The organism is Pedobacter cryoconitis (assembly GCF_014200605.1).
GTDB classification, from domain to species: Bacteria; Bacteroidota; Bacteroidia; order Sphingobacteriales; family Sphingobacteriaceae; genus Pedobacter; species Pedobacter cryoconitis_B.
Genome location: NZ_JACHCE010000012.1, coordinates 61,954 through 145,060, shown reverse-complemented (window position 1 = coordinate 145,060; position 83,107 = coordinate 61,954). Strand labels below are relative to the sequence as shown.

The following is an 83,107-nucleotide window of genomic DNA, read 5'->3' as shown; positions in this document are numbered from 1 at the left end:
GAGCCGATGGTACTGCGGTAACACGTGGGAGAGTAGGTCGGTGCCAAATCTTAAAGAAAGCCTGTAGGAAACTACAGGCTTTTCTTGTTTATAGGTTTTTCAACTGTAGTAAAGCTTTTTTAAACAATATTATCGCTAAAATTTACAACAATTCTCCTCTTTCGTACGTTGTATGAACAGATGCATTAAATTCTTTAATAATTTGCTCCTCTAGCCCAACATTTTTTTAGCTTAATCTGCTATTAAATAGCGTCAGAAAGGCATTATGAAATAATTTTGGTTATCTTTGGTGTTAAACTAAAACACACATATAATGAGTTTTTTTGCTGAAAAAAGACGGGAAGTAATGCTTCACATTGAGCAGTATATGCTCGATATGATGGGTACTTACCTGAAACCGATTGATACAAATTGGCAGCCAACTGATTTTTTGCCTGTTTCTACCAGTGATACTTTTATTCAAGATATAAAATCCCTTCGCGAAACTGCAAATGACCTTTCATATGATCTTGTTGCCGTGTTAATTGGCGACACTATTACAGAAGAAGCACTGCCTACTTATGAATCATGGTTATCTATGGTTGATGGTATTACAAGAGACGAGCAGGGTGGCTGGATGAAATGGGTTCGACACTGGACTGCCGAAGAAAACAGACACGGTGATTTATTAAACAGATATCTTTATTTATCAGGACGTGTTGATATGCGCCAGATGGAAATCTCTACGCAATATTTAATTGCTGACGGTTTCGATATAGGTACTGGTCATGATCCATACCGTAACTTTATTTACACCAGTTTCCAGGAACTGGCAACCAATGTATCCCACAGAAGGGTAGCATCTTTAGCTAAAAGAGACGGAGATACTTTACTTTCTAAGATTTGTGGTGTAATTGCCTCTGATGAAGCAAGACATGCAAAAGCTTATAAAGATTTTATGTCTAAAATATTTGAAGTAGATCCTAATGAAGCTATGATCGCCTTTGAAGATATGATGCGTAAAAAGATCGTGATGCCTGCTCACTTCCTGAGAGAAATGGGAATGAAAATGGGACAGACTTTCGGTCACTTTACAGATGCTGCACAACGCTTAGGTGTTTATACTGCAGTTGATTATGTAGAGATTATGCAGCAGCTTATTGTAGAGTGGAAAATTGAAAGTATGCAGGATCTGAATGAAGCCGGTGAAAAGGCCCGTGATTATATCATGGCTCTGCCAAGCCGTTTATTACGTGTTGCAGAAAGAATGAAAGCCCCTACTATGGACTATAAATTCAGCTGGATACACGCTTAGTACAATAAAACAATTCCGATACTAACCAGAGAAGAATATCTTATTATAAAAAAGGCCCGGATAATTTATCCGGGCCTTTCTGTTTAGCGCTAGCTTTGTTTACCCATATTTCTGTCAGTCTACATATTCCTTCTGTATTGTCCGCCTACTTCATATAGAGCATTGGAAATCTGTCCGAGTGAACAGATCTTACAAGCTTCCATTAAAGCTTCAAAAGTATTACCTCCAGTAATGGCTACTTTTTGCAGATCTTTCAATACTTGTGCAGTATGGTCAGCATTTCTTTTCTGGAATGTATTCAGGGCTTCAATCTGGAATTGTTTTTCTTCTTCTGTAGCACGGATAATTTCTCCGGGAACAACTGTTGGAGATCCATTTTTATTTAAGAATGTGTTTACACCCACAATCGGATATTCGCCATTATGTTTCAGGGTTTCATAATATAAACTTTCTTCCTGGATCTTACCACGCTGATACATGGTTTCCATAGCACCTAATACTCCGCCACGGTCATTGATACGTTTAAATTCGGCCAGTACAGCTTCCTCTACCAGATCAGTTAAATCTTCAATGATAAATGCACCCTGTAAAGGGTTCTCATTTTTCGCCAGGCCTAATTCTCTGTTGATGATCAGCTGAATAGCCATTGCTCTTCGTACAGAGTCTTCTGTTGGCGTGGTAATAGCCTCATCATAAGCATTGGTATGCAGCGAATTACAGTTGTCATAAATCGCATATAAAGCCTGCAGGGTAGTTCTGATATCATTGAAATCAATTTCCTGTGCATGTAATGATCTTCCTGAAGTCTGAATATGATATTTAAGCTTCTGTGAACGATCATTCCCTTTATACTTGTTCTTGATCGCCTTTGCCCAGATACGTCTGGCTACGCGGCCTATTACAGCATATTCAGGATCTATTCCGTTAGAGAAGAAGAACGAAAGGTTAGGCGCAAAGTCGTCTATATGCATTCCCCTGCTCAGGTAGTATTCTACAAAAGTAAATCCATTGCTTAAGGTAAAGGCCAGCTGTGAGATCGGATTCGCACCCGCCTCGGCAATGTGATATCCTGAGATAGAAACAGAGTAGAAATTTCTTACTTTCTCGTCAATGAAATACTTTTGAATATCACCCATCATTCTCAATGCAAATTCTGTAGAGAAGATGCAGGTATTTTGCGCCTGATCTTCTTTTAGGATATCCGCTTGTACTGTACCACGAACAGTACTGATAGCATAGGCACGAATCCCGGCATATACGTCCGCTGGTAAAACCTGGTCGCCGGTAACACCTAATAGCAATAAGCCAAGCCCATTGTTCCCTTCTGGTAAAGCTCCGCTGTAAGCAGGTCTTTTAATCTTTTTTTCTTTATAGATCTGGTCAATCTTCTCTTTGACTTCTTCTGTAAGGTCATTCTCAATGATATATTTCTCACATTGCTGATCAATGGCCACATTCATAAAGAAACCTAAAAGCATAGGGGCGGGGCCGTTGATGGTCATAGAAACCGAGGTCGATGACGCACACAGATCGAAACCTGAGTATAGTTTCTTTGCATCATCCAATGTTGCAATACTCACACCCGAATTTCCTATTTTACCATAAATATCCGGTCTGATATGCGGGTCTTCCCCATAAAGTGTTACAGAGTCAAATGCAGTGGAAAGACGGTGTGCGGGCTGTCCAAGGGAAACATAATGAAAACGCTTATTTGTTCTTTCTGGTCCGCCTTCTCCGGCAAACATTCTTGTCGGATCTTCTCCATCACGTTTCAAAGGAAATACACCTGCTGCATAAGGGAATTCACCAGGCACATTCTCTGTGAGTAACCAGCGCAGAATATCTCCCCAGTCTTTATACCTTGGCAAAGAAACTTTAGGGATTTTAAGCTGTGATAAAGATTCATAGAATAAAGGTTGTTTAATTTCCTTATCCCTGACTTTATAGACAAAGTATTCTTCTTTATATTTCTGAACAGTTTCTGGCCATTCTCTCAGTAACCTGCGGCACTGACCATCTAATTGTTCTTCTAAGTGATTATAGATATCTCTCAGAGACGTTTTTAAAGGTTCTGTATCTTTTCCTTTTTTTGCAGACTTTTCATGTTCACAGAGTTCCAGTACCCCGCTAAGCTGATACAGCTTTCTGGCGATACCGCTTTGCAGGTCTACCCATTCATTATAAGCCTGACTGGATTCTGCAATTTCTGCTAGATATCTTGACCTGTCTGGTGGAATAATATAGATCTTTTCTGACTGACCGGCAGTCATCGGCATTCTTGCTTTGAAGTCTGTTCCTGTCTTCTCTTTGATCTTTGACATCAACGCTGTAAACAGGTTATTCATCCCCGGATCATTGAACTGAGAAGCCATCGTACCAAATACGGGAATAGTATCGTCTTTAGCATCAAACAGGTTATGATTTCTTTTATACTGTTTACGGACATCGCGCAAAGCATCTAAAGCGCCGCGTTTATCAAATTTATTAATCGATACCAGATCGGCGAAATCGAGCATGTCAATTTTCTCCAGTTGGGTGGCAGCACCAAATTCTGGCGTCATCACATATAAAGAAACATCACAATGTTCTGTAATTTCTGTATCGGACTGACCAATACCTGAGGTCTCTACAATAATCAGATCATAGCCGGCTGCTTTACAGATATCAATGCTCTCCCTTACATTTACAGACAAGGCCAGGTTCGCTTGTCTTGTAGCCAGCGAACGCATGTAAATTCTTGGGTTATTGATAGCATTCATCCGGATCCGGTCACCAAGCAATGCACCGCCTGTTTTTCTTTTAGAAGGGTCAACGGAGATAATTGCCAGTGTTTTGTCTTTGACTTCCATCAGAAAGCGCCTTACCAGTTCATCTACCAATGATGATTTACCTGATCCGCCTGTACCGGTAATACCCAGAACAGGGGCCTGACTTTTACTGGTCAGTACTTTCAGTTCATTGACAAAGGCCTGGGCACCTGCAGGATCATTTTCAGCAACAGTGATCGCAGAGGCTATGCTTCTTACTTCCTTGCGTGGAATCATTTCCAGCTCGTTGGTAATCGATTTAGTGGTGATAAAGTCTGTTTGCTCCAGCATATTATTAATCATACCCTGTAAGCCCATTTTGCGGCCATCATCGGGAGAGTAAATCCGGGTAATACCGTAAGCCTGGAGTTCCGCAATTTCGGTCGGTAAAATTACACCGCCACCACCTGCAAATATTTTGATTTTTGTAGCTCCTCTTTCCTGAAGCAGATCGTACATATATTTGAAATATTCGATGTGTCCACCCTGATAGGAGGTCATCGCAATACCCTGGACATCTTCCTGAATTGCACAGTTCACAACTTCATCTACAGATCTGTTATGTCCAAGGTGGATAACTTCTGCTCCTGAAGATTGCAGGATACGGCGCATAATATTTATAGTTGCATCATGGCCATCAAACAGGGCTGCTGCAGTTACAAAACGAATCTTATTTTTGGGGACGTAGCTCTTAATTGGTTCCATTCGTGAAATTATATTTGGTTGGTAAATGTAATAAAAACTAAATAGTAAGTTTGAATATTGAATTCAAAATATAATATAGAATTTATTAATGACCGCTTTAAAATATATAAGGCATAAAAAAAGACAAACCCTGGCTGAATATCACTGCCTTTTTTCAAAAGCAGCATAGCGGAGAGAGTTTGTCTTTATTCGTGTTTTTTTTATTGATGCGTAAGCTCTGTAATAGGTTCCCCTACACAGCCGCTTGGCATCTGAATATGAAGCATTGCAGCTATAGTAGGTGCAATATCTGTCATATGGTATGTTTTATTCGTCTTACCAGGCTTCACATTCCAGCCCATAAAAACTAGTGGTATATGCGCATCATAAGGGTTCCATGCACCATGTGTTGTACCTGTTTTTCCACCGTCAAACCAGTTAGGCTGTAAAATGAAATAGATATCTCCGCTGCGACGTGCATTGTATCCGTTCGTAATCATTTGTTTTTGTACAGCAGTTAAGGTGCTTTCAGAAATACGTTCCAGATCTACAGCATCAGCAAATCCTTCTAAGGTTTTTAAATATGTTATAGCAGCAGATTTGATAGCTTTAAAGTCAATCTGTTTGAAATCTTCATTATCATGGTTAAATATGATCTGATTGTTCATGGCTAACAATACAGGTTTCTTAACCTTGAATTTGCTTTCCAGAAAAGTATTCAGACTGTTAACAATTTCTTTGTCATCTACTACACCACCTGGCAGCTTGTTTTCTTTCATAAAACCAGGAACATGTGCTGCACCGTGATCTGCTGAAAGGAATAAAAGATAATTTCCTTTACCTACTGTTTTATCCAGGTAATTGAAGAAATCTTCTAAGTCTTTGTCCAGACGCAGATAAGTATCTTCTGCTTCGATAGAATTTGGTCCGTATTGATGACCAATATAATCAGTTGATGAACAACTTACTGCAAGAAAGTCTGTGATATTATCTTTACCTAAATCTTCTGCTTTGATGGCAGCTTTTGCAAGATCAAGTGTAATTGTATTTCCATAGGGAGTACTTCTGATCATATCGTAGTTTTTGCCTGTATAAAGTTTTAAAGGATGCGGAAAAGATGGCGTTTGTTCACCTCTGGTTTTACCTTCGTAATCTTTATTGTCGGCAGTGCTTTGTACATAGCTTTCAATTGGATAAAGTGTATTCCAGTTCTGCTCATAATACTTATTAGCCATTTTCAGCTTGTTATAGTCCTGTACCCAGGATGGCAGCTGGTTCATGTAATAAGTACTGGTAATCCAGTCTCCGGTTTGTCCATCGTACCAGTAAGCGCCATTAGGGGTATGACCTGCAGGAAGAATCGATCCGCGGTCTTTTAAAGAGATACCAATTACTTTACCTCTGAAATTTGTAGCCAGACGAAGCTCATCAGTAATTGTTGTGGCCAATAGATTTTTAGGAGACATCATACCTGCCCTGGTTGTAGAACCTACAGAAACTACAGCAGTATCTTCTGTACAGTAAACACCTCTTTTTAATTGTGGATCGTACCAGTCATTCCCAACAATACCAGTCACCGCAGGTACAGAACCTGTATAAATACTGGAGTGGCCAACAGCCGTATAAGTAGGTGTGTAAGGGATCAAAGTGTTTTCTGCCGAGAAACCATCGTTAATCAGGCGTTTGAAACCTCCGTTTGAATACCTGTCATAATAACGATAAAGATAATCCCAGCGCATTTGATCGACTACCAGGCCAATAACCAGTTTCGGACGGTCAATAGTCGCGGGATAAGCTCCCGTGCCTGTACTTTTTGCCTTTTTTTGTGCTAAAGTCACTCCGCACAGACAACAAAGTGCGGTGAATAACAAGTAAGTTTTTTTCATCAGTTGGTTTTTCAGTAATAAAGCTTGTTTGAACTTTTTTAAGTTCAAACAAGCTTTATCAGTATCAATTACATTATTTAGTTTGAAGCTTTAAAGGGCTTCTGCTACCACGAATGTGCTGCCGCCAACAAAGATTAGATCATCGGCCTCAGCATTTTCTCTGGCTGCATTCAAAGCTAAGGTTACCGTTTCGAAAACGGGACCTTGTAACATAAATTTTGCCGCCTTTGCCGCCAGTTCATCAGCTGGCATTGCTCTTTCCAGCTCAGGTTGGCAGAAGTAGTACTTTGCATGGATTGGTAAAAGTTCCAGTACACTTGTAATGTCTTTATCGCTCAGCATACCAATTACCACATGTAAATTGTGGTGTGGTGTAGCATTGATATTTTCAAGCACCTCCTGGATACCAGCTATATTATGACCTGTATCACAAATAATCAACGGGTTTTCACCAATAGTCTGCCATCTGCCCTGTAAGCCAGTAATCTGTACTGTATTGGCAAGTCCGCTGTAAACTGCTTCATCAGAGATATTAAATCCATTCTGATTCAGTGTGAGTACAGATTGGATAACTGTAAGTACATTTTTTAGCTGATAGAAACCAGTAAGGTCCAGTTTAAGATCTTTGAATAAACAGGTGTCATTTTGATAGACCGAAGTACGCAGTTCCATACCTTCACGGACAGTATCTCTGACATGAAGTTCGTCACTGGCAAAAGTTAACTTACTGGCTGTTTCTGCCGCCTCATCTATAAATATTTGTGCTACTTCTTCTTGTCTTTCGCCAATTACGGCCGGGATTCCGGGTTTGATAATTCCTGCTTTCTGACTAGCTATCTCCTGCAGGGTATTGCCCAGCAGGTTCATATGGTCATAGCTGATATTGGTAATTACGGATAGTTCCGGATGAATGATGTTTGTTGAATCTTTTCTGCCTCCAAGGCCTACTTCAATAACAGCAACATCAACATTTTCGGCTGCAAAATAGGCGAATGCCATTGCAACGGTTACTTCAAAAAATGAAGGACTGATAGATTCGATCAGCTCTTTTTCCTGTGCGGTATAATCAACAACGTATTGCTGAGTAATCATTTCGCCATTTACCCTAAGCCTTTCTCTGAAATCTTTGAGATGGGGGGAGGTGTACAAGCCGGTTTTATAACCCGCTTTTTGTAAAATAGCTGCCAGCATATGGGAGGTAGAACCTTTTCCATTTGTACCGCCGACATGAATGGTTTTAAATTTGTCTTGAGGGTTTCCAAGGTTTTCACACATTGCGATGGTGTTGTGTAAATCCTTCTTCATTGCAGCTGCGCCGATACGGGTAAACATCGGAAGTCTGCTGTACAGGTAATCCAGGGTTTCTGAATAAGTCATGGTATGATTTTATTGTGCAAGTTTTTAAAGAAACCTAATTACTTCACTTTAAAATTGAAAACTACAACACCAACCTGCAAGTCAGGAGCATTATCAGATTGATTCAAACGGGCACCCATTACGGCAGTTTTACATTTAGCCCAAAGATCTAAATCCTGCAAGGTTGTCCCTCTCACACCAGGGGTGGCATCAACGACTATTCCTTGTTTATTAATGCTGATACGAACTGCTATTTTACCGGTTTTCTGTCCGTTATCCTGAGGGGTAACCAGATTGGTGAAACGTCTTAAAGCAATAGGTGTACCACCAAAACCAGAACCACCTTCACCATAGTTATTCGCTAACGGATCTCCGTTAACTGAACCTTGATTTCCAGGAGTTGTTCCAGTTCCATCGCCCTGTCCTGTACCTTTGTTTGCTTTACCTTTATACAGTGCATTTTGGTTTACTGTTGGTTTAGCGGGTTTATCCACAACTTTAGTAGTTGCAGCAGGGGTAGAGGGCTTATTTGTTTTTTTAGTACTGATACTGACTGCTTCTTCATTGTCCTGGGTAGCGATTTCCTTATCTGTACTTTCTACAGATTTTACAGGAGTAACTTCTTTTTCAGGAACTACTTTATCAGGAAGCTGTTTATTTGCATTGGGATCTGCAGAAGGTTCTTCGATACTGGTATAATCAGTTCCCATACCTTCTACAGAAGTACCATAATTAACTACCATCCCGCCCATACCTGCTTCTTCAACAGGTTTGAAAGTCCCGATAGCAATAAAAAAGCTTAATATCAATAAACCAGCCATGATCGCGGTGGATATTGCTACGGCTTTAGGATAATTATTTTCTTCTTTATGGTAAGTCATTATTTTTTTGGTTCTACAGCTAATACAACTTTCAGTTTTAACTGATTGGCTACATCAAACACGGCCATAGTATTTTCAATGGATACTCCTCTGGCTACATATAATACAATAGTCAGATCGGGAGAGGCCTTTTGGTAAGCTTCAATACTTGCTTTCATCTTATCCAGGGTAACAGGCTGTTTCTCTACAAAATAAGTCAGGTTATCATTGATAGAGACAGTAACGGTTTTTTGAGCTGCAGACTGTTGTCCGGAGTCTGAACGCGGAAGAAGTAGTTTGACTACCTGCGGATTTACTGCTGCCGAAGCCAGCAGGAAGAACAGCATCAGGAAAAACATGATGTCATTCAGCGCAGAAGTATGTACCTCGACTGTTCCTTTATTTCTTTTGCGTAGATTCATTATTTACCTGGTTCCTCTAATAGATCAATAAACTCTAAGGCATCTGTTTCCATTCTCAGGATGATTCTTTCTACCATCGCATTCAGGATATGGTATAAAACATAAGCAATAATACCTACGATCAGACCCGTTGCTGAGGTAATCATTTTAGTGTACAGACCACCTGAGATAGTTCCGATTTCAATTGCACCTTTAACAGATACATCATGGAAAATTGTAATTACCCCTACAATTGTTCCTACGAAACCAAGCATCGGTGCTATACCAGCTATAATACCTAAAACACTGATGTTTTTCTCCAGTTTAGAAACTTCCAGTTTACCTACATTTTCAATTGCTGCTTCAATATCCTTAATTGGGCGGCCAATACGTTTCAGGCCTTTTTCCAGCATACGTCCCAATGGGGAATTTGTATTTCTGCATAAAGCAATCGCATTTTCCAATCTGCCTTCATGGATGTATTGTTTAATCTGAAGCATCAGATTAGATTCAGTTTTAGAAGATTTTCTGATAGTCAGATAACGTTCAACGAAGATTACCAAACCAGCAAAAGCAAGGAAAGCCAGTGGAAGCATTACCCATCCACCTTTCATTAGTAAATCAAAGAAGTGCAGTTCTTGAGGTGCAGCAGTTACAGCTTGTTTTGCAACATTGGCGGTATCTGTTAATTGGTGTACTGTATCTGTAGCAACCTGTAGCAAAGTGATCATATTTATTGTTTGTTTTTATAAATGTACATTTTCGGTATCTTCAGTTTCTTTGTTAACCTTTCCAGCTCTAGCTTAGCTGTTTCATTATCCTTTAACGTTGCAATACTGATTTTTAGTTTCCTTCCCGACATATTTGTTACGACTTTAGCAGTTATGCCGCTCTTTTTCATTTGTTCAATGAACTTGTCTGCTTCTTTCTGATCGTGCATAGAGGCAGCCATAACTTCATAAACTACGGTACCTGTATCTGGGGTTTTGACTACGGCTTGTTGAGCGACTGAGTCTTTTTTAACCGGTTTTACTACTGCTGTAGCCGGAGTTGCCGGCACTGTTTTTTGAGTGGTATCAGCAGTAGCAGTTGAATCTGGTTTATATCTTTCCTGTATAGGGCGTTTAACAGGCTGTTCAGTTTTTGGTGTATTCAATGGGTTGTTTGCTATAATGCCATCAAACCATTCTGGTTTGACGATGTAAGCAACAATCATCATAATCACTAAAATCAGCAGGCCTAAAATAATTTTCAGATATAAAGGAGTTGTTTTGGCAACCGGTTCTTCTTCTTCCTCTGGTGTGTAAAGCTCTTCGTTTTTATTGTAAAACGGAGCAGGCTCAATAGTTTTTGTGTTCTCTTTTATATTCCAGATGACTTCTTCCTGGTCAGTAACTACATTTTTTGGAGCAGGAGATTTTGAGCGGTAGAAATTCAATGCTTCGATTTCTGCACGAAGTTGTTTTTCATCTTTACGCGGTGCAACCGGGCTGTCAGGGACAATGTTTTCATGGTGAGGAACAACTGTTTCTATGACAGGTTCTTCAACAGGAGGGGCCACTGGTTCATTAGAAGGAGTAATTACTGATTCTGCGACTGGAGAAACCACAGGCTCTTCTATAGGTTCAGCAGGAGTTATTTCTTCCGGATTTTCTATATGTTCTTCAACAACAGGAATTCCTAATGGTAATACTTCTTCTTCCTGATTAACTACTGGTTCTTCAGCAGTTACAGGCTCTTCTGAAGGTTCAACATATTCTTCAATCGGAGCAGTTTCAGGAGAAGTTACTGCAACAGATATTTCAGCAGCAGGTGTCTCATAAGGGATGACCTCATCAATATGACTATGTGCAATCTCTTCAACAGGCGGGGTTTCCGGCATGATTTCTTCTGCCGACGGTTCCTGCTCTGCTTTAACAACGGGTAAACCAAAAAAATCGAAACCGTAACTCAGTTTCTCTGATGGTTCAAAGTGAAGCCCGTCATCGTCTTTGTATAATTTCCCCAGGTCGCCAAATTCTGCTTCCTGGTGATCATTTAATTGCTGCAGAATGCCATTGCTGAATTCATCAATAAAGTAGTTGGCAGTATCGGTAGATACATTCCTTTTTTTACTGATAAATTCAGCTAATATAATCTCTTCATTTACTTCCTGCGTAAAAGAAATTGTATAACTTGGAGGTACAAACGAATGCGTTTCCGCATCATACCTTCCCGGTAATTTCTTTTTATAAATAGTTCCCAATCCGGAAACTCCTATAGTTTTGCGGGTTTGAATAAGTTCTGAGAGATAAGACAAGATATCCATTCTGGTAAAAATAAATTTTAATTCCGTATCAACCAATTATTATTGTAATTGCTTAGCTGAATTTTGGACAAGGACTCTTAGAACGAATAAGTGACTCCACCAAATACGTTAACACCAATTGCCTGATAATACAGGTATCTGCTGTATTTTTTGTTCAGCAGGTTATTAGCGTTAGCGAATGCAGAGAATCTGTTATTGATTTTATAAGTCGCACCAATTCCCAGATCTACAAAACCTTTTACATTGACTACCTGCTCAATAGCAGTGTTTGGGATAAGGTATGGTGATGCAGGAGCCTGAGTATAGATTTTTGCATTCGAAGCATCCTGGATAACTACAGCAGCATTAAAACCTATTTTATCAGTCACGTTGTATAACAGGTTTGAACTTATACGTAACTGAGGTTTAAACCAGCTTTGAGTTTCTGATGCTGGCTTGTAATCTTCTACGTTGATTTTACCTGTCCATTTTAACTGATCACTTACCTGTACTGAGATTTCACCTTCTAAGCCTAAAAGCTTCATATTCCCAAAGTCGTAGATCACATCAAATTTACTGAAATCATCATAGTTGTTCACGAACAATGGCATGTCAGTAATTTCTTTACGGTATACTCTTGCCTTGTACCCAAAACCAGGGCCGCCAGTACCTTTAATACCTGCACTGAAACTTAATTTTTCAATAGAGTTTTTAATGGAAATATTGCTATTCAGGAATGGGTTCTCATCACTCAGTTCTTTCAGCGAGTTTCTGTTCACATCTCCTTTGATCTCTCCAAAGATTTGCAGGTAATCAGGAATAATGGTGAAGTCTGCAGTTACAGCAGGAAAGATTCTTGATTTGGAAACTGTACCAAATTCCTGAACAAAGTTAATGCCCGCTGTAATTTTTATACCACTAGCCTGTAAACGGATATATGGGTTTAAACGAAGCAGGTTATTGGATACATTCGTTAATACATCTTTTGTATTGCCAAATTCACCGGATGCTGCTAAACCGAAATTGAAGCTGCTGATTCTTTTATTTAAATAACCATTAATCACTACAGAGTTTTCTCTGGCAGAAAACTGGTCTCCCCAGATATAACCATTCACTTTGGCTGCATAACTTAATGCATCTGCATCTTCACTGTGTTTATTCACTACTTCTGCTTCTCCTTCAATAAAGTTAAAAGACTGTTTCGCAGGATTAGGGTTTCTATCTGGTTTAGTTTCGTCATAACCATAGAAATAAAGACCCTTTCTTTCATAATTGATACGACCGCTGAATATTGCTTTCTCGCCAATGCTGCGACCGAAAACACTTAATTGCTGCTGGTTGAATTTCTGTCCGTTTAATTTTCCGGACTGACTAAAGTGTTTGAAGAAACCACCTGCCTGTAAATCTTCAGAACGGCCCATATTGATATAAGCTTCACCAAGAACTGTACTTGCAGAACCAAATCCGCCTTTTACATAATTGTTGATGATTTCTGATTGTCTTTCTGCGGCTACTTCCTGTGCATAAAGTTTGTCAATGTCAGAGTTCAGTTCCAGTTTTCTATCTGTAAGACTATAATTGAAACGTGCTTTATAAGTTTTTACATCATTCAGGTCAGGACTTCTTCTCAGTTTAACTGCTTCTGCTAAAACCGGCTTATAAGGTCTTACTACTTCAATTTCTTCTGTGACTTGTTTATCCTCAGGATTTTTATCGGCAACTTTTTTCTCAACAGGTTTCTTCTCTGCTGTTTTCTTTTCAGCAGCTTTTTTTTCTGTAGCTTTCTTCTCTGTAGCCTTTTTCTCGGTCGTTTTTTTATCCTGAGCCTGAATGGTCAGTGTACCCGCGGTTAATAAGAAAACAGTAGTATATATTAATTTGTTAAATCTCATGGTTCTTTGTCTTATTTAATTTTTTCTAATTTCTCTTTGGCAGTAGCGACAATTTCATCTTTACCGTCATAGTTATCAATAATACTTAAGAGCGTACTTTTCGCCTGCAATTTGTCTTTTAATGCGACATAATTATCTGCCAGCAGGATAAACGCCTTAGCTACCCAGTAATCGTAAGAAGGCATGTTATTGACTAAATCAAAACAAGTTTTCTGAGATGTTTTATAGTCATGTTTTTTGTATTGAATTTCTGCCAGTGTATATTTAGCTTCGGCAGCTGCCAGTGTTTTTGTTTTACCAACCACATTAGTGAAAGATTTCACAGCCATTGTTGTATCTGCTTTTAACAGATAAGCTTTACCTGCGTAAAGGTCTGCACTGTTTACTTCTTCTTCAGAAGCTTTATCAGATTCTTTAGTCAGTAATACATATTTAAGCATATCATCAGGCATGTTTAAAGCAGTATAGGCTTGCAAGAGGTTATTGATTGCAAATGAATAATGTGCTTTATAATCTGCTGTGGTTTCCAGTCTTTTCAGATACACAATTGCTTCATTGTATTTTTTCTGTGCCAGGAACATTTTAGAGATACTCACCAGTGAACGTTCTGTATAATCACTTGTCCAGTCATTCAGAATAAATTCATAATCAGGAATAGCTTCATCAGGACGGTTCAGTTTAACCAGTGATTCTGCTCTGATAAATTTAGCTTCTTTCGCATGGATAGCTTTTGGATATTTATCAAAGTAAGCATTTACACTTTCAACTGTTCCCTGAGCATCACCTTTCAGGTAAGTGTTTTTAGCAGCCTGGAAAACTATGTTATCCTGTTCTGCTACGGTATAGTTACCTATAGGGGTAGTGTTTGCATAAGCAATAAAGCCATTGGCATCACCACGGTCTACATAAATATTTTTGATAGATTCTAAAGCTTGTTTGGCTTCTTCAGTACTTGCATAATCACCAATTACTTTTTTGAAGGTTGCCAGTGCTTCTTCATCTTTATCCTGGTTGTATTGTACAAGACCAATAGTGACTAACGCTCTTGGTACATAACTGCTGTTTGGATATTTAGCGATTAAGGCTGTCAGGTCAGTTCTTGATTTGTCCAGATCACCTTTATTGAAATAAGTATAGGCAATTTCAAAACCTGCATCATCCGCGTAGTTTGAAGCAGGGAATTGCTGTAACAGGCTGCCCATAGTGGCAATTTTAGTATCGTCCTGTCCCTGTAACCCCTGGATCATTCCTCTTTGGAACAAAGCATAATCTTCGCCTGTTGATCTGTCTGCGATAATTCTGTTATAATAAGTCAACGCATTTCCATAGCTCTTACTTACAAAATATGAATCTGCTAAACGCATGGTTGCATCAACTACCGTATTTTTGTCTTTATCATTTCCACTCAGGAAACGCTCGAAATAAGTAGCTGCTTTTGCATATTTTTCATCCTCGAAAGCTGAATAAGCTAAGGCATAATTTGCAAAGTTATATACCTTGGTTTTTTCTGCATCAGGCATCGCAAGGAATTTCTCGAATGTTCTGACTGCTTCTCCGTATTTACGCAGTTCATACATAGCTTCTGCCATCCAGTAAGTGCTTAAGGCATGAATTTCTGAATCACTTGGAAGTGCATTGGAACGCTGGAACATAGAGAGTGCATTCGGGAAAGCACGCTCGTTATAAAATTCCAGACCTCTGAAATATAATACTTTTTGATAAGCCTCTTTAGCCTCTGGTGATTTATTAGGGATCGGATCTAAAATATCAATAGCTGCCTGGTAGTTTTTGCTAGTCAGCAAAATTTCACCCAATAATGTTTTGGCCTCATTTATTTTACGTGAGGTTGGGAATTGTTTTAAGAAGCTCTGTGTAGATTCTAAAGCCTGCTGATTAAAGTCAAGTTCATAACTTAATCTGGCATAATTGATCCAGGCATCTTCCTGGGTTACTTTGTCAAATTCAAGACGGGATGCTCTGAAAAATGCACTTCTTGCTTTTGATTTATCACCCAATTTAATAAAAGCACGTCCCAGGGTATGCATTCCGCTTTGCAGATATACATCATCAGCAGTTAATTGCTCCAATATACCTACCGATTCTCTGTACATGCCTAATTCAAACAATGAATAACCGTACTGATAAATGAAAAGGTTGTTTTTGGTTTTAGTGGTACCGCTTTTTGTATAGAAATCACTGAAATACAGTGCTGCATTTTTATAATCTGATTTAGCAAAATAAGAAGCTGCAATTAAGCTCAGCATTTCTGCTTCAAATTGTTGCTTCGTATCTTTTAAAACAGGAATAGCATAATTGATTACATCATCATAACGCTCATCCAGGTAATACATGGAAGTGATATAATAAGGATAGCTGGCTTCATAAGTTTTAGAACCTTTCAGTTTTTCAAAATTACTCAGTGCTGTTTTATATTCTTTATTCAGGTAATTGATATAAGCGAAATAATAAGTTGCACTTTCCTGAAACGGACCGTCAACTTTTTTTACTGCTTCGAATAAAGGCTCTGCTTTTTCTATGTTTTTTAGTTCAAAATAAGAATAACCCTGTTTGAACTGATATTCTGTTCTTTGTTTTTGAGAAAGGGTAGAAGGATCAGTTTTTTCAAACCATTCTAATGCTTTCTGATAATTTTTTTGTGCGAAATACGATTTACCAACATGGAAGTAGGCAAGTTTTGTATTTGGGTTTAAAGGGTAGTCTTTAATGAAGGTTTGAAATAAACTTTCTGCATCACGATTGCCTAATTCCAGTGCACATACAGCTGCATAAAATTTAGCATTCTCTTTTAACAGAGAAAGTTCTGCGTTACTTTCCTGAGCAGTTCCGGGTTTCTGTCTTAACTGTTCAACCAATCTGAATTGTTGAGCTGCAGCGACATACTTTTCATTTTGAAGTAATTCAAGGCCGGTCTGATAGTTTTTATTGAGGTTTACTAACGCACTTACCTGCGCATAACCTGCGGTAAGGTTACCAGCTAATAAAAGCGGAATAAAAAAGTATTTTTTCTTCATTGGTGTTTAATTTCTTTAAGCGGTTATGAAATTAACATGAACCCTTTGTATTGCTGTTTTAAGGGCAATAGGTACCTGATAATTGCAATGATTTCAAATATGGTTGCTGCTAATATAATTATTGTAAAGGGTCTTATTAACATAAGAAGTTAACAAGTGTTGATAACACTGTTTAACGTTAATTTAGCCGGAATGGTATAAGATCAAAGGGAATGATTCTAATCTTTCTGAGATGCAAGCAAATAAAGTACAGCCATTCTGACAGCCACACCGTTCTCTACCTGATCTAAAATGATTGATTGTTTACTGTCGGCAACATCGCTGGTAATCTCAACTCCTCTGTTAATCGGACCAGGGTGCATGACAATAATTTCTTTGTCCAGGTTGTCCAGGATCTGTTTGTTCAGACCGTACATCATCGCATACTCTCTTAAAGAAGGGAAGTATTTGATGTCCTGTCTTTCCAGCTGGATACGCAGCATGTTGGCTACGTCACACCAGTTTAAGGCTTTGATCAGGTCATGTTCTACTTTTACCCCCAGGGCACCGATATGTTTTGGAATCAGCGTTGTCGGACCACAAACCATAACTTCAGCACCTAGTTTTTGAAGACAAAGTATGTTAGAGATTGCAACTCTGGAATGCAGGATGTCTCCGACGATAACCACTTTTTTGCCTCTTACGTCTCCTAGTTTTTCACGGATCGAGTAAGCATCAAGTAAGGCCTGAGTTGGATGCTCATGCGCACCGTCTCCGGCGTTGACAATCTGTGCGTTGATATGTTTACTCAGAAATACACCAGCACCTGCGTATGGATGTCTCATTACAACCATATCCACTTTCATGGCCAGGATGTTATTGACTGTGTCAATCAGTGTTTCTCCTTTACTTACTGAAGAGGAAGATGCAGCGAAGTTAATCACATCTGCTGAAAGTCTTTTCTCTGCCAGTTCAAATGAAAGTTTGGTACGGGTAGAGTTTTCGAAGAAGATATTTGCGATCGTAATATCTCGAAGGGAAGGGACTTTTTTAATGGTCCTGTTAATGACACCTTTGAAATTATCTGCAGTCTCAAAAATCAATTCAATATCATTCAGGGTAATATCTTTAATGCCTAAAAGATGTCGTGTTGATAGTTTTTCTGCTGCCATTTCTTATTTATTTCGGTCTGATATTAAAATTACTTTGTCTTCTCCTTCTGTTTCTTTCCAGCTTACTTTTACCAATTGGGAATCTAAGCTATCTACCTGCTGCCCGATATAATCAGGTTCAATAGGTACATGTCTTGAGAACCTTCTGTCGATTAAAACCAGAAGTTCTACTTTGGCTGGCCTGCCAAAAGCAAGCAATGCATCCAATGCAGCCCTGATGGTACGCCCTGTCCAGAGTACATCATCGATTAGAACGACATTGCATCCTTCAATGATAAAGTCTATAGTATTGCTGTTTGCTGAGACAATTCCATCTTTCCTTCTGAAGTCATCTCTGAAGAAAGTGATGTCAAGATTACCTTTTCTGATCGTCTTGTTTTTTAGAATGTCTGAAAGTTCTTGTTTGATTCTGTCTGCGAAGTAACTGCCGCGGGGCTGTATACCAATGAGTACGGTATTAGAAAAATCGTTGTGATTCTCAATTAATTGATGACAAAGTCTCTTAATTGTGATTTGGAATTTTTTACCGTCTAGCAGGGTTCTCTTTTGCATTGACAAATTGATTAGGCAAATATAAAAAATCGGATTGAATTATGTGTCCGCAATTTTAATTAATTTCAATGAGGTTCTGCGTTTTAATTGTAAAATAAAGCTAATTGCCTGATTTATATAAAGATTTAGCTTGATTATTTTTGTGAAAAGGGTTAAGATTTAAAGTATTGTTTCGGGATATCTGTTGTTATATACTAATTTTGCAATTATTAACATGGCTTTCCGTTATTAGTAAAATAAAAGACAAATAGCCTGAATCAATAATTGACTAAATTTCACCATGCAGCATTCTATTCTATTTTTTGACGGTGTTTGTAATTTATGTACGGGCTCTGTTAAATTTGTTATTCAAAGAGATCAGAAAGACCAGTTCCGGTTCGCTGCGCTGCAAAGTGATGTTGCCCAGCAGTATCTCGGGCCTTTTGGGTTATCGTTAAGTGAACTGAGCAGTATCATTTTGTTTGAGAACGGAAAAGTTTACCAGCGTTCTACTGCCGCATTAAGAATTACCAGACATTTGAGTGGTGCATGGCCGTTGTTGTATGGTCTGATGATTATTCCTGCCTTTATCAGAGACTTTGTCTATAATCAGATTGCTAAGCGGAGATATGCAATCTGGGGGAGAGAGGAGAGTTGTATGGTGCCTACTGCTGAACTTAAAGCTAAGTTTCTTTAACCTGTGACCAGGGAATAATCAAGACACGAATTTCATGACATAAAAAAAGAGGGTGCCTTTTGGACACCCTCTTTTTAATATATAAGCCTGAAGATTATTTAGCTTTGTTTTTGCTTTCTTCGCCTTCCATTTGCTCTTTCAATTGTGCAAGAACACCTAGATCACCAAGAGTTGATTTCTCAACTGAATCTTTAACTTTTTTAACTGCATTGCTTGAAGCTTTGGCATCTTTTTTCTTAGTAGCTCTTTCTTCAGCAGCAACTTCAGCTTTAGCCTCTTCCCAGATACGGGCGTGAGAAACAACGATACGTTTAGCATCTTTGTTGAACTCAATGATTTTGAAATCATTAGTTTCTTCAGCTTTGATAGTAGTACCATCTTCTTTAGCCATGTGTTTAGTTGGAACGAATCCTTCTACACCATATGGTAAAGCAATAACAGCACCTTTATCAGTTACTTTAACAACAGTTCCCTGGTGAATTGAATCTAACGTGAAGATAGTTTCAAAAGTATCCCAAGGGTTTTCTTCTAATTGTTTATGACCTAAGCTTAATTTACGGCTATCAACGTCTAATTCTAAAACAACTACGTCTAATGTATCACCAACTTTAGTGAATTCGTTAGGGTGGTTAACTTTTTTAGACCATGAAAGATCAGAGATATGGATTAATCCATCAATACCTTCTTCAATTTCCACAAATACACCGAAGTTAGTCATGTTTTTAACTACAGCAGTATGTTTGCTTCCGATAGGATATCTTTCAGCAACATTTTGCCATGGATCTTGAGTTAATTGCTTAATACCTAAGCTCATTTTGCGTTCGTCTCTGTCTAAAGTTAATACTTCAGCTTCGATTTCATCGCTAACTTTCAAGAATTCCTGTGGACTGCGTAAGTTTTGTGACCAGGACATTTCTGAAACGTGAATTAAACCTTCAACGCCAGGAATGATTTCTAAGAATGCACCGTAATCAGCTACAGTAACGATTTTACCTTTAACTTTAGATCCAACTACAAGGTTAGTATCTAAACTTTCCCAAGGGTGTGGAGTTAATTGTTTTAAGCCTAATGCGATACGTTTTTTCTCGTCATCAAAGTCAAGAACAACAACATTGATTTTTTCATCCAAGCTCAATACTTCTTTTGGATGCTCTATGCGGCCCCAAGAAATATCAGTAATGTGAAGTAAACCGTCAACACCACCTAAATCGATGAATACACCGAAGTCAGTAATGTTTTTAACAGTACCTTCTAATACCTGACCTTTTTCAAGTTTAGATACGATCTCAACTTTTTGACTTTCTAAATCGTCTTCGATTAAGATTTTGTGCGATACGACAACGTTTTTAAATTCGTGGTTGATTTTCACAACTTTGAATTCCATTGTTTTACCTACATAAACATCGTAATCACGGATCGGTTTGATGTCGATCTGAGAACCAGGTAAGAAAGCTTCAACACCCATGATGTCAACGATAAGACCACCTTTAGTACGGCTTTTAACAAATCCGTTGATGATTCTGTCATTGTCAAGGGCTTCGTTGATAGATTCCCAAGATCTCTGAGTTTTTGCTCTTTTACGAGATAAAATCAATTGACCATTTGCGTCTTCCGGAGCTTCAACAAATACATCAACTGTGTCACCGATTTTCAAATCAGGTGTATCACGGAATTCAGAAGTTGATACTAAACCGTCAGATTTAAATCCTACGTTTAATACAACGTCTTTATTGTTGATTGATACAACAATACCGCTGATAATTTCACCCTGGTTGATTTGATTGAAAGTATCGGTATACATGTCTTCAAACTTTTTACGGTCTTCGTCAGAGTATTTTCCGAAAGCTTTATCGTCTGCATCCCAGTCAAAGTCCTGATCTGGTGTTGCTAGTGATGATTTGATCTGTTCGATCGACAATGAATCTGCTTCAGATTCAATGGTTTCTTTTTCAGTCAGACGAGCGTCTGTACCTTGTAATTCGGCTTTTTTAGCCTCTAATTCTTTTTCTGCTACTTGTTTTTTTGCCATTAATCATTTAATCTCCTTTTCCCTTTAGGGATTGCAAAGATAGAAATTAATATTTTTAATGAAAGAATTTTTTAATAAATGTTGTTGATTTTGAACAGTTTGCCTTAGTTAATATGTATTTTGAATGACAATCGGGTGTTAATTCCCCATATTCTTCTTTTAGGCCAGCTGTGGAATGAAAGGAGTGACTTTGTTTAAGGCAAATTCAAGCTGTTCTGCAGGCGTAATTTCTGTATTGTCCAGAATGATAGCATCTTCTGCACGCACAAGCGGACTTTCTTTTCTTGTAGTATCTGCATAATCGCGGTGTGCAAGATTCTCAAAAACTTCTTCCAGTGTAGTCGTTGTATCGCCTTTGCTCTGTAATTCTTTGAATCTTCTTTCTGCCCTGACCTTAGGGTCTGCTGTCATAAACAGTTTGACCTGTGCATCAGCAAATACAGTGGTACCAATATCACGACCGTCCATCACGATGTTTTTGGACTTACCCATGCGCTGCTGCTGTTTGACCATTTCTTTACGTACCTGCTTTAAAGCAGATATTTCGCTTACATTTTCAGAAACAGGCATTTGTCTGATTTCTTCTGAAACTTCTTCACCATTCAGGGTGATATGTGATTCGTAATCTCTGGAGTGAAAATTGAGTTCAATGTGTTTGAGGGCATCGGCTACGGCTGTCTCATCAGCTACATTGGTATGGTTACGTATAAAGTATAAAGTAACCGCCCTGTACATTGCACCGCTATCTATATAGATAAAACCCAATGTTTTTGCCAGTGCTTTTGCCAGCGTGCTTTTACCGCATGAAGAATAACCATCAATGGCTACAACCACATTTTTTCTCATATAGTTGCAAATATACGGTTTTGAGGGTTTTTTAAAATAGTTTTAGAGAAAAAGAATTATTATTGCGGCTATGTATAAAGATAGAAAAGAACTCGTTAAATCGCTTTCCTTTAAAACTTCCAGAAGCGGAGGGAAAGGGGGGCAGAATGTCAACAAAGTCTCCAGTAAAGTGGAGGTGATCCTCCATGTAGCATCTGCTGAATTTTTTACTGCTGAAGAAAAAGCATTACTGGCAGAACGTCTGGCAAACCGTATAGATTCGGAGGGTAATCTTCATGTGGTTTCGCAAGAAGACCGGAGTCAGCTGGTTAATAAGGAACAAAGTATTATTAAACTGATGGCTTTATTAAGGACTGGTCTTCATGTGGAGAAAAAAAGGAAACCGACACATACACCTAAAAGTGTGATCCTGAAAAGGAAAAGCGACAAAAAATCAATTGCTGTAAAAAAGGAAAACAGGAAAAAGCCAGGCATGGATGCCTGGTTAAATTGATCTTGTCTAGTTAAATCTGTAGGACACGGTAATAGATCCCCACTGATGTGCCCTTGCTGTACTTTTAATTTCTTTCGTTTTAAATATCACGCCAAAGTCGGCAGTAAAACGATCCACACTGTAATCCAGTCCTAATTGCTGCGCAAATACGATAGGTTTCTGACTGAAAGTTACCGGACTGTTATTGTTAAACATACTTCCTTCAATCGTTGCATCATAAGCCACAAAATTTAACTGAGGTTTAGCATAGAAAAATATTTCTCTTTTGACCAGTGATTTGGTTTTGGCATGATTGCCGATCACTGCATGGGTATAAGCTGAATTGAATAATTGGTTCAGGTTACCTGTTCTGAAAAGTAAGCCTGCGCCTGCACCACTAAAGGTCGTTCCAAGATTTGCATATCCTTCGAAAGATAATTCAACGGCATTGCCAGCCGTACGTGTCAGTAATTTAGTGTACTGGGCAGAAAGGTTAAGTGTCAGTTCGTTTTTGATCTGGTAATCCCATCCGCTAATGTCATAAAAACCAAAAGTTTTATGCAGTAGTTTCTGGCCTGCCTCACCTAAAGAGTTTTTTCCTGTAGTTCCTATTTGTGCGCTTGCACTGATGATACTTTCATCACTATAAAACCAGTTCATTGTACCGCCAACATATAAGTATCCTGCAAAAGGACGATCCTGTGTAGCCGGATCAGGGGCAAACCCTGAATAAGGGTTGAACATCATTTGTCCAGCAGTGATTTCATAGGTTTTTTTTTCCAGGCCGGCCTTTAGATTTTGCTGATCTGTAGCATGACGGAAGTAGAGAAATAACCCATTCGTATAATAGCGGTCAGAACCCTGAGCCAGATACGAATCATTATCACTTTTAAAACCAACCTCATTTTTAAAAGATTGTGAATAAGCAAAAGAAGAGAAGAATAATAGAAAGAAAAGGATTGAATATCCGGTGTATTTCATGTGAATTATAAAAAAAAAGCCCCGGTTATTCCGGAGCTTTAAATATATGAGTTAAAATTTATCTGCGCAATTAGATTATCACTGCTGGTTTGACTTTGATAGTCAGATCCTGAGGATCTTTAACCTGATCTTTCATCAATGCCAGTTCAATAACTTCTTTCATCTCAGTTACATAATGGAAATTAAGATCTTTGATATAACTTTCTTTGATTTCCAGGATATCCTTACGGTTGGATTTACATAAGATGATATCTTTAATGTTAGCTCTTTTGGCAGCAAGGATCTTTTCTTTGATTCCGCCAACTGGTAAAACTTTACCACGAAGGGTGATTTCACCTGTCATGGCTAAATTCGATTTTACTTTACGTTGCGTGAAAGCTGAAGTCAGTGCAGTCAGCATGGTAATACCTGCCGATGGACCATCCTTAGGTGTTGCACCTGCGGGCACGTGAACATGGATGTCCCAAAGATCAAACAGCTGGTTGTCAATGCCAAATAAGGAAGCATGTGCCCTGAGATAAGCGAGTGCGATGACAGCAGATTCTTTCATCACATCACCAAGGTTACCTGTCAGGGTTAATTTTCCTTTACCAGGGCTCAGGCTTGCTTCTATAAACAGGATATCACCACCTACTTGTGTCCAGGCCAGTCCGGTTACCACACCAGCTACCTCATTGCCTTCATATAAGTCTTTGTCATAAATAGGTGCACCTAAAATACGCTCTACATCTTCAAGACTCAATGCTGGTTCATAGGTCTCTTCCATAGCAATTTTAGTTGCTACGCCACGAACCAGTGAACCTATTTTTTTCTCTAAACCACGAACACCGGATTCACGGGTATAGTCTTCAATTACTTTTTCAATCAGGCTTGATTTTAAGACAATATCTTTTGTCTGAATACCGTGCTGTTCTTTTTGTTTTGGTAAAAGATACTTTTTAGCGATCTCTATTTTTTCTTCAATGGTATAACCATTTACTTCAATGATTTCCATCCTGTCCAGCAAAGCTGGCTGAATACTGCTCAGTGAATTGGCTGTCGCAATAAATAGTACGTTAGACAGATCATAATCAGTTTCTACATAATGATCATTGAAAGCACTGTTTTGTTCAGGGTCCAATACTTCAAGTAATGCCGAAGAAGGGTCGCCTCTGAAATCAGAACCTACTTTGTCAATCTCATCCAATACAAATACCGGGTTAGCGGCACCTGCTTTTTTGATAGACTGAATGATACGTCCGGGCATTGCACCTATATATGTCTTTCTGTGTCCGCGGATTTCTGCTTCATCTCTGATACCACCTAATGCCATACGGACATATTTACGGTTCAGTGCTTTGGCTATTGATTTTCCCAATGAAGTTTTACCAACTCCCGGAGGGCCTACCAAACAGATGATAGGAGCTTTCATATCGCGTTTCAACTTCAATACCGCTAAATACTCAATGATACGCTGTTTCACTTTCTCTAGTCCGAAGTGATCTTTATCCAGTACCCTTTGCGCACGTTTCAGGTCAAAGTTATCTTTAGTGAAATCGTTCCATGGTAAATCAAGTAACAATTCAAGATAATTGATCTGTACAGAATAATCGGGTGCGGCAGGGTTCATTCTTCCCAGCTTTTCCAGTTCTTTACCAAAATGATCCTTTACCTGTACTGACCATTTTTTCTTTTTAGCACGGACTTCTAGCGCTTCGTATTCAAGATCGGAAGAGTTTCCTCCCAGTTCTTCCTGAATGGTTTTAAGCTGCTGATTTAAAAAGTAGTCTCTTTGCTGTTTATCCAGGTCAACACGGACTTTAGATTGTATCTGGTTTTTTAATTCCAGCATCTGCAGTTCCAGTGTCAGTAATTCCATAACCATTAAGGCTCTTTCTCTCAGATTGTCCATCTCAAGCATTTTTTGCTTGTCTTTGACATCTGCATTCATATTGGAAGAGATGAAATTGATCAGGAAAGAAGTGCTTTCAATATTTTTGAGAGCCATTGCTGCCTCACTCGGGATATTAGGGGATAGCTGGATAATTTGTGAAGACATTTCTCTGATAGAGGCTACCAGGGCTTTGAATTCTTTATCTTTTTTATGCTTGGCCTCATTAAATTTACTGATCGTAACTTTAATATAAGGTTCGGATTGTACCTCTTCAATTAATCGGAAGCGTTGTTTCCCCTGGATGATTACAGTCGTATTACCGTCAGGCATCTGCAGCATTTTGATAATATGTGCTACAGTACCAACTTTATTTAACTGCTCAAATGTTGGATCTTCGATAGATACATCGAGCTGGGAAACCACACCAATAATTTTGTCACCTTTATAGGCTTCTTTTATCAGTTTTATGGACTTGTCTCTTCCAACGGTAATTGGGATGACAACTCCAGGAAATAAAACCGTATTTCTCAAGGGAAGTATGGCTAATATTTCAGGGGTTTCTTCGTTATTCATCTCATCTTCATCCTGTTGGGACATCAAAGGGAAAAATTCCGTATCTTCATTTATGATGGGTAGTGCATTGCCAAAATCAAACTGATCTTTTATACTCATTAATAGGCCTTTCTAGAATAAAAAAACGACAATGTGACAGTCTGCCGCTTATAAAAATAATAATTATATATTGATGGGTATAATTTCAACTCCTGTGCCAAACATTCATAATTGCTTTTTATCTGTTAAAAAGTCAGAATATGCGAAATTAATTGATAGTAATATCATAATTTGGTTTTTTATACGTTTACCTTTTAATATCAATAAATGATGCGTAAATTATGGGTACTTATATCTATCATTTCATATCTTTATTCTTTATTAAATAAAATTTGATGAACTACATTAAAAAAGCGCTTATACTATTCTTGGTTGTTTCTGCCAATGTCAGCTTTGCTCAAAGCGGAAGTTATGATAAATTAGGAATGCAGGCAATGATGAAGGGCGACTATAAAGGAGCAGTAGCTCAATTAGAGAAGGCCGATGCTAAAACCCCGAATAATCCGAGTGTATTGAAGATGCTGGGATATTCTTATTTTCAATGTGGTAATTTTGAGAGTTCTATTGAGACTTACAGCAGATTGATTACTGTTAAACCATCTGATTATTCTGCTTATTATTATAGAGGTAAAGCAAGACAAAATGTGGCCAATGACCCTAAGGAATCTTTAAATCAAATGCGCGATACTTTCTATCAGTCGGCGATTAAAGATTTTACTAAAGCCATTGAGATCAATGGGGAGGAAGATACTCAGTTATTGCAAAACAGGGGGCTGGCTTATAAAGACTATGCTATTTATAAATCTTATAAGATTAAAAAACGTGTAGATAAAGATGCTTGTATTGTATTATTTAACAATTCGGTGTCAGACTTTCAAAAGGTCTTAACTGTTCAGCCTTTACGTAAGGATATCATTTCACTGATAGACTATGTTAAAGCACAGATTGCAAGCCTGAAATAAATGAATTAAACCAGATTGATCAGTGATCAGTCGGGAATAAAAAAAGCCGGAAACATGTGTTTCCGGCTTTTTTTATTGTTTATGTTTTTACTTGAACCTTCCTGTGATCGTATAGCTTTTTCCTTTCAGTAACCTGATGTTCTGTATCTTTTTAACTTCATACAGACTATCAGGAAAATAAGAGAGTGTATCGTTAGAAGTGTACAATGAATTGGTATTGCTGATCAATAACTTAATCCCGTAGATTTTACCGTTTTTATAACTGATGTTTAAATACTTTACCGGTACTTTTTCATTGTCAGAAAGGTAAGTTTCTGAGTCTTTTGTTTTTTCTGATTTAAACAATCCCTGCCAGGCAGATTTGTTAATGTCAGCATCAGAAAAAGAAGAGAGCTCTTTTGGCCAGTCAGCAATCTTTAACTTTTTACGTTCTTTAGCGTTGTTGACAATAACCGTTTTATCTATCTCAGGATTTAATGCAGTAAGACGTTTAGCCTCTTTTGCGATATAATCTTTCAGATCAAAATAGGTTAATGAAACATGCTGTTTTTTGGGCGCTGCAGGATTACAGGCCGCAAAAAACAAAATGCTTAAAGAAAAGAATGACAGTTTCTTCATTATACCAGGTAATTTCCAGTCATGATCTCAGGTTTCTCAATTCCCATTAACTTCAGAATTGTTGGTGCAATATCACCCAGTTTACCGTCAGCGATAGCCGTGTAATCAGTTCCTACTAAAATACAAGGAACCAGATTGGTTGTATGTGCTGTGTTTACTGAACCGTCATTGTTGACCATAAATTCTGAGTTTCCATGATCTGCCAGAATGATAAAAGCGTACCCATTTTCAAGACCTTTGGTCACTACAGCTTCAGCACAGCGATCTGCTGTTTCTACTGCTTTAACAACGGCATCAAAAACACCTGTATGTCCAACCATGTCCGGATTAGCGAAGTTCAGGCAGATGAAATCTGCCCAGCCTGTTTCCAGCTCTTGTGTAATGGCATCTGTAATTCCCTGCGCACTCATCTCTGGTTTAAGGTCATAAGTAGCTACTTTTGGAGAAGGGATCATTAATCTTTTCTCGTTTTCAAAAGCCAGCTCCCTGCCACCTGAAAAGAAGAAGGTTACGTGTGGATATTTTTCTGTTTCTGCAATACGGATCTGATTTTTATGATTCTTCTCTAAGATTTCTCCTAAAGTTTCTGTCAGGTCATCTTTAGTGAAAACAACTTTTACATTTTCAAAGTTTTCATCATAAGTAGTCATCGTTACATAATATAACGGTAATTTATGCATCTCAAAATCAGGATAGTCATGTTGTGTCAGTACCGCTGTGATTTCACGGCCCCTGTCTGTTCTGTAGTTGAAACAGATCACAACGTCATCAGGCTGAATAGTTGCCAATGGCAGATTATTCTCACCTGTAACTACGATCGGTTTAATAAACTCATCCGTAATGCCATCTGCATAAGATTGCTCAATCGCTTTTAACGGATCTTGTGTAGGCGCACCAACGCCTTTAGTTAACAAATCGTAAGCCTGTTTAACGCGTTCCCAGCGTGAATCTCTGTCCATCGCATAGTAACGGCCAATTAAACTGGCTATCTGACCTGTAGAAGTTTTCAGGTGATCATCCAGTTCTTTAATGAAACCCAGTCCTGAATTTGGATCTGTATCCCTGCCATCTAAGAAAGCATGTACAAAAACATCTTTCAGCCCCTGTTCATTTGCGGCATCACATAAGCCTTTCAGGTGATTGATATGCGCATGTACACCACCATCAGATACTAATCCGATAAAATGAACTGCTTTATTGTTTTTCTTTGCATAATCAAATGCATCGACTAAGGTCTTGTTGGTTTGAATGGAACCATCGCTGATTGCTTTATTGATTCTTCCCAGTTCCTGGTAAACGACTCTTCCTGCACCAAGGTTCATATGTCCAACCTCCGAATTGCCCATCTGGCCGGCTGGTAAACCTACTGCCTCACCAGATGCTTCCAGCTTTGAATTAGGATAGTTTTTTAATAAAGAATCAAAGAAAGGTGTATTTGCTGCATATGCAGCGTCCGAATTGTCCTGTTTTCCGTAACCCCATCCATCAAGAATGAGGAGCATCACTTTTTTATTATTCATTTAAATTGAATTGATATTTCGCCGATAAATAATGTAAGGGCATCCTGTTTCTTTCAGATTATATCCTGATTTGAAGCCGGGGCCAAACAAATATAACTCTTATTGATTTTGGATAAGAAATCTAAATGTAATTTATACACACTTTGGATATTTGTATGGCCTGGAGTACAATCTTTCCGGGTTTGGCGTTCCGGATAAATACAGGCTACAGATTTGTGCTTTTGAGGGTAAATAGCTTTTCTAACAAGAATGTGACAGCTATTTCTTTTTAGCAGGAGTGCCTGTATCAGGTTTAGGATCAGAGTTTAAATTATTCCCCTACAGGTGAAAGTCTGATTATTTAAAATTATAATCTTTAAGCGCTTAATGGCATAATTTGTGTGCGTAATATTTGTTATCTTTAGAATATGATTAGACCCTTACTTTCGGTACTGATTTTTTTTACCCAGCTATTTAATCCTGGGTTATTTCAAGGGGATATTGTTGATTCATTATCAACTTTATTTAAGGCTGGGAATTCAAAAGAAATCAGTAAAAATTTTTCCCCATCTGTAGAATTAACGATCAATGAGGAAGAAGACGTATATACCAAAGCGCAGGCTGAACAGATAGTCAGAGAATTTTTCACTAAAAATGCCCCTGTTAATTCAACAGTGGTGCACCTCATTAATACCAATCCAAATTATCGCTTCGGAATCCTTTCCCTGAGTACAAAAAACGGAAAATTCAGGGTAGCTATTACACTCAAAAAAACAGCTAACACCTTTTTTATCACTGAATTACGGATTGAACCGGATAAATAGTAATGCAAATTTAGGTAAAAATGCTATTTTTGATCTAAAATACATGTTTTGGATAAGAAATTAATAGACCTATTTATAAAAAATGCTATCGCCGAAGATCTTGGTGATGGTGATCATACCTCTATGTCTACCATCCCTGCCGGAACCCAGGGGAGAGCAAAGCTCTTGGTTAAAGAGGATGGTATACTTGCCGGAGTAGAACTTGCTCTTGAAATTTTCAGCCAGGTAGATTCAGCGTTACAGACCGAAGTCTTTTTGAAAGATGGGGATGAAGTTAAATACGGTGATATCGCTTTTACAGTTAGTGGCAGCTCTCACTCTATTTTGCTGGCCGAAAGACTAGTGTTAAATTGTATGCAGAGAATGAGTGGTATTGCAACCAAAACTCATCACGTTACGCAATTGCTTGCGTCCTACCCAACTAAAATACTGGATACCAGGAAAACTACACCTGGAATGAGATACCTTGAAAAATGGGCGGTCAGAATAGGTGGTGGGGTAAATCACCGGATTGGATTGTATGATATGATCCTGATCAAAGATAATCACGTTGATTATGCTGGTGGAATTGCTAATGCAATTATCGCAGCTAATCAGTATCTTGCAGATAATGGTAAAAATCTTGAAATAGAGATTGAAGTAAGAAACCTGGAAGAATTGAACCAGGTACTGGAAAAAGGAATGGTAAATAGGATTATGCTGGATAATTTCAGCTTTGCTGACCTTAGACAGGCTGTGAAACTGATTGATCATCGGTTTACTACGGAAGCATCTGGTGGGATTACCGAAGAAAGTATAGCTGAATATGCAGCCTGCGGAGTTGATTATATCTCTATGGGCGCATTGACCCACTCAGTTAAGAGTTTAGACCTGAGTTTAAAAGCCTATTAAGGTATGATATCTATCTATTCTATTTCTGCAGTCATTCTGGCTTATCTCTGCGGGTCTATCCCGACAGCGGTTTGGATTGGACAGGCATTTTATGGTATTGACGTAAGAGAATACGGCAGTGGAAATGCAGGTGCGACAAATACTTTCCGTGTATTGGGAAAAAAAGCTGGTATGGCTGTAATGACCATTGATATTGCTAAAGGGTACACTGCTACAAAACTTGCCTATTTTATAGGGCTGTCTGTAACCGGACCCCATAATTCTTCTCAGTTTGTTAATTATGAGCTTGCATTGGGCGTAACTGCTGTTATGGGCCATTTGTTCCCTATCTTCGCCGGTTTTAGGGGCGGTAAAGGGGTTGCTACGCTTTTTGGAATGATTTTGGCAGTTAACTTCCCGGCAGCTATGCTTTGTGTTCTTGTTTTTGTGGCGGTGCTTCTGGTTACAAAATATGTATCTCTGAGTTCTATATGTGCAGGATTTACTTTTCCATTAGGGATTGTTTTTATACTGCATTCTACCATTAAGTCTGAAGTGCTGTATGGGATGTGTGTGTGTATCTTAATTCTGGTGACACACCAGAAAAATCTGGAGCGCTTACTTAAAGGCAAAGAATCTAAAGTTTATCTGTTTAAGAAGAAAACAACTATTAACTAAAAACCGATGAAGAAATTAACGTTGCTGGGTATTGCTGCTGTAGTATCTATGGCTTATGCGTGCTCTACAGTTCCCCTGTCAGGGAGAAACAGAATAAGTTTTGTAAATGAAAGTGAAATGCAGACTGCCGCTGCACAAAGTTATACTACACTTTTAAAAGACCCGAATACTAAGATCTTAAATAATGCTGATGCACAGCGGGTCAAAAGAATAGGGGAGAAGATTGCGGCTGCAGTGACAAAATATATGAATGCGAATGGTTATGCTGCACAGATTCAGGGCTTTCGCTGGGAATTTAATCTGATTGACAGTAAAGAAGTCAATGCCTGGTGTATGCCGGGTGGTAAAGTAGCTGTTTATTCAGGTATTCTTCCTGTAACCAGGGATGATGCAGGACTGGCAACGGTAATGGGACATGAAATTGCCCATGCTATAGCACAGCATTCATCAGAACGTGCTTCTAAAGCCGCATTGGCACAAGGTGTGGGAGGTTTATTAGGTGCTGCGACCGGCAGTCAGTCTGAGGCTACACAAGCGGCAATCAGTAAGATTTATGGTGTTGGTGCACAAGGGTTTTATTTGCTGCCTAATTCAAGGACGCAGGAACTGGAAGCTGATCATTTAGGATTGATCTTCATGTCTATGGCTGGTTATGATCCTGCGAATGCAGTTAATTTCTGGCAGAGAATGGCTGCAGTTAGCCAGTCTTCACAGAAACCACCTGAGTTTTTAAGTACTCACCCCGCTGATGCGACAAGGATTGCTCAGATTCAGAGAGATCTGCCAGAAGCGAAAAGATATTTTAATTCTCCTTCGGGAAAACCAATCAGATAGTAAGTTTAATCAGATTGCAGCAACTATTGAGGGATATTATTTGTCAGAAAAAAACTGCTTTATGAATTGTGATTGATTATCATATAAAAGGGTCGTTAATGCGACCCTTTTAGCGTTTTAATTATTGCTGAAGCTTTCAGCATACACTCTTCATATTCCGCTTCTGCAGAAGAAGCGAAAGTAATTGCCCCGCCGACCTGAAAAGACAGGTAATTCTTTTGCTCATTATAGAGAATGCTGCGGATAACTACATTAAAATCAAAATCTCCTTCTGGATCAAAATAGCCAAAAGTGCCAGAGTACATTCCCCTTCTGCTGCATTCGGTTTCTTCTATTAATTCCATAGCCCTTAGTTTGGGTGCTCCGGTCATAGATCCCATTGGAAATGTGCGCTGTATAGCTTCAACAGGATGCAGTGCGGGATCCAGCTCACAGCTTATGGTAGAAATCATCTGGTGTACCTGTGGAAAACTGTAGATGCCAAAAAGTTCATCAACCTGAACTGTTCCGGGGACGGCACTTTTTGTCAGATCATTCCGGACCAGGTCAACAATCATTACATTTTCGGCTTGTTCTTTCAGGTCATTTTTTAAAGCTATTTTGATCAGCTCGTCTTCTGTCTGGTCCTTACTTCGTTTAGCAGTTCCTTTGATAGGCTGGGAAATTAATCTGCTCCCGCGTTTACACATAAAGCGTTCAGGACTTGCAGAAAGGATATAATTGCTGTCAAGTTTAAAGAATCCTGAAAATGGGGTAGGGGATAGCTCATTCAGGTTCAGGTATACCTCATAAGGGTTTATGGAAGCATTTTCTGCAAAAAATTCCTGACAGAAGTTAACTTCATAAATGTCTCCCCTTGCGATATGTGCCCTTAATTCATTGACCTTATCTAAATAAGTTTCTTTATTCATTTTAGGTTTCATCTCTAGCGGGGCCGGAGATGAAAATGCGGACTTCCGGATTTTATGGATGGTGTCTAATAGATCGGGCGTACCTGCCAGAATTTCAATATTGCCATTTTTAACGGCAATGAGATATTGCGGGACAAAGAAAAACAGGTCTGGAAAATCAAGCTTATTTTCATGAGCAGAAGTCAGGTCCTCTATTTCATTTTTAAGATCGTAACTCAGTAAACCGAACAACCAGCCCGGATGTTTTAGAGAAAATGTCTGTAGTGCTTTAAAAGCATCGCCTGTGGCCGCATTGAGCTGATGTTTAGCTCCGGCAGCAAGCAGGAAATCATATCTGGAATAAGGATCGGTATATTCATTTGAATCAAAACAACAGCAGACTTCAAACTGATTTGCCCATTGTAAAGCTTTTTGTTTAAATGAAATTAGTTCCTGAGGATTCATTGTTTGAAAATTGTAGTATTAGGCTATTTTAATCCTTAAATAAAAAAAGGCGGCTCTTAAGGCCGCCTTTTTTATATCTATTGATTGCTTAAGGAAGAATCAATGTTTGTACTCTATCAGGACCAACAGAAAGGTATCTTACTGGTACTTCTAATTCTTTCTCTAAGAAAGCGATATAAGAGGCAAGCTGAGCAGGGATCTGATCAACTTCCGTGATTTTAGTAATGTCAGTTTTCCAGCCTTCAATTGCTTTAACAACTGGTGTAGGCTTGATAGAAATGATATCGTACGGCATGTAGTCAATCGTTTCACCATTGTGCTCATAATGTGTACAAGCATAGATTGTATCAAATCCGCTCAATACATCAGCTTTAGTCATGACCATTTCAGTAACACCATTCAGCATAATTGCATATTTAAGGGCAGGAAGGTCAATCCATCCGCAACGGCGTGGTCTGCCTGTAGTCGCACCAAATTCGTGGCCTACCTGGCGCAGGTTTTCTCCAACTTCATCTTCCAGTTCTGTAGGGAAAGGTCCGCTTCCTACACGGGTGCAGTAAGCTTTGAAAATTCCGATCACACTTCCGATTTTGTTTGGTGCAATACCTAAACCAGTACAAGCACCGGCAGTAGTGGTGTTTGAAGAAGTTACGAAAGGATAAGAACCGAAATCAATGTCCAGTAATGTTCCTTGTGCACCTTCAGCAAGAACTTTTTTGCCTTCTTTAAGATAACCGTTTACAAAGTGCTCACTGTCAACATGAGGGATGTTTTTGATAAATTCAATCGCCTCAAAGAAAGCAGCTTCTTTTTCAGTCAGGTCATACTCAAAATTATAATGAGAAAGTAATTCCTTGTGTTTAGTAACCAGTTTGTTGTAACGCTCTTTGAAATCTGGTAAAGTAGTATCTCCAACACGTAAACCATTACGTCCGGTTTTATCCATATAAGTCGGGCCGATACCTTTTAGTGTCGAACCGATTTTATCTTTACCCATTTTCTGCTCATTGGCAGCGTCTAAAAGCTGGTGAGTAGGAAGAATCAGATGTGCTTTACGCGCAATCACCAGTTTGCCATTAGCAATAGGATCGTGACCCGCAGTTTTCAGGTTATCTAATTCTCTTTTTAAAATGATGGGATCGACTACCACACCATTACCAATCAAATTCATGGTGTCTTTGTTGAAAATACCAGATGGAATAGTATTTAAAACAAACTTTTTGCCATCAAACTCTAAGGTGTGGCCGGCATTCGGTCCGCCTTGAAAACGAGCTATCAAATCATACTGCGGACATAATACGTCAACAATTTTTCCTTTGCCCTCATCGCCCCATTGCAGGCCAAGAAGCACGTCTACTTGCGTCATTATTTTTATTTAAGAAAAGATTATAATTGTGTTTTTTAACTTGCGTGTTTGATATCCTCTTTTTGTTTGATAGATGCTTTTGCTGAACAATCGAAGCAACTGCCATATAAGTTTAGAGAATGATGTTTGATTTCGAATTTCAACAAATCACCAACCATGCTCTGAATCTGATGGATCCTCGGATCGCAGAATTCAACAACTTTACCGCAATCAATGCAAATCACATGATCATGCTGGTGGTAACCGTAAGACTTTTCGAATTGGGCCATGTTTTTCCCAAACTGATGTTTAGTAACCAGATCACAAGAAACAAGTAACTCCAGTGTATTGTACACGGTAGCCCTGCTTACTCTGTATTTCTGATTTTTCATATGGATGTAGAGGGTCTCTACATCGAAATGATCATCTCTGGAATAGATTTCTTCTAAGATGGCAAAACGCTCCGGCGTTTTTCTCAGACTTTTATTTTCGAGATAAGCTTCGAATATTTTTCTAACCAACTCGCTGTTATGGTTTGTAGACATAGTTTTAAAACTCCTCTCAAAGGTATCATTTTTTATATAGAACCCCATGAAACTGTTTAAAATTTATCTGTTTATTGCTTGGTTTTGACTCACAAGCTGTTAAAACAGATAAACTTATACAGTTTTTTAAATTTAGTTAATTTTAAGCATCAAAACGTGTGACCCCTGTTACACCTTTTACTTCTAAAAGATTTTTGATCAGATTGTCAAGATGCTCCTTATCATTTACAAAGATCATAATTGAACCATCAAATATACCATTATCTGTATCTACGGTAATAGAACGCATATTCACTTTAAAATCACCGGAGATTACTTTAGTAATATTGTTAATCAGGCCTACATCGTCAATACCTATAATATGTAATCCGGTAAGGAAAGTAAGTTCCTGCTGTTTGTTCCATTTGGCTTTCACAACCCTGTAGCCATAGTTGGCCATCAGCTGTGCGGCATTCGGACAATTGGTACGGTGTATTTTGATGCCTTCGCTCACCGTTACAAAACCAAATACGTCATCACCGGGAATCGGGTTACAGCAGGCTGCAAGTGTATAGTCAATTTTCTGAAGATCTTCACCAATCAATAAAATATCAGATTCAGGACCTTTGACTTTATTTAACAGGGCTTCTATCTGCTGCCCGTCATTCCGCTGCTCGGTACCTCTGTTTTCAATTTCTTTTTCGCTGGCCAGGTATTCCTTTAAGTCTTTCAATTCGATCTTCCCGGTCGCTACAGCTATGAAAAGTTCTTGTGTGGAAGCCAGTTTAAAGAAATAACTTAATTTATTCAGATTGTCAGTATTGTAAGTGATCTTTAAAGATTTCAGCTTGCGTTCCAGTGTTTCTTTTCCACCCTCTGCAATCTTTCTTTTCTCTTCTTTTAGTGAAGACTTGATTTTCGATTTGGCTTTTGCCGTTACAACAATATTCAGCCAGTCTTCTTTTGGTATTTGTTTACCGGAAGTGATAATCTCTACCTGATCTCCATTTTGCAGTTTATAGGAAAGTGGTACTAATTTGTGGTTCACTTTAGCGCCTATACATTTTGCGCCTACATCGGTATGGATCTCAAATGCAAAATCTAATGCGGTTGCACCCAATGGAAGTTGTATTAATGCCCCTTTTGGTGTGAAAATGAAGATTTCGTCCGAAAACAGGTTCATTTTGAAATCATCCAGGAAGTCAAGTGCATTAGCTTCCGGATTGTTCAGCATCTCCCTGACTTTCATAATCCACTGATCCAGACCATTGTCATTGCTTGATTCTTTGTATTTCCAGTGTGCAGCAAAACCTTTCTCTGCAATCTCATTCATTCTTTGTGTACGGATCTGAACTTCTACCCACTGGCCTTTAGGGCCCATTACTGTAGTGTGCAAAGACTCATAACCATTTCCTTTAGGGGAAGAGACCCAGTCGCGTAAACGATCCGGATTTGGACGGTATAAATCTGTAACTATGGAATAGGCTTTCCAGCAATCTGCTTTTTCATTTTCAGGGGAACTGTCCAGTATAATACGGATTGCAAAAAGATCATATACTTCTTCAAAAGGAATATTTTTCTTTTTCATCTTGTTCCATATCGAATGGATAGATTTAGGGCGGCCATATATACTGGCTACAAAACCCTGTTCAGCTAATATCTCATTGATAGGATCAACAAAATGCTTCACAAACAGGTTGCGCTCTGCTTTTTTCTCATTCAGTTTGGTTGCGATAAATTTATAGGTATCCGGTTCCAGATACTTCATGGAAAGGTCTTCCAGTTCAGACTTTATAGCGTATAAACCCAGTCTGTGTGCTAAAGGAGCGTACAGATAAATAGTCTCGGATGCGATCTTTAACTGCTTGTGCCTTGGCATAAAATCCATGGTACGCATGTTATGAAGACGATCTGCCAGTTTAATTAAAATCACCCTTACATCATCTGCCAGGGTAAGCAGCATTTTCCTGAAGTTCTCGGCTTGTAAAGAGCTGTTATAATCAAATACACCTGCTATTTTAGTAAGACCGTCAATGATTTTGGCAGTTTTCTTTCCAAATTCTCTTTCAATATCTTCGAGTGTGATCTCCGTATCTTCTACTACATCATGGAGTAATGCACATACAATAGATGTTGTGCCGAGCCCGATTTCCTCAGCAGCGATTTGAGCCACAGCAATAGGGTGATAAATATAAGGTTCACCAGATTTTCTGCGCATATCTTTGTGACTTTCAAGGGCCATATCGAATGCTTTTCTGATTTCTTTCTTATCTCCTTTTTGTAATGTTGGCTTACAGGCACGCAAGAGTGCACGGTATCTCTTCAGGATTTCTTGCTTTTCTGCTTCTAAATCAATCACTAAGGTATTCTTCATTTGTATTATTTTCGTAATAATTATTGCTTGTTAATCGTTTAAGAATATATTAGATTTAGTTATAAACCTAATGTATTAAATTTGCTTTAACTTCGTGGGAGTATAAATTTATGAAATTTTGCAGTGTATTTATTCTGTTATTTGTCATTATTGCCGTAGGTGAACTAAAGGCGCAGGATAATTCTGTGCCTGTAAGGTTTCCTGTGAGAGGCAAAAATGATACCATCAGAGTAGCCTCAACTAACGAAGATGGTGAAATGATCCCGTGGATACCTCTTAATGAGGTGGTTATCTACGGTGCCAGGATTTTTAAAACCCCTGCAGACCGTGCAGCATTCAACAGACTCCGTTACAATGTACTAAAAGTTATGCCTTATGCCCTTTTTGCAAAAAGAAGATATGAGCAGCTGGAGCGTGACCTGGCTGTAACCACAGATCGCAAAGAGCATAAAAAACTGGTCAAGGCCTGTGATGCTGAAATCAAGAAAATGTTTAATACAGAGATTAAGGAACTGACTATTACCCAGGGACAGATTCTTACTAAACTCATTGACAGAGAAGTAGGGCGTACCACTTACGAAATTGTTAAAGAAACACAAGGAGGTGTCAAAGCCTTTATCTATCAGTCCGTTGCGAGAGTAGTAGGACATAATTTAAAAAGTACTTATAACGCTGAAGAAGAAAGAGATATCGAATCTATTATTCAGAATTCAGGATTTTATCGTCAATAAACATGGAAGAAAACCCTCAGAGTATTTACCAGTTCAATGCAAAATTAATCAATGGAAAAGATCAAAAATTAGCTGATTATAAAGGTAAAGTACTCCTGATCGTAAATATTGCTTCAGCTTGTGGTTTCGCCCCCCAGTTAAAAGAACTGCAAGAGCTCAGGGATTCATTAAACAACGAAGAGTTTGAAGTTCTTGGATTTCCGTCCAATGATTTTGGCGGGCAGGAGCCTCTGGTAGGAAGTGCCATTTACGAGTTCTGTGAAGTGAATTATGGGGTTAAATTTCCTGTATTTGAGAAAATAATGGTTCGTGGTTCACAAGCTAATCCGATTTATAAATTCTTAAGCAATAAAGACCTAAACGGTCATATCAAATCCACTCCAAGGTGGAATTTTCATAAATATCTGATCAATAAAGATGGCGAAGTAGTAGACTACTTTTTTCCTTTCACCAAACCTTTGTCCTCAAAGGTCAGAAAGAAAATTCAGCGCCTGTTATAAAGCTCTGAGCGCAGGCTTAGCAATCATAAAACAAAACAATGAAATTAGACATATTAGTATTAGCTGTACATCCGGATGATGCCGAATTAGGATGTTCAGGAACAATTTTAAGACATATAGCCCAGGGAAAAAAAGTTGGGATAATTGATTTTACGAGAGGGGAATTAGGATCAAGGGGGACGGCTGAAACGCGTGATGGAGAAGCAGCAGATTCAGCAAAAATATTAGGTCTGCATGCCCGTGAAAACTTAAGGTTCAAAGACGGGTTTTTCAAAAATGATGAAGAGCACCAATTAGAAGTTATCAGAATGATCCGTAAGTATCAGCCTGAGATTGTATTTGGTAATGCGGTACATGACCGTCATCCTGATCATGGAAGGGCTGCTTCTTTAGCGAGTGATTCTTGTTTCTTGTCGGGGCTGCCAAAAGTTAAGACCATGGAGAATGGTATAGCTCAGGAAGCATGGAGACCACGTTTATTCTTACAGTATATTCAGGATACGTACATTAAACCTGATATTATTGTTGATATCACTCCTTATATAGAAACTAAAATTCTTTCTATCAAGGCTTTTAAAACACAGTTCCATAGTCCTGAGCTCAACAAAAATCCAGAACTGGATGGACCGGTGACTTATATTTCTTCACCAGAATTTTTTGAAAGTGTAATTGCTCGTGCCAGAGAAATGGGTAAACCTATTGGGGCGACCTATGCAGAAGGCTTCACTTCCAAAAAACTTTTGGGTGTGGATAATCTTTTCGATCTGCGTTAGGGAACAAAATCGGCCATTTGCTGTTCTATAGATAAAACAGTTTCAATTATGGCAGGTATATTCTCTAAAATAAAAAATGCTTATACACTTTTCCAAAGTGTGGACCTCGAAAAACTGGATGCACTATCTAAAAAGGTAGATCTTAAAAAGATAGTGGATTCAGTTGCGGGTCTGGATGAAACGCAGCTTTCAGGTTTAATGAAAATGCTGGGAACCCCTCACAAAAAGAAGGAGCTTCCGCCTATTAATGGTGATTTTTATCATTTGGGTGATACCGCATTAAATGAAGAAGACCGTGCGCTCCAGCTAAAAGTACGTGCATTTTTAGAGAAGGAGGTTAAACCTCTGGTCAATGAATACTGGCTGAAAGCTGAATTCCCTTTTGAACTGATCCCTAAAATTGCAGCACTGAATATTTGCGGACTGACTTATCAGGGCTACGGTTGTCCTGGTAAATCAAATGTGATGGAGGGTATGCTGGCCATGGAAATGGCGAGGATTGACACTTCAATGTCAACCTTTTTCGGTGTACAGAGTGGTTTAGCTATGGGCTCAATTTATCTGTTAGGTTCAGAGGCTCAGAAACAGGAATGGCTGCCAGCTATGCAGCAGATGAAAATCATCGGTGCTTTTGGTTTAACCGAACCTGAAGTTGGCTCTGCGGCTGCGGGAGGATTAACTACCACAGCTAAAAGGCAGGGAAGTAAATGGATTCTGAACGGTCAGAAAAAATGGATAGGAAATTCTACTTTCTCGGATGTGACCATTATATGGGCCAGAGATGTGGATGATAATCAGGTAAAAGGCTTCCTGATCAGAAAAGGAAACAAAGGTTTTGCTGTAGAAAAAATGCACGACAAAATGGCTCTGCGAATTGTGCAGAACGGGTTAATCACGCTGACCAATTGTGAGGTAGATGAGGAAGATCGTTTACAAAATGCAAATTCCTTTAAAGATACGGCCAAAGTCCTGAGAATGACCAGGGCAGGTGTAGCCTGGCAGGCTGTGGGATGTGCACGCGGGGCTTATGAAAGTGCACTGGCCTATACCAGGACCCGTAAGCAATTTGGTAAACCTATAGCTTCTTTCCAGCTTATTCAAAACCACCTGGTAGAAATGCTGTCTAATCTGACGGCTATGCAAACCTTATGTTTCCGTTTATCCCAATTGCAGGATCAGGGACTGCTGACAGATGAACATGCTTCATTGGCTAAAGTATTTTGTTCGTTGCGGACCCGTGATGTGGTGAGCAGGGCAAGAGAGGTTATGGGTGGAAATGGGATTCTGCTTGAATATGATGTTGCCCGTTTTGTGGCCGATGCAGAAGCTATTTATTCTTATGAGGGAACTAAAGAAATTAACTCTTTAATTGTGGGGCGTGCAATAACTGGATTTTCGGCTTTTGTTTAAACAAATATCATTTGAATTTAAAGAGGTTGGGTTGGTGAATACGTTATAGAAAAATAATCCGTTATATTTTGGTTACATGGGGCAGCGTCCGATATTTTCCTTGTAATTTTGAATTATCGGAAGGTATGGTACAGGAAGCAATTTCGTCTGAATAAACATGCCGGTATATAATAACTAACACCTAAAAAATAAAATAAATGAAAAGATTAGTGCTGTCACTATTAATGACTACCCCTGCGTGTTTGTTCGCTCAGGCCGGGGATTTTACATTGAATGGAAAAATCGGAACATTGGATGCTCCGGCAAAAGTATATCTTACTTACAGATCGGGCGATGGTGCCGTTTTGGATTCTGCGGTAGTTAATAAGGGCGTATTTACATTTAAGGGAAAAGTTGAAGGCCCTTCTATGGCGAGAATTATTGTTGACCATAAGGGTGAAGGCTTAAGAAAGCTGGGCAGATCAGCAGATAATGCGATTGTGTACCTGGAGCCATCAACAATTAATATATCTGCGAAAGACTCTTTAAACACACTGGTAGTTAGTGGTTCAAAATTAAATGATGAGAATGCAAATTACATGAAATATGTAGCTGGCCCTCTTGCCAAGTTAATGGCGATCAATAAAGAATACGGGGATGCTCCTGAAGCAAAACAAAAAGATGAGGCTTTCAATAAAGCATTGAAAGAAAGATATGAGAAGGCAGAATTGGAGATGAATATCCTTCAATCGGCTTTCATCAAAGAAAACCCTGATTCTTACTTCAGTCTTTTAGCTTTACGTGAGTTGGCGGGAGAGAGCATCAATGTTGCTGAAATAGAGCCTGTTTACAAAGGTCTTTCAGAAAGAGTGCGTACTACACAGGCGGGCATTGATTTTGCGAAAGCTATAGATGCTGTACGTGGTACATCGGTAGGGGTAATGGCTCCGGATTTTACACAAAACGATGTAAACGGCAAACCTGTAAAATTATCAAGTTTCCGTGGTAAGTATGTCCTGATAGATTTCTGGGCTTCGTGGTGTGGACCATGCAGAGCTGAAAACCCTAATGTGGTTGCTGCTTACAATAAATTCAAGGACAAAAAATTCACTATTATTGGTGTATCCTTAGATCAGGAAGGCAAAAAAGATGCATGGTTGGCTGCTATCAAAAAAGATGGTTTAGTCTGGACGCAGGTTTCTGACCTGAAGTTCTGGAATAACGAGGTTGCTGTACTTTATGGCGTAAGAGGAATTCCTCAAAACTTCTTAGTTGATCCTGCTGGTAAAATCGTAGCGACTAACCTGAGAGGTGAGGAGTTGCATGCTAAACTTGCGCAACTCTTAAAATAATCATCATCTTAAGCTGATGTCCTGAGGGCGTATCTTATAAAATAAAGGCAATACTGTATACTGTGATTGTTCCATTAAGGAGCAGTTTTACTCCTACAGCATTGCCTTTTTTGTATAGCTCTGATTGTGAAGATCATAGTCATAGTAATTGCCATTGCTTCTATTATTCCTGGTGATGCTAAATTGTTACCTCTGATAAATAGAGTTAACACTATTTTTAGATACAGCTAACACTGGCCGGGTAGTTTTGGCGAAAATGTTAAGTTAATCCCATTGTTAGGAAAACCTAATATAAGAAGTTCGGCTGATAGGCTCATTGAGCATGGTTTAACAAATATTAAAAAAATCGTGGCAGTAATCAATATATCTGTCAAGATTAATACCTTCAAAAAAAACTATGAAATTCTCCTTCCTTCTGTTCTGCAGTTGTTTAATTGCTATCCATGTATCGGCTCAAAACCAGCATCCTGACAGTCAGTATATTCTTCAAAGCACTCACAATGCGGTTCAATATAAAAACTACTACCTGCTCACTTTATTTCAGAAAGATCCTGCTGTAAGAGCTCTCCTTCAGAGGGACCCTATCTTAACTGAACTGCTGAATAACAAAAAAGCAAAAACAGAAGATGCTATAAAGAATTGTACTAATAGCTCCTCCTGTTTAACTACAGCTATCCAGTTTGGCCCTGAGGAGGTATCGGCTGTCAGTAAGCGTCTGGAGTCCCTTTTTACATCAGGAGGTGGTAGCAATGCATTACACTCTCTGGTCAGCAATCAGCTTATCCCTTCTGGCTGTTATAATCTCTATGCAAATCTGAAACCTGTAGAAACCTTAACCAAGGCCTGGGAACAAGATGCCAATGCGATCAATCATGTCATCAATGTATATGTAAACGGCCAAAAACCTAATTACCCGGCAATAGACTCTATCAGTTTTGATGTGAAAGATAAAAACTACCCTGAGTTAGTGCGTACCAATGCCCGATTGAGCCTTGACAAAGAAAACGCCCTATTCTTTGAACCTTCGATGCAATTTGCCCTTGTTGCCCTGGAAATCAACGAACGTAATGACGCTGCTGATTACGAGCCAATGGCCAGTACCGTAAACAAAGCAGCAATCTTATCCATAAAGAGCACAAACTTCAAATCCTACCCATACAGCTTAATCCTTGTCCCTGGAGAAGGCCCTGAGGAACATGATACTGAACTCAGTCCGGGGGGAATGCTTAGATGTCGTCTGGCAGCAGAACAATATAAAAACAAGGTTGCTCCCTACATCATGGTTTCGGGTGGTAGAGTACACCCTTACAAAACAAAATACAGCGAAGCCAACGAGATGAAGCTCTTCTTAATGCGTACTTTACAAATCCCTGAAAGTGCTATATTGATGGAGCCACATGCCAGGCACACAACCACAAACCTGCGTAATGCTTCAAGGCTCATGTTCCGGTATCATATGCCAATGGATAAACCAGCCCTTGTCGTTACTGTAAAATCTCAAAGCATGTACATCAGTGACACAATGCCTCAGCGCTGCATCAAAGAACTTGGCTATGAGCCCTACCGTGTTGGAAAACGTTTATCAGATAATAACCTGGAGTTTTATCCAAACGTTATGTCATTACAGATAGATTTCGATGAACCAATGGACCCATAGGTTCATTGGTTCATCGAAATCCCTTTTGCACCAGTCCTTCTAAGTCGTCTTTAGTCGTCTATCTATCTATCTATCTATCTATCCGCCCAATCTGCTCCATCTATTTGTCTCCTCCCCAAACACGCGGATTCACTAAACATTCCATTGAAATCAAGTCAGGGATTTTCCGGGGAAGAAGGAATCCTATGGAAAATAAAAAAGGCCAGTTAGTTTTCTGAACATTTTTCAGCGCTTTTCGCGGTGAAAGCCGTTCAGAAAACTAACTGGCCTTTTTTATTTCTATTTTCCCTGCAAAAACCCGGGAACTTATTTAAATGGCTGTTTGGTGATACTCGTGTGACCAATGGCTGTTTTTTCGTACAACCCTACACACCCCTTATCAAACTTCCCATCAAAATTAACACTTCCTGCGCCTAACTCTGTCGGTACTTCTGTCCCTTCCATAAAAAAATAAACCTTCGTATTTCCACCTTTATGGTGTGGTTTATAATTTCCATAAGTTTCCATTTCCGACCAGATCGTATCCTTTACGGTAACAGCAAACACATATTGAACCGGTCCTGTATTATTCTCATTTCTGTAATGAGCAACCTCCTTGAAACCGGCTTTAAGATCGCCGGTTCCGGGTTGAAAAAACGTACCCTTAAGCATCCAGATGACCAAAACAAAAACCAGTACACCCAGGAAAATATTAATCTTTCTATTTCGCATTATATATTATAAATCAGCCAGCACTTTATTCATTACATCCAGTCCCTGATCGATATGACTTCTCTCCATGATCAGGGCGGGGCGGAAGCGGATTGTTTGTGGTCCGCAACCCAGGAACATCACATTATATTCCAAACCTTTTTTAATAAATGCATTCCGCATTTCTCCATTGGGTAAATCAAAGGCACAGAGTAAACCTTTACCGCGTACATTACTTACTTTATCAAACTTCTTAGCCAGTCCTTCCAGGTTCTCTTTCAGATAGGCACCAACCCGGGCAGCATGATCACATAACTTATCCTCGTCAATAATCTGCAGGATCTTTGTCGATCTGACCATATCAACAAGGTTACCGCCCCAGGTAGAGTTAATTCTTGAGGGAACACGGAAAACATTGTTCTCCACTTCATCAACCTTGTTGCCTACTAATATTCCGCATACCTGCATTTTTTTACCAAAAGCAATAATATCGGGGCGGGCATTCTCACCATAATGCTGATGGCACCAGAATTTACCAGTCAGGCCAACACCAGTCTGTACTTCATCGTAAATCAGGAAAGCATCATTCTCATCAGCAATGCTGCGGAGCTGAATTAAAAACTCTTCACGTAAATGATTGTCACCACCCTCAGATTGTATCGGTTCAATAATGATTGCACAAATATCATCTTTATAATCGGCAAATGCCTGTTTAACCTGAGCTATAGATAACTCTTCAGTGCTGATAGCTGTAGCCAGATTGTCATTTTCCAGTGGGAATTTCACCGTTGGGACAGAAACCCTTGGCCAGTCAAATTTGGCGAACCATTTAGTCTTATCGGGTAATGTATTGGTTAAGCTCAAAGTATAACCTGTTCTGCCGTGAAAGGCTTTTTCGAAATGCAATACTTTAAACCCTTTTTCCTCTTGATATCCTTTGGCAAAGTTCTTCTGAACCTTCCAGTCCATTGCAACTTTAATTGCATTTTCGACAGCTAACCCACCACCGGCTATAAAAAAAGCATGGGGGAGATAAGAAGGGATACCGATTGCACCAAAAGTTTTTACAAATTCAGCATATTGCTGCGTATAAACGTCAGAATTTGAAGGGTTAGCCAGTGCAGCCTGCAAAAGACTTTGTGTAAAGGCAGCATCATTAACCATTTTCGGATGATTATATCCAAGGGGAACAGATGCAAAACAAGTAAAGAAATCCAGTAGCGTTCGCTTATACTTTGAGTCGTAAATGTATGTTCCCTGACTTTGTCCCATGTCATAGGTCAAATCAAGTCCATCAGCTAAAACATGCTGACTTAAAATCTCATTAACCTGCTCTGGGGCTACAGTAAGTTGATACATAATTCTTGTATTTTGGTTTATCCAAATTTAACAAAATGCCCCTGAATAACAAGTTTAAGGCCTGTTTTGACTAAAAAACCAAAAACAAGGTTTAAACTGTTTAAAGTATGATTTTATCAGAAATAATAATTTATAGCCACAAATGTTAATGATTTTCGTGACACGATTCAGACGAAGAAAGTAAATTTCGGGCCGAAACGGTATCATTTATTCTTAACCAGATCATTATAAATTGCAATACGGTGTGTGCGTATGCTATAGGGAACCTTTTCTTTACTGTTGCTCATCTGAAAACCAATATCATGAGATTCTTTGATCGGCATGTGACAGTCGATACAGTTCTTTGCCAGTATAGCTTTGTTTTTCTCTTTCAATGTTTCATGTTTCACCTCCTGATGGCAGCTAATACATTTAACAGAATAAATTGCCGCATTAAGTTTATTGTTCTCATGTACATCATGGCATGTAATACATTCTGCCTTACCAATTTTATAACACTTACTAGCCTCAAGCAGTTGTTTTTGTTTACCGTGTACATCCGGATCTTCTCCTCTATAAGCGCTATATTGAGGAAGTGTTGTTAAGGTATCCCCAGGTTTAAAACCAAAAGTAGAATTCACCGTCCGGATAGCTGTTCCTGAATGGCATACCCCACAAACGTCTACTCTTCGTGTTAAGGCCAGCTTTTTATAACTCACCATAAAATTAGCCGTTTTCACCGTAGGATTTTGCTGATGAAAGTTTACGTGCTGAGCTGCGGGACCATGGCAACGTTCGCAATCTATACCAGCAATAATAGAGTTTTTAACATATTCTTCTGTTATCGAAAAATTAGGACCCTGTACCAGTTTTTTATCTGCAAAGGAGCTATGGCACTCTAAACAACGGGAAACAATTGGTCTGCCAAAATAAATCTGGTTGTCGGGGAAACCCGGGCTATTTACCCATTGATGTCCTTTGGTCAGGTAGTTCAACGGCATTTGCATCAGTTGTTTACCATACCAGAATGCGAAAGTATAGGCACTGTTTCCTGCGCCAAAAATCATATCTGTATGCTCTGTTTTTTTATCGGCCCCATTGATCAGGGCAGATTGATACAGGCCATCGGCACGGTTTTTTACCTGTACTTTAGTTTGCTCATTAAAAACAAACTCGCCATCAGGTATGTGCAGACTATCGGCAGAGCCAGGTTCAGTCAGCATTTTTGAAGCCTTAAAATGAGAATTGTGGACCGCAGATTCTGTAAGGTCTTTATGACAGCTTACACAAGAAGCACTCCCTGCATAGGCTGGTCCCCTGCTATCGTTACTTTTACTTTTTACTTGTGTACATTGCACAATTGCAAACACGAAAATTGCCAGAATACAAAAAATTAAGAGGAAGCGTCTCCGGCCCATACATTAGCTTTGGTTAGAATATTAGATATTGCTAACTAAAATAATAAAAAATCCACCGCAACGACAAGAAAATATAATTAGCCTTTTTTTAAATTTTCTTTTATAGAACCAGTTTATCTTTCATGCCCATAATTCCGAGTAATCCGCCGGTATGTAAAGCCACAATTTTCTCGTCTTTACCGAAATAATTTTTAAGTGCTAAATCATCAATTGCAAAGAACATTTTTGCTGTATAAACCGGGTCTGTCAGCAGCCCGTGCTGAGCTGTGAAAGTCCTGATGAAATCCAGTAAATCTGGTTTTGTCTTTGCATAACCACCAAAATGATAGTCTGTATGTAAAATCAGCCGTTCATCAGCTGTAGAGACATAACTGCTCATCTCTTCTCTGATAAATTCACCACCTTTCAAAACGGGGATTACATGGAGCCTGGTTTTTAGACCCGCTTTTTGAATCCCCTGCAATAAACCGGCTGCCGTTGTACCTGTTCCTGCTGCACAAAACAGATGAGCTGTATCCTGCGGGATTTCAGTAATAATTTCTGCACAACCCAAAGCTGCTTCTGCAGAAGCTCCGCCCTCATCAATAAAATAGGTGTCCTGATGTGCTGCGGAATAGTCAGTATAACAGGCAACTTTATCTTTATAAGTTTCTCTATCTGTGAAAATCAACTCCATGCCATATAAAGCGCAAAGTACCAGCATTTCATTGTTTACTTTTTCTCCTCTGACAAAGGCCGTAGCTTTTAATCCGGATCTGGCAGCTGCCGATGCTGTAGCAACAAGGTGGTTAGAATAAGCTCCGCCAAAAGTAACCAGGTGTTTTTTCTTTTTTGCGGTAGCATCCTGTAAAATATATTTCAGTTTACGCCATTTATTTCCCGAAATATAGGGATCAATTAAATCATCCCTTTTGACCCAAAGCTGGGTTAAAGCATCATGTTTTAATTGTTGTAAAGGACTGTGCAGATCTGTAAACATCTGGCAAATATAAAGCTTTTGCTTAGCTGTCCTGATACAAGCGGAGCCAAGGTGGGGGATATTTCGGGATATATTCAGTCAAAAAAAAGTTATAAAACGACTTATCGTGTAAATTAATATAGATTCTGCGCGTTGCAGACCTAATTTCTTTCAGAAATGTAATAGTTAAAGATTAGTTTTGTAAAATGGAATTAGTATAGGGTCAATTCTTTTAATTTGACAGACCGTGTATTTATCCATAAAATTTGACAAAATAAATAATGGAAAACAATAACAACGGACTGGAATTAGAAGAGCAGGATTTATACGAACATTTTAATATTGTTGTAGATAAAGGGCAGTCCTTATTGCGGGTAGATAAATTTTTGATGCACCGTATGGAGAATGCTTCAAGAAATCGCATACAGAATGCGATTGAAGCAGGAAATGTACTGGTGAATAAAGCAACAGTAAAAGCTAGTTATAAGGTTAAACCAGCAGATGAGATTTCTATTGTATTTCCTCATCCGCCAAGAGATACAGAAGTTTATCCTGAAGATATTCCATTAGATATTGTCTATGAAGATGATGACCTGCTTATTGTGAATAAGGCAGCAGGAATGGTTGTGCATCCGGGATTTAATAATTATACAGGGACGCTAGTCAATGCACTGGCTTTCCACTTTGAACAATTGCCGCAATTACCCGGTAATGAAGGGAGACCTGGACTGGTACACCGTATTGATAAAGATACTTCAGGTTTATTGCTGATCAGTAAGAACGAAATCACCATGACTAAACTGGCCAAGCAGTTTTTTGACCATAGTATCACCAGGAAATATATTGCATTAGCCTGGGGAGATATCAAAGAAAACGGAACAGTTTCAGGATATATCGGCCGAAGCGCCAAAAACAGAATTGTCATGGACGTTTATGATGATGAAGAAAAAGGAAAGTGGTCAGTTACGCATTATACCGTTTTAGAACGTTTAGGATATGTAACTTTAATCAGCTGTCAGCTTGAAACAGGGCGGACGCACCAGATCCGTGCACATATGCAGCATATCGGTCATCCTTTATTTAACGATGCGAATTATGGCGGAGATAAGATCCTGAAAGGAACAACGTTTACAAAGTATAAACAATATGTTGCCAACTGTTTTGAAATGTTACCAAGACAGGCTTTGCATGCGCAGACATTAGGTTTTATACACCCGACGACAAAAGAATACATGGAATTTGAAGCACCATTGCCTCCTGATTTCGATTCTGTACTTAACAAATGGAGAAACTACATCGTACAGCAATAAGAATTTAATGCAACAAGAATATATTTTACATAACGATCAGTACATTGCGGCAGACCAAGCCATTCTGACAGCCAAAAACAGGGCCTTCAGGTATGGTGACGGCCTGTTTGAATCTATGCGGATGTCTGGAGGCAAACTGAAATTTGCTGAATTGCATGCTGATCGTTTACAGGCGGGAATGAATGCGTTGAAGATGGACGGCGGGATTTTGTTTGATGATTATTTCCTGAAACAGAAAACCGCAGAGCTGAGTAAGCGGAATAAACTGAAAGATAATGTACGTTTCCGTCTTTCTGTTTACCGGGAGGGTGAGGGATTATATACACCAGACAGTAATAAATCGGGCTATATACTCGAAGCCGGACAAATGGCTCCGGGTGGTTATGAACTGAATAAAAAGGGATTGATTATCAATGTATATGATGAAATCACTAAACCGGTCAACAAACTTTCTACTTATAAGACCAGTAACTCATTGCTTTATGTGATGGCTGGTTTATATAAACAACAGAACCGGCTGGATGAAGCTTTTATTTTAAATCAGCATGGTTTTCTTTGTGAAAGCATCAGCTCGAATGTATTTGTTGTTTATGACAAGCAAATTTATACCCCAGCGCTATCAGAAGGATGTGTAGCCGGGGTAATGCGTAATGTGGTGATGAAAGTGGCCAAAACTAACCAGATCCCTGTTATAGAAGCACAAATCAACCCTGAGGTTTTAAATGAAGCCGATGAAGTTTTTATCACCAATGCGACATCTGGTATCCGCTGGGTGATGGGTTATGGCAGAAAACGATATTTTAATGAAGTGACCAAGTCACTAAGTTCTTTACTCAATGCGTTATAGCTGATCAGCTATAAACGCATTCCTCTTAAAAATTCATCAACCAGCATTCTTTTTTTACCTTCATACTGTACGTCCAGTAAAGAGATAAAACCATCCTGAGCTGCAAATTTCAAAAATGTTTTACCGTCAGTTACAAATGTGCCTGGACTTACTGAAGGTGTTGTTTCCTCGTATGCTGCTTTGAATATTTTTATCGTCTTATCATTAAGCACCGAAAAGGCCGTAGGATAAGGACTAAGCCCTCTGATCAGGTTATAAACTGTTTTTACTGGATTGTTCCAGTCTACTTTACAGAATTCCTTGAAGATTTTAGGCGCATGTTTAAGTTCTGCAGAAAATATCTGAGGTTGTTCTGTATAATTATTACCAGCTTCAATTGCTTTGACCGTTTTAACCAGTAAACCAGCTCCGGTCTGCATGAGGCTATCGTGCAGGTCACCTGCCGAATCGTCTTCAGTGATAGCTACCTTTTCAGCGAAAATAACGTTTCCTGTATCAATTTCATGGGTTAAGAAGAAAGTGGTTACTCCGCTTTCTGTTTCTCCGTTGATGATCGCATGATTGATTGGGGCAGCACCACGGTATTGTGGTAAAAGTGAACCATGTAAATTGATTGTGCCTTTGGCAGGCATATTCCATACAATTTCGGGAAGCATACGGAAAGCAACCACGACATGGAGGTCTGCATTTAAAGCTTTTAATTCTGCTATGAATTCAGGATCTTTTAATTTGAGTGGCTGTAATACTTTTAAACCTTTTTCTACAGCATATTTTTTGACAGCACTTTCCTGTAACTTCTGACCTCTTCCTGCTGGTTTATCTGCTGCGGTTACGACTCCGGCAATTTCAAATCCTGCTTCAACTAAAGCATTTAAAGAAGCAACGGCAAAATCTGGCGTTCCCATGAAAACTATTTTCATATATGTGTGTTTGGTTTATTCGTGATAATTATTGTTACTGAATTCTGTGATGGTTTATGCATCCTGTCTTTCTCTGGCAAAGTTAACGCATATTTTGTTTAATCTATATGATACAAACTCCCGAAGAAATAAAAGAAATTGGTTTAGTCTATGTGACTGACAGTATGCCTGGTTTTTACAGAAAAGGAAGACCCGGGAATTTTTATTATGAAGATAAAAATGGTAACCGGATAGCAGATGAGGTGCAGCTGGAAAGGATAAAGGGGCTCGTTTTACCACCGGCATGGACTGAAGTATGGATTGCAGCCAGAAAAAATGCTTATCTGCAGGCAACAGGTCTGGATGTGGCAAAACGCAAACAGTACCGTTATCATACCAAATGGACATCCAGGAGATCAGATCTTAAATATTACAGGCTACTGGAATTTGGAAAGGTTTTACCGCAGGCCAGAAAGCGGTTAGCGAAAGATTTGAAAAGGCCAGCTTATGATGAACAGAAAGTTTTGGCTATTTGTGTGCAGCTGATGCAAAAAACACTGATTCGTGTGGGGAATGCGGCTTATGCAGAACTTTATGGCAGTTATGGTTTATCTACTTTAAGAAATAAACATGCTAAAATAGATGGGAATATACTCAAGCTGAAATTTGTAGGCAAAAAAGGAGTAAAGCAGGAGGTTGCCCTGAATGATAAAAACCTGGCGAAAATGGTGAAAAGGTGTATGGAGATTCCGGGGCAGGATTTATTTCAATACTATACGGAGGGTACAGCGCATAAAGGAATAGATTCGGGAATGATCAACAATTATATCCGGGAGATTACCGGAAGTGATTTTACTGCTAAAGATTTCCGTACCTGGGGCGGTACGCTCGAAGCACTGAGACAACTGGCAATTTGTGCCGGAAACGTAGAAGAGGAGCGGCCCAAGAAAAAGATTATTACCGAAGTTTTGAAATGTGTGGCCAGTAAGCTGGGAAATACCCCTGCAGTATGTAAAAGCTCTTATGTTTATCCCTTATTACTTGAAGCCTTTGAAAATGACCAGCTGGCAAAATATCTGAAGAAAATACATATTAATGATTCTGTATCCATTCAGTCTATAGAAAATGATGAAAAAATACTGATGCAGTTCCTGAAAGCGGCACAGAAAAAATAATTTCTTTGTTTATTCAAGCCTGATGCCCAGATCTCTATAACTCTTAAGGTTTTCATGATTTGGATCAGTATCAGTAATGATAATATCAAGATCACTTGTACTGGTGATATAGTAAGGTTCTGTGGTATCCAGTTTTTCAAAGGTAGCAATGGCGATAACTTGTTTAGCAGTTTCGACCATAGCCTTTTTGATCTGGCAATCTTCATAACTTATTCCTGTAACTCCCGAAATCAGATCGATACTGCAAATTCCAAGAAAACAAATGTCAGGACGAATCCCCCTGATCGTTTGTATTACTTCAAATCCTGTAGTAGAAAAAGAAGATTTATTTAAACGGCCGCCTAAAAAGATAACTTCTACAAAGGGATGGTCTTCCAGAATAGTAGCCACAGGGAAACTATTGGTTACTACTGTAATTTGCAGGTCTCTTGGTAAATGTGTGGCAATAGCCAGTACAGATGTGCCTGAGTCAAATAAAACTACCTGCCCGTTTTTGATGAGTTTAACTGCCTTTTGAGCAATAATTTCTTTATGAGAGACATCATAGTGTTCTCTTTCTCTGAAATGCTGAGGAATAGGCGAGCGGGAAATGGCACCGCCACGTACAGCTTTCAGTAATCCCTGATCTGATAACTCTTTAATATCACGTCTTACGGTATCTTCAGAAACCTCTAATAACGTACTCAAATCTCCTAAAAGAACTTTTCGTTCCTTACGGATATGTTCAATAATCAGTTGTAATCTTTCGGCCTTAATCATCTTGGTTGCAAAGATACAAATAAAACTTATTGTGTTATTGCAATATGTTGCAATATATTGCTATATTTGTTGCAATAATTTACGAAATATGAATAGAAAGAAAATAGCCATTGATATGGATGGCGTGATGGCCGATATAGAAGAGCAGTTTATGGATTGGTATGAAAAAGAACATGGCATCCGGGTTCCAAGAGAGGAAAGATTAGGCGTGCTGGAGCCAGAAGGATTTCCGGATAAAACTGCTATCAAAAGATATGTGTATACCCCGGGATTTTTCAGGACTATACCTGTAATGCCGGGTGCAATTGAGGCCGTGAAAGCTTTAATGGAAGACTATGAGGTTTTCGTGGTCTCAGCAGCTACAGAATTTCCACAATGTTTATCAGAGAAAATGGAATGGTTAAATGAGTATTTTCCATTTATCAAATGGACAAATATCGTTTTGTGCGGAGATAAAAGTATTATCGATACTGATTATCTGATTGATGACCATTGCAAAAACCTGGATTTCTGCAAAGGGAAACCTGTAATGTTTAATGCATCTCATAATGTAAACCAATTACATCACACCCGTGTGATGAACTGGAATGATGTATTGGATTTATTTGAAAAAGAGAAAGAGCCGGTTGTATAAAGCTTTATACACCTTTTTCGGGTGCTTTTTTTATGGGTTCAACGGGCTGCTCTTCCCGTTCTCTCTTTTTTGCAGGATCTTTAAAATGAGGCTCGTCTTTGGTGTAATCTTTATCTTCTGGTTTTTTTACGGCCTTGTTTCCTTCATCGACCTCAGGAATCAGTTCCTGAAAGTTGCTGCTTGGTTTTTCATTCTTTTTTTTAGGGTCGTTGTTCATAAAGATCAATTTAAGGTTAAGGATACAGCAAGTATTTCTTGCGCATCTTTTTATACTGACTTAATCCTGGTTCCCAGCTTGCCCTGATTTCTTTTTCAGATTTACCAGCAATAATTTGCTCTTTCAAACTATAAACACCCGCAAGCTTATCAAAATTATTCATCTGCTTGCTTAGTTTGAAATTGAAAAAATCAGCTTTATCGGGGTAAGCATTATACAATTCAATAAGCCACTTTATGTTTAACGTTTTATCCTTCCTAAGGTTTGAAATATTATAATTTCTTAGGTCCAGTCCATAACAAGCCTGGTCCTGGTGCAAAGGGGTTTCGGCCATTCCTTTGATGCTTTTAGGGATGAAAGAGAAGCTGTATTTCCCTTTCAGGGCAGGTGCACCAAGTACCGTAAAAGGAAACTGTGTTCCACGGCCCTGGCTTAGATAAGTCCCCTCAAAGAGGCATAATGTAGGATAAAGCAGGATAGATTGCTGTGTATTTAAATTTGGAGAAGGTTTTACAGGTAAATCGTAGGCCATATCATGCGTATAATTGGCCAATGGGATGATAGTGATTTTACATTGTACTTTATTTTTCAGCCAGCCTTCACCATTCAGCATTCCGGCATATTCACCAACAGTAAGTCCGTGCACAATCGGAATTGGCTGTAGCCCTATGCCTGATACCAATTTCGGATCAAGAATTGGCCCGTCTATATAAAATCCATTCGGATTTGGTCTGTCCAGAATAATTAACTCTTTATTGTTTTCGGCACAGGCCTGCATGACATATTGTAAGGTGTTGATATAAGTATAGAAACGGACACCGACATCCTGAATATCAAAAACCATAATGTCTACATCAGCTAAATCTGCTGTACTGGGGATCTGATGTTTACCGTATAGGGAAATTGCTTTAATGCCGGTTTTCTGGTCTATATCATCAGCTACTTTAATCCCTGCACTCGCATTACCTCTAAATCCATGTTCCGGGCCAAATATCCTGACAATATTGATATCTCTTTTTAAAAGGCTATCTACAGAGGTGGTATTTTCTATCACTGAAGTAGGGTTGACTACCATTCCTACACGTTTTCCCTGCAGCAGCGGCAGATATTTTTCAGTCTGTGCGGCTCCGGTCAGGATTTCCCGGGCAATAGTTTTTTGCAGAGAAGGTTTCAAGCCCGAACTATCACTTTCTGTTGTTTTTGAATTTGCACAGGCCTGTATACTGAGCATAGCAAGACAAACCGGGAGTATTAGTGTGGAAGATAGTTTCATATTGACCTTTTTTTACTTATTATGGTTGAATTTAAAATCAAATAACCATTTTTGCTAAGCGTCTGTTTAAGCAGGCTCTAAGTTACAAGTTTATCTAAAATTTTGAATACAGAATACTTTATAGCCAGGCGCATTGCCATTAAATCAGAACGTACATTCTCTAAGCTAATTGTCCGCATTGCTATTGCGGGAGTTATGCTGAGTCTTGCGGTTATGATGCTTTCGATTGCCATCATTAAAGGTTTTAAAACAGAGATTCAGGAAAAGGTAAGGGGATTTGTAGGCGATGTAAGAATTTTTAAACTTGATTTAAATAATTCATTTGAACTTACTCCCTTTGTTGCCAGCCCCAAAACACTATCAGATCTAAAAAACAATAAGGATATAGCTTATTTTCAGCCTTATGCTACTAAACCTGCCATTATTTCGGCAAATGACGAGGTAGAAGGCATTAATTTTAAAGGAATAGACGGCAACTATAATTGGGATTATATCAGTAAACATTTGGTTAGCGGCAGAATTATCAATTTTGCAGACAGTGCCAAAGCCACCAAAGAGATTTTAATTTCTTCTTTTACAGCCAATAGACTGAAACTTAAAACCGGGGATAATTTTATCATGTACTTTGTACAGAATCCACCACGTAAACGTCCTTTTAAAATTGTAGGGATCTATGATATCGGAGTAGAAGAGATTGATAAAAGTTTTGTGCTGGGAGATATTAATATTATCAGGCGTTTAAATAACTGGCAGCCAAATGAGATTGGCGGTATAGAAATCAAGCTTAAGAACTTTGGCCGTCTGCAGACCGCATCCGATAAGATTTATGCTTCTATGGAGATTAATCTTAAATCAGAATCTGTAAAAGAGTACTTCCCAAACATTTTCACCTGGTTATCTTTACTGGACGTCAATACCCGGGTATTGCTGATTCTGATGATGATTGTTGGCGTAATCAATATGATTACCGCATTGCTGATTATGATCCTGGAAAGGACGAATATGATCGGAATGCTAAAGGCTTTTGGAATGACAGATTTCAGTATAATGAAAATCTTTTTATATAACGCCTTATACCTGGTTGGAATAGGATTGATACTGGGAAATATTCTTGGATTAGGGTTGGGGTTCTTACAACAGTATACCCATATTTTTAAACTTAATCAGAGTTCTTATTATTTAGCTTATGTACCTGTAGAATTACACCTTACTGATGTCCTGCTGCTTAATATCGCGACCATTTTGATCTGTTTCACAGTATTGATCTTACCATCGTTGCTGGTCAGCAGGGTATCTCCACTGAAAGCGATACGGTTTAAATAGAAATAATTTACAGTCCATAAAAATAGGGGTGCCTTCCTGGAAGGCACCCCTATTTTTATGGACTGTAAATTATAAAGATAACCTGCTTTTATTTGGCATTCTTCACATATTTATCTAACCAGGAATCCATTTCCCATAAGGTATGTAAGATGTTTTCTTTACCGCGGTAGCCATGTGCTTCATAAGGTAAGAATACAAATCTGGTTGTGCCGCCAAAACCTTTGATTGCATTAAATAAACGCTCGCTGTTCATTGGAAAAGTACCCTGATTATCATCAGAATCTCCATGAATTAATAAAAGAGGCGTTTTAATTTTATCGGCATAACTGAATGGGCTCATTTCATAATATAATTGTGGAACTTCCCAGTAAGTACGGTCTTCGTTCTGAAAACCGAAAGGAGTCAGCGTTCTGTTATAAGCACCACTGCGGGCAATACCAGCCTTAAATAAATTAGTATGTGCCAATAGATTTGCTGTCATAAAAGCGCCGTAACTATGTCCGCCTACAGCCATTCTGTTTCTGTCGCCAACACCCAGCTCTGCTAGTTTATTGATCGCTGCTTCTGCATTTAATTTCAGCTGATCTATGAAAGTATCATTAGGTTTTTTTCCGTCTTTAGCTACAATCGGCATTTCTGCATTGTCAAGTACGGCATAGCCTTGTGTTACCCAATAAATAGGAGAACCCCAGCTGATCATGGTAAAGCGGTCTTTTGAACCTCTGATTTGTGCTGCATCAGCTGCAGAGTTAAATTCGCGTGGATAAGCCCAGATCAGGGTAGGCAATGGGCCATCTTTTGCCTTATCATAGCCTTTTGGAAGATACAGGTCGCCTGTAAGGTCTATACCATCGGCACGTTTGTAAGCTATTTTTTCTTTGGAAACACCCACCATTTCCGGATATGGATTAGTGAAGTCAGTTATCTGGCGGTCGGCCATTCTGAGTACCAGGTTTTTAATAAAGTAGTTTGGTACTTCTTTTTGTGATTCCTTTCTGGATAATAATACCAGTTTTTTTGCATCAAGAACATCAGCAATATACTCATATGTCCCTTCTGAACAGCGCCAGATGATTTCATTTTTCTTTGTAGTCAAATCAAATTTGGCTAAAAAAGGAAGATCTCCTTTTGGTGAGGAACCTGTTATATTGTTCATTAACAATTTAGTTCCGTTATCTGTGGTCAGTATGACCTGACGGCCAAAGGTGTTTTTCTCCGTAACAGCCTCACCAGGGTTATTGTATTTGTCGTTCTGACTTAACTCATACAAAGTCTCCATTGTTCCTGCAGAAGGATTGTAACGGCTTACTTTGATTGTCTGTTTACTGCGTTGTCCTTCTTCAACCAGGGCAAGTGTAGAATTTCCCCAGTTTACGCTACGGTAACGGTTTTGTGTTTTAAACAATTCTTTGGCTTCACCAAAGAACGGAGCATTTAATGCATATACTGCATCATGGAAAGGAACTTGTTTTTTGATCAGACCGCTGTCCAATGGCTGGGCCCAGGTGATTGTTGCTGCCTCATCATTTCTCCAGTCATAATCGCGGGGAACATTCTGAGTGTTGTCATATCCCGATGGTTTACCCTCTGTAGATGGAAGGTTTGCTAAAACTTTAATCGATTTACCGGACAGCTCTGTAATTTTTACTGTAGCAGGGAATCCCTCAAAAGGAACCAGGTAAGAGAATGGTTTATTGATGGTTTCCTGCAGCAGATATTTTTTATCCGGAGAAACTTTAATCGAAGTATAAATTGCTGGCTGGCCGATGAGTGTCTGCACTCCATTTTTATACTGTACAAGTTGTGAAGTGGCAAGAAATTCAAATAATTGCTCATCAAAAGGGGATTTAATTAAATCCTGATAGGTAGGGTTTGGTGCAGCCTTACCCAGACTTTGCTGTACAGTAGGCCCCTTTGGCATTAAAGGCTTTACTGGAATTGAAGCGGCTGGTTTTGTTGCAACCCGATATAAAAGAGTCATATCATCTACCCAGGTGATCCCATTTCCAAGTACCACGTTGAGTGCCTGCTTATTCACCTTAACTGCTTTTAAAGTGGTAATGTCGATGATATATAAGTCAACACCTTTGGGTGTGGTTTGCGTAAAAGATATTTTGTTCTGAGCAGGGTTCCATGTTGGATGAGCAGCAAACAATGGAGTTGGAAGACCCGTAATTAATGCTGTTTTCCCTGTTTTAATATTTTTTAGGGTGAAATTGTTAATGAATGTCTGTCTGCTCGGAGAGAAATTATTCGGGTTGATTCTTAATCCTGCAATGCGGAATTCTGGCATAGCCAGTTCTTCAACAGAAGGGTAAGAGTTTTTAGTGCTGAGTAACATCCACTCTGCTTTACCATCTATACTGACCACAGGCGTTGGTTTGGCCATTAACAGATCAGCTATCGCCTTTGGAGGCTGCTGGTAATTGACCGCGTCCTGCGCAAATACGCTCAGTGATGTAGTGAATAAAAATAAGGTTAGTATTGTCTTCTTCATGTGAAAGGGAATTTATTGATCTGGTAAAACTACAAAATCCTGATACCCGATAGCCTTTAATCGTATCAAAATGTTGATACAATGGTAATTTAAGCTGGTTTTTTGATGGTTTCGTACAGATCATACCGGATATTGTGCTTATTTCCGTAAATTTGGCGGAATATCAATTTTAACTGAAATACTGTGTCGTTAGATAAATTAAAACTAAGTAAGCCCCTGATTACAGCAATGACTGATGCGGGGTACTTAACCCCTAAAGAAATCCAGGCGAAAACTATGTCTAGAATTCTGGGAGGGCAGGATATACTTGCTGTAGGTCCTGAGGGATCAGGTAAAACAACAGCCTATATTCTGGGCGTTTTAATGCGTTTGAAGTATACCAAAGATGATGCTCCAAAAGTATTAATTCTGGTAGCTGATAAAGACCGTGCAATTGCGGTAATTGACCAGTTTATCTCTTTGAGTAAAAATAGAGATCTTAATATTGTAGGCCTTTATGGTACAGGTGGGGTCGAAGCTGAAGTCAATGAACTGGTTTTAGGTATAGATATCGTGGTCGCTACGCCTACCAGGGCAAGGGCCATTTATTTGAAATTAGGTTTGAACTTAAGTAAGTTACAAACTTTTATCGTGGATGATGCTGCGCTGATTGTACAGCAGGGAATGCAATTGCCTGTTTGCGAATTAGCAAGAAGTGCGGGTAAATGCCAGCATTTGGTATTCACCGAGGTTATTCATGAAAAATTAACCAAAATGACGGACCAGTTCCTGAATTTCCCTACAGTAATTGAAGTAGAGGATTTTGGTGATACAAAAACTGAAACGGTAACACAGGTACTGTATCAGGTTCCAAACTATAAGACTAAAATCAATTTGTTACGCCATTTACTGCGTGATGATGAAGTATTCGATAAAGTAGTTGTATTTGTAAATTCAAGACTGACTGCTCAGAAACTGGCAATAAGTCTTGCAAGCCCTAAGGAAATGGAATTCTCTATGTTCAGGCCTCTTCATTTTGATGAGAATGGTTTTGATGATTTTGAAGATTTCAAACAAACTCCTGAAGCAAGGGTATTAGTCGTAGCTAATCAGGGTGAAGGACCATTGAATTTAGATGGCATTCCTTTTATTTTCCATTTTGATGTACCGGAAGAAAAAGAAACGTTCCTGAGCCGTATCATTAAAAATAAAGAAAATCCAGAAGAGGTTGTTGCCATTACTTTTGCTACTGATATGGAACTTGTTCAGGTTAAAAAGATCGAACAATCAATTGGTCAGAAATTAGAGCTGATGGATTTGCCTGAAGAACTTCTGGTAGAGAAAACGCTAAGAACAAAAGGTCTGGATAAAAACCGTATTGTAAAAGTGAAGAGTGAGGAGCCGGCCGGAGGTGGTGCTTACCATGAAAAGAAAGAGAGTAATTCAAAAAATTACAATTATGGGATTGGCCAGAAGGCTAAAATGACCATGAAAAAGAAACACTCTTAAAACATAAAAAAGCCTGTTTATTTTAAATAAACAGGCTTTTTTATGTTATCTTATTTTCCGGATTAGAGTTTCTTGGCCTCATTCCAGTAGATATCCATTTCGGCTAAAGTCATATCCTGCAATGCTTTTCCGGTCTCTTTTGCTTTACTTTCAATATACTGGAAACGTTTGATGAATTTTCTGTTTGTTTTTTCCAATGCGTTTTCCGGGTTAATTCCGATAAAACGGGCATAGTTAACCAGAGAAAAAATCAGGTCTCCAAACTCAGATTCTGCTTTTTCCAGATCTATAGCTTCGTTGTCAAAAACATTGTATTCGTTTTTAAATTCCTGAAGTTCTTCTTCTACTTTTTCCCAAACCTGAGTCTTGTCTTCCCAGTCAAAACCAATACCTCTTGCTTTTTCCTGAATCCTGCTTGCTTTTACCAATGCAGGAAGGGAAGCCGGAACACCACCTAAAACAGATTTGTTGCCTTCTTTAAGTTTGATTTGTTCCCAGTTACGTTTTACATCATGTTCATCCTGCACTTCTACGTCACCATAGATATGCGGATGACGGTTAATCAATTTATCACAAACGCTGTTAAGCACATCAACTATGGTAAAATCGTTCGTTTCGGAGGCAATTTTAGCGTAGAAAACAAGATGCATCATGACATCACCGAGTTCTTTCTTCACCTCAGTCAGATCTCCATCCAAAATGGCATCAGAAAGCTCATAGGTTTCTTCTATCGTCAGGTGACGTAAAGTTTCCATCGTTTGCTTTTTGTCCCATGGACACTCAGTTCTAAGGGTATCAAGTACGGTTAACAGCCTTTGAAAGGCAGATGAAGGATCGGCTGCGGTTAAAGGAGGGATATTGTTTGGCATGGGGTTTTGTTTGAAATATAATTGCTAAAATACCAAACCCATCCTATTTAAAAGAATGGGTTTGAAAAACTCTGTGAATTTATAGCTTATTATTCAGGCTCTTCAAGCTTGATTTTTTTAGTGATCCGGTATACTTTACGTTTGCGTTCGGGCTTTTCCTGTTCACCAAGTAAAAGTCCCCATGGCTTTAATTCATCAATACGATCAAATATGATTTTGAGCATGGCCAGATAGGGAATACATAAAAACATTCCTGAAATCCCCCATAACATCTCTCCGACAACAATTCCGATAAAGGCAAACAGTGCATTGATCTTTACCTTTGAACCAACAACAAGCGGCATCAGGATATTACCATCTAATGTGTGAATAGCAACATAAGCTATAATCACAAACAATACTTTGGTTGCCCCTGCTGTTGCAAAAGTAATCAGCACACTGATCAGCAGAGAAGAAAAGATCCCGACATATGGGACCAGATTGAAAATACCAGTAATCAGACCAAGCAACACAGCATATTTTACTCCTAATAGCGATAAAACTACCATAGTTAACGTCGTAACTATCAGCATTTGAAGAAATAACCCTAAAATATAACGCTTGATTATGTACTGAATTTGCTCCACTATTTGTTTAACCTTGTCAGCATGTTCTTCTTTAAAAACGGTAATCAGGAAAGTAAAAAGAATGCGTCGATAGTTTAAGATAAAGAAGGTAAACAATAAAAGAAAGGCAAGAAATAAAAGTGTAGATGATAGGGTCATCAGCGTAGCACCCAATACGGTTGCACTTGAAGCTAAGGCACTGGTTGCACTATCTTTTAGATAATCAATTTGTTTATGTGCATTTACATTGAAGGTATGGGAGACCCATACTTGTAGTGATTCAAAGGAATGTACCGCCTGTTGCTTCAATAAAGGCCAGTCTTGTCCCAGATCGCTCAACTGACTGGCTAGAAAAAACATGATACTTGAAATCACAGCGATCATCAGGATAACTGAGACAATAGAAGCTAAGCCTCTTTTAAACTTCCATTTATTTTCCAGGAAATTTGCCAGTGGTAATAACAACAGCGCTAATAGAAATGATGCGAGTAAAGGAGCAAGCAAACTATGGCCTAAAATTGCAAGATACCCAAGGCAGATAATTGAAAACAAGACCAAAGCGAGTTTGGCATAAAAAGGAGGGGAGATGTTTTTCATTGTAGGTGAATTTAATCATAAAGTCTTGCTAAAAACAAATGCCCTGCCAAAATAATTAGCAGGGCACGGTATATATGATGTTCCTTAAGCTTTATTGCCAGGCACTGGCTTCGTCCAGAATAGAAATATCTTCGATACCAAGTTTTAAGGACGCTGCCCTTGTCAGGTCTTTCAATTGATTTAAGCTGGTTACACTTGCAATAGGAGAGGTCACTGAAGGCCTTGCAATAAGCCAGGCTATGGCAACACTCGCAACAGAAGCATTGTATTGCTCTGAAACTTCGTCCAGCGCTTTTAGAATTTTGAAGCCCCTTGGATTTAAATAGTTTTTTACGGCACTGCCCCGCTGGCTTTTACCGAGATCAGCTTCTGAACGGTACTTTCCTGTAAGAAAACCGCTGGCTAAAGAATAATAATTAATAACGCCAATGTGATTGTCAAGACAAATGTGTTCCATTTCTTTTTCGAAACCTTCTCTTTGGTATAAATTATATTCCGGCTGAAAAGTCTGGTATTTTGGTAAACTGAGACGTTCACTGGTTTCAAGCGATTCTTTAAATCTTTCCGGGCTGAAATTTGAAGCTCCAATCCAGCGTACTTTTCCTGCCCTGATCAATTGATCGTAAGCTTCCAGTGTTTCCTGTACCGGAGTCTCCGGATCATCATAATGAGATTGATAAAGATCGATATAATCTGTTTTTAACCTCAGCAGAGAAGCGTCAACTTCTTCCAGTATATATTTTTTTGAAAGACACTTTTTCCCGTCTAAAGCCATATTGCTACCCACTTTAGTGGCTAGTATAATCTGGTTGCGATTATTACGTGCCTTCATCCAGTTACCAATAATAGTTTCAGATTCACCACCTTTATTTTCTGGTACCCATCTTGAATATACATCCGCAGTATCAATAAAGTTAAAGCCTGCAGCTACGAAACCATCAAGAACTTCAAAAGATTTCTTCTCATCTAACGTCCATCCAAAAACATTCCCGCCAAAAGTTACTGGCGAAACCAGTAAATCTGTATTACCTAATTTTCTTTTTTCCATCTGTAAATAATTTGTTTTTCAGCTTAATAAACTGGTAGATTTTTATTTTGCCCTAAAAACAAATTTAATTGGCAGAAGTTCAAGTTTAGTCCGGAATTTGTAAATTAAACCTCCGCTTGTTCTGCCGGAACTTTAATTGCACGCAGCATTTCTCTTTTACCAGGGGCACCTGGAAGTTTTTCAACCTTCATTCCACAGCTTTTGAGTGCACGTTTTAATTTTCCTGTGATTGCATAGGTAACAAATATCCCATTGGGCTTTATAAAAGAGCAAACATGGCAGATAATCTCATCAGACCACATTTCTGGCTGATGCTGTACAGAGAACGCATCAAAATATACCAGATCAAACAGCTTTTCAGCTTTAAAAGCGTCCAGTGTAGTATGTGCTATAGTCAATTCCTGGTTCTCATTTATCGAAGTAGCTGAGCTTAGTGCAGCAGCATAGACATTTATCAGGCTATCCCAGATTGGAGCAGGTACGTATTGGTTATATTGGGTAGAGATTAATTCTTCCTGAGTTAATGGGTAGGCCTCAATTCCAGTATAATTCAGGGAAAGCCCCTGTTCGTCAGCGTAGGCTGAGGTTAAAAGAAAATTTAAACCTGTACCAAAGCCAATTTCGAGGATAGAGATAGTCTGTCCGGGGAAATTTAGTTCAGCTAATTTTAGTCCGGCATCAATAAATACATGTTTGCTTTCCTGTAATGCACCATGTTTGGAGTGGTAATGTTCACCAATGGTTTCATTATATAATGTGTTAGAGCCGTCTGCGGTTTGGGTGATGATATTCATTTCTACAAAATTACCACATAAATTCTAAACAAGCTTTGTAGATTAGCACCAATTTTTAAGTTAAAACACATTTTATGATCAAAAAAATCTACCTGATTATTATTGTTTCAATATTTTCAAGTACTATAACATTCGCACAAGGCAGCCTGGATATCCATTTCAATGGTATGGGGTTTATGGATAACAGAGAATATAAAGATTATGTTTCCCGGTCCAACACTTATTCGGGTACAAGGCTGGCACTCGATCTGGGATTAAACCTGGACAGTAACAACCATTTTATTGTTGGGGTAAATACATTACATGAATTTGGTTCCAGAAAATTTATGAAAGCAGATCCGGTTGCTTATTATAACTATACCAATAAGAACTGGAATTTTAATATTGGTGCATTTTCCCGCGAAGGGTTGCTTAGTGATTATCCGCGCGCTTTATTAAATGATACTTTACGTTATTACCGTCCTAATATCCAGGGGATGTTGCTGAATTATAAAAACGAGCATTTTACAGAAACCCTATGGATTGACTGGCTGAGTAAGCAATCGCCAACAGACCGTGAGCAATTTTTAGTTGGATTCTCTGGTAAATATCGTCCGGTTACTACTGGGCCTTTCTATGTAACTCATTATTTTCAGTTAATGCACAATGCCTATACCTCGAATGAACAGGCTGGTGACCATATAGAAGATAATGGAGGTATACAGGTGAAACTGGGACTGGACTTTAGTCATAAGACTATTTTAGATTCACTGACTATTGAAGCGGGTGCCCTGGTTTCTATAGAGAGAATCAGAGACGTCACCGATTTGAATACGCCAAAAGGGTTTGTAGCCAGTGCTTATCTTGGTTACAAACGCTTTGCTTTATATGAGGAATTTTATAAAGGTCAGGGTTCTCATATCAATTACGGAGATGGTTTCTATCAAAATAAGACCTACAACAGGGTTGACTTAATTTATACCCCTATCATATTTAAAAATATCAAAGGATCATTTGTTTTTAGTTTGCATAATACTCCATCAAGAACCAGTAGTCAGCAGGCATTCAGGCTGACCTATGATCTGGGCAGGAAAGTTTTGACCAGATTTAAATCTTAAGAATTTGAAATATAAAAAAAGCGCCGTTGTGGAAATTAATCCGCAGCGGTGCTTTTTGTTGGAAAATGATTACCAGAGTCTGATTCTGTCTTCTGGTTTTTTGTATAATTTATCGCCAGGTTTCACATCAAATGCTTTATACCAGGCATCCATATTTACCGGGGCACCAATAGTCCTGAATTCTCCAGGAGAATGCGGATCAGTTTTAATCAATTGTGCAGCATTATCAGGTAAAATATTACCTCTCCATACCTGCGCCCATGAAAGGAAGAAACGCTGATCTGGTGTGAACCCATCGATTTTCTCTTCTGATTGACCTTGTTTAGTCATTTTGAAAGCAGTATAAGCAGCATTTAAACCACCTAAGTCGCCGATATTTTCACCCATGGTCAGTTTACCGATCACGTGAATCGTATCCAATACAGTATAAGCATCAAATTGTTCGCCCAATGCTTTTGTTTTGGCTTCAAATTTAGTACGGTCCTGATCTGTCCACCAGTTTCGCAGATTACCATCTTTATCGTACTGGCTTCCGCTATCATCAAAACCATGAGACATCTCATGACCAATTACAGCACCGATACCACCATAGTTAATGGCATCATCAGCATCAGCAGCAAAGAAAGGGAACTGTAAAATTCCGGCAGGGAATACAATTTCATTCATTGTAGGGCTGTAATAAGCATTTACAGTTGGCGGGGTCATTCCAAATCTTGTACGATCTACTGGTTTACCTAACTGGCTGACCATTTCCTTATATCCCCATGCACCTACATTTCTAAGATTCTGGAAATAAGTTTTGCGGTCAATATTTAATCCGTCATAAGTTCTCCATTTATCAGGATAACCGATTTTAGGAACAAAAGCATTTAATTTAGCTAAAGCTTTTTCTTTAGTGACATCACTCATCCATTCCAATCCTTTGATTCTGATCTCGAATGCAGTACGCAGATTTTTAATCATCTCTGTCATTCTGGCTTTAGCTTCAGGTTTGAAATATTTAGCTACATATAGCTGTCCTAATAATTCACCAATTGAGCCATCAGTTTTGGAAGACATAGTCTGCCATCTTGGTGTCTGTACCTTTTGTCCTGTCTGTGCCTGGTTAAAAGCAAAATTTGCTTTGACAAAAGGAGAACTTAGATTAGGTGCAGAATTTTTAAGGATATTCCATTCCAGGTAAGTTTTCCAGTCTGCTACAGAAACAGAGGACAGCATTTCATTCAGGCTGACAAAGAATTTAGGTGCGCCTACTAATACAGTATCCTGCCACTGAACCAATAATTTTGGTAAAGTAGCGGCCCAGTTAATATTTGGCGTAGTTTTATTGAAATCGGCAACTGTGAATTTATTATACGTTTTATAAGGATCACGCATTTCAAGACGTGACATTTGCGCTTCAGCAAGCTTTTTCTCTATAGAAAGTACAGTATTTGCTTTTTGTTTCGCCTCAGTAGCAGAGCTGCCAGTCAGCGTGAACAAAGTAGTCATATAGTTCAGATAAGCTTCGCGGATTTTTAATGTCCTGCTATCATCCTTTAAATAATAATCACGGTCAGGTAAAGTTGTTCCGCCCTGGCCAAGCTGTGCCACATATTTATTTACATTCTTTCTATCCTGGCCAACATAAAAGCTATACATAGCAGATCCGATACCAGAAGTGCGCATTGCGATAGTTTCATCCAGAATACCCTGAATATCTTTAATCTTATTAATTCTTGACAGATCAGCTTTAATAGGAGTATAACTTAGTTTTTCTATCGTAACACTGTCCATAGCGGCAGCGTAAAAATCGCCAACACGTCTTGTTGGTGAACCTGCAGGAGCAGAGCGATCAGCAGCAGCGGCTTCAACTACACTTTTTACTGCATTAATATTAAAATCTCTTAATTCATTGAAACTTCCCCAGCGTGTTTCCTTTGCAGGAACCGGATTATTTTTAATCCAGTTTCCGCTGGCATATTCGTAAAAATTATCTCCGGGTTTTACAGTAAGATCCATATTTGCAGGATCTATAAATTTCTTAGGTGCATTTTGTGCGTAGGAAGAATAGCTTGCTGCTACTATTCCTAAAATGGCAAAATAGCTTTTCAGGTGTTTTGTATTCATCTTTTATTTTTAATAAGATCTACCGCCTAAACGAATCAGGATAATTTGTAATCAACAGAAATGATACAGGAGGGCAGATTGGGCTCAAATTAGCAAATACGATTTATAAATGCTTATTCTATTAAAAATATTACTGAATAGAAGAGGGGATACAATTACTTGTTGAACCAGTAATATAGCTTGGTTAATCCCAGCTTTTTGATAATTAACCCTGGAAGAAGGAATACCTTGATAGTTTTCATCTATTTATCTATTTATTGTTTTCTGTCAGATCGAACCTGATGAACTAATACTGTATTAACATATTTTAACACTTATTATTGTGCAGGAGTGAAAAATTAGATTATGGAGAAAATATTCCAAATTGGGTAAAATTCATCCCTGTATACCAGAATTGCTATATTTGGCCATCAAATTTAAAAAAATGAAGAAACTGGTTTTATCCCTCTTGTTGCTTTCTGGCGCTGGAATTGTAAACGGTCAGCAGAAAAACCTGAGTATGCTCGATGCGATGTCTAATGTACGTACTACGCTTGCACCGGCAAAATTGGAGAATCTTCAATTCCTTTATGGAACAGAAGAGTATCTATACACCAAAAAAGTCAATAACGAAACTGTGTGGTTTAAAGGGAGTGCAGCTGATCAGGAAGGTAAGCCTTTTTTGACTTTAAGTCAGCTCAATCAAAAACTAAGTACAGCGAACCAGAAGGCTCAAAAAATAATGCCGGCAATTCGTTTTAACCAGGAAAAAAACTGGATTATTACTGCAAACGGTTCAACTTTAGCCTTTAATCCCGTGAGTAATACTTTTACTGTCATTACTGAAAGTCAGCTGGCTGGCAAAGATAAAGCAGAAAGAAGTGTAGCCGGATATACAGCTTATCTTGAAAATTACAATTTGTTTGTAAGCGATGGTAAGACTGCCAAACAGGTAACCAATGACGGAACAGGTAATATTGTTTATGCTTCTTCGGTACACAGAGATGAGTTTGGTATTAAAAAAGGGACTTATTGGAGTAATGATGGGAAGCAGCTGGCTTTTTACCGTATGGATCAAAGTATGGTAGCTGATTATCCTATTATTGACTGGACGAGCCGTCCGGCGAAAAATGTGAACATTAAATACCCTATGGCAGGCGATAAAATCCATGAGGTAACTGTTGGAGTCTATAATACACAGAATCAGGCAGTAGTTTACCTTAAAACGGGAGTGCCTGCGGATCAATATCTGACAAATATCGCCTGGAGTCCGGATGATAAATTTGTTTATATTGCTGTTTTAAACCGTGGACAGAACCATATGGAGCTTAAACAGTTTAATGCACAGACTGGTAATTATATCAAAACACTTTTTGAAGAAAGAGATGATAAATATGTAGAACCATTGGTCCCTGTATTATTCCTGAAAAATGATCCAAAGCAGTTTATATGGCAGAGTAACCGTGATGGCTGGAATCATTTATACCTATATAATGCACAGGGGAAACTGATTAAACAATTGACCAAAGGAAAATGGGAAGTGCTGGAAGTAAAAGGCTTTGATGCATCAGGTGATAATTTATTTTATGAATCAACAGAAGAATCGCCAATTACAAAAAACTTATATGTAGTCAATATCAAATCTGGTAAATCAAAAAGAATTACATCTGGTTTCGCTGTACATAAAACCGAAATAAGTACTTCGGGAAATACAGTTCTTGATTATTTCAGCTCTACTAAAAATCCTGGTACTGTTGACCTTATTGAGGTTAAAAAAGGCCTGAAAAAACAATTATTTCAGGCAGAAGACCCGCTGAAAGATTATAAACTTGGAGAGTCTTCTATTTTTACGATCAAAGGAAAAGCCGGAGATGCGATCTACTGTAATCTTTTTAAACCTGTTAACCTGGACAGCACTAAAAAACACCCTGTTATAGTTTACTGGTATGGAGGTTCACATGCACAGCTAATCCGTGATCAATGGAATGGCGGTGCTGGTAATTATTGGTTCCAGTATCTGGCTGAACAGGGTTTTGTGGTCATGGTGATTGATACCAGGGGTAGTGATAACCGTGGAAAAGCATTTGAGCAGTCTATGTTCAGAAGGGTTGGGGATGTACAAATGGAAGATATGATGTCGGCTGTAACTTACCTGAAAGGCCTGCCTTACACAGATGCTGAAAACATGGGCTTATTTGGATGGAGTTTTGGTGGTTTTAACACCGTAGATTTTATGCTTAACCATCCTGATGTATTCAAGGCTGCGGTTGCTGGTGGAGCAGTTACTAACTGGAATTTCTATGAGGCTATGTATACAGAGCGTTATATGGATACCCCACAGGAAAACCCTGAGGGTTATGCGGCAACAAATCTGACCAATCAGATCCAGAAACTGAAAGGCAAATTATTGCTTATTCATGGTTTACAGGACAACGTGGTTCTGCAACAGCATACCGTGGAGCTGGTTAAGAAAGCTGTCGATGATAATATACAGGTAGATTATATGATTTATCCTGGTCACGAACACAATGTAATTGGTAAAGACAGAACCCATCTTTATCAGAAAGTAACAGATTATTTTATGCAAAACCTTAAATAGCAGCATGGTAAGATTGAAATTTTTTACGGAAAGATTAAAACTCAGATTAGTTGAAATGGCTGATCTTGAAGCGATTCATGTATTGCATCATTTGGCAGAAACAGACCAGTATAATACGCTGGGTATTCCTAAAGATCTGGAAGAGACTAATATCATTGTAGACGGATGGATTAATGATCATCAGAAAAAGACAATAAAGAACTACACTTTCGCTGTCGAATTTGAAAAAGGAGGTTTTATCGGATTGGTATCTCTTAAATTATCTTCTTCTAAATTCAACAGTGCAGAGATCTGGTATAAAATTAATGTGAACTTCTGGAATCAGGGTTATGCCACAGAGGCTATCAAAGCTGTCATCAGGTTTGGATTTGACCGTTTGAAATTACACCGTATCGAGGCAGGTTGTGCAGTAGAGAACCTGGCTTCTATCCGTGTACTGGAAAAAGCCGGTATGACGCAGGAAGGCAGAAAGCGGCAGATTTTACCTTTAGTTACCGGATGGATGGACAGTTTTGAATACGCCATTCTGGAGGAAGAATGGAAACCTTAAATATTTTCCTCCAAAAACCTTATTTTTGCATTTTAATCAGCACCCAATAAATGAGCATTTCTACTAAATACGATCCCGCCGAAACCGAAGACAAGTGGTACAGCTACTGGCTGTCAAAAAAGTTCTTTCATTCTGAACCAGATGAACGTGAGCCATATACAATTGTAATTCCTCCACCAAATGTCACTGGTGTATTACATATGGGCCATATGCTTAACAATACGATTCAGGATGTCATGATTCGCCGTGCACGTATGCAAGGTAAAAATGCATGCTGGGTTCCTGGGACTGACCATGCTTCTATTGCTACAGAAGCTAAGGTAGTTGCTATGCTGAAAGAAAGAGGCATCAGTAAAAAAGATCTGACAAGAGAAGAATTCATGACCTATGCATGGGAGTGGAAAGAGAAATACGGAGGTATCATCCTTGATCAGCTGAAAAAACTGGGCGCAAGCTGCGACTGGGACAGGACACGTTTCACGATGGAAGATGACCTTTCAGAATCAGTAATAGACTGCTTTATAGATCTTTATAAAAAAGGAAGAATCTATCGTGGAGTGCGCATGGTTAACTGGGACCCTGCAGGTAAAACTGCAGTTTCGGACGAAGAAGTAATTCGTAAAGAAGTCAATCAGAAATTATATTATATTAAATATTCTATTGCTCCTGCTACAGGTGCCGATACAGAATTTTTAACTATTGCAACGACCCGTCCTGAAACCATTATGGCTGATGCGGCGATTTGTATTAATCCAAATGATGAGCGTTATACACATCTGAAAGGGAAAAAAGTATTTGTTCCTTTAATCAACCGTGAAATTCCGATCATTGAAGACGAATATGTAACCATGGATTTCGGTACAGGTTGTTTAAAAGTTACGCCTGCGCATGATCTGAATGATTATGAGCTGGGTGTAAAACATAAACTCCCTGTGATTGACATCTTAAATGATGACGGTACTTTAAATGAGCTTGCTGTAATTCTGGTAGGTGAAGACCGTTTTATTGCCCGTAAAAAAATAGCTGTTTTACTGGACGAGGCTGGTCATCTGGAAAAAGTAGAAGACTACAAATCACAGGTAGGATTCTCTGAGCGTACTGATGCGGCAATTGAGCCTAAGCTTTCCTTACAATGGTTCTGTAAAATGGACGAAATGGCTAAACCTGCTTTAGCTGATGTCTTGAATGGTGATGTGAAACTTATTCCTGAGAAATTTGTGAATACCTACCGTCACTGGATGGAAAATGTAAGAGACTGGAATATCAGTCGTCAATTATGGTGGGGACAGCGTATTCCGGCCTGGTTTGATGATAAAGGAGACTGGGTAGTTGCAAAAACCAAAGAAGATGCTTTAAATGAATTTTTAAAGCTTAAAGATATTGATGGTAAATTCTCTCAAGAAGAAGCTAATGGATTTAAACATCAGCTGGCAGCTTTTATCAGACAGGATGATGACGTACTGGATACCTGGTTCTCGTCATGGTTATGGCCAATATCAGTATTCAATGGCTTAAAAGACCCTGGAAATAAAGACATCAATTATTATTACCCTACAAATGACCTGGTAACAGCTCCTGAAATTTTATTCTTCTGGGTGGCCCGTATGATTATGGCAGGCCATGAATTTATGGGTAAAAAGCCATTCACTAATGTATACCTGACTGGTATCGTACGTGATAAATTAGGCCGTAAAATGTCTAAATCATTAGGTAACTCTCCTGATCCAATCGGTTTGATTGAGAAATATGGTGCTGACGGTGTAAGGGTAGGTATGTTGCTATGTTCACCTGCCGGTAACGATTTGATGTTTGATGAGAGCTACTGTGAGCAGGGAAGAAACTTTGCCAATAAAATCTGGAATGCTTTCCGTCTGGTAAAAGGCTGGGAAGTTGATGAGACTTTATCAAATCCTAATGAGCAGGCTATTTTATGGTTTGAAAACCGTTTCAATGAGGCATTAGCTGAAATTGAAGATAACTATAACCAGTACCGTCTATCAGAAGCTTTAATGACTACTTATAAATTGGTATGGGATGATTTCTGTGCCTGGTATCTGGAAATGGTAAAACCTGTTTACCAGCATCCAATAGATCCTGTCTCGTTGAAAGCGACGATTGGTTTCTTTGAAAAAATCCTGAGTTTATTACATCCATTTATGCCATTCATTACAGAAGAATTATGGCATGATGAAATATTCGGAACAAAAGGGGAAATGGACTGTATTATTGTAGCTCCTTATCCGGTAGTCGGAACTGCTGATTCATCCTTATTGAAGGATGTTGAAGTGGTTAAAGGAATTGTTGCTGAAGTACGTAATATCCGTAACACTAAACAGATTTCTCCCAAAGAAGGATTGCCTTTAAGTATCAGAGTTAATTCTGCTTTAGCTTATGATAAATGGCTTACAATTATTTCTAAACTTGCCAATATCACTGAAGTTGACTTTGTGAATGATAAAGTAGCCGGTGCCTCTGCATTTATGGTAGGAAATGATGAATTCTTTGTACAGCTGAACGAAACAATAGATGTAGAAGCAGAGCGCGAAAGATTGAATGGGGAACTTGTTTATTTGCAGGGGTTCTTGAAATCTGTAGATGCGAAACTAAATAACGAAAGGTTTGTGCAGAATGCTAAACCAGAGATTATCCAGAATGAACGCAATAAAAAAGCAGATGCAGAAGCGAAGATGACGATTATCCAGGAGTCTCTTCTCAGTTTGTAAAAAAAGAGGAAGGGGCGGTTTACATGCTGACGTTGCGAAGAGCAACTGATGCATGTAAACCGCCCCTTCCTCTTTTTTAAGCTTTCCTGTTTTCGAAATCTGACCTGGGATAATGATCATCCAGAGCTTATATGATCTGGCTTTTCTTTTGGATCATTATTAGATCATCAATTAGGTTTTAGCATCCAGCTTGTGGGTTGGGGCAGGGAGCAGATTGGATGTGTTTATCAGATGTTTAGATATCTAGTTATCTATATATGTTTATTTCTTGTTTTATAAAGCACAGTTAATTAGTATTTTATGGTTTTATTTTAGTTTTGCATATTGATATCTATATTATAATGATATCAATATGCAAATATATATTTATATTTCTTTTGCTGATTGTTGTGTACCCCGTTTGATATAAGAAATGTATTTATTCATTTACATCCAGATATATTTATTGATTTGTATATAGATATATTTATATCGAAGATTCAAAATATTTCACTACTGATGGACCTGTATTTAATAGTGATTATTTATATATAGACATCTGGTTTGATTATGTAGATATATCTAGGCATATTTAAATATAGACATATTGGTGCTTATGTATATTTACATTTGTCTGTTATGTAATAATCGTTAAGACATTATAGACACGGTTATTAACTCTCGAATATATTTACATATAGATATCAGTATATATAAATGTGTTGTTTTTGTGTTAAGATGTCCAGATGTATAAGTATCAGTGTGGCTGAGTTTCTGATATATGATAATATCTATATGTCAGGATATCTATGTGTAAAAAATATCTATGTATAAGAATATCTATATATCTTATGACAAATACAATAAATAACAGCTGGGAGACCGTTCAATTATTTGCAATCGGATTCTGATTATCACATACAATCATGCTGATTAAAACGCAGAACTTTTGGAAAAAATAATTGCAATTTCTAATGTGAGTTTTAGCGTATGGTTTTCAGGCTGTAGGTTCTGATCCATAAAATTTTGGGAATATTTGTTCGGATAGAGTAGGTATTGAGCTATGTGTTTTAGAATGTAATTTTCCTGCTGTAGGTTTTAGTGTATGAATTTTTGGGAATATGTGTTCGCATATAGTGGGTATTTAGCTATGTGTTTTAGAATATGGTTAAACAACTATAATTTCTCCAGCAATGGGATTTTAACTATAATTTTTTCAGCCTGCATTTTTCCAGCTGTGGGTTTTTACAATTATACATTATTCAAATAAACATCTTCTAATAGACATCTGCAAAGGTTTCGCGGATGAGCAAATCTTGGTATTGAAGGTTTTTTCTGGGGGTATACCTTTGGGGTTATAAAAAAAATGCCAAGCTTGAAGACATCCAAGACCACTTCAGGTCTTGGCCAGTCTAAAGCTTGCAGCATTTTTTATAACAACCTATACTCTGGCAATTCTTCAACAAACAAGAATTGTGAAGTAGCGTGGTTGATAACCGCGTAACAATGTTTCAACCCATTCGTCACCACCAGCCATTTCGCCTTATGTACCGAATTATATCTTGCTGCCTGATCAAATACCCCTTGAGAAATCTTAATCGCCGGAGCTTTACATTCTATGACCATAACTCTTTCTCCAAGCGTATTAAAAATAACGATATCAGTCCGTTTCTGTAACTGATTTAAATTCAGTCCGCCTTCAATCTGTATCAAAGATCTTGGGAACTTCTTAACTTTGATAAGATAATGTATAAAATGTTGTCTTACCCACTCTTCCGGGGTTAAAACCAGATGTTTCTTACGTATTTCATCAAAAATAAAGTACTGCTCTTCCTTCTCTGTTATTCTGAAAGGGTGGTGCGGTAAATTTAATGCTGTAGGAGTAAATGCCATTTGTGCAAAAATAACCTTTAATAATTAGTAATTAGCCGTTACATTTGGATAATTATGACTGCTGCTGATATTATCAAAGACCTCAAAGCTAAAAAATTTAAGCCTGTTTATCTTTTACATGGTGAAGAGCCATACTATATCGATCAGATTATTCATTATATGGAAGACCATATATTGAATGATATGGAGAAAGGATTCAATCAGACTGTCCTGTATGGTAAGGATACTGACATGGCTACTATCTTAAATGCGGCAAAGCGTTATCCGATGATGTCAGATTATCAATTGATAGTTGTAAAAGAAGCGCAGGATCTCAGGTGGTCTAAGGAAACAGAAGGCAGTAGTAAAGAAGCGGAGTTTATTCAGAATTATTTTGAAAAACCACTGGATAGTACAATTCTGGTGCTTGGCTATAAATATGCAAATTTTGATAAACGTAAAAAGATATTTAAATCCATTACTAAAAGCGGTGTTGTTTTTCAATCTGATCCGGTAAGAGACTATAAATTAGCACAGTGGATAGAAGAGCTGGTGAAAGATATGGGCGCTAAGATTGCACCACAGGCTTCGGCCTTAATGGCAGAGTATCTGGGTGCTGATTTATCGAAAATATCAAATGAGCTCGAAAAATTATTATTAAATATCAGTAAGGATACTATTATTGACACCGACCTGGTACAGCGCAACATTGGTATCAGTAAAGAGTATAATGTTTTCGAATTGCAAAAAGCACTGGCCTCCAGAAATGTGCTGAAATGTAATCAGATTATTAATTATTTCGCCGATAATCCTAAAGCCAATCCTATGGTGATGGTCATGGCAAATCTGAATAGCTATTTCTCCAAGATATTGAAATATCATTATTTGCAGAATAAAGGTGATGCAGCCAAAGAATTAGGTGTGAACCCATACTTTGTAAAAGACTATGAAACTGCTGCCAGAAATTATAACCTGAATAAAACATTTGACATCATCAGCTTACTCCGGGAATATGATTTGAAAAGTAAAGGAGTTGACAGTACCGGGAATATAACAGATGGCGAACTGCTGAAAGAACTTTTATTTAAGATGATTCATTAATCATTATGTTATGTTTCAATAAGCTTGTGTAATGATGAAATAATTAATTCATGACCTTGCTGATACTTATACATGAAAATTATTAACAAATTGTAAGAGAGTAACAAATTGATGTTGTGTTTGTCTTGTATTCAAATGTAAATCAGTTTGTTATGAAACTTAATGTTGTCTCTGTTTCTCAGAAAAGTAATTATCTGTTTTGTTTCTCATTTGTAGTTTGCCTATTGCTTTTTATGGCTGTTGCAAAATCCTCAGCTCAGCAGTCGATCAAAAGGATCGATGGAACTAAAATCAGTTCCGACTCCCTTACTAAATATCTTCCTGAACTGATGCGTAAAGGTAAAGTTGCCGGATTAGGAATGACTATTTTCAATCAGAATCATATCGTCTATAAAGAAACTTTTGGATATAGTCGTGCGGATCAGAAAAAAGCATTGAAGTCAACTACGAATATTTACTGAGCTTCTTTAAGTAAATCTGTTTTTGCTGTTCTGGTGATGAAACTAGTTGAGCAGGGTAAATTAGATCTGGATAAACCCTTGCAGCAATATCTTCCAAAGCCAATTTATGAATACAAACATCAGAAAAGGTGGCACGATGACTTTAGCAGCCTTAAAGGTGATACATTGTATACAAAAATTACTGCAAGAATGTGTCTCGATCATACCACAGGTTTTGCCAACTGGAGATGGGATATGGCTGATCAGAAATTAAGAGTATTGCAGATACCGCTTATACATTCCTTCCTTCTTTTGAACAGGATTATAGTTTGGGACACGATGAAAAGGGCGGGATTTACGAGAAAGATAAAGATAATGAAGCACGATCGGCAAGTACACTCGAAACTTCTTTAGATGATTTATCTCTTTTTTTTCAAGGTGTAATGCAAAAGAAAATTATCAACAGCAAATACACTAATGAGGTGTTCAGCCCGCAGATCCGTATTCGTTCTGTAGAGCAAATGGGGCCTCTGTCAACCCGGGACACCATTGCAAATGATGCAATTCAATTAAGTTGTGGACTAGGTTTTGGACTTTTAAAATCACCATATGGCTGGGGGGCTTTTAAAGAAGGCCATGGTGATGGGTTTCGGCATTATGTTATAATTTTCCAAAATCCGGAACTGGTATACTCATCATGACTAACAGTGACAATGGTGAAAGTATCTTTAAGGAGTTACTGGAACTGGCCATTGCAGATAAATATACGCCCTGAAAATGGCAGCGGTATTTTCCATATAAAGATTAAGCCGCTGTATCAGGATTTCTTTACCCTTTTGATTTTGTGTTATTTATTTAACCACATATCCTTTCTCTTTTATTAGTTTTGGATCGGAATATACAAGCTCAGAAAGACTGGTCATTTTAGCAGATCATATTTTCTTCCTGCAAGCTTTATTAAAGCAGATACATCATGAATTATTTCTTAGTCAAATCAGAACCTTTTAAATATAGCTGGGAACAGTTTAATAAAGACGGGCGTACCTTTTGGGATGGCGTACGTAATTATCAGGCACGTAACAACCTCAAACTGATGAAAGAAGGAGATCTTGTCCTTTTTTATCACAGTAATGAAGGGAAACATATCGTAGGAATCGCTAAAGTGGTCAGAGAATTTTATCAGGATCCAACTACTGATGACACCAACTGGGTTGTTGTTGATCTTGCTCCGGTCGAAACCTTAAAACATCCGGTTACTCTGGAACAGATTAAAGCAGAGGAAAGCCTGAAAGATATTTCACTGGTCAGACAGGGACGTCTGTCAGTAATGGAACTCAAAGTTACCGAATTTGACAAAATACTGGAAATGGGTAGCTAAGCAGGTTGTCCCGCTCCAATCATCTTTTTACTGGCGAGCAAACCTATACTCATTACCAGACTTGAACCTAATACGACAAGGAACAAAAAAGAAGTACCAATCTCGGGTAACCTCAATGAGGGAGGCAAATTATAATATAACAAAATACTGATCAGTCCGCGGGGAGCAATGACGCTCTCCGTACCACTGTTCTCTTTTCTGAATAACTTCAGATAAATGATCCTGATCAGGTATATAGTCATCAGAATGAATACCCCATTCATGATCGTGATCCCATTGTTCAGCTCGTAGATATTCATTGTAAAACCAAAAATTACAAAGAAAAAAGTACGGATGATAAAAGCTGTTTCGGCAGATAACTGATGCAGCTGTTCAAGATCTTTCGACAGGTTTTTATAGATAAACATACTCCTGAAATAGTAATGTTCAATTGCATCGGCATTGTTCAGGAACAGTCCGAATGACAATACCAGCACTAATGATGATAAATGGTAAGACTGTCCTACCGCATAAACCAGGATCAGAATAGAGATGATCAGGAAGAATTTGATATGATGAGATATTTTTCCCATCAGGTATAGCAATAAAATACAGGAGATAATTGACAGGACTATAATCAGCAGGGTGCTTAATCCAAGACCTGTAAAAGAGGAAATGGAAATATGGGGATTGGAGACTGCAAAATTGAATAAAATAATTCCCAGTATATCAGAGAAAGACGACTCATAGATTATAAATTCTTTACTCTGACCCGTTAAGGCAGCTGCCGAGGGGATTGCGATTGCAGAACTTATTACACTGAAAGGGATTGCATTCGTAAAACAGCGATAAAAATCCTGGTCCGTAATCTGATGGATAATCATCGTGATGACAGAGACTGTGGCAGCCAGAATAAAAAAAGCAGAAAGAAAAGCTCCCCGGATCAGTTTATTCTTTTCCCGTTCATATTTTAATTCCAGGGCACCCTCAAAGACAATTAAAATCAGTCCGACCGTACCTAAAGTTGGCAGCACCTTTAGAAAATCAAAAGTCTGGAAATGCAGTTGGTCAACTAATACATGTAAACCAATTCCCAGTAAGAGAAGCAGTAAAACGGAAGGTAATTTTGTTTTGCTTGCTACTAAATCAAAGAGGTAAGAAAATATGACCAGTCCGCTCAGAATAATCAGTGTAGTGTACGTGGTCATATCATTCGTTTAAAATATTGAACATGGTTTAAATTTATTAAATAAATTTAAACTGCTTAATTACTCGTTGAAGAATAAAGCTTTCAGCTCAATAGCATCGTTAGCTTTCATTTTACCAGCTAAGATTAAACGCAATTGTCTTCTTCTTAATGCACCGGCATATAATTCAATCTCATCTTCTGTTTCAGGTAACAGCTCAGGGACAGGAATTGTTCTGCCACTTTGGTCTACCGCTACAAAAGTGTAGTAAGCTTCATTGGATTTAACACGGGTTCCTGAAGGGATATTTTCGGCCCATACATCCATCCGGACTTCTACAGAAGTATGAAAAGCACGGGTTACTTTAGCTTCAATCGTAATCACATCACCCAGTTTAATAGGTTGTTTGAACGATACATTGTCAACTGAAGCAGTCACTACAATCCGGTTACAGTGTTTTTGTGCAGAAATGGCAGCGGCGATATCCATCCAGTGCAGTAACCTGCCACCCATTAAATTGTTTAGTGTATTGGTATCATTGGGTAGTACTAATTCATTCATGATAGTGAACGAATTTTTAGGATTTTTAACTATTGTGCTCATATTGCTACAAAAGTAAACAAAATGTGAGACTTCATGTTATTGTATTGTTCCCATCCAATTAAGAGTAACAATAAATCATCCTTTAATTTAAAAGCTCCCAGGCGCATTATATGAATATGAGCAATCAAACTTTAATACAATATTTCCACTGGTACTACAACGAAGAAGAAAAACTATGGCAAAAAGTTGCACGTGAGGCTCCGGTTTTGAAAGATATGGGGATTACTGGCGTTTGGCTGCCTCCATCCTACAAATCTACAGAAGGAGAAGACGCGGTAGGTTATGATTGTTACGATCTGTTTGACCTGGGTGAATTTGACCAGAAAAATAGTATTCCTACCAGGTATGGTCATAAAGATGAATATTTACAGGCTATCCAGGCCTTGCATGAACAGCAGATTATGGTGCTGGCAGATGTCGTGTTTAACCATAAAGCAGGCGCTGATGAACTGGAAAAAGTTCCTGTACGCAGGGTAGCCACAGACAACAGAGAAGAATATATTTCTGATGTTTTTGAGATAGAAGCATGGACCAGATTTACTTTTCCGGGCAGAAAGGGCAAGTATTCCGAATTTATCTGGGATAAAAGTTGTTTCAGTGGAATTGACTGGGCAGAAGATTTGCAGGAAACAGCTATATTTTCTATACAAAATGAATATGGGGAAGGCTGGGAAGATGTACCGTCCAATGAATTAGGGAACTATGATTACCTGATGTTCAATGATATTGAATTTAGAAATTCAGCGGTACGTGAAGAGTTGAAAAGATGGGGAGAATGGTATTATGAGACTTGTGGTGTGGATGGATTCAGATTAGATGCGGTTAAGCATATCTCTACAGAATTTCTGAATGAATGGCTTGATCACATGAAAGCAAAATTTAACAAAGAATTCTTTATTATTGCTGAAAACTGGGTAGTAGATGATGTAGTACATCTGAGAAATTATATTGATATTACTGAAGGCAGGATGCAGCTTTTTGATTCCATGTTACATCTTAATTTCTATGATGCCAGTATTGCTGGTGATGGCTATGACCTGAGTAAAATATTTGAGAATACACTCGTAGAATCTCATCCGCAATTGTCTATTACCTTTTTAGACAACCATGATTCACAACCTTTACAGGATCTTCAGGCTTATGTAGAATTTTGGTTCCGCCCACTTGCCTATGGAATGATTCTTTTAAGAGAGCAGGGAATACCCTGTATATTTTATCCGGATTTATACGGCGCAGAATATGTTGATAAAGATGATGAGGGTAACGATGCAGCAGTAGAACTGATCGGTATAGAAAGTCTTCCTTTATTAGCTAAGATCCGCAGAGATCTTGCCTATGGTTTTCAGCGCGATTATCTGGATCATCCAAATTGTATAGGCTGGACCAGAGAGGGGATATCTGAAATGGAAAAATCTGGTATTGCCGTGGTCTTAAGTAATGGAGAGCAGGGGGCTAAAAACATGGAAATAGGTATAGGACACGCCGGTAAAGTGTTTATTGATGCCATGGGTTACAGGCAGGAAGAAATTACTATAGATGAAAACGGCTGGGCAGAATTCTTTTGTGAGGCCGGCAGTATTTCAGTCTGGGTAGCAAAAGATAATTAAGCCTGGCGGTTAATACGGCTGCGTATTATTTCTGTATATTATTAAACAGACTGTAGCCAATTAATTCATCCCATCTGCTGCCAGGTCTGCGATAATAAACAAAGGCCTGGTAGTTGTTTTCTGTTTCAAAGAAAGAACCTTCTAACACAGTATGATCTATATTGCCGGTCGTATTATCTTTCCACACATATTGATAGTCATACAAACCCTGTTTCAGATAAATGCTGGCATAATACTTCTTTTTAGAAGCTACATAACTTAATTTGTTTTCTTCGGTAAGTGTATAATTATTGAATCTGCCTACCACATAGATATCACCATTAGAGCCTGGAGCAACTGCATTCAGCGCGAATTGAATACGGCCATAGTCGCTATCTGTGTCATTATCTATATTGTCCTGATTACGGATAAAGAATGCGCCATCTTCATCAATCTGCTGCGTATATTTTAAAGCAGTGCCATTCTGGTCTGTAAATAAAACAGCGTTATTAGTACTGTCCGTAAATATATCCTGCACATGTTCGCCTTTATACCTTAAGCTTCGGAAATCAAATTTTCTGAATTCATTGCTGCCCTTAAAATCATTACTGGCCAGATCATTATAAATCAACGAACCTGGTTTCACATAGGTAGGTTTAGTATTCAGTTTTGCAGTAAGGGGATTCCCATTCTGCATTAATACCATTTTAATATCCTGATATGGATTTTGTATCGGGTTTTTATGCAGAACCGTCACGTTTACTTTCTGATTGCTAAACCTTAAGGAAACCTCATTGCTTGGAACTACCTCAGTCTGAATATTTACCTGCTGGTCTGTAATATAGAAGCGCTGCGAGATTACGGGTCTGTCCATCTCACCATTCTCATAAACTTTTAACAGATAATTACCCGAGAGCTTAGGTTTAAGCTGGTCGTTAGGAAAAGTAAGAGAATAGTGGGTAAACTTTTGAAGTGTTTTGGAAGAATAGGCATAATCAATAATCCTGTCCTCATTCATGCCATCCAGATAGTCTAGCGCAGATAAATTGGATGATTTCCAATCGTATGTGCAATGTTCTACTGTATACCAGTAGTTTTTACTTCCGCCTCTGAGATCATCGAAAGAGAAGCTGAGCTTTTCAGAAGTCCCGAGGGCAATTACCGGGATAGATTGCTCTTTTTGTGTATTGTAAAGCTGGACAGTTTTGAT

At 38.6% G+C, this 83,107-nt stretch carries 69 protein-coding genes (1 of these 69 cut by a window edge); 30 read left to right on the top strand and 39 right to left on the bottom strand.

Annotated elements, in window-relative coordinates; translation table 11 throughout:
- Nucleotides 1–313: 313 nt before the first annotated feature.
- Nucleotides 314–1,294, top strand: coding sequence for an acyl-ACP desaturase (locus HDE68_RS25195; protein WP_183885284.1), 981 nt, complete (start codon nucleotides 314–316; stop codon nucleotides 1,292–1,294).
- A 119-nt stretch (nucleotides 1,295–1,413) separates the two neighbouring features.
- On the opposite strand, the gene HDE68_RS25190 is transcribed toward HDE68_RS25195, so the two are convergent.
- The 11 genes from HDE68_RS25190 to pyrR form a co-directional block, all read right to left on the bottom strand.
- Nucleotides 1,414–4,806: a methylmalonyl-CoA mutase family protein gene (locus HDE68_RS25190; protein ID WP_183885282.1), complete on the bottom strand. Its 3,393-nt coding sequence runs from the start codon at nucleotides 4,804–4,806 to the stop codon at nucleotides 1,414–1,416.
- Nucleotides 4,807–5,006: 200 nt separating this feature from the next.
- Nucleotides 5,007–6,671: an alkaline phosphatase PafA gene (gene pafA, locus HDE68_RS25185; protein WP_183885280.1), complete on the bottom strand. Its 1,665-nt coding sequence runs from the start codon at nucleotides 6,669–6,671 to the stop codon at nucleotides 5,007–5,009.
- Between the two features lie 90 nt (nucleotides 6,672–6,761).
- Nucleotides 6,762–8,048 (bottom strand): bifunctional folylpolyglutamate synthase/dihydrofolate synthase, encoded by a 1,287-nt coding sequence (locus HDE68_RS25180; protein WP_183885278.1) that lies wholly within the window; start codon nucleotides 8,046–8,048, stop codon nucleotides 6,762–6,764.
- Nucleotides 8,049–8,086: 38 nt separating this feature from the next.
- Nucleotides 8,087–8,908 carry an energy transducer TonB gene (locus tag HDE68_RS25175; RefSeq protein ID WP_183885276.1) on the bottom strand — a complete coding sequence of 274 codons (822 nt, stop codon included), beginning with the start codon at nucleotides 8,906–8,908 and terminating at the stop codon, nucleotides 8,087–8,089.
- Nucleotides 8,908–9,309, bottom strand: a complete 402-nt coding sequence (locus HDE68_RS25170; RefSeq protein WP_183885274.1) for an ExbD/TolR family protein — start codon at nucleotides 9,307–9,309, stop codon at nucleotides 8,908–8,910. The genes HDE68_RS25175 and HDE68_RS25170 overlap by 1 nt, the downstream gene beginning before the upstream one ends.
- Nucleotides 9,309–10,019 (bottom strand): MotA/TolQ/ExbB proton channel family protein, encoded by a 711-nt coding sequence (locus HDE68_RS25165; RefSeq protein ID WP_183885272.1) that lies wholly within the window; start codon nucleotides 10,017–10,019, stop codon nucleotides 9,309–9,311. Before HDE68_RS25165 ends, HDE68_RS25170 begins: the two co-directional genes overlap by 1 nt.
- 2 nt (nucleotides 10,020–10,021) lie before the next feature.
- Nucleotides 10,022–11,596 (bottom strand): hypothetical protein, encoded by a 1,575-nt coding sequence (locus HDE68_RS25160; protein ID WP_183885270.1) that lies wholly within the window; start codon nucleotides 11,594–11,596, stop codon nucleotides 10,022–10,024.
- A gap of 77 nt (nucleotides 11,597–11,673) precedes the next feature.
- Nucleotides 11,674–13,467, bottom strand: a complete 1,794-nt coding sequence (locus tag HDE68_RS25155) for a TonB-dependent receptor (RefSeq protein ID WP_183885267.1) — start codon at nucleotides 13,465–13,467, stop codon at nucleotides 11,674–11,676.
- Nucleotides 13,468–13,478: 11 nt separating this feature from the next.
- Nucleotides 13,479–16,499: a tetratricopeptide repeat protein gene (locus HDE68_RS25150; RefSeq protein WP_183885265.1), complete on the bottom strand. Its 3,021-nt coding sequence runs from the start codon at nucleotides 16,497–16,499 to the stop codon at nucleotides 13,479–13,481.
- A gap of 218 nt (nucleotides 16,500–16,717) precedes the next feature.
- Nucleotides 16,718–17,650: an aspartate carbamoyltransferase catalytic subunit gene (locus tag HDE68_RS25145; protein ID WP_183885263.1), complete on the bottom strand. Its 933-nt coding sequence runs from the start codon at nucleotides 17,648–17,650 to the stop codon at nucleotides 16,718–16,720.
- A 3-nt stretch (nucleotides 17,651–17,653) separates the two neighbouring features.
- Nucleotides 17,654–18,202, bottom strand: a complete 549-nt coding sequence (gene pyrR, locus HDE68_RS25140; RefSeq protein WP_183885261.1) for a bifunctional pyr operon transcriptional regulator/uracil phosphoribosyltransferase PyrR — start codon at nucleotides 18,200–18,202, stop codon at nucleotides 17,654–17,656.
- Nucleotides 18,203–18,482: 280 nt separating this feature from the next.
- Between pyrR and HDE68_RS25135 the strand changes: the two genes are divergently transcribed.
- Complete coding sequence (locus tag HDE68_RS25135) at nucleotides 18,483–18,878, top strand: thiol-disulfide oxidoreductase DCC family protein (RefSeq protein ID WP_183885259.1); 396 nt, start codon at nucleotides 18,483–18,485, stop codon at nucleotides 18,876–18,878.
- A gap of 94 nt (nucleotides 18,879–18,972) precedes the next feature.
- Here HDE68_RS25135 and rpsA read toward each other — a convergent pair whose 3' ends face one another.
- Both rpsA and cmk read right to left on the bottom strand, forming a co-directional pair.
- Entirely contained in the window at nucleotides 18,973–20,907 is a 1,935-nt protein-coding gene (gene rpsA / locus HDE68_RS25130; protein ID WP_183885257.1) for a 30S ribosomal protein S1, read from the bottom strand.
- 159 nt (nucleotides 20,908–21,066) lie between these two features.
- Nucleotides 21,067–21,753, bottom strand: coding sequence for a (d)CMP kinase (gene cmk, locus HDE68_RS25125; protein ID WP_183885255.1), 687 nt, complete (start codon nucleotides 21,751–21,753; stop codon nucleotides 21,067–21,069).
- Nucleotides 21,754–21,823: 70 nt separating this feature from the next.
- On the opposite strand from cmk, the gene HDE68_RS25120 reads away from it, so the two are divergent.
- Entirely contained in the window at nucleotides 21,824–22,246 is a 423-nt protein-coding gene (locus tag HDE68_RS25120) for a peptide chain release factor-like protein (RefSeq protein WP_183885253.1), read from the top strand.
- A 6-nt stretch (nucleotides 22,247–22,252) separates the two neighbouring features.
- Here the strand turns inward: HDE68_RS25120 and HDE68_RS25115 are convergent, their stop codons facing one another.
- Nucleotides 22,253–23,206, bottom strand: a complete 954-nt coding sequence (locus HDE68_RS25115) for a lipid A deacylase LpxR family protein (RefSeq protein ID WP_183885251.1) — start codon at nucleotides 23,204–23,206, stop codon at nucleotides 22,253–22,255.
- A gap of 70 nt (nucleotides 23,207–23,276) precedes the next feature.
- Nucleotides 23,277–25,751 (bottom strand): endopeptidase La, encoded by a 2,475-nt coding sequence (gene lon / locus HDE68_RS25110; RefSeq protein WP_183885249.1) that lies wholly within the window; start codon nucleotides 25,749–25,751, stop codon nucleotides 23,277–23,279.
- Between the two features lie 275 nt (nucleotides 25,752–26,026).
- Here lon and HDE68_RS25105 point away from each other — a divergent pair, with 275 nt between their 5' ends.
- Complete coding sequence (locus HDE68_RS25105) at nucleotides 26,027–26,653, top strand: tetratricopeptide repeat protein (RefSeq protein WP_183885247.1); 627 nt, start codon at nucleotides 26,027–26,029, stop codon at nucleotides 26,651–26,653.
- Nucleotides 26,654–26,740: 87 nt separating this feature from the next.
- Here the strand turns inward: HDE68_RS25105 and HDE68_RS25100 are convergent, their stop codons facing one another.
- Nucleotides 26,741–27,271, bottom strand: a complete 531-nt coding sequence (locus tag HDE68_RS25100; RefSeq protein WP_183885245.1) for a hypothetical protein — start codon at nucleotides 27,269–27,271, stop codon at nucleotides 26,741–26,743.
- Nucleotides 27,271–28,791 (bottom strand): 2,3-bisphosphoglycerate-independent phosphoglycerate mutase, encoded by a 1,521-nt coding sequence (gpmI, locus tag HDE68_RS25095; RefSeq protein WP_183885243.1) that lies wholly within the window; start codon nucleotides 28,789–28,791, stop codon nucleotides 27,271–27,273. The genes HDE68_RS25100 and gpmI overlap by 1 nt, the downstream gene beginning before the upstream one ends.
- A 407-nt stretch (nucleotides 28,792–29,198) precedes the next feature.
- On the opposite strand from gpmI, the gene HDE68_RS25090 reads away from it, so the two are divergent.
- The 4 genes from HDE68_RS25090 to HDE68_RS25075 are packed head-to-tail and all read left to right on the top strand — an operon-like array spanning nucleotide 29,199 to nucleotide 31,976.
- Entirely contained in the window at nucleotides 29,199–29,594 is a 396-nt protein-coding gene (locus HDE68_RS25090; protein WP_221300953.1) for a DUF4783 domain-containing protein, read from the top strand.
- Between the two features lie 48 nt (nucleotides 29,595–29,642).
- Nucleotides 29,643–30,485, top strand: a complete 843-nt coding sequence (nadC, locus tag HDE68_RS25085) for a carboxylating nicotinate-nucleotide diphosphorylase (RefSeq protein WP_183885241.1) — start codon at nucleotides 29,643–29,645, stop codon at nucleotides 30,483–30,485.
- A 3-nt stretch (nucleotides 30,486–30,488) separates the two neighbouring features.
- Nucleotides 30,489–31,142, top strand: coding sequence for a glycerol-3-phosphate 1-O-acyltransferase PlsY (gene plsY, locus HDE68_RS25080; protein ID WP_183885239.1), 654 nt, complete (start codon nucleotides 30,489–30,491; stop codon nucleotides 31,140–31,142).
- Nucleotides 31,143–31,148: 6 nt separating this feature from the next.
- The gene (locus HDE68_RS25075) at nucleotides 31,149–31,976 is read left to right on the top strand and encodes a M48 family metallopeptidase (RefSeq protein ID WP_183885237.1); all 828 of its coding nucleotides are present in this window, start codon (nucleotides 31,149–31,151) and stop codon (nucleotides 31,974–31,976) included.
- Nucleotides 31,977–32,071: 95 nt separating this feature from the next.
- Here the strand turns inward: HDE68_RS25075 and HDE68_RS25070 are convergent, their stop codons facing one another.
- The 4 genes from HDE68_RS25070 to HDE68_RS25055 form a co-directional block, all read right to left on the bottom strand.
- The gene (locus tag HDE68_RS25070; protein ID WP_183885235.1) at nucleotides 32,072–33,331 is read right to left on the bottom strand and encodes an anthranilate synthase component I family protein; all 1,260 of its coding nucleotides are present in this window, start codon (nucleotides 33,329–33,331) and stop codon (nucleotides 32,072–32,074) included.
- An 88-nt stretch (nucleotides 33,332–33,419) separates the two neighbouring features.
- Nucleotides 33,420–34,697 (bottom strand): adenylosuccinate synthase, encoded by a 1,278-nt coding sequence (locus tag HDE68_RS25065; protein ID WP_183885233.1) that lies wholly within the window; start codon nucleotides 34,695–34,697, stop codon nucleotides 33,420–33,422.
- A gap of 35 nt (nucleotides 34,698–34,732) precedes the next feature.
- On the bottom strand, nucleotides 34,733–35,221 hold the full coding sequence (locus HDE68_RS25060) for a Fur family transcriptional regulator (protein WP_068402925.1): 489 nt from the start codon (nucleotides 35,219–35,221) through the stop codon (nucleotides 34,733–34,735).
- Nucleotides 35,222–35,363: 142 nt separating this feature from the next.
- On the bottom strand, nucleotides 35,364–37,574 hold the full coding sequence (locus tag HDE68_RS25055; protein ID WP_183885231.1) for a RelA/SpoT family protein: 2,211 nt from the start codon (nucleotides 37,572–37,574) through the stop codon (nucleotides 35,364–35,366).
- Between the two features lie 110 nt (nucleotides 37,575–37,684).
- Between HDE68_RS25055 and HDE68_RS25050 the strand changes: the two genes are divergently transcribed.
- From HDE68_RS25050 to HDE68_RS25025, 6 genes are all read left to right on the top strand, one after another.
- Nucleotides 37,685–38,305, top strand: coding sequence for a DUF4294 domain-containing protein (locus tag HDE68_RS25050; RefSeq protein ID WP_183885229.1), 621 nt, complete (start codon nucleotides 37,685–37,687; stop codon nucleotides 38,303–38,305).
- A 2-nt stretch (nucleotides 38,306–38,307) separates the two neighbouring features.
- Complete coding sequence (locus HDE68_RS25045; protein ID WP_183885227.1) at nucleotides 38,308–38,805, top strand: glutathione peroxidase; 498 nt, start codon at nucleotides 38,308–38,310, stop codon at nucleotides 38,803–38,805.
- 38 nt (nucleotides 38,806–38,843) lie between these two features.
- On the top strand, nucleotides 38,844–39,578 hold the full coding sequence (gene bshB1 / locus HDE68_RS25040) for a bacillithiol biosynthesis deacetylase BshB1 (RefSeq protein ID WP_183885225.1): 735 nt from the start codon (nucleotides 38,844–38,846) through the stop codon (nucleotides 39,576–39,578).
- Between the two features lie 48 nt (nucleotides 39,579–39,626).
- On the top strand, nucleotides 39,627–40,988 hold the full coding sequence (locus HDE68_RS25035) for an acyl-CoA dehydrogenase family protein (protein ID WP_183885223.1): 1,362 nt from the start codon (nucleotides 39,627–39,629) through the stop codon (nucleotides 40,986–40,988).
- 197 nt (nucleotides 40,989–41,185) lie between these two features.
- Nucleotides 41,186–42,319 carry a TlpA disulfide reductase family protein gene (locus HDE68_RS25030; protein WP_183885221.1) on the top strand — a complete coding sequence of 378 codons (1,134 nt, stop codon included), beginning with the start codon at nucleotides 41,186–41,188 and terminating at the stop codon, nucleotides 42,317–42,319.
- Nucleotides 42,320–42,716: 397 nt separating this feature from the next.
- Nucleotides 42,717–43,976, top strand: a complete 1,260-nt coding sequence (locus tag HDE68_RS25025; protein ID WP_183885219.1) for a YdcF family protein — start codon at nucleotides 42,717–42,719, stop codon at nucleotides 43,974–43,976.
- A gap of 306 nt (nucleotides 43,977–44,282) precedes the next feature.
- On the opposite strand, the gene HDE68_RS25020 is transcribed toward HDE68_RS25025, so the two are convergent.
- The 4 genes from HDE68_RS25020 to HDE68_RS25005 all read right to left on the bottom strand — a co-directional run bounded on the left by HDE68_RS25020 (nucleotide 44,283) and on the right by HDE68_RS25005 (nucleotide 48,401).
- A complete protein-coding gene (locus HDE68_RS25020) occupies nucleotides 44,283–44,687 on the bottom strand; it encodes a hypothetical protein (protein WP_183885217.1) in 405 nt (134 codons plus the stop codon).
- 6 nt (nucleotides 44,688–44,693) lie between these two features.
- Nucleotides 44,694–46,025, bottom strand: coding sequence for an L-lysine 6-transaminase (lat, locus tag HDE68_RS25015; RefSeq protein WP_183885215.1), 1,332 nt, complete (start codon nucleotides 46,023–46,025; stop codon nucleotides 44,694–44,696).
- A 203-nt stretch (nucleotides 46,026–46,228) separates the two neighbouring features.
- A complete protein-coding gene (locus HDE68_RS25010; RefSeq protein WP_183885213.1) occupies nucleotides 46,229–47,422 on the bottom strand; it encodes a multiheme c-type cytochrome in 1,194 nt (397 codons plus the stop codon).
- A 100-nt stretch (nucleotides 47,423–47,522) separates the two neighbouring features.
- A complete protein-coding gene (locus HDE68_RS25005) occupies nucleotides 47,523–48,401 on the bottom strand; it encodes a 1-aminocyclopropane-1-carboxylate deaminase/D-cysteine desulfhydrase (RefSeq protein ID WP_183885211.1) in 879 nt (292 codons plus the stop codon).
- Between the two features lie 260 nt (nucleotides 48,402–48,661).
- Here HDE68_RS25005 and HDE68_RS25000 point away from each other — a divergent pair, with 260 nt between their 5' ends.
- Both HDE68_RS25000 and HDE68_RS24995 read left to right on the top strand, forming a co-directional pair.
- Nucleotides 48,662–49,690 (top strand): RluA family pseudouridine synthase, encoded by a 1,029-nt coding sequence (locus HDE68_RS25000; RefSeq protein WP_183885209.1) that lies wholly within the window; start codon nucleotides 48,662–48,664, stop codon nucleotides 49,688–49,690.
- Between the two features lie 7 nt (nucleotides 49,691–49,697).
- Nucleotides 49,698–50,537: an aminotransferase class IV gene (locus HDE68_RS24995; protein WP_183885207.1), complete on the top strand. Its 840-nt coding sequence runs from the start codon at nucleotides 49,698–49,700 to the stop codon at nucleotides 50,535–50,537.
- Nucleotides 50,538–50,545: 8 nt separating this feature from the next.
- Here the strand turns inward: HDE68_RS24995 and fmt are convergent, their stop codons facing one another.
- Complete coding sequence (gene fmt / locus HDE68_RS24990; protein WP_183885205.1) at nucleotides 50,546–51,457, bottom strand: methionyl-tRNA formyltransferase; 912 nt, start codon at nucleotides 51,455–51,457, stop codon at nucleotides 50,546–50,548.
- A 107-nt stretch (nucleotides 51,458–51,564) separates the two neighbouring features.
- Between fmt and HDE68_RS24985 the strand changes: the two genes are divergently transcribed.
- Nucleotides 51,565–52,611 carry a DNA topoisomerase IB gene (locus HDE68_RS24985; RefSeq protein ID WP_183885203.1) on the top strand — a complete coding sequence of 349 codons (1,047 nt, stop codon included), beginning with the start codon at nucleotides 51,565–51,567 and terminating at the stop codon, nucleotides 52,609–52,611.
- A gap of 9 nt (nucleotides 52,612–52,620) precedes the next feature.
- Here HDE68_RS24985 and HDE68_RS24980 read toward each other — a convergent pair whose 3' ends face one another.
- Entirely contained in the window at nucleotides 52,621–53,370 is a 750-nt protein-coding gene (locus tag HDE68_RS24980; protein ID WP_183885201.1) for a DeoR/GlpR family DNA-binding transcription regulator, read from the bottom strand.
- A gap of 88 nt (nucleotides 53,371–53,458) precedes the next feature.
- Between HDE68_RS24980 and HDE68_RS24975 the strand changes: the two genes are divergently transcribed.
- Nucleotides 53,459–54,004, top strand: coding sequence for a 5' nucleotidase, NT5C type (locus HDE68_RS24975; protein ID WP_183885199.1), 546 nt, complete (start codon nucleotides 53,459–53,461; stop codon nucleotides 54,002–54,004).
- 4 nt (nucleotides 54,005–54,008) lie between these two features.
- On the opposite strand, the gene HDE68_RS24970 is transcribed toward HDE68_RS24975, so the two are convergent.
- Together HDE68_RS24970 and HDE68_RS24965 are read right to left on the bottom strand one after the other, a co-directional pair.
- On the bottom strand, nucleotides 54,009–54,221 hold the full coding sequence (locus HDE68_RS24970) for a hypothetical protein (RefSeq protein ID WP_183885197.1): 213 nt from the start codon (nucleotides 54,219–54,221) through the stop codon (nucleotides 54,009–54,011).
- Nucleotides 54,222–54,237: 16 nt separating this feature from the next.
- Nucleotides 54,238–55,494 (bottom strand): exo-beta-N-acetylmuramidase NamZ domain-containing protein, encoded by a 1,257-nt coding sequence (locus HDE68_RS24965; RefSeq protein WP_183885195.1) that lies wholly within the window; start codon nucleotides 55,492–55,494, stop codon nucleotides 54,238–54,240.
- A 102-nt stretch (nucleotides 55,495–55,596) separates the two neighbouring features.
- Between HDE68_RS24965 and HDE68_RS24960 the strand changes: the two genes are divergently transcribed.
- On the top strand, nucleotides 55,597–56,817 hold the full coding sequence (locus tag HDE68_RS24960; protein WP_183885193.1) for an ABC transporter permease: 1,221 nt from the start codon (nucleotides 55,597–55,599) through the stop codon (nucleotides 56,815–56,817).
- Between the two features lie 88 nt (nucleotides 56,818–56,905).
- Here the strand turns inward: HDE68_RS24960 and HDE68_RS24955 are convergent, their stop codons facing one another.
- A complete protein-coding gene (locus tag HDE68_RS24955) occupies nucleotides 56,906–59,314 on the bottom strand; it encodes an alpha/beta hydrolase family protein (RefSeq protein WP_183885191.1) in 2,409 nt (802 codons plus the stop codon).
- A gap of 183 nt (nucleotides 59,315–59,497) precedes the next feature.
- Here HDE68_RS24955 and HDE68_RS24950 point away from each other — a divergent pair, with 183 nt between their 5' ends.
- A complete protein-coding gene (locus HDE68_RS24950) occupies nucleotides 59,498–60,802 on the top strand; it encodes a DEAD/DEAH box helicase (protein ID WP_183885189.1) in 1,305 nt (434 codons plus the stop codon).
- A gap of 62 nt (nucleotides 60,803–60,864) precedes the next feature.
- Here HDE68_RS24950 and mazG read toward each other — a convergent pair whose 3' ends face one another.
- The 4 genes from mazG to mnmD form a co-directional block, all read right to left on the bottom strand.
- The gene (gene mazG, locus HDE68_RS24945; RefSeq protein WP_183885187.1) at nucleotides 60,865–61,671 is read right to left on the bottom strand and encodes a nucleoside triphosphate pyrophosphohydrolase; all 807 of its coding nucleotides are present in this window, start codon (nucleotides 61,669–61,671) and stop codon (nucleotides 60,865–60,867) included.
- Nucleotides 61,672–61,760: 89 nt separating this feature from the next.
- Nucleotides 61,761–62,873, bottom strand: coding sequence for an AI-2E family transporter (locus HDE68_RS24940; protein ID WP_183885185.1), 1,113 nt, complete (start codon nucleotides 62,871–62,873; stop codon nucleotides 61,761–61,763).
- Nucleotides 62,874–62,964: 91 nt separating this feature from the next.
- Complete coding sequence (locus HDE68_RS24935; RefSeq protein ID WP_183885183.1) at nucleotides 62,965–63,921, bottom strand: aldo/keto reductase; 957 nt, start codon at nucleotides 63,919–63,921, stop codon at nucleotides 62,965–62,967.
- Between the two features lie 104 nt (nucleotides 63,922–64,025).
- A complete protein-coding gene (mnmD, locus tag HDE68_RS24930; RefSeq protein WP_183885181.1) occupies nucleotides 64,026–64,715 on the bottom strand; it encodes a tRNA (5-methylaminomethyl-2-thiouridine)(34)-methyltransferase MnmD in 690 nt (229 codons plus the stop codon).
- Between the two features lie 74 nt (nucleotides 64,716–64,789).
- Here mnmD and HDE68_RS24925 point away from each other — a divergent pair, with 74 nt between their 5' ends.
- Complete coding sequence (locus HDE68_RS24925) at nucleotides 64,790–65,812, top strand: hypothetical protein (protein WP_183885179.1); 1,023 nt, start codon at nucleotides 64,790–64,792, stop codon at nucleotides 65,810–65,812.
- 69 nt (nucleotides 65,813–65,881) lie between these two features.
- On the opposite strand, the gene HDE68_RS24920 is transcribed toward HDE68_RS24925, so the two are convergent.
- Nucleotides 65,882–67,921 (bottom strand): M13 family metallopeptidase, encoded by a 2,040-nt coding sequence (locus tag HDE68_RS24920; protein ID WP_183885177.1) that lies wholly within the window; start codon nucleotides 67,919–67,921, stop codon nucleotides 65,882–65,884.
- A 424-nt stretch (nucleotides 67,922–68,345) separates the two neighbouring features.
- Here HDE68_RS24920 and HDE68_RS24915 point away from each other — a divergent pair, with 424 nt between their 5' ends.
- The 3 genes from HDE68_RS24915 to HDE68_RS24905 are packed head-to-tail and all read left to right on the top strand — an operon-like array spanning nucleotide 68,346 to nucleotide 73,772.
- The gene (locus tag HDE68_RS24915; protein WP_183885175.1) at nucleotides 68,346–70,499 is read left to right on the top strand and encodes a S9 family peptidase; all 2,154 of its coding nucleotides are present in this window, start codon (nucleotides 68,346–68,348) and stop codon (nucleotides 70,497–70,499) included.
- A gap of 4 nt (nucleotides 70,500–70,503) precedes the next feature.
- Nucleotides 70,504–71,049, top strand: a complete 546-nt coding sequence (locus HDE68_RS24910) for a GNAT family N-acetyltransferase (protein WP_183885173.1) — start codon at nucleotides 70,504–70,506, stop codon at nucleotides 71,047–71,049.
- A gap of 50 nt (nucleotides 71,050–71,099) precedes the next feature.
- On the top strand, nucleotides 71,100–73,772 hold the full coding sequence (locus tag HDE68_RS24905) for a valine--tRNA ligase (protein WP_183885170.1): 2,673 nt from the start codon (nucleotides 71,100–71,102) through the stop codon (nucleotides 73,770–73,772).
- Between the two features lie 1,410 nt (nucleotides 73,773–75,182).
- Here HDE68_RS24905 and HDE68_RS24900 read toward each other — a convergent pair.
- Complete coding sequence (locus tag HDE68_RS24900; protein ID WP_183885169.1) at nucleotides 75,183–75,644, bottom strand: type I restriction enzyme HsdR N-terminal domain-containing protein; 462 nt, start codon at nucleotides 75,642–75,644, stop codon at nucleotides 75,183–75,185.
- A gap of 54 nt (nucleotides 75,645–75,698) precedes the next feature.
- Between HDE68_RS24900 and holA the strand changes: the two genes are divergently transcribed.
- From holA to HDE68_RS24885, 5 genes are all read left to right on the top strand, one after another.
- Nucleotides 75,699–76,724: a DNA polymerase III subunit delta gene (holA, locus tag HDE68_RS24895; RefSeq protein WP_183885167.1), complete on the top strand. Its 1,026-nt coding sequence runs from the start codon at nucleotides 75,699–75,701 to the stop codon at nucleotides 76,722–76,724.
- 152 nt (nucleotides 76,725–76,876) lie between these two features.
- The gene (locus HDE68_RS26440) at nucleotides 76,877–77,185 is read left to right on the top strand and encodes a hypothetical protein (RefSeq protein WP_221300951.1); all 309 of its coding nucleotides are present in this window, start codon (nucleotides 76,877–76,879) and stop codon (nucleotides 77,183–77,185) included.
- Between the two features lie 36 nt (nucleotides 77,186–77,221).
- Nucleotides 77,222–77,578, top strand: a complete 357-nt coding sequence (locus HDE68_RS26745) for a serine hydrolase (RefSeq protein WP_221300950.1) — start codon at nucleotides 77,222–77,224, stop codon at nucleotides 77,576–77,578.
- Nucleotides 77,494–77,865, top strand: coding sequence for a hypothetical protein (locus HDE68_RS26430; protein ID WP_221300947.1), 372 nt, complete (start codon nucleotides 77,494–77,496; stop codon nucleotides 77,863–77,865). Before HDE68_RS26745 ends, HDE68_RS26430 begins: the two co-directional genes overlap by 85 nt.
- 272 nt (nucleotides 77,866–78,137) lie before the next feature.
- A complete protein-coding gene (locus HDE68_RS24885; protein WP_183885165.1) occupies nucleotides 78,138–78,542 on the top strand; it encodes an EVE domain-containing protein in 405 nt (134 codons plus the stop codon).
- Here HDE68_RS24885 and HDE68_RS24880 read toward each other — a convergent pair.
- Entirely contained in the window at nucleotides 78,539–79,729 is a 1,191-nt protein-coding gene (locus HDE68_RS24880; protein ID WP_183885163.1) for a cation:proton antiporter, read from the bottom strand. The genes HDE68_RS24885 and HDE68_RS24880 overlap by 4 nt on opposite strands.
- Before the next feature lie 60 nt (nucleotides 79,730–79,789).
- Nucleotides 79,790–80,311 carry an acyl-CoA thioesterase gene (locus tag HDE68_RS24875; RefSeq protein ID WP_111635595.1) on the bottom strand — a complete coding sequence of 174 codons (522 nt, stop codon included), beginning with the start codon at nucleotides 80,309–80,311 and terminating at the stop codon, nucleotides 79,790–79,792.
- A 116-nt stretch (nucleotides 80,312–80,427) separates the two neighbouring features.
- On the opposite strand from HDE68_RS24875, the gene HDE68_RS24870 reads away from it, so the two are divergent.
- Nucleotides 80,428–81,918 carry an alpha-amylase gene (locus HDE68_RS24870; protein ID WP_183885161.1) on the top strand — a complete coding sequence of 497 codons (1,491 nt, stop codon included), beginning with the start codon at nucleotides 80,428–80,430 and terminating at the stop codon, nucleotides 81,916–81,918.
- A 25-nt stretch (nucleotides 81,919–81,943) separates the two neighbouring features.
- On the opposite strand, the gene HDE68_RS24865 is transcribed toward HDE68_RS24870, so the two are convergent.
- Nucleotides 81,944–83,107, bottom strand: partial view of a DUF5103 domain-containing protein gene (locus tag HDE68_RS24865; RefSeq protein WP_183885159.1) — the 3' portion only. Its footprint extends 102 nt past the window's final position; the window shows 1,164 of its 1,266 coding nt (coding positions 103–1,266); its start codon lies off the right edge, out of view — the gene reads right to left on this strand; it ends in the stop codon at nucleotides 81,944–81,946.

Excerpts from the sequence above, each read along its gene's own strand:
- mazG (WP_183885187.1), bottom strand. The coding sequence starts at position 61,671 with ATGCCAAACAATATCCCTCCTTTAACCGCAGCCGATCCTTCATCTGCC.
- HDE68_RS25045 (WP_183885227.1), top strand. The coding sequence starts at position 38,308 with ATGGAAGAAAACCCTCAGAGTATTTACCAGTTCAATGCAAAATTAATC.
- HDE68_RS25100 (WP_183885245.1), bottom strand. The coding sequence starts at position 27,271 with ATGAAGAAACTGTCATTCTTTTCTTTAAGCATTTTGTTTTTTGCGGCC.
- HDE68_RS25020 (WP_183885217.1), bottom strand. The coding sequence starts at position 44,687 with ATGCGAAATAGAAAGATTAATATTTTCCTGGGTGTACTGGTTTTTGTT.
- HDE68_RS24965 (WP_183885195.1), bottom strand. The coding sequence starts at position 55,494 with ATGAAACTATCTTCCACACTAATACTCCCGGTTTGTCTTGCTATGCTC.
- HDE68_RS25075 (WP_183885237.1), top strand. The coding sequence starts at position 31,149 with ATGAAGAAATTAACGTTGCTGGGTATTGCTGCTGTAGTATCTATGGCT.
- HDE68_RS25005 (WP_183885211.1), bottom strand. The coding sequence starts at position 48,401 with ATGTTTACAGATCTGCACAGTCCTTTACAACAATTAAAACATGATGCT.
- HDE68_RS24900 (WP_183885169.1), bottom strand. The coding sequence starts at position 75,644 with ATGGCATTTACTCCTACAGCATTAAATTTACCGCACCACCCTTTCAGA.
- HDE68_RS25035 (WP_183885223.1), top strand. The coding sequence starts at position 39,627 with ATGGCAGGTATATTCTCTAAAATAAAAAATGCTTATACACTTTTCCAA.
- HDE68_RS24915 (WP_183885175.1), top strand. The coding sequence starts at position 68,346 with ATGAAGAAACTGGTTTTATCCCTCTTGTTGCTTTCTGGCGCTGGAATT.
- HDE68_RS24985 (WP_183885203.1), top strand. The coding sequence starts at position 51,565 with ATGATACAAACTCCCGAAGAAATAAAAGAAATTGGTTTAGTCTATGTG.
- HDE68_RS25190 (WP_183885282.1), bottom strand. The coding sequence starts at position 4,806 with ATGGAACCAATTAAGAGCTACGTCCCCAAAAATAAGATTCGTTTTGTA.
- HDE68_RS25050 (WP_183885229.1), top strand. The coding sequence starts at position 37,685 with ATGAAATTTTGCAGTGTATTTATTCTGTTATTTGTCATTATTGCCGTA.
- bshB1 (WP_183885225.1), top strand. The coding sequence starts at position 38,844 with ATGAAATTAGACATATTAGTATTAGCTGTACATCCGGATGATGCCGAA.
- HDE68_RS24995 (WP_183885207.1), top strand. The coding sequence starts at position 49,698 with ATGCAACAAGAATATATTTTACATAACGATCAGTACATTGCGGCAGAC.
- HDE68_RS26745 (WP_221300950.1), top strand. The coding sequence starts at position 77,222 with ATGAAACTAGTTGAGCAGGGTAAATTAGATCTGGATAAACCCTTGCAG.
- lon (WP_183885249.1), bottom strand. The coding sequence starts at position 25,751 with ATGAGTATAAAAGATCAGTTTGATTTTGGCAATGCACTACCCATCATA.
- plsY (WP_183885239.1), top strand. The coding sequence starts at position 30,489 with ATGATATCTATCTATTCTATTTCTGCAGTCATTCTGGCTTATCTCTGC.
- HDE68_RS24980 (WP_183885201.1), bottom strand. The coding sequence starts at position 53,370 with ATGATTAAGGCCGAAAGATTACAACTGATTATTGAACATATCCGTAAG.
- HDE68_RS24970 (WP_183885197.1), bottom strand. The coding sequence starts at position 54,221 with ATGAACAACGACCCTAAAAAAAAGAATGAAAAACCAAGCAGCAACTTT.
- fmt (WP_183885205.1), bottom strand. The coding sequence starts at position 51,457 with ATGAAAATAGTTTTCATGGGAACGCCAGATTTTGCCGTTGCTTCTTTA.
- HDE68_RS25165 (WP_183885272.1), bottom strand. The coding sequence starts at position 10,019 with ATGATCACTTTGCTACAGGTTGCTACAGATACAGTACACCAATTAACA.
- HDE68_RS25135 (WP_183885259.1), top strand. The coding sequence starts at position 18,483 with ATGCAGCATTCTATTCTATTTTTTGACGGTGTTTGTAATTTATGTACG.
- HDE68_RS24905 (WP_183885170.1), top strand. The coding sequence starts at position 71,100 with ATGAGCATTTCTACTAAATACGATCCCGCCGAAACCGAAGACAAGTGG.
- rpsA (WP_183885257.1), bottom strand. The coding sequence starts at position 20,907 with ATGGCAAAAAAACAAGTAGCAGAAAAAGAATTAGAGGCTAAAAAAGCC.
- HDE68_RS24875 (WP_111635595.1), bottom strand. The coding sequence starts at position 80,311 with ATGAGCACAATAGTTAAAAATCCTAAAAATTCGTTCACTATCATGAAT.
- HDE68_RS25060 (WP_068402925.1), bottom strand. The coding sequence starts at position 35,221 with ATGTCTACAAACCATAACAGCGAGTTGGTTAGAAAAATATTCGAAGCT.
- lat (WP_183885215.1), bottom strand. The coding sequence starts at position 46,025 with ATGTATCAACTTACTGTAGCCCCAGAGCAGGTTAATGAGATTTTAAGT.
- HDE68_RS25010 (WP_183885213.1), bottom strand. The coding sequence starts at position 47,422 with ATGGGCCGGAGACGCTTCCTCTTAATTTTTTGTATTCTGGCAATTTTC.
- HDE68_RS24925 (WP_183885179.1), top strand. The coding sequence starts at position 64,790 with ATGATCAAAAAAATCTACCTGATTATTATTGTTTCAATATTTTCAAGT.
- HDE68_RS25030 (WP_183885221.1), top strand. The coding sequence starts at position 41,186 with ATGAAAAGATTAGTGCTGTCACTATTAATGACTACCCCTGCGTGTTTG.
- HDE68_RS25070 (WP_183885235.1), bottom strand. The coding sequence starts at position 33,331 with ATGAATCCTCAGGAACTAATTTCATTTAAACAAAAAGCTTTACAATGG.
- HDE68_RS25000 (WP_183885209.1), top strand. The coding sequence starts at position 48,662 with ATGGAAAACAATAACAACGGACTGGAATTAGAAGAGCAGGATTTATAC.
- HDE68_RS25150 (WP_183885265.1), bottom strand. The coding sequence starts at position 16,499 with ATGAAGAAAAAATACTTTTTTATTCCGCTTTTATTAGCTGGTAACCTT.
- HDE68_RS25155 (WP_183885267.1), bottom strand. The coding sequence starts at position 13,467 with ATGAGATTTAACAAATTAATATATACTACTGTTTTCTTATTAACCGCG.
- HDE68_RS24885 (WP_183885165.1), top strand. The coding sequence starts at position 78,138 with ATGAATTATTTCTTAGTCAAATCAGAACCTTTTAAATATAGCTGGGAA.
- HDE68_RS25180 (WP_183885278.1), bottom strand. The coding sequence starts at position 8,048 with ATGACTTATTCAGAAACCCTGGATTACCTGTACAGCAGACTTCCGATG.
- HDE68_RS24935 (WP_183885183.1), bottom strand. The coding sequence starts at position 63,921 with ATGGAAAAAAGAAAATTAGGTAATACAGATTTACTGGTTTCGCCAGTA.
- HDE68_RS24920 (WP_183885177.1), bottom strand. The coding sequence starts at position 67,921 with ATGAATACAAAACACCTGAAAAGCTATTTTGCCATTTTAGGAATAGTA.
- HDE68_RS24870 (WP_183885161.1), top strand. The coding sequence starts at position 80,428 with ATGAGCAATCAAACTTTAATACAATATTTCCACTGGTACTACAACGAA.
- HDE68_RS26440 (WP_221300951.1), top strand. The coding sequence starts at position 76,877 with ATGAAACTTAATGTTGTCTCTGTTTCTCAGAAAAGTAATTATCTGTTT.
- pafA (WP_183885280.1), bottom strand. The coding sequence starts at position 6,671 with ATGAAAAAAACTTACTTGTTATTCACCGCACTTTGTTGTCTGTGCGGA.
- pyrR (WP_183885261.1), bottom strand. The coding sequence starts at position 18,202 with ATGCAAAAGAGAACCCTGCTAGACGGTAAAAAATTCCAAATCACAATT.
- HDE68_RS24975 (WP_183885199.1), top strand. The coding sequence starts at position 53,459 with ATGAATAGAAAGAAAATAGCCATTGATATGGATGGCGTGATGGCCGAT.
- HDE68_RS25120 (WP_183885253.1), top strand. The coding sequence starts at position 21,824 with ATGTATAAAGATAGAAAAGAACTCGTTAAATCGCTTTCCTTTAAAACT.
- HDE68_RS25025 (WP_183885219.1), top strand. The coding sequence starts at position 42,717 with ATGAAATTCTCCTTCCTTCTGTTCTGCAGTTGTTTAATTGCTATCCAT.
- HDE68_RS25105 (WP_183885247.1), top strand. The coding sequence starts at position 26,027 with ATGAACTACATTAAAAAAGCGCTTATACTATTCTTGGTTGTTTCTGCC.
- holA (WP_183885167.1), top strand. The coding sequence starts at position 75,699 with ATGACTGCTGCTGATATTATCAAAGACCTCAAAGCTAAAAAATTTAAG.
- HDE68_RS25170 (WP_183885274.1), bottom strand. The coding sequence starts at position 9,309 with ATGAATCTACGCAAAAGAAATAAAGGAACAGTCGAGGTACATACTTCT.
- HDE68_RS24880 (WP_183885163.1), bottom strand. The coding sequence starts at position 79,729 with ATGACCACGTACACTACACTGATTATTCTGAGCGGACTGGTCATATTT.
- cmk (WP_183885255.1), bottom strand. The coding sequence starts at position 21,753 with ATGAGAAAAAATGTGGTTGTAGCCATTGATGGTTATTCTTCATGCGGT.
- HDE68_RS25160 (WP_183885270.1), bottom strand. The coding sequence starts at position 11,596 with ATGGATATCTTGTCTTATCTCTCAGAACTTATTCAAACCCGCAAAACT.
- HDE68_RS25090 (WP_221300953.1), top strand. The coding sequence starts at position 29,199 with ATGATTAGACCCTTACTTTCGGTACTGATTTTTTTTACCCAGCTATTT.
- HDE68_RS24910 (WP_183885173.1), top strand. The coding sequence starts at position 70,504 with ATGGTAAGATTGAAATTTTTTACGGAAAGATTAAAACTCAGATTAGTT.
- HDE68_RS24955 (WP_183885191.1), bottom strand. The coding sequence starts at position 59,314 with ATGAAGAAGACAATACTAACCTTATTTTTATTCACTACATCACTGAGC.
- gpmI (WP_183885243.1), bottom strand. The coding sequence starts at position 28,791 with ATGAATAATAAAAAAGTGATGCTCCTCATTCTTGATGGATGGGGTTAC.
- HDE68_RS25195 (WP_183885284.1), top strand. The coding sequence starts at position 314 with ATGAGTTTTTTTGCTGAAAAAAGACGGGAAGTAATGCTTCACATTGAG.
- HDE68_RS24940 (WP_183885185.1), bottom strand. The coding sequence starts at position 62,873 with ATGAAAAACATCTCCCCTCCTTTTTATGCCAAACTCGCTTTGGTCTTG.
- HDE68_RS25175 (WP_183885276.1), bottom strand. The coding sequence starts at position 8,908 with ATGACTTACCATAAAGAAGAAAATAATTATCCTAAAGCCGTAGCAATA.
- HDE68_RS25065 (WP_183885233.1), bottom strand. The coding sequence starts at position 34,697 with ATGACGCAAGTAGACGTGCTTCTTGGCCTGCAATGGGGCGATGAGGGC.
- mnmD (WP_183885181.1), bottom strand. The coding sequence starts at position 64,715 with ATGAATATCATCACCCAAACCGCAGACGGCTCTAACACATTATATAAT.
- HDE68_RS25145 (WP_183885263.1), bottom strand. The coding sequence starts at position 17,650 with ATGGCAGCAGAAAAACTATCAACACGACATCTTTTAGGCATTAAAGAT.
- HDE68_RS25055 (WP_183885231.1), bottom strand. The coding sequence starts at position 37,574 with ATGAAGAATACCTTAGTGATTGATTTAGAAGCAGAAAAGCAAGAAATC.
- HDE68_RS25115 (WP_183885251.1), bottom strand. The coding sequence starts at position 23,206 with ATGAAATACACCGGATATTCAATCCTTTTCTTTCTATTATTCTTCTCT.